Here is a 112,480-nt window from a genome sequence, read left to right as displayed (position 1 = left end):
CCGCTCGTAGTCGTCCACCGCGCCGAGCAGGTCTCGGCGGCCTTCTTCGGCCTGGATCAGGCAGCGGCGCAGCAGGTCGGCGTCGCGCAGGGCGGTGTTGGCGCCGTTGCCGCCGGTCGGGGAGGTGGCGTGGATCGCGTCGCCCAGCAGCGTGACCGGGCCGGGCGTCCAGCGCTGACCGGGCTTGACCACCCGAATGGACAGGAGCGTGCTGTTGTCCGGGTCGGCCTGCTCGATCAGCGCGCGCAGCTGCGGGTGCCAGCCTTCCATCCTGGACAGCACGGCGTCCTGCGCGGTCAGGTCTTCCAGTGAGCCCTTCGGGGGCAGGATCATGGCCCAGCGTACGTAGTCGCCGATGTCGGGCAGTGTGACGTCGGGAGCCAGCTGCTCGGCGGCCTGCTTGGGCGGGGTGCGGAAGCGCATCGCGCCCAGCAGCAGGCTGACGCCGTTGCCCGTGATCTTCGCGCCGTATGCCTTGGACAGGGCGGCGAACTCGTCGGTCAGCGGGGTGCGGCCGATGACGAACCGGACGCCGGTGTCGTGCGGGACGGTCTGGGGTGAGAGCACCCCGCGGACCGCGGAGGTGACGCCGTCCGCGCCGACGAGCAGGTCGGCGGTGGCCGGGCCGCGGCGGGCGAACCGGGCTTGGACCGTGCCGTCGGCCAGCGCGTCGTAGCCGGTCAGCGCGGAGTCGGTGTGCACGGTCAGGCCGGTCAGCAGCAGGTGCCGCAGCACCTGCCGGTCGACCACGATGCCGCTGCGGCCCCCTCCGAGCCTGCCGACCTCGTTCAGCTGCGGGTCCAGGACCAGCTGCTCGACGGCGGCATCCATGACGACCTCGTCCAGCAGCCGGTGCCAGCGCGTCGGCAGGCAGTCGCGCACCGCCTGGAAACCGTCCGGGTCCAGCACCAGCCGGTACCCCTGGAACCGTGCCACGATCCCCGGATCGCGCTCGAACACCTCGGCCTCGATCCCGGCACCGCGCAGGCCCTGCGCGAGAGCCAGACCTCCCAGACCGGCTCCGACGACGGCAACGCGCATCGCACACCTCCAGCAGACGGGACGAACTTAGTTCGTCTTGACGATCTAAGTTCTACAAAACGAACTTAGATCGTGTCAAGCTAGACTGGTCGGTATGCCCGCCGATCCGCACCGAAGCCGTGCAGCGCGCCACGCCCGCCCCGCCGCGGAGGTCTCCGCGCTGGCACCGCGCAAGAAGCCGATCACCGTCGAACGGATTACCGACGCCGCCTTGGAAGTCGTCTCCACCGAGGGGTACGAGGCGCTGACCGTTCGCCGGATCGCCACCGTGCTCGGGACCGGCCCGTCATCGCTGTACGCGCACATCGTCACCAAGGACGACATCGACGATCTACTGATCGGCAGGCTCTACGCCGATGTCGTGCTCCCCGAACCGGACCCGGCCGCCTGGCGCGAGCAACTGCTCGGGGTGTACACGCAGATCCGCGACCTGTACCTGAAATACCCCGGAGTCCCGCGCGCCGCGCTGGCCATGGTGCCGACCCACCTGGAAACACTGCGTGTCGGCGAAGGAATCCTGGCGATCCTGCTCGCGGGCGGCATCGAACCGAGGACGGCCGGATGGGCCCGCGACGCGATGTCCCTCTACGTCAGCGCCTACGCACTGGAGCAGTCGCTGGTCCGGCACCGACGCCGACACCAGGACCAGGAATGGGCGCTCGGCCATCAGGAGTTGCTGGACCGCTTCACCGCACTCCCCGCCGAGGAGTACCCGCTCACCCGGCGCCATGCCGCCCAGCTGATCTCCGGAACCGGACACGCCCGCTTCGAGTTCGCCCTCGGCCTGCTCATGAACAATCTGCGGCCTACTTCCGATTGACCTGCGGAGTGCGCTGGCCGAGTGGCGCGAGACTAGCCGCTGATTCGACCCGTTCACGACACCAAGATCAGACCTGGGTCCGGCTCGTCCCCGACGTCGAGCGAGTCCGCGCGTCGGGCCGGGTGGGCCTTGCTGCCGCTCTGCTCGACGAGAGGCCGAGCGCGCCGCCGAGGCCGGACACCTGGCTTTGGCCGCGCCCGGTAACGCTCCCGGCCGTGGACGAACTCCGCGCCCGCGTCGGCGCTTCGCCTGATGGCCTGTGAGAAGAGTGCGTCCCAGCTCTCGGTGCCCCTGCCCGGTCGGCGGGAGGGTGCTTCACGTTCGCGGTAGATGCGCTGGCGGATGATCGTCGCCATCGTCTCGGCTTCTCGTTCGTCGGCGGTCGAATAGCTCGTACGCCCCGACATGCGGATGGCCAGGGTGGGGTAGCAACTGCCAGAGGGTCATCTCCGCGTTGTCGTTGACCTCCTGGCCCTCATCGCCCCTGCGAGGAGCAGTAGCAGCCCTTCGTCCGAGGAAGGGCCAGCCGGTTCGACCGGTGCAACAGAGCTGAGCAGTCACGTTGCGGAAGGCAGCTCACACGTGAGAGGCGGGCTCCACTCCCGGCAGGTGCGTGCCGTCAGACGGCTGCGAATGCTTGTCTGATCAGCGGTTCGGCCTTCTCCAGGTCAGTTGCCGACGCTATCCGGACTTCCAGATCGCCGGTCCCGAGGTGCCCGATGTTGCGCATGTCTCGGGTGAAGTTCTCCTCCAGCACGACGGTGCGCGGGTCAACCCTGAGGTAGACGAGGATCGCCTCGTGCTTCGGGCGGAAGATCACCGAGGCGATGTTCACCAGCCGCCGGTAGGCGATGTAGTGCCGGAGCGGAGCCACTTCGACCTCGCCCCACCGCGTGAGGGCGTCGTCCACCTCCGCATACAAGTCCCGCAGAGACTCAGGGACCAGGCTGCTCAGCAACGGCACGGGAGCTGACGGCGCGATGACGTCCCGTGTGCTCCGGTGTCGGGTCCGTCGGGATGAAGCGGGATTCGCCGACCCGGGCGAGGAGTCCACGAGCAGCAGGCTCAGCAGGTCGTCCTCGAAGACGCGGTAGCGCACAAGATCGATCAGTTCGGGCAGCGCTGCACCGCCACGCGGTCGTGGTGGGAGAAACTGGCGGCGATGCAGACCATGCGAGGGCGGCGCCAGTCGATGGTCTGGGCGGCCTCGGCCCCGAGCACCTTACGGACGAGCGCCTCGACCTCGTGATGTGCGGACTCCAGCCAGGCCAGGTAGGAGACGGCCTGTGACAGGACTCCGTTGTCGGAGCCCTTCTTGTACTCGATCACGACCGGGCTGCCGTTCTCGTCCAGCCCAAGGGTGTCGATGCGTCCGCGGTGCCACGGTCCCGTCGGGTACTCCGAGGCCAGGAACCGAATGCCCAGCATCGCCTCCAGGCCGGCCTCGACCCGCTTCTGCAACTCCCGCTCCAGCGCCACCGTCGAACCGGGCACCTCGGCGTCCCGCCCGTCGGCATCCCGCCGAAACAGCATCAGCTCGGCCATCGTCCCCCCTTTTTCCGGCAAGTGAGCTAATCCTCGACGGGTCCGATGTATTCCGTGCCCGCCGGGCCGAAACAGCCGTTTCACCAGTTCCAAGCGCTGGCGCACCGTTCTGTTTCGCCTACGAGTGCCTGCGGGCGCCGTGAGCGCTATTCAGCTTTGCCAGCCGGAGGGTTGGAAGCCGTTCGAGCGCCAGAGCGGCGCCCGTTCTGTGAGCCCGGTGTGAGCCCGGAGGTGTCGCCTCCCTCGATCGGCCGAGCGCGCGGCGCGGGCCGCTCAGTGGGTGAAGGTGCGCCGGTAGGCGGTGGGAGTGGTGTTCAGGGTGCGCCGGAAGTGCAGACGCAGGTTCGCCGCCGTGCCGAGGCCGCAGTCCCGGGCCACCTGGTCCACCGAGTGGTCCGTCGTCTCCAGCAGTTCGCGTGCCCTGCCCAGGCGGGCGCTGAGCAGCCACTGAAGTGGCGTGGTGCCCGTCTCCGCGGCGAAGCGGCGCATGAAGGTGCGTGGTGAGACGCCCCCGTGCCGGGCGAGCGCGCGGAGTGTGAGCGGCTCGTCGAGGTGGCGCAGGGCCCAGCCCCGGGTCTCGGAGAGCGAGGTGTCGCCGGCCACGGTGAGGGGAGCCGGGATGTACTGGGCCTGCCCGCCGTCGCGGTGCGGCGCCGCCACCAGTCCGCGGGCGATCCGGTTGGCCACGACCGCCCCCAGGTCGCGGCGTACGAGGTGCAGGCACAGATCGATGCCGCAGCACACTCCGGCCGACGTGAGGACGTCGCCCTGGTCGACGTAGAGCACGTCGCGGTCGACCGTGACGGACGGGAAGTTCCGCTCGAGTTCGCCGGTGTGCATCCAGTGGGTCGTGGCATGCAGCCCGTCCAGGACGCCCGCCTCGGCCAGCGCGAAGGCGCCCGTGCAGATCGACACCACCCGCCGGCCCCGGTCCCGCGCCTGGGCCAGCGCGTCGAGTACCTCCTCCGGCGGCCTGGCCGGCGTTGCGCTCCCCGGCTCGTATCCCGGCACGATCACGGTGTCGGCGGCGCGTACCTGGTCCAGGCCCCCTTCGGTCTCGAGGGAGAAGCCCGCGGTGGTCGCCACCTTGGAGCCGAGCCCGCACACGGTCACCTCGTAGGGGGTCTCCGGGCGGGCGGTGAAGATCTGCGCCGGGATCGCCAGGTCGAGCGGGGTGACCCCGTCCAACGCCAGGACAGCGACTCGGTGGGTGGTCGTGGCAGCCATGGCAATATTCTATTGACAGCAGGCAATATTGCCACTCACCTGGTCAGGGGCGCGCCTGCCAGCCTGGTGGACATGACCGGATCGATTCGCAGCCAGGTGGCCCCCGAGGCGGCCGCCGACCTGATCGCGCTGCCCGACACACCGCTCGCCGGCGCTGTCCTGCGGCTGATCAAGCCGGTGGAATCGCCCTCGGTGTTCAACCACAGCGTGCGCACCTACCTGTTCGCCCGGCTCGTTGCCGCGCGTCTCGAACTGACCGCCGGCCAGGACTACGACGACGACCTGCTGTTCGCGGCGTCCACGATGCACGACCTCGGCGTGGCGCCGGACGGCCCGCACACCCAGCGGTTCGAGGTCGAGGGGGCCGACCGGGCCGCCGCGTTCCTCCTCGACCACGGGCGGTCCGAGGCGGACGCCGACGAGGTCTGGCAGGCCATCGCCCTGCACACCTCGTCGGGCATCGCGGACCGCCGCGGCACGCTGTGCCTGCTCGTACGCGAAGGCGTCGCGCTCGACTTCGGCGGCCCGATGGGCGACACCTATGCCGACGTCCTCAGCGACGAGCAGGCCGACCTCGTCCACACCGCCTACCCGCGACTGGAGATGATCCGCTCACTCACCGACGCGATCGTCGCGCAAGCCGCCAAGAACCCGAAGAACGGCCCGCGTTACGCGATACCCGGTGAGTTCCTGCGCGAACGCGAGACCTTCGGCCGGACCCGGATGGAGCGCGCCTGCGACTCCTCCCGATGGGGCAACTGACCCGCCCTGCCCGGCCGGGCGCAAAGCAAGGCCGACCCGGAAGTCGGCCCGGACACCAGAGAAACGGACACACCGCAATGCCCATCCACCCCGTAGAGGTTCCCGACAACTCGCCGGTCTTCGGAGGGACCACCAGCGCCTTCGCGCGCTTCGGCCACGCCCCCGCGGTCCGTTCGCACGGGCACCTGTTCATCTCCGGCCAGATCGGCCGCCGCCCCGACGGCGTCCCCGGGGAGAGCGCCGAGGAGCAGACCGAGCTCGCCATCCGGCGCCTTGAGGAGATTCTCCGGCTGGAGAACCTCGACCTCGGCGACCTGGTGGACGTGACCAGCTACCACGTCGACATCCGCGAGAACATGTCCGGCTTCCTCGCGGCCAAGCAGCGCCTCGTCAAGGCTCCCTACCCCGCCTGGACGATCATCGGGGTCAGCGGCCTCGCCAGCCCGGAACTCCTCGTCGAGATCCAGGCGACCGCCGCCTATCCGGACGGCGCGGCCCGGTAGAGCGCGGCTCAGGGCCCCGGAGTCCCGGCTCCGGGGCCGGCGCCTGGCCTGTCAGGCGACTTGGAAGGACCGCTTGGACAGGCCGAACCGGTAGCCCTCGACCGTCATCCGGACGGGCGTCTCGGGGTCGGTCGCGGCTCCGAGGGTGACGAACATCGGCGTGTAGTGCTCGACGGTGGGGTGCGCGAAGTGCACCGCCGGGGCCAGGCCGCGGTAGCCGGCCAGGGTGTCCACGTCGCCGCGGGCGAGGGCGTCGGCCGCCCAGGCGTCGAAGTCGGCGGACCAGGACGGCACGACGTTGTGCACGAACTGCTCCCGGGTGAGGAAGGGGACCCCGTGCGTCATGTAGCCCGACCCGATCACGAGCACGCCTTCCTCCCGCAGACCCCGCATCCGGCGGCCGATGTCCATCAGCCGGGCGGGGTCGTGGGTGGGGAGGGACATCTGGAGGACCGGCACGTCGCCGTAGGGGTACATGGTCTTCAACGGGACCCACGCGCCGTGGTCCAGGCCGCGGCGGGCCTGCTGGTGGACCGGTTCGGTGTCCGGCAGCGAGGCCCTGACGCGGGCGGCCAGCGCGCCGGCGTCCGGTGTCGCGTAGGTCATCCGGAAGTAGCGCTGGGCGAAGCCTCCGAAGTCGTAGACCAGCGGCGTGTTCGGGCCTGTCGCCGACAGGCTGAGCGGCGCGGACTCCCAGTGCGCGCTGACGATCAGGATCGCGGTCGGCTTGGGCAGCGCCTGCGCCCAGCCGAACAGTTCGCTCATCCATGGCGCGTCCTCGAACAGCGCCGGAGAGCCGTGGCTGAGGTAGAGCGCGGGCATCGGGCCGTCGGCCGGCGTCCAGGGGCGCTGACCGCGGCTGGCGGGAGCCTGCTCGGTCATGAAGCGGTCGTAGGCGGCCGCGGGGTCGGCAGCAGCATTCATACGTGCCCTCGCTGGGTACTTGGGGGAGACGGACGTGGGCGCCCGGCCGGCGGGGTCGGCGCCGTTCACGGAGCCGTGGGGCGCAGGACGAAGTCGTAGGTGAGGGTGCGGTACGGCCGGTCGAGGCCGCGTGCGCGGTGATCGTCGTGGCGGGTGGTCGCCTTGACCGCGTCGGCGGGGACGTCGCCTTCGATGGTCCCGGCGACCAGGGGGTCGCCGTCGAAGTAGATCTGGGTGGTCAGCGGCAGGCATCCGTCGGCGGAGACGATGGCGTGGATGTGCAGCGGTCGCATGCCCTGGAGGCGCAACGCCCGGGTCAGCGCGGCGAGCGGGCTGTCCGTGGCCAGGCCGAAGGTCTCGGTGCCGGGCATCACCGTGCGGAACTCGTAGCGGCCCTCCGCGTCGGCGATGATCCGGGCGCGGAGGTTGTCGACGGGGACGCCGGTGGCGTCGTTGGGGATGTTCAGCGGCGCGAAGTCGCTGCTGTCCATGCCGGAGTAGACGTTGTCGGCGTCGATCTGCCAGATCTCGAGGGCTGCTGCGGGCAGCGGGGCGCCGGTGGTGGTGCGTACGGTCCCGGAGACGACGAGGGGTTCGCCGGGTTCGTCGGGGCGCATGGGCAGTACGGCCGGGCTGTGCAGGACGGGAGCGCCGGGGCGGTGGGCGGGGCCTTCCATCTCCCAGTGGCTCGCGCCGTCCTTCTCCGGGTGTGCGTAGGTCGCGCCCACGGTTCCTTTGAGGACGGTCTTGTAGAAGAAGATGCTCGCGGACGGCAGTTCGCCGGCGTCGGCGACCTGCTGGAGCCACTCGATGGTGGCGAGCAACTCCTCGAGGGTGACCTGGTGTTTGAGGATGACGTCGTCGACGGCGCGGCGCAGGTCGGCGAACACGACCTGTAGCCGGCTTCGGGACTCGCTCACGTGCGGTGCTCCCTTCAGGATCGGTCAGCGACGGATACCGGCGATGAGCTCTTCCCAGTTCCGGTGGGCGATGCGCTCGCGGTCGGCCTGGGTGATCGGCGCCGTTTCCAGGAAGCGCCGCGCGGACCCGGCGCGCTCCCGGTTGAACGGGTAGTCGGAGGCGTACATGATCCGTTCGACGCCGACCGTCTCCAGGCTCCACCGCAGGTACCTGTGGCTGGAGATGCCGCCGGGGGTGATGAAGATGTTCGAGCGGAAGTACTCGGCGATCGGGCGTCGCAGCGCGGTGAGCTTGTCCATGGCCGCGATGCGGTCGAGGTAGAACAGCACGACCTCGCCCCAGTGCCCGAGGACGAGTTGCAGCCCGGGGAACCGGTCGAAGACGCCGGCGATGATCATCCGGAGCACGGTCAGCCCGGCGTCGTAGTGCCACCCGAACGCGCCGGTGGCCAGCATGTCGTCCACCGGCGGGCCGAAACCGCGGTAGTAGGCCCCGGTGACCGCCGGGAACGGGACGCTGGGGTGCAGGTAGACGGGTACGCGCAGATCCTCGGCAGCCTCGTAGATGTCCCAGAACTCGGGCGCGTCCAGCGCCCGGCCCCGGGAGTTCGCGTTGACCAGCGCGCCGTTGAGCCCCAACTCGGTGACCGCGCGCCGCAGTTCGGTGGCTGCGGCGCGCGGGGCGGAGGTGGCGAGCGCCGCGAACCCCTGGAACCGCCCGGGGTGGCGGCGTACGGCGGCGGCGATCGCGTCGTTCGTGGGCGCCTGGAGGGCGACCGCCTCGGCCGGGTCGAGGTCCTGCAGCCCCGGCGTCGTGAGGGACAGCACCGACACGTCGATCCCGGCGTCGTCCATCGCGGTGACGCGCTCGCTGCCGAGGTCCAGCAGCGCCGGCGTGATGTCGCTGGCGACCGCCCACTTCATCATCGGTGCGGCGAGGCGGGGGTCGTGCCGCTGCCACGCCTCGACCACGTCGGCGGTGACGAAGTGCTCCTCAAGACCGTAGAGCCGCACCGGGGTTCAGCTCCGCACGGACGTGAGTGCGCGGGCCCAGGACTCGAGCTGGTCGAACAGGACGGAGGCGGCGTCGTCGTGTACCGGGGAGGGCTTGAACGCCGAGAAGTTCTCGAAGTCGGTGAACAACGAGAACGACAACTGCTGGCGCACGTGGGCCAGTTGGAGTTCGCTCGCGATCGCCCGCAGGTGCTCGATCGCCCGCGTTCCGCCGAGCGAGCCGTAGGAGACGAAGGCGGCGGCCTTGTTGTTCCATTCGGTGTAGAGGTAGTCGATGGCGTTCTTCAGCACCCCCGAGGTGGAGTGGTTGTACTCCGGGGTGACGAAGATGTAGCCGTCGAACTCCCTGATCTTGGCGGACCAGGCCTTCGTGTGGTCGCTGGTGTACGCGCCCCGGCTCGCGGGCACGGCCTCGTCCAGGTGCGGCAGCGGGTAGTCGAGCAGGTCGATCAGTTCGTAGTCGGCGTCGGCGCGCTCCTTGGCCTTGGTCAGCACCCAGTTCGCCACCGCTTCGCCGTTGCGGCCGGGGCGGGTGCTGCCGAGGATGACGGCGATCTTGAGGTTGGTCATGGGATGTCCCTACGAAGGTGAGGCGGGCCGGGCGATCCGAGCGCGGCACGCTTGAATGTTCAAGTCACACGCTAGTCCGCCTCACGTGAAGATTCAAGTCATCCTCTCCGGTGGCGCCAGTAGACTGCGCGCATGTCTGTCCCAGGGGCGTCCGAGGCGTCCGAGCCGCGCTGGCTCACCGGCGACCAGCTGGCGGCGTGGCGCGGGTTCGTGAAGCTCCTCCAGCGGCTGCCGGCGGCGCTGGAGTCGCAGCTCCAGCAGGACGCCAGGCTCAGCTTCATCGAGTACCACGTGCTGGCGCACCTGTCCGACCAGCCCGAGCGCCGTATGAGGATGAGCGAGCTCGCGGTCATGGCCAACACGGAACTGTCCCGCCTGTCCCACATGGTCGGCCGGCTCGAGAACCGCGGGTTCGTGCGCCGCGAGCCCGATCCGCGCAACGGGCGCTACACCCAGGCGATCCTGACCGACGCCGGCCACGCCTACCTGGCGGAGGCGGCGCCCGGACACGTGGCCCGCGTGCTGGACCTGTTCGTCGACGTCCTGGACCCGGACGAACTGTCGACGCTGCACCGGATCTCCGACAAGGTGCTCGCCCGCATCGAGAGCGCGGGCTGAAACGACGGCGTACGGACGTACGCGCACCGGCCCCCGTACCGAATCGTGATCGCGCGTCCGCGCCGCCGGCCCTTGACAGATCATTGGCCTAGACCAAATATGGGCGCAGTCGCGCGCGATCGGGTCGACTCCCCTCGCTCTGTTGGCCGTTGAGGCCCGACGAAACCGCCCGGACGTCCCTCGGCGTCCGGGCCCCGTGCTGTTCCGCTGGTGTGTCCTGGCTCTACTTCCTGTGGTGGGAGCGTTGATGAGACGAACTGGACCTGTTCGCGCGTTGCTGGCCGCCGCGGCGGCCGCCGCCGTGTCCGCCGGACTGGTGGTGACGGGAGGAGGCACCGCCCAGGCCGCCGCCCCGGCTCCCCGAACGACCCTGCCGGCCCACGTGGTCGCGCCGTACTACGAGACGTACTCCGGTGGCAGCCCGGCCGCCCTCGCGGCCGCGTCCCACAACGCGTACCTGACGCTGGCGTTCCTCCAGACGCCCGAGGCCGGTTCCTGCACGGCGACCTGGAACGGCGACCCCACGACACCGGTGTCCAAGTCCGTCTACGGCAAGGACATCTCGGCCCTCCAGGCGCGCGGCGGCGACGCCATCCCGTCGTTCGGCGGTTACGCGGCGGACAGCACCGGCACCGACATCGCCGACAGCTGCACCGACGTCAAGTCGATCGCGGCGGTCTACGAGAGCCTGTTCGCCACGTACGGCGTGAGCCGGATCGACCTCGACGTCGAAGTCGACGCCCTGTCCGACACCGCGGGCATCGACCGCCGCAACAAGGCGATCGCCCTGGTCGACAGCTGGGCCCGACGCACCCACCGCAGCGTCCAGTTCTCCTACACGCTGCCGACGACGACGACCGGCCTCGGCGCCACCGGCCTGGCCGTGCTCCAGAACGCCGTCAAGAACCACGCACGGGTGGACGTCGTCAACATCATGGCGTTCGACTACTACGACGGCGCGGCGCACGAGATGGCGACCGACGCCGAGACCGCCGCGGCCGGCCTGCACGACCAACTCACCGCGCTCTACCCGGCGGAGCCGTCGTCCCGGCTGTGGAGCCGGATCGGCGTCACCCTGATGCCCGGGATCGACGACTTCGGCGCCGCGGAGACGTTCACCACGGCGGACGCCGCCACGGTCGAGCACTGGGCCGCCGCCAAGCGGATCAACACCCTCTCCTTCTGGGCCCTCCAGCGGGACAACGGCACCTGCCCCGGCACGGCGGGCGCGGGCGCGTGCTCCGGCGTGGCGCAGACCGACTGGTACTTCAGCCACACCTTCGAGCGGTTCGCCCCCGCCGACCACGGCTGGACGCAAGGCCGTTCCTCTTCCGCGGGCCTCCCCGCCACCCCGCGCACACCGCAGCACGCCACCCGTATGTGACCGGGCCCGGGCTCCGGCCGCGCGCCGACCGCCGCCGCCGGAGCCCGGCCACCCCTGCGACCGGTTCAGGCGGCCGGTCGGCAGCGGGCGATGACGGAGCCGACGTGGCGGAAGTCCTGGCTGGTGTCGATGTCGGGTGCGGCGCCGTCCTGGAAGAGGACGATGATGTCGGAGCCGCCGAACTGGAAGTAGCCGAACTCCTCGCCTTTGGTGACGCGGGTGCCCTCGACGGTGGTGAGGTTCACGGAGGCGACATGGGCCATGCCCACCGCGACGACGGCGACGAGGCCCAGGTTCCCGTGCTCCGACTCCGCGGTGTCGAGGACGAGCACGCCCCTGGTCTGGGAGAACTCGTAGCCGCTCTTCGCGCTGTCCTTGGACGCGAGCTGCCCGTCCTCGAGGTCGACCTGCATGAAGACCTTGCCGCTGACCACGAAGGACTCCTTGACCAGTCCGGAGACGGGCACGTGGTAGTGGTGGTAGGCCGAGGGCGGCAGCATGTAGTGGGTGAAGGAGCCGCCCGCGAACGCGTCGGCGTACCGGCTGCCTTCGATCAGCTGCCGGATGTTCCCGTAGTGGTGCGTGCCCTTGACCGTGGTGCGGGGGATGTTCGACGCCTCGTCGATGCCGTAGGAGTGCTGGAACTGGCAGTCGGCCGGTGAGGTCACGACGAGGTTGTCCGCGGGGTCGCGGATGGGCCGCAGCCCGGGGTTGAGCTCGCGGGCGAAGAACTGGTTGAACGTCAGCCAGCCGCTGGGCATGTTCGGCCTGCCGCCGGCCAACGACTCCTCGACGTGGTACTCCGGGGCGTCCCGGAGGAACGACTCCAGGACCTCCTGGCTGAAGGACTCAGGGGTGTCCAGGAAGCCGCCCCACTGGCGGGCGAAGGCGGTGAGCCAGCCGCGGAAGGGCTCGCTGTTCTCGGCGATGGCGGCGCCGCCCCCGTCCGCTTCCCAGTCCGCCTTCTCGTCGACTTTCTGGTCGACCAGCCAGAAGAAGTGCGCCAGCCGGTCGCTGACCTCCTGGGCGTAGCGCTCGTGCGGAGCCGACTTCCGCCACGCCGCAGCGTCGGACTGGCGGGGCACCCAGCGGATGAAGCCCCGGAGGTAGTCGTAGTACTCCGGCAGGGACCGCGGCCAGTCCAGCGCGTCGCGCAGGTCGGGGTCCAGGTCCGCCTGGGCGCGTTCCCCTGCCCGGCGCAGCGATTTCACGAGCAGGTCGCCGAGAGCGGGGTCGCGGTCGAGGGTGGCTTGCAGCTCCTGGACGATCTGGTCGGGCCCGTTCATACCGGTCCTCCTTCTCGTGGGACGTCCGTCGGCGTCCGCGGTCCCGCACGGGCCGGCCGTCCCCGTGTCCCGGAATGTCGGTGGACCGGTCGGCGAGGCCCGTGTCCCCGGTGGTCGGGTACCCGGTCGTTCTTACGCCAAAGCTGGCAAAGTCACGGAAGTGTCGCCGCCGGTCCGGGGTGGCATCCCCGGCGCGAAGGGTCGAAATGCCATGTTTGCGTAGTCGTTCATGTGCCCGGCACGGTGAAGGAGGCGCAGGATGGAAGACGGCGAGCCGGAGCGTACCGGGTCCACCCGCCAGGGGGCCGAGGGAGCCGGGGCCGGAGCGGGCGGGACGGCGGGCGGGCCGGCCCCCGAGAAGCCGTCGGACCTGCCCAGCGGCTCGTCGCGCGCGATCCTCCGGCGCACGCTGCGGGAGTACAAGGCCGACAACCTGGCCGACTGGGCGGCGGCGCTCACGTACTACGCGATCCTGGCGGTCTTTCCCGCGCTCCTGGCCCTCGTCTCGATCGTGGGGCTGCTGAGCAAGTCGGCCGCCAAGTCGCTGACCGACAACATCACCAGCGTGGCGCCCGGAGCCGTCCGCCCCACCCTGACCGGCATCGTCAGCCAGGTGCAGGCCAGCGGCAACAAGGCCCTGATCCCGCTGATCGCCGGCGTCGTGGTCGCCCTGTGGTCGGCGTCGGGATATGTGGCGGCCTTCATGCGGGCGGGGAACGCCGTCTACGACATCGGTGAGGGGCGCCCCGCGTGGAAGACCCTGCCCGTCCGGTTCGCGATCACCGTCTTCCTCGTCATCGTCCTGGCCGCGATCTCGGTGGGCATCGTGTTCACCGGCAGCCTGGCCCGTAAGACGGGCAGCATCCTGGGCCTGGGCGACACGGCGGTGACGGTGTGGAACTACGCCAAGTGGCCGGTCATGGTGATCCTCTTCGCGCTGGTGGTCGCGGTGCTGCACTGGGCCGCACCGAACGTCCGGCGCCCCTTCGCCTGGGTCACCCGCGGCAGCCTGCTCAGTATCGTCATCTGGATCGTCGCCTCGGTCCTGTTCGCGCTCTACGTCGCGAACTTCGGCAGCTACAACAAGACCTACGGCACCTTCGCCGGGATCATCGTCTTCCTCATCTGGCTGTGGATCTCCAACATCGCCCTGCTCCTGGGCCTGGAGTACAGCGCGGAGTCCGAACGCGCCCGGGCCCACGAAGCCGGCCACCCGCCCGGCGAGGAGCCCTACGTCGAGCCGCGCGACCGCCGCAAGCTCTGAGGCGCCGCCGCCGGCTGCGCGGGGTGCGGGCGGCACCGTCTTACGGTGAGTGATTCCGGAGAGCGTATACGCGAACCAAACTTCGTGTATGGTCTTGCAGGGATCTCTGTGATCGCCGTCTGATGCCGTATGCACAGGCCCATGGACGTTCGGGCGCCCCGCTCCGGGCGGCCGTGGGTGCTCTTCTTGACCAGCGAAGACCGTAGAGGACGCGGGCCCATGGCAGGAACAGGGCGCGATCTGCGTGAGGGCGCGCGGTTCGCCGAACCCGGTGGCGACTTCGGCGCCGCGCCGTACGAGACGGGGCAGCTTCAGCGGTGCGCCCTGCGGCTGTACGCCGAGGACGCGCTCGCCCGCCGTCTCGGCGTGCCGGTGGGGATGCCGGGGGGCGTGCCGGCGGGGATGCCGGCGGGCTTGTCGGCGGGCGCCGAATGGCGGGCGGCAGCGTGGCCGACCCAGGTCCCGACTCTTCCTATTGTGTGAGGTATTGACCATGACGCAGATAGAGACCAGTACGCCGCGCGAGGCCCTCGACCTGCTGATGGCCGGCAACCAGCGGTTCGTCGACGGCGCCCCGGAGCACCCCAACCAGGACGCCGCCCGGCGCGCGGAGACCGAGGCGTCGCAGCACCCCTTCGCCGTGCTCTTCGGCTGCTCCGACTCCCGGCTGGCCGCGGAGATCATCTTCGACCGGGGCGTCGGCGACCTGTTCGTGGTGCGCAACGCCGGCCACGTCGTCGGCCCCGAGGTGCTCGGCAGTATCGAGTACGGCGTGGACCTGCTGGGCTGCCCGCTGGTCGTGGTGCTCGGGCACGAGTCGTGCGGCGCGGTGGGCGCGGCCTGCTCCGTGCTCGACAACGGCGCGGCCCCGGGCGGCTACGTCCGCGACCTCGTCGAGCGGGTGGCCCCCAGCGTGCTGGCGGCCAGGGCCGCCGGGCGGGTGCGGCCCGACGAGATCCTTGCCGAGCACGTCCGCATGACCACGGACCTGCTGATCGACCGGTCCCGCGTGCTCGCGGAGAACGTCGCGGCCGGGCGCACGGCCGTGGTCGGCCTGCGCTACCGCCTCGCCGACGGCACGGCGCACCTCGTCGCGTCCCACGGCCTCGACGTCCAGGTCCCCGCCGCGTCCTGACGCGCCCCGGGCCGCGCGTCCCGCTGCATCCCTGGCTCCAGCCAGGCGACGCCTGCGGTGCGGGCGCCTCAGGGGATCTGTTCGTGGAGGGCAGTGACCTGGTCGGGGTCGAGGGTGTACTGCTAGGTCGGAGGTCGCTGACGGCGCCGGTGGCCGCGGCGGTCCAGGGCGGGGCGGGAACTGGACTGCCGTTCTGCCACGGTGGAATCCGCTCGTTGCATGGCGCCGGGGCGATCATGGTTCAGGTGTCTCGGGCTGTTCGGCCTGAGCGACCAGCGTCCGGAGCGCGCGCGCCGCGGCGGTGGCGTGGGTTTCGGGCATGGCGAGGAAGATCTTCCACAGCAGGTCCGAGTCGGCGATCGGGATGTGGACGAGTTCGGACGCGGTACGGCCGGAGGACTCCGGGAGCAGTGCGACGCCGAGGCCGTTGCGTACGTAGGTGGCGCCGTCCTCGACGTCGGTGATCTCGATGGCTACCTGCCGGTCGAGTCCGACCGTCTTGAACGCCTCGTCGGCGACGGCGCGGTTGCCGTAGCCGGCGGGGAAGTCGACGAACGCCTCGCGGGCGAGGTCGCGGATCGAGACGCTTGTGCGCTGCGCGAGCCGATGACTCCGGGGTGCGGCGAGCAAGAGCCTTGTCGAGGCGACCAGCTCCAGCCGCAGGCCCCGCGGCGGGGGGCCGATGAGGGAGACGAAGGCGGCATCGAGGTGCCCGTGATCGAGCGCCTGGACCAGGCCGGGCGACCCGTCGGCGGACGTGGCCAGTCTGATCTCGACGCCGGGGTGGCGGCGGTAGAAGGTTCCGAGCAGCCGCGGTAGGTCCAGACCGGCCAGTGAACTCATCGTGCCCAGACGCAGAGTGCCGCCGATCGTGCCGGTGGCGGTGCCGACAGCGTCGCGGGCTGTCCGGGCCGCGACGAGTGCCGCGCGGGCCGGCTCGAGGAACGCGCGGCCGGCTTCGGTGAGCCGCACCCGGCGGGAGGTCCGCTCCAACAGCGTCGCGCCCAACTCACGCTCCAGTGAGGCGATGGTCGCCGAGACCGCGGACTGGACCACATGCACCCGCGCGGCGGCGCGGGTGAACGAACCCTCCTCGGCCACGGCGACGAAGCATTCCAGTTGCCTGAGTTCCATGCGGTCAGCATGACAGATCAATCTCGACGAGAGATCGATGCTAGCGGAATCATTCGTTCGCGCTGATGGAGGTCAGCTGTCACCGTAGAGGCATCCCTCCCTACAACCGCGGAGTCCCGTCGTGCCTTCACGCGCGCCCAGCAGCGCCACCCCCTCGGCCACCACGCCAGTCACCGCCCCGAACCGTTCCGCCGGTACCCGTATCGGATCGGCATCCCACGGAGCGAGCTTCTGGCTGGTGGCCGCGGCGTTCATGATCGCGATGGCGTTCAACGCCGTACCGTCTCCGCTGTACCCCCTGTACCAGCAACGTGACGGATTCGCGACGCTGATGGTCACCGTGGTCTTCGCGGTGTTCGCCTTCGGCGTGGCCACCAGCCTGATCATGGCCGGGCACCTCTCGGACTGGATCGGACGCAAGCGCATCCTGCTGCCGGCGCTGGGGCTCGAACTGGTCACCGACATACTGTTCCTGGCCAGCCCATCGCTTTCCGTGCTGATCGTGGCCCGGCTGCTCGGCGGCCTGGGCATCGGCATGATCACCGCGACCGCGACCGCCCATCTCCACGACCTCCACCGTGCGCACCGGCCACACGCCGGACCGGATCGGTTCGAGATCGTCTCCACCGGCGCCAACCTCGGCGGGCTCGCCGTCGGCCCCCTGATCGCCGGTGCGTTGGCGCAGTACGTCGGCCACCCGCTGCGGGTGCCCTACCTCGTCTTCGGCGTCCTTCTCCTGCTCGCGATCCTCGCGGTCGCGGTCGCTCCCGAGACCGTCGAGCTGCTGACCTCCCGGCCGGCCTACCGTCCTCAGCGGGTCAGCGCCGACCACGGCGACCGCCCCGCCTACATCGCGGCTGCCGCCGCCGGGTTCGCCGCATTCGCGATCAACGGCGTCTACACCGCGCTGTCGGCAGGGTTCCTCCTCGGCGTACTGCACAGGCCCGGTCACCTGCTCGCCGGTGCGGCCGCCTGCGTCCTGATGGCCGCCGCCGTGATCGCCCAGACCGCGGCCAACCCGCTCAGCGCGAGCGTGCGTCGAGGACTGGGCCTGGGGCTCGGCGTGGCCGGACTGGTGCTGCTCGCGGTCGGCGTCCAGTCCGCCGACCTGACGATCTTCCTCGTCGCCGGAATCGTTGCCGGCGCAGGATCGGGCATCTTGACCAAGAGCGTCATCGGCGCCGTCGCGGCAATGGCCGAGCCCGGCAAACGCGGCGAAGCCATCTCGGGGCTCTTCCTGTTCTGCTACGCGGGCATGAGCCTGCCCGCCGTCGGCGTCGGCATCCTGAGCCATTACCTCGCGCTCACCACCGCGGTCTACATCTTCAGCGTCGTCCTGGTCGCGGTGCTCGCGGGTGCCGCGCTGCTGTCCTTCCGGTCCTCGCGCAGCTGACAGGGCCGTCGGCCCCGGAGCTCCATCAGAACGACAAGGCCGTCAGGGGGCGGGGTGGAGTCTGGCGAGCCAGTGGAGGAGGAGGGCGGTTTCGGTGGGGTGGAGCGCCGCGGGGGGCTGCTGCTTGAGCTGGGCCGCCAGGGCGAGAGCGGCCCGGGACGGGTCGTCGGCGGCGGAGAAGGAGCGGGGCGCCGCGGACTCGTCGAGGCAGGAGGCGAAGACGGCGTCGCGGACCCGGGTGGACAGCAGCGGGTCGGCGAAGCGCTCGGGTTGGGAAAGGATGCTGAGGGCGACCCCGACGTTGGCCGACAGGATGGTCTGCGCGGCCTCCTCGGTGGGGATCTTCACCGCGCCGACCGCCGCGCACCGCTCGAGGGTCTGCTTGAGCAACTCGAAGATGCGGTTCGCGGGTTCGGGCACTTCGGGCAGGACCGGCGAGAACATCAGCCGGTACAGCGCCCGGTTGGTCAGCGCGAAGTCGGTGTGGTCGTTCCAGCCCGCGCGCAGGTCGGCGACCGGGTCGTCGGTCGCCTCGAGCGCCTGCTTGCGGCTGATGTAGCGCTCGAAGCCGTGCGTCACGAGGGCCATGAGCAGGCCGTTCTTGTCGCCGAAGAGGCGGTACAGGATGGGCTGGGTGACCCCGACCGCCTCGCAGACCGCGCGGGTGGAGACGTCGTTGCCGGGCGAGGCGTTCAGCAGTGCCTCGGCCGCCTCGAGCATCCGGGCCCGCAGGTCGCCGGTCTTCGGCTCGCCGGTCCCCGGGGGGCCGGCCTTCGCCGCCTTCGCGGTCCTCGCGGTGGTGTCGGGTGTCATGGCGGTTCTCCGTCTCCTTTCCGTCGCGGTCCGGGGTGGGGCCCGGGTGCGGGTGCGCGCCGCCCGGGGCGGAAGGGCCAGCGTAATGGGCCCGACGGGTGCCCTTCCGCCCCGCGGTGGCGCTACTTGCGGTCGGCGGGAGCGCCGGCGCCGTCCCCGGCTTCGGCGCCGTCCCCGTCTTCGTTTCCGTTGATCATCGCCGAGGTCAGGACGGTGCCGCCGATGCCCCAGCCTCCGTCGGGGACCTCCTCCACCAGCACCATCGTGTTCTGGCGGGCGCGGTCGCCGTAGATCTCGCTGTACAGGTCGGTGACGCGGTCGACGATCAGCTGCTTCTGGGCCGGCTCGAGGGTGCCGGCGGGAACCTTGAAGTTGGCGAAGGGCATGGCGTACTCCGTGTTTTCGTTGATCTCAGGTTGGCGAGATCAACGATAACACAGCTTGTGATCGTTGATTCGGTTATCGCGTTATCGATGAAAACTAGGGTGTTCGGATCAGTCGGTACGGCCGCCGGCGTCGCGGTCCGCCTCGGGTGTGTCGAGGGCCGCCGCGACGCGGTCGAGCAGCGGCAGCGCCCGGGCCAGCGTGCGCCGCTCCTCGCGGTCGAGGCTCCCGGCGAGGGCCTGCGCGAGCGCGCCGACCCGCTGGTGCCGGTCGGCTTCGAGCGCGCGGGCGCCCGCGGCGGTGAGGGTGAGAACCTTCTTCCGGGCGTCGGCCGGGTGCGGGCCGCCGCTCACATAGCCCGCCTCGGCCAGTTCCTTGACGGTGGCGGCCATGGTCTGGTGGCGCACCCCGCGGCGGGTCGCGAGGTCGGCGGTGGTCATCGGCCCCTGCCGGTCGAGCAGGCCCAGGACGGTCGCCGGGATCGGCGCGAGCCGGTCGACCGCCCGAGTGGCGCGGACCAGCGCGCCGACGGTGCTCCGCAGGGTGGCCGCGAGCTGCTCCGCGGCGGGGTCGGGTGCCGGGTCGAGTGCCGGATCGGGTGCCGGATCGGGCGTGCGGTCGGCCGGTCGGTCCGCCGGGGAGCGGGCTGCGGGGCCTCGGGAATAGCGGGGCATGGGGCAACGCTAGCATCAATGTAGGCGACCCTGTACAGTTTCTCCTGTACGTATATGCGAGAGGACCCCCTGATGCAGCTGACCAAGCACACCCATGCCTGCGTGACCCTGGCCAAGGACGGGGCGCGGCTCGTCCTCGACCCCGGCGCGTTCAGCCCCGAGGCGGCGCAGGAGGTCGCGGCCGCCGACGCCGTCCTGATCACCCACGACCACTTCGACCACTTCGACGAGGAGCTGATCGGCAAGGCCCTGGAGTCCCGGCCCGAACTGCGGGTCTACGGTCCCGCGTCGGTGGTGGACCGGTGGTCGGCCCGCGCCGGCCAGGTCACGGCCGTCGCGGCGGGCGACGTGCTCGAAGTCGCGGGTTTCGACGTCCGCGTCTTCGGCGAACTGCACGCCGTCGTCCACCGCGACATCCCGCGCGTTGCCAACGTCGGCTACCTGGTGGACGAGGACATCTATCACCCCGGCGACGCTTACCACGTCCCGGACGCCCCGGTCGGCATCCTGCTGCTGCCCACCAGCGGGCCGTGGACCAGCCTGGCCGAATCGGTGGACTACGTCAGGGAGGTCGCCCCGCGGCGCCTGATCCAGATTCACGAGATCATGCTCAGCGAGGTCGGCCAGCAGTCGACCGCCCGGTTCATCAACCCGGAGGGGCTCACCCAGGTCGCCCTGGAGATCGTGCCGGTGGGCGACTCGGTCACGATCTGACGCCCGGCGCCCCGCGCCTCAGCGGTTCCTGGCCGTCTCAGCGGTTCCTGGCGTAGAGCCGCAGCGTGAGCGGGGCGCAGACGAGCACCAGCACGGCGGTGGCGGCGAGCGACCAGGTGACCGGCCCGGCGGCGGAGCCGGTGCCGTTCATCAGGTCGCGGGCCGCGTCGGCCAGGTGGCTGAGCGGGTTGACCCGCACGAACGCGCGCAGCCAACCCGGCATGCCCGTGGGCCGGACGAAGATGTTGCTGGCGAACGACAGCGGCATCAGCGCCGCGTTGGCGATGCTGACCACCACCGCCGGGTCTCTGACCAGCAGGGCGACCGCCGCCCACAGCAGCGACAGCGCGAGCCCGAAGGCGATGACGAGCACCACCGCGGCGAGCACCCCCGGCGCACCGCCGCCCGGCCGGTAGCCCATGGCCAGGCCCAGCCCGATGACGACGGCCGAGGCGAACACATAGCGGGCGGCGTCGCTGAACAGGCCGCCCAGGACGAACGCACCGCGCCAGACCGGCAGTCCGCGGAACCGGTCGAAGGCACCGCTGCGTACGTCCTGCGCGAGCCGCGCGCCGCCGTACATCGTCACGATGGCGATGCTCATGCTGAGCACCCCGGGCAGCAGGACCTTGAGGTAGGTGCCGGTGGAGCCGCTGATCGCGCCGCCGAAGAGATAGGTGAAGAGCACCGTGAACAGCACCGGGATGGCCGCCGCGTCCACGAGCTGCTTCGGGTCGTGCGCCAACTTGAGCACCGCGCGCCGGCCGAAGGCGGCCGAGGCGGTCAGCGCGGACGCGCGCCGGTAGGTCCGCCCCGCCGCGAGCAGGACGTCGATCGGATCGGTGGCCGAGGCGGTCGCGGTGGCGGGAGCCGGGAGCGACGGGTTCATACGGCCACCTCCTGCTGCCCCACGGTGTCCTGGCCCTCGGTGTCCTGCCCCACGGTGGGCTGGCCGGCGGCGCTCCGACCGGCACGGCGGCCGGTCAGCGCGAGGAACGCCTCGTCGAGGCTGGGCTGCCCGAACGTGAGGTCGGCGACGCCCACCCCGGCGTCGGCGAGGCGGATCATCGTGTGCCCGATCAGCCGACTCACCTCGGCGGCCGAGGGCGCGCCGCCGGCACCGTCCTGGTACTGGCCCTCCCGGAACCCCGCCGGGGCGGCCGGTGCCACGGACAAGGTGAGCGGATCGCCGCCGGACCGTACCGCCGCCCCGGCGAAGACGGCGGTCAGGATCTCCTGGGCCCGGGAGCGCTGCGCCCCGTCGAGCAGCCGCACGCGCAGCGTGCCCGCGCCGACCCGCGCCTTGAGCTGCGCGCTGGTGCCCTCCGCCACGATCCGGCCAGCGTCGATCACCGCGATCCGCTCGGCGAGCCGGTCGGCCTCTTCGAGGTACTGGGTGGTGAGCAGCACCGTGGTGCCCGCGGCGGCGATCCGGCGGACCAACTCCCAGACCTGGGTGCGGCTGCGCGGGTCGAGACCGGTGGTGGGCTCGTCGAGGAAGAGCAGTTCGGGGGTGACGAGCAGCCCGGCGGCGATGTCGAGCCGGCGGCGCATCCCGCCGGAGTAGCCGCCGACCGGCCGACCGGCCGCTTCGGTCAGTTCGAACGCGGCGAGCAGGTCGTCCGCCCGGCGCCGCCCGGCTGCGCGGGACAGGCCGTGCAGCCGGCCGAGCACCCGCAGGTTCTCGGCTCCGGTCAGGTCCTCGTCGAGCGAGGCGAACTGGCCGGTCACGGCCACCCGGGCGCGGATCGCGTCGGCGCCGGCCACCACGTCGTGGCCGAGCACGCGGGCGGTGCCGCCGGAGGGGCGGGCCAGGGTGGCGAGGATGCGGATCGTGGTGGTCTTGCCGGCTCCGTTGGGGCCGAGGAAACCGAATACCTGGCCGCGCCGGATCGTGAGGTCGATGCCGTCCAACGCCCGGTGGCCGCCGTAGGACTTGACCAGGCCGCGCGCTTCGACCGCTGGGCGGCCGCTGTCCCCGTTATTCTTTGACATGCCGTAAGAGTTCGACAATTCTTACGGTCTGTCAAGGTTTCGGTGGGGCGGAACCGGCCGTATATCGTCGTCGGCATGGCCGACCCGCACGCCCCGCACGACACCGCGACGCCGCCCCGCAGGCGCCGGTCCGACGCCCGGCGCAGCATCGACGCCATCCTGGACGCGACCCGGGTGGTGCTCGGCGAGCGGCCGGACGCGAGCATGGAGGACATCGCGGCCCGGGCCGGGGTCACCCGTCAGACCGTCTACGCGCACTTCCCGTCGCGGGACGTCCTGACCGCCGCGCTCGTCGAGGTCGCCGCCGCGGAGTACAACTCCCTGCTCGACGCGGCCGATCTGGACACCGCACCGCCCGTTACGGCGCTGACCCGCTTCTTGGACGCCGGGTGGCGGTTCCTGGAGCGCTACCCCCTGCTGACGCACGCCGCCGCGGCCCGGGTGCCGCGCCCCGCCCCGGACCCGCACGACTACGTGCCGCCGCGCCTGGCCAAGCTGATCCGGCGCGGCCAGTACGCCGGGGACTTCGACGCCGGGCTGCCCGCGGCCTGGCTGGCCGCCGCGATCCTCGGCCTCCAGCACACCGCGATGGAGGAGGCGGCGGCGGGCCGGCTCACCGGCGCCGAGGCGGAGGAGCTGTGCACGGCCACCGCGCTTCGGATGTGCGGCGCCTGACCCTGCCGACGCCGACCCGGCCCGTCCGACCCGGCCCGTCCGACCGGGCCGCAGGGCGGAGGTCCGGTCCGGCGGGCGAAGGTCGGACCCGGCGGGTGAAGGTCCGGTCCGACGGGCGGACATGATGGGCCGTCAGGCGTAGAGTGCCGGGTATGGAAGCCGAAGGGGGAGTCGGCGGCCGGGGCTCCGAGGAGGCGCCGCCGTGGGCGGTGCGCGTCCGGAGGAGCGACGGGACGATCGCGGGGTCCGGGGTGCTGGTCGCCCCCGAGTGGGTGCTGACACATGCCGGAGCCGTCGTCGAAGGGGAGTACGTCACCGCGGAGTTCGCCGCGCCGCGCGTCACGTCCCGGCGGGCGGTGGCCGAACACGTCTGTGCCGCCGGTGCGGGCGGGGTAGCGCTGCTGCGGCTGCACCGACCGGGCCCGGCGGGCGCCGCGAGCGCGCCGCACCGGCTGTCCGTGCCGCGCCGCCGGGTGCGGATCTACGGCTTCCCGGCCGCGGACGGCGCCGGGCGGTGGCTGGCCGCGGAGACCGGCGCGGTGGCGGTGGGCGCCGACGGGCGGGTCCGGTTGGCGCCGGCGGAGCGGTTCGACGCGGGCTTCGGCGGCGCGGGGGCCGTGGACGCCGTCACCGGTCAGATCGTCGGAGTGGTGCTGCCCGGGGAGGCCGGGGCCGACCGCGCGGGACCGTGTCTGAGCCCGGCGGAGACCGTCGCCGGCCACCTGCCGCGCGCGGCCGACTGGACCAGGGGCTGGCCGGCGGTCGACGAACGCTTACGGGTCGGCGGACCGGCACCGGGTGGGCATGTCGCGGACGGCGACGACCCGGGCGGGCCCGAACCGGCCGCGTACGAGCCGCAGTTCGCGGCCCGCCTGGCGCAGTGGTTCGTCGGTGACCCGCGGGGCGAGCGGCACCCCGACCACCACGCCGACCGGGCCGGGCGCGGGGCGCGTACGCCCGCCGGTCCGCCCGCAGCGCCGCACCACCGGGTCCGCACCGCCCGCCGCCCCGGCGACGGCCGCCAGGTCAAGATCAGCCGGGTCCGTGCCGAGGACCTGCTCCGCGCGGCCACCCTCCGCCGCGCACTCCTGCTCGCCGACCGCGAACGGTCCGGCCCGGCCGGCGCGTCCGCCCCCGGTCCGGTCAAAGGCGCCTGGGCCAACGGCAGTCCGGCCGCTCAGGCCGCCGCGCCGGTTGCCACTCCGGTCACCGCCCCCGCCCGAGGACCCGTCCGCGGACCCGCCACCGAACCCGCCACCGCCCCCGGCTTCCTCGACCTCGCCCTGGACGCGACCGGCCGCGGCACCCGCTGGGTCGCCGAGCGTGTCGCCGACCGGCTCGGCGTACTCCCGGAGGGCCTGGAGGAGTTCGGCGGGACAGGCTACGACGCCACCGTCGAGCGCATCCTCGCCGCGCCCGCCACCCTCACCCTCGTGGTGGTCGGGGTGGACGAGGCGGCCGACCCCGACACGCTGCTCGGCCTGCTCGACCGGCTGCGCCTGCACGGCGTCCGCATGCTGCTGGTCTTCCGCCACGACGGTGCCTGCATCGCCCGCGCGCAGAGCCAGTTGGTGATCGAGCCGGCGCAGGAGCGGCAGGCGCGGCTGGTGGAGGCGCTGACCGAGATCACCGGCACGCTCGCCGACGCCCTGCACGAGCGGATGGCGGTGGTGCGCGCCGACTGCGACCGCGCACTGGACGCCCTGGTCAGGGCCTACGCGGTGCGGGCCGCGATGGCCGGCGCGCTCGGCGTGGCCACGGGCCGCGGCGAACACCCGGACCTGGGCCGGTTCGAGCGGGTCGCGGCGCGGGCCGAACGGCACCTGCGGGAAGCCGTCGAACGCCTCGACCCGCTCATCGAGCGGCGTGCGGAGCTGATCGGCCGCCTCGACTCCTACCAGGTGCTCCATCAACAGGCGGTGGACAGCGAGGACCTGGCCGCCGAGGACCGCTACGGGGCGGCGCGCGACCTGCTGCACGCCAGGCCCTGCGACCTGGTGGCCGCGGAGGCCGCGGTCCGCGAGTACACGGACTTCATCGACCGGCTGGGCGGGCACCACCCGCCCCCGGACGACGCCCCGCCGACGGACACACGGCCGACGGACACACGGCCCCCGGACGACGACCCGCCCCCGAACGACGATGCGCCGATGGACAGACCGCCGACGGAGGGACCGGACCAGGAGGGAGGCGAGCCGCGCCCGTGACCGAACGGCCCGTACGCTGCCCGCGTCCCGGATGCGACGGCACCTTGATGTCCACCGGCTACTGCGACGTCTGCTCCCGCAAGCCGCACAGCGCCGGCCACTCCTCCTCCGTGCCCTTCGGCGCGTCCGTCTCCACGTCCGTGCCGCCCCCCACACCAGTGCCCGCGGCTGCCGTTGAGCGCGCGGGCGACGTTCCCGACGCCGAGTCGGGCCGGACCGACAGCATCCGCAGCCGGGTCCGCCGCCAGCTCGCCCAGCGGCGCGGCACCGAGCACCGGCAGGAACCGCAGCAGGAGCGGGACCGCGAGCGCGACCGCAGCCGTGGCCGCGCCGCCGCCGGGGGGAGCGCCGGGCCGCCCGCAGAGGAAGCTGCCAGGGAGGCCGTCCGCCCGCACCTGGCGCCCGCTCCCGCCGTCCCCAACCCCGACACCCTCGACAGCGACGGCCTCGTCCCGCTGCCGGACATCCCCGCGCCGCCGCTCGCCAGCATCGCCCGCGAGCCCAGCCCGCCGCCGGTCGGCGGCCGGCCGTGCGGCGTCCCGGAGTGCCCGGGCACCATCGGCCTGGCCTACGACGGCGGGCCGCCGCCCGACCACGGCTACTGCCCCGAGTGCGGCACCCCGTACTCCTTCCGCCCGCAGCTGCGGGTCGGCGACGAGATCGGCGAGGCGAGCCGGCAGACGTACCGCGTGCTCGGCTACCTGACCCCGGGCGGCACCAGCTGGGTGTACCTCGCCGAGGACACCGAGCTGGCCGGGCTGCGGGTGGTGCTCAAGGCGCAGATCAACAACAGCGACGCGATCGCCCGCCGCCGCGCGGTCGAGGAGATGCGCTCGCTCGCCTCGCTGCACCACCGGGACGTGGTCGGCGTCATCTCCTCGCGCAAGCACCTCGCCCCCGGCGAGACCGAACCGACCGACTACATCGTGATGGAGTACGTCGCCGGTCGCCCGCTGAACCTGCTGCTGACCTCCCCGCCCGACGAGCTGACCGAGCTGTTCGGCGAACCGTTCGCGCTGGACCACGTGGTCACGTACGGCTGCAAGATCCTCGGCGCCCTGGAGTACCTGCACGACCAGGGGCTGCTGTACTGCGACATGAAGCCCGCGAACGTCATCCACTACGGCCGGCAGATCAAGTTGATCGACCTCGGTGCGGTGCGCCGCAAGGACGACCGCAGGACCCGGCTGTCGTACACCCGCAAGTACGCGCCGCGGGCACGGGAGTTGAGCAGCCGCGGCTTCCACGTCGACAGCGACCTGTTCACCGTCGGGCGCACCCTGCGCGAGCTGTACGAGAAGGCGGTGCCGGCCGCGGGGCTGGCCGAGCGCTCCTTCGACCGGCTGATCGCCCGCGCCACCCATGACGACCCGGCCGCCCGCTTCACCTCGGCGGCGCAGATGTCCCGGCAGCTGTGGGAGGTGCTGCGGGAGCACCGCGCGCTCAACCGGCATGAGCGGCACCCCGAGCGCTCCACCCGCTTCGAGCCGGCCGCGGTGCCCTTCGGCGCGGCGCTCGGCGAGGCCCCCGGCACCGGCTACTGGACCGGCCGGGCCGAGCACCAGGTGGGCGCCGCACCGCAGTTGGAGTTCGGTGCGCCCGAACCCCAGGACGTGGCACGGGCGTTGCCCGCGCCGATCCCGGACCCCGACGACGGCGCCGTGGTCTTCCTCGGCCGGCTGGGCAAGGCGGTGCCCGAGCGCGTCGCCGAACGGGTGCTGAACGACCCGCCGTTGCGGACCGTCGAGGTCGCGCTGTGGCTGTGCCGCGGCTTCCTGTGGCGCGGCGGCGAACCGGCGCTCGGCGAGGCGGCGGTGTGGCTCGGCGAGGCGGAACGGCTGCTGGGCCCGGACGTCGGGGCGTACGACTGGCGGCTGGCCTGGCACCGCGGACTGGGCGAGCTGATGGCCGGCCGGGTGCGTTCCGCCCAGGGCTACTTCGAGGCGGTCTACGACATCGTGCCCGGCGAGTGGGCACCCAAGCTCGCGCTCGGCTACTGCGCGGAGCGGCTGGGCAACGCCGAGGAGGACGTCCGCCAGTACTACGAAGCGGTCTGGGAGCGGGACCGCGCGCAGGTCAGCGCGGCCTTCGGGCTGGCCCGCGGCCACCTGCGGGCCGGCCGGCGCAATGCCGCGGTCCAGGTGCTGGGCCAGGTGCCGTCCACCTCGCGGCACTACGACTCCGCGCGGGTGGCGATGATCCGGGTGCTCGCCGGGCGGCTGCCGGGTGCCGACCCCACCGCGGCCGACCTGCGCGACGCCGCCGAGCGGACGGCCGAGCAGCCCCCGGGCGCGGCCCGGGACCGGCTCGTCGCGGAGGTGCGGGAGCAGGAGTACGCGCGGCGGCGCGGGGCGGCCGGCGGGCGGGTCCCCGAACCGCCGCGCGCCGCCGCCCCGGACCCGGACGACGGCCCCGCCACGGCCGCGGGCTTCCTGCGGTGGCTGCGCGGGCTGCCGGGCCGCCTGCCCGTCCCCGGCCGGCGGGCGGCGGCCCCGGTGCCCGACGAGACCTGGCTCGACCGGACCTTCCCCGCGCTGCCGCCCGGCCCGCTCTTCGCGGGCGCGGCCAGCGGACGCGACCTTGCCGTGCTGCTCCACGCGTCGCTGCACGGTCTGGCCGAGCAGGGGCGCGACGCGACCGAGCACGGCGCCCTCCTCGACCGCGCGTACGCCGTCCGGCCGGAGAGCAGGTTCTGACGCCCGCCGGCGAGCGGGCGTACGCACCCGGCTCGACGTCCCCTCGACCTTGAACGACCGAACGACCTGAACGACCTGAACGACCCGACGTACGGACCGATGCAAACGGTGAGGAGCGGCAGGCAGCAGTGGACACGCACGGGAGCACGAGCGGGCGCGCGGGCCGGGACGGCGACGGCGGCGCCGTCCCGGCCGGTCCGCGCCGTACGGAACGAGTCCCCGGCCGGCAAGGGGACCCGCCGCAGGACCAGGTCCCGGGCGCGGGGGCGGGGGCGGGTGCGGGGGCGGCCAACCCCAGCGTCGAACTCACCGTCAGCCAGCGCACGTACCTCGCCGCCGAGGCCGGCCCGCAGGACCTGCACGCCATCCTGACCGTAGCGGTCCGCGGCCTCCCCGACACCGCCGCCGGCCCCGTCGGTGCGCACCCCGGCCCGCACCCCGGCCCGCACAGCGGCCCCCGCTCCGGGCCCGGCTCCGGTCTCGCCGAAGTCCTCGTCGTGGACTGCTCGGCCTCGATGAACCACCCGGAGCGGAAGATGCACGCCGCCCGGCAGGCCGCGGTCGCCGCGCTGCGGGCGCTGCCGGACGGCACGCCCTTCGCGGTGGTCCGCGGCACCCAGTTCGCGGCGACCGTCTACCCGCCGTCCGGCCCGATGCGCCCGGCGTCGGCGCGGGCGAGGGCGGAGGCGACGCGGGCGGTCTACGCGATGCAGCCCACCGGCGGCACCTGCGTCGGCAACTGGCTCGACCTGGCCGGCACCCTGCTCGCCGAGCAGGCCGCCCCGATCCCGCACGTACTGATGCTCACCGACGGCAAGAACGAGCACGACGACCACAACCCGCTCGCCGGGGTGCTCGACACCTGGGAGGGCCGCTTCCTGTGCGACGCCTGGGGTATCGGCAGAGACTGGGACGCGCGGGTGCTGATCGACGTCACCCGGCGGCTGCACGGCAGCGCCGACGCGGTGCACGAGGAGTCCGAACTGCCCGCGGCCTACACCGCCTTGGTCGCCGACCTGCTGGCCAGGCCGCTGCCGGAGCTGGAGATCAGGGTGACGCCATCCCCCGGCGCGACGCTGCGCTGGCTGCGCCAGACCTTCCCCCATGAACTCGCCCTGCCACAGCGGCAGATGGGGACCGCCGTCGCCTTCACCACCCGGGCCTGGGGCAACCAGGTGCGCAGGTTCCAGCTCTGCCTGACCGTGGACCCGGCCGGGCGCGCGCTGGACGAGGACCTCCAGGCGGCGGCGGTGGCGGTGGCGCTGCCCGCCGGCCCCGAACGGTACGGCAGGGCCGCGCAGGTGGCGCTGCCGCCGGCCGTCGCCTGCGAGGTGCGCTGGACCGCCGATCCGGTGCTGGCCGCCGCCGAGAACGAGGAGGACGAGCACTTCGAGAAGTACCGGCGGCTCGGCGAGACCGCCGCGCAGGCCGCGGAGGCGTTCCGGCTGGACCGGGACGACGAGGTCCTCCGGCTGCTCGGCGTCGCGGTGGCCCTCGCCCACGAGCTGGGCGCCCAGCGCCAACTGGCCGAACTCCAGCGGATCGTGGAGATCCGCGACCCGGCCGCCGGGCATGTGGTGCTGCGCAAGGGCGTCACCGCGGACGCGTTCGAGCACCTGGTCACCGCCAGCACCCACACCACCCACGGCCCGACCACGGACGGCCTGCCGCCGGGAGCGGTGCCGGTGGTGCCGGTGGCGGGTCTGGTGGACTGCGCGCAGTGCCGGGCCCCGATGCCGTCCAATGCCAGGTTCTGCCCGAAGTGCCGGCATCCGCACGTGCCCGGGGCCGGCGCGCGATGAGCGCCACGTCCCGCGAACTGTGGTACCGGCTCTGGCTGCTGGCGGGGCTGACGGCCCTGACCACCCTGGCGCTGTTGGGCTCCTACACCGGGGTGCACGACGGCGCGGTGCCGCTCGCGTCCTCGACCGCTCCGGGCGTGCTCGACGTGGACACCGCGAAGGACGCGCTGCTGAGTGCCGCGTCCGACGCCAAGGTGGACGCCGCCTCGGACGCGGCGGGCACGAGCAGCTTCTCCACGCAGATCGCCGTCGCCAACCAGATCCTCACCTCCGCAGCCGCCGAGGACGTCACCGGGGCGACCGGGCGGCTGGCGCTGAAGACGGCGACCGGCCTGATCTCGGCGTACTCGTACTGGATCGGGCTGGCCGGGCAGGTCCCGGCGGGCTCGGCGCTGCACGCCGGCTACATGCAGGACGCGGCCGAGGTGCTGGGCGCGTCCGGGGACCCGGTGGACGGCCCGTCGCTGATGAGCCGGCTCAACAAGCTGCAGGCGGAGCAGGTGAAGGTGGTGCGCCACCAGGCGTCGTTCGGCCGGCTGCTGGCGGCGGGCTGGCTGCTGTCTGGGCTGCTGGTCGCGGCGCTGGCGGTCGCGCTGGTGGAGGCGCACCACTACCACCGGACCCGGTTCCGGCGCCGGTGGAACCGTCAACTGGCCGCGGCGGGCGTGCTGCTGGCCGGCGGGGCGGCGGTCCTGGGGGTCTTCACCTGGCAGACCCACAGCGGTCTGTACCACGCCCGGCGGCTGCTGGAACGGCAGCACTCGGGCGCGAACATCAGCACCGCCGGGGCGGACGTCGCCCGGCGGATGGCGGACACCGGCTTCCGCGCCGCGGCGGCCGGCTGGATAGTGGCCGGGGGAGTGGTGCTGATGGTGCTGGTCGTGTGGGCGCTGGTGCCGCGGATCAGCGAGTACCGGGGCAAGGTGTCCCGGTGAGGCGGCCGCGCGGGCGCACGCTGGGCGCCGTCGCCCTGTGCCTGGCGGTGGTGGCGGCGCTCGGTGTGGTGGTCGCCCGGGCCGTCGCCGACGGCGGCTCGGTGACGCTGCTGGCGAACTGGAGCGGCGCGGACGAGACGCTCTTCCGGACCGCCGTGATCCAGCCGTTCGAGAAGGAGGAGCACATCCATGTGCTCTACCAGGGCAGTTCGGCCGAGAGCCAGGTGCTCGACGGCGACGCCGAGGCCGGGGCGCCGCCCGACGTCGCGGTGCTGCCCGGCCCCGGTGAACTCGCCGCCTACGCCCACGAAGGCCAGATCCAGCCGCTGGACGGCCTGTTCGACGCCAAGGACTTCAACGCCCCCTGGACGGCGAAGGTCGACGGCCCCGCGGGCGCCGGCGCGCACTACTACTGGCTGCCGATCAAGACCGACCTGAAGAGCGCCGTGTGGTACCCGAAGGGTACCTCCGACGCGCAGCTCGCCGCCGCCGCGGCCGACCCCGGCTCCTGGTGCCTGGGGATGGTCTCGGGCGCCACCTCCGGCTGGCCGGCCACCGACTGGATCGAGGACATCCTGCTCCAGCAGGCCGGTCCCGGCGCCTACCAGCAGTGGGCCACCGGCACGCTGCCGTGGACCGACCCCCGGGTCGAGCGCGCCTGGCGGACCTGGGGCGCCATGGTCGGCGCCGGGAAGGACACCTATGTCCGGCCCGCGCTGACCCGTGCCTACGGCGCCGTCTCCCGCACCGCGGTGAACGGCCGCGCCGCGTGCACCCTGGAACACCAGGCGTCGTTCATCCGGGCCGACAAAGGATGGCGGACCAGTGCCCAACTCACCGGGTCCGACGCGCAGTTCAAGCACTCCACGGACTTCGTCCCCGGTCCGCACACCACGCAGGACGCCTGGGAGGTCTCGGGCGACCTCGCCGCGATGTTCCACGACACCCCGCAGGCCGAGAAGCTGATCCGCTACCTGGCCCGCGACGACGTGCAGGCGAGGTGGAGCCTGGCGCAGTCCGCGTTCTCCGCCGACCACCAGGTGAAGCAGTCCGTCTACGCCACCGACGCCGTCACCCTCGCCGCAGCCAGGGCCCTGGACGCGACCGGCACCGTACGCTGCTACGACGCCTCCGACGCGATGCCCGCGGCGATGCGCGACGCCTTCCAACTGGCCGCGCTGCGCTACCTGGCCGATCCGTCCACGCTGGCACACCAGTTGACGACCCTGGACGCGGTCCGGCAGCGCAAACACGCGGTGTGGCTGCCGGACGTGTGCAGCAAGGACGGCGGTTGACGCGGCGTCACAGCAGGGTGCCGCCCGACGCCTCGACGCGCTGGCCGTTGATCCAGCCGGTGTGCTCGGCGAGCAGCGACGCCACGACCCCGCCGATGTCCTCCGCCACGCCCACCCGGCCCAGCGCGGTCTCCGCGCCGAGGTGCGCGCGCAGCGCCTCGTCGTCGCGCAGATAGCCGCCGCCGAAGTCGGTCGCGATCGGCCCGGGGGCCACGGTGTTCGCGGTGATCCCGCGGCGGCCCAGCTCCAGGGCCAGGTAGCGGGTGAAGACCTCCACCGCGCCCTTCGTCATGGCGTAGGCGGCCATGCCCGGGCGGCTGAAGCGGGCCAGGCCCGAGGAGGTGTTGATGATCCGGCCGCCGTCGGCGATCAGCGGCAGCAGCGCCTGGGTCAGGAAGAACACCCCGCGCACGTGCACCGCGAACAGCGCGTCGAAGTCCTCGGCCGTGGTGTCCTCGATGGTGGCCGCGGTGCCCTGCCCGGCGTTGTTGACGAGGTAGTCGAAGGTGTCCCGGCCCCAGGTGTCCTTCAGGGCGCGCCGCACCTCCGCGACGAACGCCGGGAAGTCCTCGGTGCGGCCGGTGTCCAGTCGCAGCGCGTACGCGGTGCGGCCGAGCGCGGCGATCTCGTCGACGACGGCCTGCGCCTCCTCCGCGTGCGAGCGGTAGGTGATGATCGAGTCGACGCCCTCCGCGGCGAGCCGCAGCGCGGTGCTGCGGCCCAGCCCGCGGTTGGCGCCGGTGATCAGCGCGACACGGTCGCGGGACGGGGTCTGCTGGGTCATGGTGGTCAGCTCCTGGGTGACGGCGGCGGCCGTACCGTTCGTACGGCCCGTGGTGCCCGCCTGCACCGACCAGCCTGCTCGGGTGCGCCGAGCGGATGAAGGCCCGGCCGAACCAGGGATTCCCGATCCCTGGCTGCGGCCGGGCCCGTGGAGCGCCTGGCGGGGTCCTTACGTCAGCGGCCCGGTCACCGGCAGCACCACTTCGCACGGCACGGCCCGCGGGTGCGCCGGGTCGAGCGCGTTGAGCACGTCGGTCAGCGCGATCGGGTCGTACGCGATCTCCAGGTGGTCGCTGGCGTCCAGCCCGCACTGGTCCTGCACCGTGATGTTCCTGACGTTCGACGCGGCGGGCAGCAGCGCGTTGGTGTACGGCGTGACCACCTCGTCGCCGGTGGTGGTGATCACCGTGTACGTCACGCCCGGCACGGTCTCACCGCCGCTGTTGAGCGCGGTCAGGAAGTCCGAGCCCACCTCCTGCTCGACGCAGGCCGCGCACGCCGGGCCGACCACGAACTGGTTGGCCGGGTCCAGCAGCCCGAGCTGCCTGCCGAGTTCGGTGATGCCGTCCAGGGTGGTGCCGTTGTTGCTGGGGGACAGCGCGATCAGCTTGTCGGTCTTCGCGGCGCCGCCCAGGTACTTCAGGTAGTAGCGCGGCATCATGCCGCCCTGGGAGTGCCCCACCAGGTCCACCTTGCCCGCGCCGGTCGCCGCCAGCACCTGGTCGACGAACGCGGAGAGCTTGGCGGCGCCGTCCTCGGCCGGCCCGGTGCCCTGGATGTCGTCGGTCGCCTGCGAGCCGCCGTAGTTGAAGGCGAAGACGCAGTAGCCGTTGTTCGCCAGCAGCGGCGAGGCGCCGCCCCAGTTGTCGTTCATGTTCTCGAGCGTGCCGTGCACCAGCACCACCGGGTACGGGTGCGCCGAACTCGGCTTGCAGGACCAGTTGTTGGCACCGGCGGGCGCCACCGTCGGACTGCCGAAGCCGCTGAGGAAGCCGGTGCTGAAGTGGTAGTTGACCGGCAGTTGGCCCGAGGCGGCGGCGCTGGAAGCGGCGGAGCTGCCGGCCGGCGCGGCGGACGCGACGCCGGCCTGGGTGGCCGCCAGCGCCAGACCGAGCGCGGCCGCGGCCGTCGCACAGCCGCGCAGGAGGGTGCGTTTCATGTGGGGGTACCGTTCCCTTGTTCGAGAATAGGAATTCCGATGGTGCGGCGTGCGGTGATGCTAGGAAGTGTGCTCGGGCCCGGTCAACGGGGCCGGCGGAACGTCCGGAAAAGCACGTGCCGAGGTGCCAGGAAAGCCCCCGGCGGTAATCCGGAACTGTCATCGCCGGCAGAAGAACGACCTTCCCTGTCACACCTGTTGACTCACCGGTAACATCGCCGCATACTCCCGAGTGGGCCACCGGCGCCGGGACCCGGCCGTCGCCGCGCCGCGAACCCGCCTGGTCGCGGCGGGACCAGCGCGGGAACCGGTGGCGGGACCAGCAGCGCGACCGGCCGCGCCGCCCGGCCGCACGGCGGACGGAGGCCACCGGTGGACGGACAACGGACGCGTTTCCCACCGCAGTTCGCCGCGGCGGCCGCAAAAGAGCGGACCTCGCTCGCCGCCGAGATCATCGGCGAGATACGGCGCCAGGTACCCGAATTCGCCCGCCCGCTCGCCGGGAATTTCGGCGCCGGAATCCAGCAGGGCGTGGAGAGCGCCCTGCTGGAATTCGCCGGGCAGCTCGCCGCGGGCCGGGCCGGCGGCGCCTTCAGCGAGGACCGGCTGCGGGTGCACCGGGCCCTGGGCCGCGGCGAGTTGGCCGAGGGCCGCAGCCTCGACGCGCTCCAGGCCGCCTACCGGCTCGGCGGGCGCGTCGCCTGGCGGCGCTACGCCCGGGTGGGCCGCCGCTCCGGCCTCGGCACCGACCAGCTGGTGGTGCTCGCCGAGGCGATCTTCGCCTGCCTCGACGAACTCGCCTCCGCGGCCGTACGCGGCTACACCGAGGCCAAGGCCGACGAGGCGGGCACCCTCGGCCGCCGCCGCCACCGGCTGCTCGACCTGCTGGCCACCGGCGCGCCGCCCGACGCCGTACGGGAGGCGGCCGCCACCGCGGACTGGCCGATGCCGGCCGCGGTGGCCTGCGTGGCGCTGGGACCGGCCGCACCGGACCCGGCCCGCGGCCGCGCCCGGCTGCCGGACCTGGTGCTCGCCGACACTGACGGCCGCCGGCCGTACCTGCTCGTGCCCGAACCCGCGCTCTACCTGCGCGACGGGCAGGTGCAGCGGGTGCTGCACGCCCGGCCCGCGGTGATCGGGCCGACCGTGCCGACCTCGCTGGCCGCCGACTCCCTGCGCTGGGCCCGGGCGATCCTGGAGTGCTTACCGGAGGGGCCGCTCGGCGGCCCGGTGGACTGCGACCGCTGCCTGCCGGAGCTGATGCTGCTCGGCGACCCGGCGCTGGTCCGGCTGATCGCCGACCGGCGGCTGCGCCCGCTGGACGCGCTGACCCCCAAGCGCGGTGAGCGGCTCGCCGAGACACTGCTGGCCTGGCTCCAGACCAACCGCGGCAGCGCCCCCGACGTCGCCGCGCGGCTGGGCATCCACCCGCAGACCGCCCGCCGCCGGCTGCACCAGGTGCAGCACCTGTTCGGGCCCGCGCTCGCCGACGCCGACGCCCGCTTCGAACTCGAAGTCGCCCTGCGCGGGCGGGTGCTGGCCCACCGCCCGCCGACCAGCCGCTGACCGCACGGCTGTTGGGCCGCCCCGGCCGGACCGCCCCGCCGTACCGCCCCGCCGGACCGGCGCGCCCTCAGCCGAAGAGCTGCCCGCCCCAGTCCTGCCCGGCCGCCAGCCCCGGCGGTGCCATGAACACCCCGCTGCCGACGTGCTGGATGTACTCGTTGAGCGCGTCGTGCACCCCGAGGATGCGCTGGAGGGTGATGAACTGCTCCGGGCTCTTCATGAACGCCACGAAGAACAGCCCGCCCATCAGGTCACCGGTTTCCGGGTCGATCCCGTCGGTGTAGGAGTAGCCGCGGCGCAGGATGCGCAGCCCGTTGTTGTTCTCGTGGGCGGCCAGCCGGATGTGCGCGTCGGCCGGAATGACGTACTGGCCACCGGACTTGGCGTGGAAGTCGGGGGTGTCGAACTCGGTCTTCCCGGTCAGCGGCGCCCCGCTGGACTTGAAGCGGCCGAACACGTCCTGCTGGTCGCCCAGCCGGTCCCGGTCCCACTGCTCCATCCGCATCCGGATCTTCCGGCTGACCAGGTACGACCCGCCGCGTGCCCAGCGCTGCGGCTCCTCGTCGCCGATCCACACGTGCTGGGCCATCATCGACGCGTCGGTGCCGTCGATGTTGCGGGTGCCGTCCTTGAAGCCCAGCAGGTTGCGCGGGGTGGCCTGCTGGGGCGAGGTGGACGAGGTGCGGCCGAAGCCGAGTTCCATCCAGCGCGGCGCGAGCGTGCCGAACGCGAGGCGGCGCAGGTTGCGTACCGCGTGGAAGGCGACCTGCGGGTCGTCCGCGCACGCCTGCACGCACAGGTCGCCGCCGGAGCCCGCCGGGTCGAGGTTGTCCTTGGGCAGCTGCGGCAGCGCCTTGAGCGCCGAGGGGCGGCGCGCGGCGAGCCCGAAGCGGCCGTCGAAGAGCGAGGGGCCGTAGCCGACGGTGATGGTGAGGTTGCCCGGGGCCAGGCCCGTCGCCTCACCGGTGTCGTCCGGCGGGGTGTTGAGGTCTCCGGCGTCCCCGGGCACCGGCTTGCCGAGCGTCATCGCCTCGGCGGCGGCCGTCCACGTGCTGAGCAGGTCGGCCAGGTCGGCGCGGGTCGCGCCGGACACCGCGTCGAAGGTGGCGAAGCAGAGCCGGTCCTGCGCCGGGGTGGAGATGCCGGCCTGGTGGCTGTCGCGGAAGGCGACGACCTGGCGGCCCGCGGCGCCGCCGGAGCCGTCGTCGGCCGAGCCGGAGGAGCCGCCGCGGGCCAGTACGGTGCCGCCCACGCCGACGGCGGCACCGGCCACCGCCGCCCCGGCGCCGACCGCGCCCAGCAGGCGGCGCCGGCTCACGGCGGCCGGCTCGGGCCGCCGCTCGTCGGGTCCGGGGGTGATGTCCGGGGTGCTGTCGGTCACGGGTCAGGCGATCTTTCCGGCGATCTTGGAGACGGACTCCGCGTAGGCGTCCACGGTCTGGGACAGCGTACGCCGCTGGGCGGCGGTGACCTTCTGGTAGTCCACGTAGCCGCTGTCCTCGTAGCCGGGCGTGGCGGCGTACTTCTTCAGGGCGGCCGCGGTGGCCTGGTACCGCTGGGTGAGCTCGGTGGCCAGCGCCGGGTCCTTCTGCTTCAGCGTCGGCATCAGCACGTCGACCGCCTCGTTGGCGCCGGCGAGGTTGCCGTCGAAGTCGAGCAGGTCGATGTGCGAGTAGCGCTCCTCCTCGCCGGTGATCTTCGAGGACTGGATCTCGTTGACCAGGTCGGTGGCGCCGTTGGCGATCACCGCGGGCTGGTACTCGACCGTCGGCACCTGGGCGTTGAGCTGCTTGACGTCGGTGTTGAGCTGGTCGGCGAGCTTGCCCATGCCGGACAGCGACTTCTGCTGCCAGATCGCCTGCTCCAGGCGGTGGAAGCCGGTGAAGTCCGCGGGCGTGGCGGCGTCGTCGGCGCGGCCGTCGATCCGGCCGTCGAGGTCGCCCCAGATCTCCGCGGTCGGCTCGATCCGCTCGTAGTGGATGCGGGCCTTGCCGTAGAGGGTCTTCGCCTCGTCGAGCTTGCCGGCCTTGACGGCGGCGGTGAACGCGGCGGTGGTGGTGACGAGCTGCTTGACCTCGCCGTCGATCCAGGTGCCGTACTGCTGGGTGGCGGCGACCAGCTGCGGGTCGTCCTTCCAGGTCTTCTTGACCGCGCCGGTGACGGTGAAGGCCGAGCGGTTGGTGTCGGCGCCGGGGCAGTACATGGAGTACGTGCCCTTGTCGAGGTTGAGGGTGAAGTCGCCGGACAGGCCCGGGGTCAGGTTCTCCTTCTCGCCGAGCATCTTGCCGCCGTCCTGGAGCTCGGCCTCGGTGACCTTCGCGGAGTTCTTGTTGGTGATGGTGAACTTCACGGTGCCGGCCGGGGCCTTGGCGGGGCTGGGCGCGCAGCCCTTGTCGGTGACGGTGACGGTGACCTTGGTCGTCTTCGCGCCCGCTGCCTTCGCGTCGGTGCCGGCGGCGCCCTTGTCCTTGTCGCCGCCGCAGGCGGTCAGCAGCAGGCCCGCGGCGATCACGGTCGCGGCGCAGGCCAGGACTCGGCGGTGGGTGGCAGCGGGGTTCACGGTGGCTCCTTGGTGAGGCCGGGCAGGGCGCGGCGGAAGACGGGTCGGGCGGTGCGGGGCGGGTGCGGGCGCGCCGAAGGGCGCCAGGCGCGTGTACGGGCGGGCCGGCGGCGGCCCGAACGGGTCCCCGGCCTGCGGCGGTTGCGGCCTCAGCGGGCCTGTACGGGCTCGGTCTTCGGCTGGTGCGGGGCGGCGGCCTTCTTGCGGCGGGCCGGCCACAGGACGACCGCGAGCATCGGGACGGTGTAGACCAGCCAGCCGATCACCATCGCCCAGCTCGGGAACGGCTGGATGCCGAGCACCCCGGTGACCACGGACGAGGTCGGCGTGCCGGGCCGGACCAGCCAGGACAGGTCGAACGCCTGGTCGTTGCGGGCGATCCAGCCGCCCTCGTACGCGGTCATGATCGCGGTGGAGACCAGCCCGGCGGCGACCAGGATCAGCACGATGCCGGTGATCCGGAAGAAGCGGGAGAGGTTGATCCGGACCCCGCCGCGGTAGATGCCGTAGCCGACCGCCGCCGCGACGACGATGCCGAGGATGGCGCCGGTGCCGCCGTACCAGGGGTTGTTGCTCTCGTTGAACGTCGCGAGCAGGAACACCGACGTCTCGAACCCCTCGCGCAGCACCGCGAGGAAGGCCATCAGCACCAGCGCGGACGCCGAGCCCTCCGACAGCGCGCGGCCGGCCGCGCCCTCCAGGTCCTTGCGCAGGTCGCGCGAGTGGCGGCGCATCCACAGCACCATGTAGCTGACCATGACCACGGCGATCGCGCCGACCACGGTCTCCAACTGCTCCTGCTGGCGGGTCGGCAGGTCGCTGGAGAAGATCTGGAGCGCGACGGCGACCGCGACGCAGATCGCCACCGCGATGCCGACGCCCAGCCACACCTTGCGCAGCGCGTCGCGCCGGCCCTGCTGGCCGAGGAAGGACGCGATGATGCCCACGATGAGGGCCGCTTCGAGACCTTCGCGAAGTCCGATCACGAACGTGGGGAGCATAGAGGTCCTTCTCGGTGCCGGCGCGGGGCCGGGCTCGGGCGGAAACGAATCTGCGGACGGGTGGGACGAAAGCTGGGAGGACGCTGAGAAGACGCTGGGAGCGCTCCGGTCCAGCTTAGGTAAGCCTAATTAGAAGGAGTCGGCGGGGTGCCCGTCAAGCCGTAGGTGCCCGCAATCCCCGGCAAAACGGGCCTGGCGCGGTGTGACTTGCCCGTGCCTTGACGCTTTCTTTACGCGCCCGCCGCGGGACTCGCCGCCGGGCCCGTCCCGGGTTGCGCCGGAGCCCTGTTCCGAGCGGAGTTTCCGGGCAAAGCCGTGGCAAGCGGATGGCGAGGGTTCCCTCTCGCCTCAGCCGTCCCCTAGTGTCCCTTCCGCCATGGACTACTGCTATGCGTGCCGGCGGCATCTCAACGGCGCCTACTCGTGCCCGGGATGCGGGGCCCCGGCCGACGGGCTCCTGCCGCCCGCGGTGGGGGAGACCGCCCAGCTGCCCGCGCTCGGCGCCGAGGACGACGGCCCCGCCGGCGACGGCCCGCGCACCGGCGGGCGCGCCGCGCGCCGGCTCGCCGAACGCGGCCGGGCGGCGCGCCGCGCCCGGCGCGGACGCCAGCGCGCCACGGTCTACGGCATCGGCGCGATCGCCGTGGTGGGCGCCGCGGCGATGCTCTCGGTGGCCGCGCTGTCCGGCGGCTCCGGCAGCGACGGCACGCCCGCGGGTCCGGTCGACCAGAACCCGCCCGCCCCCACCTCCGGCGACGCCTCGCCCGAGGCCACCGGCCCGGAGCAGCCCGCGCCGAGCGGCACCCCGCACACGTCCTCCTCCGCCTCGGCCGGCGGCTCGCCCACGGCGTCCGGTACGGCGTCGCCCACCGCCACGCCCGGCCGCACCTCGACCAGCCAGGCGCCGCCGGTGACCGGCACGATCAGCGCCAAGCCCACCAGCCACAGCCCGACGGCCACGACCACGAGCCCGCCGGCCACCTCGGCCACCCCGTCCCCGTCGCAGACGACCTGCAACCAGGTCCTGTGGTGGTGCAACTGACCGGCCGGGCGCGGCGACCCGCGCCCGCCCGGCCTCAGCCGAGCATCCGGGCGAGCAGGTCCCGCAGGGTGCCGCGCTCCGCGGCCGACAGCGCCGCCAGCCGCTCGCGGCCGAACTCCAGGGAGTCCGCCAACTCTTCGGCCACCGCGTGCCCCCGGTCGGTGGCCGCGGCGAGCTTCACCCGGCGGTCGGCCGGGTCGGGGCGCCGCTCGGCCAGGCCGTGCGCCTCCAACCGGTCCACGATGCCGGTGACGTTGGACGGCTCGCACCCCAACCGGTCGGCGATGCCGCGCATCGGCAGCGGCCCGGCGGACAGCAGCGCCAGCACGCGGGCCTGCGTGCCGGTCAGGCGGTGCCCGGCCGCGGCCGCGCTGTACTCCTGGTGGTACTGCGAGACGACCGTGCCGATCAGCTCGACGACTTCGGCGGTCAGCGGGTCCGTGCGGCGGCGGGTCATGCAGGGAGGGTAGCGGTTTCCTTGACAAGCTGAAATATCAAGGACATCGTTCATCAGGCAGCAGAACCTCACTGGCGCCCCCGTGCGCACGCCCGTCCCACGCGTGCGCACACCACCGTTCCGCAGGAGGAACCGTTCATGACCATCAAGTCCGTCAATGTCCTGTACACGGCGGTCGCCACCGCGGAGAACGGCCGGGACGGCCGGGTCGCGAGTGACGACGGCAAGCTCGACGTGGTGGTCAACCCGCCCAAGGAGCTGGGCGGCAGCGGCGCGGGCACCAACCCCGAGCAGCTCTTCGCGGCCGGCTACAGCGCCTGCTTCCAGGGCGCGCTGGGCGTGGTGGCCCGCCAGGCGAAGGCGGACATCTCCGGTTCGCGCGTCACCGCGAAGGTCGGCTTCGGCACCGTCGAGGGCGGCGGCTACGGCCTGACCGTCGAGATCGCCGCGTCGATCCCGGCCGTGGACGAGGCCACCGCCAAGGACCTGCTGGAGAAGGCGCACCAGGTGTGCCCGTACTCCAACGCCACCCGCGGCAACGTGGCAGTGACGCTCACCGTCGTCTGACCCGCCTCGCACCGCACGTCCGCTCGCCCCCCGGCCGCCGGCCGGGGGGCGAGCGCCGTTCCGCGCCGGGCGCGCCGCGGGTCTCCTCCCGGGCGGGGTGCCGCGGTGATACTGGGGCGCGGGTCACCGGTCACCGGTCACGGGTCACGGGTCGACGGCATCGGCGAAGGGATGCGGCATGGCGGAGCGGGGCACGGGCGAGGACACGGCCGAACAGGCGGTGGCACGGGCGCTGGCACGGCTGGACCTGGCGGCAAAGGCCGACCTGCTGGCCGGCCGCGACATGTGGGCGCTGCGCCCGCTGCCGGAGATCGGGCTCGGCGAACTGGTGATGTCCGACGGCCCGATCGGCGTACGGGGCCGGCGCTGGACCGCGGTGGACCCGTCCGTCGCGCTGCCCAGCCCCACCGCCCTCGCGGCCGCCTGGGACCCCGCGCTGGCCCGCCAGGCCGGCCGGCTGCTGGCCCAGGAGGCGCGCCGCAAGGGCGTCCACGTGCTGCTGGCGCCCACGGTGAACCTCCACCGCAGCCCGCTCGGCGGGCGGCATTTCGAGGCGTACAGCGAGGACCCCTACCTGACCGGCGTGATCGGCACCGCCTACGTGCGGGGCGTGCAGGACGGCGGCATCGGCGTCACCGTCAAGCACTTCGTGGCCAACGACGCCGAGACCGAGCGCTTCACCGTGAACAACACCGTCGGCGCGCGGGCCCTGCGCGAGTTGTACCTCGCGCCCTTCGAGGCGATCGTGCGGGACGCCCGGCCCTGGGGCGTGATGGCGGCGTACAACGCGGTGAACGGCGTGCCGATGACCGAGCACGCGCAGTTGCTGCGCGGGGTGCTGCGCGAGGAGTGGGGCTTCGACGGGGTGGTGGTCTCCGACTGGTTCGGCGCGCGGTCCACGGTGGGCGCGATCCGCGGCGGCCTGGACCTGGCGATGCCCGGCCCGGTGACGGTCTACGGCGAGGCGCTGGCCGCCGCGGTCCGCTCCGGCGAGGTGGATGAGCAACTGGTCGACGAGGCGGCCGCGCGCGTGCTGCGGCTGGCCGCGCGGGCCGGGCTGCTGGCCGGGGCGCCCGCCGAGGCCGCGGCGCCCCCGCCCGCGGTCGACGGGGCGGCCCTGGCCCGCGAGATCGCGGTCCGCGGCTGCGTGCTGCTGAGCAACGCGCCGCGGCCCGGGCGCCCGGCGCTGCCGATCGACCCGTACGGCGGCGGGATCGCGCTGATCGGCGCCGCCGCCCGGCACGCCCGCGTCCTCGGCGGCGGCTCCGCGCAGGTCTTCCCCGACCACGTGGTCTCGCCGCTGGACGGGCTGCGGGCCGCGCTGCCGCGCCAGGTGCCGCTGGTGTACGCCACGGGCGCCGACCCGAGCGACGAACTGGCGCCCGCCGGCGAGGGGTTCACACTGCGCGCGGTCGCGCTGGACGCGGGCGGCCGGGAGCTGGGCAGCGAGCCGCTGCCCAGCGGCCAGGTGCAGTGGATGGGCGACCTGCCCGAGGGCGTGGCCTACGAGGAGCTGAGCGCGGTCGAGGTGCGCGGCGTGTTCGTCCCGGCCGTGGCGGGCGCGCACCGCTTCGGCACCCGCGGCAACGGCGGCTTCCGGCTGGAGGTCGCCGGCCAGGTGCTCTTCGACGGGGTGCAGTCCGACCCGCACGAGGACCCGTTCGAGGCGTTCTTCGGCCGCCCGGCCGAGCGCGGCGGCGTCGAACTGCCCGCGGGCGAACCGGTCGAGGTGGCGCTGCGCTACACGCTGCCGCCGGAACTGGCCGAACTGCCGATCCAGGCAGTCGGGTTCAGCCTGCTGCACGGCGAACCGGAGCGGGACCCGGAGGAGTTGCTGGCGGAGGCGGTCGCGGTGGCGGCCGCGGCCGAGACGGCGGTGGTGGTCGTGGCGACCACCGAGCGGGTGGAGTCCGAGGGCTTCGACCGGACCGGCCTGCGGCTGCCGGGGCGGCAGGACGAGCTGGTGGCGCGGGTGGCCGCGGTCAACCCCCGCACGGTGGTGGTGGTCAACGCCGGTGCGCCGGTGGAGCTGCCGTGGCGCGAGGAGGTCGCGGCGGTGCTGCTGGCGTGGTTCCCCGGCCAGGAGGCGGGCGCGGCGCTCGCCGACGTGCTGCTGGGCGCCGAGGAGCCGGGCGGCCGGCTGCCCACCACCTGGCCGGCGAGCCTCACCGACGCCCCGGTCTCCCAGGTCACCCCGGTAGAGGGCGAACTCGCCTACGACGAGGGCCTGTTCATCGGCTACCGCGCCTGGGCCGCCCGCGGCGGCCCCGACCCGGCCTACCCCTTCGGGCACGGACTGGGCTACACCTCTTGGGAGTACACCGCGATCGAGGCGCAACCGTCCGCGGACGAGGGCGTGTTGGCCACGGTCCGGGTCGCGGTGCGCAACAGCGGCGGCCGGGCCGGGCGGGAGGTCGTGCAGCTCTACCTCACGCCGCCCGGCGGCACCCGGCGGCTGGCCGCCTTCACCGCGGTGGCGGCGGCGCCGGGCGAGAGCGCCGAAGCGGTGCTGCGCGTGCCGTCGCGGGCCGCGGAGTTCTGGGACGAGGCGGCGGGCGCCTGGCGGCCGGAGCCGGGCCCGTACGTCCTCGACGCGGGCCGCTCCAGCGCCGACCCGCGCCTGACCGCGCCCCTGCCGCACCCGGCGGAAGCCCCGCCCGCGACCCCGCCCGAAAAGCCGTAGCAGCCCCGTCCGGAAGGCCCTAGCTCGGCGGGCGGGACGCCACCGCCGCCATGATGCGGGCCAGTTGGGACTGCCCCTGCTGGTTCGGGTGGAACCAGTCCCAGGTGCTGAGGTCGCCGGTGCCGAAGCGGTAGGCGAAGACGGCGCCGCCGTCGTAGCGGCAGCGCCGGTAGGTCGCGCAGACCTGCCCGAGCACCGTGTTGTACGCCTGCACCCGGGTGCGCACCGCGGTGCGGCGCTGGGTGGCGGCGGCGCTGTCGGAGGTCGGGTCGTCGAGCATCGTGGGGCACAGGCCGAGCTTCCACACCTCGCGGCCCAGCAGGTTGGAGCGGCCGACCGACCACAGCCGCTCCAGGTCGGGGATGCTCGCCACCAGCACCTGCGTGGCCGGCAGCGCGCGGTGCAGGTACGCCAGGGTGGCGGCGACGGAGGCGCGGAAGGCGGCGACGGACGTCATCGTGCCGGTGTCGGCCGCGCACGCGTCGTTCGCGCCGATGAGGACCGTCACCATCGCCGGGTGGTGGGCCGCGGCGGCCCGCGCCTGGGCGGGCAGGTCGGCGGCGTGCGCCCCGGACTGCGCCAGGTTCCAGCTGCGGGCCGCGCCCAGCCGGGCGCTGACGCTGTCCACCTGCTGCCGGCCGCCGGTCGCCCAGGAGACGTCCGGGCAGTCCGACAGCGGGTGGCAGGCGTCGAAGCCGCGGGTGATGGAGTCGCCGATCGCGGCGACGCTGCCCGGGCGGGTGTTCCACGGCCGGGCGGGCGGGCGCGCGGCGGCGGACGGCGCGGCGGACGCCGAGGGCGGCGCCGAAGGGGAGCCCGAGCGCGGCGCGGTGGCGGTCGCGGAATGCGACGTGTGTGCGGCAGCCGTCCGTCGGCCACCGTCCGGCGCGCCGCCGCCGGCACCGCATCCGCCCAGCAGAGCAGCGGTCACGGTGAGTGCCAGAGCAAGTCCCGACAGCTTGCGCATGCGCTTTCTCCTCCCGGTTCCCTCCGACGAGTGGGTGACATCTGCCGTCGGCCCGACCGTACGCCACCCCCGGGAAGACGTCGCAGGGTAGCTTTTCCCCTGACAGGTGTACCGATCTGACGGGAGGTCGACGTCCGGCGGACGACAGGACGGAAGTTGTCCTGATTCAGCTGAATAGTGCAGAATGTGGCATGTTGCCCCGGGTTCAACCAGTACGAGGGTGAGGCCGCTGGGGAAGGCGAACCTCGTCCCACACTGGAGGAACCGGTGACGACACGTGGAGTTCTGTACGTGCACGCCGCACCGCGCGCGCTGTGCCCACATGTGGAGTGGGCCGTCGCGGGCGTCCTCGGCGTGCGTGTCAACCTCGACTGGGTCCGGCAGCCCGCGGCTCCGGGCACCTGGCGCGCCGAGTTCTCCTGGCAGGGTGAGCCCGGCACCGCCTCGAAACTCGCGTCCGCGCTGCGCGGTTGGCAGCTCGTACGCTTCGAGGTGACCGCGGAGCCGTGTGCGACCGCCGAGGGCGAGCGCTACAGCGCGACCCCCGAACTCGGCATCTTCCACGCGGTCATCGGCATGCACGGCGACATCCTCATCCCCGAGGACCGGCTGCGCGCGGCCATGCAGCGCGCCCGCAAGGGCGAGGCCGACCTCGAGGCCGAGCTGTCCCGCCTGCTCGGCAAGCCCTGGGACGACGAACTGGAGCCCTTCCGCTACGCCGGCGAGGGCGCCCCGGTGCGCTGGCTGCACCAGGTGGTCTGAGGTACGACCAGCCGGACGACCGCGCCCGCCCCCGCCGTACGCCCTCCCGCGTTCGCCGCGCCGGGGCAATAGCCTGCTGGCATGTCATCGCAGAAGCTCACCGTCGCAGTCCTGGGCACCGGCATCATGGGCGCCGGTATGGCCCGCAACCTCGCCGCCGCCGGACACGACGTCCGCGCCTGGAACCGTACGATTGCCCGCGCGCAGCCGCTCTCCGACGCCGGGGTCCAGGTCACCGCGGACCCCGCGGCGGCGGTCGCCGGCGCGGACGTGGTGCTCACGATGCTGCTCGACGGCCCCGCCGTGCTCGACGTGATGCGCACCGCCGGGCCCGCGCTGACCCGGGGCGCGGTGTGGGTGCAGAGCAGCACGGTCGGGCCGGACGCGCAGAGCGAACTCGCCGCCGTCGCCGCGGCGGGCGGGCTGCTCTTTCTCGACGCACCCGTCCTCGGCACCAAAGCGCCTGCCGAGAGCGGTCAGTTGACGGTGCTCGTGGCCGGGCCCGCCGCTGCCAGGGCGCTGGCCGGGCCGGTCTTCGAAGCGATCGGCAGCAAGGTGATCCATGTCGGCGACGACGGGGACGGCGGCGCCGCCAGCGCGCTCAAACTGGTGCTCAACAGCTGGGTGCTGGCCATCACGAACGCCGCCGGCGAGGTGATGGCGCTCGCGAAGGGGCTCGGGGTCGACCCCGACCGCTTCTTCGAGGCCATCGAGGGCGGCCCGATGGACACGCCCTACCTCCGCCTCAAGGCGTCCGCGATCCGCGCCGGCGACTACTCCCCGTCCTTCACGGTCGAGGGTGCGCTCAAGGACCTCACGCTCATCGTCGACGCGGCGGAACGGCGCGGGGTCCGGCTCGACGTCGCCGCCGCGGGCGCGGAACGCTTCCGCCGTGCCCTCGACCAAGGACACGGCGGAGACGACATGGCCGCGGCGTACTTCGCCAGCTTCCCGGGGTAACTGGACCCCCCGGGGTGGTGCGTTCTGTCGGTTCAGGGACCACCTGCCGGTGGGGGGCTTGTCGCGCCGTTCCGCCCCCAGAGCGCTTCGCCTGGGAGGTGCCCCCAGCGCCACCTGGATTTGCCCGGGTACTCCCGGGGCAAGCACGCGGCGCGCCCCAAGGGGCGCGGGGAACTGCGCGACGAGCCACCCACGGACCGCAAGGTCCTGGGACTACGGGTCCGGGCAGCCCGGAAGGTCCCGTTACTGCGGCAGTGTCCGGAGCGCGAGGACGACGTTGTGCCCGCCGAACCCGAAGGAGTCGTTCAACGCGGCGATGGTGCCGGTAGGCAGCTCACGGGGCTGGTCGCGGACGACGTCCGCGTCCATCTCGGGGTCCGGGTTGACCAGGTTGATCGTGGGCGGCGCGATCCGGTGGTGGAGCGCGAGCACCGTCGTGACCGTCTCGATCCCGCCGGCCCCGCCGAGCAGGTGCCCGGTCATCGACTTGGTCGCGGAGATCGCGATGTGGTCGACGTCGTCGCCGAACACCTTGCGCAGCGCCTTGAGTTCGGCGATGTCCCCCTGCGGGGTGGACGTCGCGTGCGCGTTGGCGTGCACGATCTCCGCCGGCTTGATGTCCGTGTTCTCCAGCAGGTGCTGGAGCGCGGACGCGATCCCGCGGCCGGACGGCTCCGGCTGCGTGATGTGGTGCGCGTCGGCCGAGATGCCCTGGCCGACCGCTTCGCAGTAGGCCCGCGCGCCGCGCGCCGCCGCGTGCTCCGCGGACTCCAGGACCACCACGCCGGCGCCCTCGCCGAGCACGAAGCCGTTGCGGGCAGCGTCGTAGGGACGGGACGCGCCCTGCGGGTCCTCGTTGTTCTTGGACATCGCCATCATGTTGCCGAACGCCACGATCGGCAGCGGGTGGATCGCCGCCTCGGTGCCGCCGGCCACCACCACGTCGGCCCGGCCGGTGCGGATCATCTCGATCGCGTAGCCGATCGCCTCCGCGCCGGACGCGCAGGCGCTGACGGGGGTGTGGACGCCCGCGCGGGCGTTGACGTCGATACCGACGTTCGCGGCCGGGCTGTTGGGCATCAGCATCGGCACGGTGTGCGGGGAGACCTTGCGGACCCCCTGGTTCTTCAGAACGTCGTACTGGTCGAGCAGGGTGGTGACGCCGCCGATGCCGGAGGCGATCACCGTGCCGAGCCGGTCCGGGTCGACCGAGGGGTCCTCCCCGGCCTTCGCGGTGAACCCGGCGTCGGCCCACGCCTCGCGCGCGGCGATCAGCGCGAACTGCGCGCTGCGGTCGAGCTTGCGGGCGACCGGGCGGGGCAGGACCTCGCCCGGCTCCACCGCGATGCCGGCCGCGATCCGCACCGGCAGTTCGGCGGCCCAGTCCTGCGTAAGCGTCCGGACACCGGAACGGCCGGCCAGCATGGCGTCCCAGGTCGACGCGCTGTCGCCACCCAGAGGTGTGGTTGCTCCGATACCGGTGACGACCACGGTGCGATTGGTCGGGCTCACAGGAATTGTCTCTCCACGTCTAGAAGGGCGGGCGACAGGCGCGTCGTCCGGGTGTTCACAGGTCCGCCGGGGACCCGCGGCGGGGGATGAGGCCGCGGTGGGGTCCGCTCAGCCCTGGGCCTTGAGGATGTAGTCGACCGCGTCGCCGACCGTCTTGAGGTTCTTGACGTCGTCGTCCGGGATCTTCACGTTGAACTGCTCCTCGGCCGCCACGACGACCTCGACCATGGACAGCGAGTCGACGTCCAGGTCGTCGGTGAAGGACTTGTCGAGCTGCACGTCCTCGGTGGGGATGCCGGCGATCTCGTTCACGATGTCGGCGAGACCCGCGACGATCTCTTCCTTGGTGGCCATCTTTACGGCGCTCCTTGATGTGTTGCTGTGCGATGCGGCGTGCGGGACTGCGGCGCCGCGAGGTGTGTCTAGGGGAGAGTAACGACCGTGGCCGCGTAGACCAGCCCCGCCCCGAAACCGATGATCAGTGCGGTGTCGCCACTCTTGGCCGCACCGGAGGCGAGCAGCCGCTCCATCGCCAGCGGGATGGAGGCCGCCGAGGTGTTGCCGGTGGTCTCGATGTCCCGGGCGACCGCGACGTGTTCGGGCAGCTTGAGGGCCTTGATCATGGAGTCGATGATCCGCATGTTGGCCTGGTGCGGGATGAAGGCGTCGAGGTCCTCGGCGGCCACGCCGGCGGCGTCCAGCGCCTCCTGGGCGACCCGGGCCATCTCGTACACCGCCCAGCGGAAGACCGCCTGGCCCTCCTGCGTGATCGCGGGGAACTTGACCTCGCCGCGGGTGTCGACCGGCAGCTGCGAGGTGTCGCTGGAGCGGAACGCGTCCCACGCCACCGTCTGGGTGATGGTGCCGGCCTTGTCGCCCTCCGAGCCCCAGACGGTCGGCCCTATGGCGGGCTGCTTGGCCGGGCCGAGCACGACCGCGCCCGCGCCGTCGCCGAAGAGGAACGCGGTCGCCCGGTCCTCCTTGTCGGTGAGGTCGCTGAGCCGCTCCACGCCGATCACCAGGACGTGCCGGGCGGACCCGTCGGTGATCATGCCCTTGCCGAGGGTCAGGCCGTAGGTGAAGCCCGCGCAGCCGGCCGAGATGTCGAACGCGGCCGGCTTGCCCGCGCCGATCCGGTGGGCGATCTCGGTGGCGATCGCCGGGGTCTGCTTGAAGTGCGAGACGGTCGCGACCACGACCGCGTCGATGTCGGCGGCGTCGAGCCCGGCGTCGGCGATCGCCTTGCCGGCGGCCTCGATCGACATCTCGGCGACCGTCTCGTCCGGCCCGGCCCAGTGCCGGGAGGCGATCCCGGAGCGGGACCTGATCCACTCGTCGCTGGAGTCGATGTGCTCGAGGATCACCTCGTTGGGCACCACCCGGACCGGGCGGTAGCCGCCCACGCCGACGATGCGGGCGTACGGAGCACCTTTGCTGGGGCTGATCTTCGCTGTCATCGCTGCGGGTGCTCCTTCGTCGCGTCCTGGGAGGGGGCGTCTTCCGGTCGGTCCTGCGGCGGAACGCCCGCCGCCTCCGCGGCCAGCTCGCGCGCGGCGTCGAGCTGGTCCGGTGTCTTCAGCGCCAGGGTGCGGACGCCGGGCAGGGCGCGCTTGGCGATACCCACCAGCGTGCCGCCGGGGGAGACCTCGATGATCGCGGTGACCCCGAGCTGCTTGAACGTTTCCATGCACAGGTCCCAGCGCACCGGGTGCGAGACCTGGTTGACCAGCCGGCCCACGACGTCCGCGCCCTTGTCCACCTTCTGCCCGTCCGCGTTCGAGACATACGGCAGCGACGGGTCGGAAACGGTCAGCGTCGGCGCGAGGGCCTCCAGCGCGGCCACCGCCGGCGCCATGTGGTCGGTGTGGAACGCGCCGGCCACCGCCAGCGGCCGGACCCGGGCGCCCTCGGGCTTCTGTTCGGCGAGTGCCGCCAGCTGCTCCAGGGTGCCGGCCGCCACGATCTGCCCGGCGCCGTTGATGTTCGCCGGGGTCAGCCCCAGCCCGGCCAGGTGGGCGACGACCGTGTCCTGGTCGCCGCCGAGCACCGCGGACATGCCGGTCTCGGTGACCGCGGCCGCCTCGGCCATCGCCCGGCCGCGGGCGGCCACGAACGCCAGCGCGTCCTGCTCGGTCAGCACGCCGGCGAGCACCGCCGCGGTGATCTCGCCGACGCTGTGCCCGGCGACCGCGTCGGGCCGCCCGGCGGCGCCGTCGCGGAACACGCCGAGCTCACCGGCGGACAGCAACCCGGCTGCCACCAGCAGCGGTTGGGCCACCTTGGTGTCGCGGATCTCGTCCGCGTCGGCCTTCGTGCCGTAGTGGACGAGGTCGAGGCCGACCGCGTCGGACCAGCCCGCGAGCCGGTCGGCAGCGCCGGGCAGGTCGAGCCAGGGAGACAGGAAGCCGGGCGTCTGGGCGCCTTGGCCGGGAGCGACGAGTACGAGCACGTTCACACTCTCTCTCGCGGGCGGGTGTCACCGCCCGTGGGGACAAGGACGAAGAAGTGTCAGCCGATTTGTGGGTGTCCAACAAACGTGTCAGCGCCGCGGGTCCTTGTCGGAGAGTCGGCCCAGGATCAGGGCGATGCGCAGGGTGAACGCCGAACGTACGTCGGAGGGTGACCAGCCGGTGACGTCGGTCACACGTCGTAGCCGGTAGCGCACCGTATTGGGGTGCACGAACAGCATGCGCGCGGCCCCTTCCAGCGAGGACGCCTGCTCCAGGTAGACACTCAGAGTCTCCAGTAGCGCCGAGCCCGCCTCTTCCAGCGGCCTGTAGATCTCCTCCACCAGCTGACTGCGAGCATAGCGGTCGCCCGCCATCGCACGCTCCGGCAGCAGATCGTCGGTGAGTACCGGGCGTGGCGCGTCCGGCCAGGCCCGGCACGCCTTGAGCCCGGCGGCCGCGGCCTGCGCGGACCGGGTCGCCGACAGCAGGTCGCCGACCACCGGGCCGGCCACCACCGGACCCGGCGCGAACGGCCCGATCAGGGCCTTCGCCACCCGGATCGGGTCGTCGTCGCCCCCGGCGATCACCACCAGCCGCTCGCCGAGCACCCCGGTCAGCACCTGGAGCTTCGCGTGCCGGGAGGCCCGGCGGATCGCCTCCACGGTCAGTTCGCTGTCGCCGTTGGGCGCGGTGCCGAGCACCACCACGATCTTGTCCGGCGAGTTCCAGCCGAGCGCGGCGGCCCGCGACAGCACGCCCTCGTCGGCCTCCCCGGAGAGCACCGCGTTGACCACCAGCGACTCCAGCCGGGCGTCCCACGCGCCGCGCGCCTCGGCGGCCTGCGCGTAGACCTGCGCGGTGGCGAAGGCGATCTCCCGGGCGTAGACGAGCAGCGCCTCGCGCAGCACGCCCTCGTCGCCGGGCGCGGCCACCTCGTCGATCGCGGACTCCATGACCTCGATGGTGGTGCGCACCATCTCCACGGTCTGGCGCAGCGAGATCGCCCGGGTCAGCTCGCGCGGGGCGGTGCCGAAGACGTCGGTGCTGATCGCCTGCGGTGCCTCGGGGTGGCGGAACCACTCGGTGAACGCGGCGATACCGGCCTGCGCGACGAGCCCGATCCAGCTGCGGTTCTCCGGGGGCATCGCCCGGTACCAGGGCAGTTGCTCGTCCATCCGCGCGATGGCGTGTGCGGCCAGCCGCCCGGCGGACTTCTCCAGCCGGCGCAGGGTCGCGGTGTGGTCGCCGCGGGGCGGCTCGGATCGGGCGGGCCGGGACGGCCGCTGCGGCGGGTTCTGCGCGGAAGGAGGCACGGTCCAAGCCTGCCTTATGGCCGCGGTCACTCGGGGGGCGGGTTGTCCGTTTCGGTCATCCGTAGGTGGGCTCGGCGGTCATCCGCCAGACCAGGTACTCCGCGTCCGGGGCCGAGTCGGCCCGCCGCGCGGGGGCGTCGGTGGCGCGCAGGGCGTCGCCCGGGCCGAGCCGCGCGGCGCCGATCCGGACCCGGCCGCGCAGCACATGCACGTACTGGAACGGGGCGGCCGGCAGGTCCTGCGCGCCGCGGGCCAGGTGCAGCGCGGCGTGCGGCTGGCGCAGCGGCAGCGCGGCGCCCGGGGCGGCGGAGGCGAGCGGGAACAGCCCCGGCCCGGCCGGTACGGCGCCGGCGGCGACGGTGTGCCGGGGCGGGCCGCCGGCCGGGTCCGGGTGCAGCCACATCTGGAGGAAGCGCAGGGGCGCGGGGCCGGGGTTGCGCTCCACGTGGCGCACGCCGGCGCCCGCGCTGAGCAGTTGGGCGTCGCCCGCGCGCAGCCTGGTCGCGGTGCCGTCGGCGTCGCGGTGCTCCAGCTCGCCCTCGATCACCCAGGTGACGATCTCGGTGTCGCGGTGCGTGTGCTCGGCGAAGCCCGCGCCGGGGGTGAGGCGCTCCTCGTTGCAGGCCAGCAGCATCCCGAACCGCAGGTTCGCCGGGTCGTAGAAGTCCGCGAAGGAGAACGCGTGCAGCGTCTCGATTCCGGCCGACGGCTCCCCGCCGGGATAGCGGCGCCCGGCGGGCCAGACCTCCTCCTGCGGCTGCCCGGTCATCCGGCGGCGGGCAGTTCGGCGAGCACCGCGTCGGTCAGCGGCGGCCACGCCTGCGTCGCCCACTCGCCGAAGGGGCGGTCGGTCAGCACCGCGCAGGCCGCGCCGGCCCGCGGGTCCACCCACAGGAAGGTGCCGGACTGGCCGAAGTGGCCGAAGGTCGCGGGGGAGGAGTGGGCGCCGGTCCAGTGCGGGCGCTTGGTGGCGCGGATCTCGAAGCCCAGGCCCCAGTCGTTCGGGTCCTGCGCGCCGTAGCCGGGCAGGACGCCCTTCAGGCCCGGGAACGCCACGGAGGTCGCGGTCACGACGGTCGAGGGGTGCAGCAGCCGCGGGTCCTGGAGTTCCGCGGCGAACCTCAGCAGGTCCGCGACCGTGGAGACGCCGTCCGCGGCGGGTGAGCCCTCCAGCGCGGTGTCCGCCATGCCGAGCGGCTCCAGCACCGCCTGGCGGGCGTACTCCGCGAACGGGATGCCCGCGGCCTTCGTCAGCGCTTCGCCCAGCGCCTCGAAGCCGGTGTTGGAGTAGATGCGGCGTGTTCCGGGCAGGGCGAGGACCTTCTCGGCGTCGAAGGCGAGCCCCGAGGTGTGGGCGAGCAGGTGCCGTACCGTCGAGCCCTGCGGGCCCGCCGGGTCGTCCAGCTCGAAGACGCCCTCCTCCCACGCGACCAGCACCGCGTACGCCGCGAGCGGCTTCGTCACCGACGCCAGGGGGTACCTCCGGTGGAGGTCGCCGTACGTCCCCGCCACGGTTCCGTCCGCCCGGACCACGCCCGCGGCGGCGTTCGCCACCGGCCACTGCCCGATCATCGCCAAGCTCTCCATGGACCTGACCCTACGGGGTGCCCCCTCCGCGGAGTTGCGGGACCTTGCAGTCCGCGGTGGCTGGTCGCGCCGTTCCCCGCGCCCCTTTGGGGCGCGAGCTTCTTCCGCGGGAGTACCCGGGCGAATCCAGGGGCGCGTGGGGGTACCTCCCAGGCGAAGCTCTGGGGGAGAACGGCGCGACCAGCCCACCACCGGGGGGTGGTCCCTCAGCCGGCAGGCACCACCCACCCCGGGGGGTCGGGGGCACCCCGAACCCCCTTGCCTGGAGTGCGCTCGAAGGTCTTAGCGTGGGGGGTATGACAGTGGTGCGGGTGGGTCAGAGGCAGACGGATACCGAGGCGCACTGCGCAGCACCTGAGCCGCATATGCGTCCGGACGGCCAGGACCAGTACACGATCGGCGAGGTCGCGGCGTTCACCGGGCTGAGCGCCCACACGTTGCGGTGGTACGAGCGGATCGGGCTGATGCCGCACGTGGACCGCTCCCACACCGGCCAGCGCCGTTTCACCAACCGCGACCTGGACTGGCTGGCGTTCGTGGGGAACCTGCGGCTGACGGGGATGCCGGTCGCGGACATGGTGGCGTACGCGGAACTGGTGCGCGCCGGGGAGCACACGTTCGGCGAGCGGCACGCCCTGCTGGAGTCGACCCGGGCGGACGTGGTGCGGCGCATCGCCGAACTCCAGGGCACCCTGACGGTGCTGGACCGCAAGATCGACACGTACGCGGCCGCGCACTCCCCGAATCGCACGGCCTGAGCCCGGCAGCCGCTACGGGCGGACCCGGGCGGTGCGGATCGCGGCGAGCACGGCCGCGGCGAACGGCAGCGACTCGTGCACGGAGCCGTACCCGAGCCCGAAGACGACGCTGGCGGGGTCGCGGTCGGCGGCGGGCGGCGGCTCCGTCCGCTCCCGCGGCACCAGCCGCAGATGCCCGTGGACCTGCTCGGGCGAGCGCCACTCGACGCCGCTCAGCTCCTCGACCGGAAACGTCTGGTCCCCGGAGTTCCACTTGGCGGTGGACGCGCCGGTGCGGAACCAGTGGAAGCCGACCGTCCGGCCGTCGAACGTGGCCTTCGCGTCGTACGCCTTGAAGGAGCGCGGCGCCGAGGGGGCCGGGACGAGGAAGCGCGGGCCGGCCGGGTCGGTGCCGGCCGCGGCGGCGCGGACGGCGGCCAGCAGCACGTCCCGGGCGGTCTCGGCGAGCGACGCGCTCTGCTCGGGCAGCACCAGCCGGTAGGGGTCGGCGCTCTCCCGCAGTTGGCCGCCGGCGACCTCCATGAGCGGGTCGGCGCCCGGCCGCGGGGTCGCCCGCAGGACCAGGGTGCCGCGGCGGCCGGGCACCAGTTCCACGTCCGCCAGGGCCTCGTGCGGCACCCGCCGCTCACCGAGCGCCTGGAGCAGCCGCGACCCGCGCACCCCTCTGCTGTACCGGATCACCACGGCGTCGGGCTCGAACTCCCACACGGCGTTGCTCCCGGTCAGCGCTTCACCCATAAGGCTCAGCTTATGGCCGCCCCGGCCGCCTGTGTCCCTTATGCGCTACGCGCGTCACCAAAACAGGGGTGGGTTTTTCCGGGCGCCCATGACCCGGACAAGACCGCTGGTACGGGTGTTCCGGGTGGGGCGGATGATCTTCGAGTAGTCGCCCAGGGCGATCGCCGCGAAGTTGGTGAGGCTGGTCGTCCCGGGCACGAAGTAGCCGCCGTGCCCGTCGGCGCCCGCGGTGCTGACCACCCGGGCGCCGAAGCCGGCGGAGACCGGGTCGGTGCCGTGGCCGAGCCCGGCGAACTCCACGTGCGGCACCCCGCCGATCCAGTCCCCCGCGTCCCGGGCCGCCCACACCCGCGCGGTGGTGTGCAGGGCGGTGACGTCCCGGGCGCGCATGCCCGGGCTGCCCATGACGGCGATGTCGCGGACCCGCCCGGGCGGCAGGTGCGGCGCGGCCAGCCCGCACAGCACCGAGCCGTAGGAGTGGCAGAACAGCGCCACGTCGCGGCGGCGCGGGAGCCCGGCGAGCAGCGACTCCAGCCGGCCCGCGCCGCGCGCCGCGAGGGTGCCGGTGAAGGCGTCCAGGCCGATGCCGCGCGGGGCGGTGTACCCGGCCCACGCGATCACCGCGACGCGCGCGCCGGGCCGGGCGCGGCGCTCGGCCCCGTACAGCGCGCGGGCCATCCCGGCGGTGGCGGAGTACCGCTTGGCGTCGGCGCGTTCGAAGTCGGCCAGATCGGTGTCCACGCCGGGGACGACCACCGCGATCCGGTCCGCGGTGCGCAGGTCGCCCAGCACCTCCGCGACGCGCCCGCCCCCGGTCGGGTCGAACGCGAGGATCTGCCGCCGGCCCGCCAGGAGCGAGGTGTACCGGTCCGCCAGGTCCGCCATCGCGGTACGGCCCGCCGCGGTGAGTTGGTCGCTGTGCTGGTCCGCCCGGACCGCCGCACGCTGCCGCAGCAGCGCGAGCCGGTTGGCGCCGTAGCGCAGCGCCGGGTCCACGCCGTCCAGGTTGCCGACCACCAGCGGGTAGCGCCGCGCCAGCCCGAGGCGCTGGGCGCCGCTGAGCGAGGCGAAGAAACGGGCGACCGTACCGGGTGCCGCGTCCACGCCCGGCAGCCGCCTGGCCCCCACCGTGCCGTGCGCCCACGCTGCCAGCGCCGCCGCCATCGCGTCCCGCGCCGCCCGGGGCGACAGTGCCGACGTCCACCCCGTCGTCGTCAGCAGCACCACGACGACCACCAGCGCGAGCAGCGGCCGCACCACCCCGCGCCCCGGCCCGCCCCCCACGGCCCCCGGCGCCCCTGCCCCCGCCCCCGCCTGCGCCGGCACCCGGCTCCCCGCAACCACCACCGCCGCGCCGCCCCGCACCGTCACCCGCCCGATCCCCGTAAAATCACCTTCGCCCCTTTCGTCCCCGGATGCTACGACACCCCACCCCCCGCCCCCTCACATCCACCCCCACCCCGGCGGGTCCCCGTGTCGGCCAATGTCCGTGGGCGCGCGGGCGGGCTTTTCAGGGGCGCGGGGAACTGCGCGAGCAACCGTCCACCGTCGGATGGTCCGGGCACAGCCGTTGCCACCCCGCCGTGGCGGGCTTTTCAGGGGCGCGAGGAACTGCGCGAGCAACCGGCCACTGCCGGAAGGTCCGGGAGCACTGGGCGCCGCCCCGCGCGTGGCGGCTTTTCAGGGGCGCGAGGAAACTGCGCGAGCAACCGGCCACTGCCGGAAGGTCCGGGAGCACTGGGCGCCGCCCCGCGCGTGGCGGGCTTTTCAGGGGCGCGGGGAACTGCGCGAGCAACCGTCCACCGGCAGAAGGTCCGGCACCCTCCGTTGCCGCCCCGCGCGGGCGGACCGCTGGGGCGCGGGCACCCCCTTCCGTTGCCGCCTACCCGGGCGGATCAGGGCGCCGCCGAACGCGGAAGGCCCGCACCGGGCGAACCGGTGCGGGCCTTCACATGTGATCGGCTGAAGCCGAGCGCAGCGCTACGCGTCGCCGCCCGCGGCACCCGGATGAGCCGCGGAAGCGTCGAGCAACTGGTACCGGTCCACCGCCTGCTTGAGCGCGGAGCGCTCCACCTTCCCCTCGGCCGCCAACTCCGTGAGCACCGCCAGCACCACCGACTCCGCGTCGATGTGGAAGAACCGCCGCGCCGCCCCCCGCGTGTCGGCGAAGCCGAACCCGTCGGCACCGAGCGAGGAGTACCGCCCGGGCACCCACCGCGCGATCTGGTCCGGCACGGACCGCATCCAGTCCGAGACGGCCACGAACGGCCCCTGCGCCCCGGACAGCTTGCGGGTCACCCACGGCACCCGCTGCTCCTCCTCGGGGTGCAGCAGGTTGTGCTCCTCGACCGCCACGGCCTCGCGCCGCAGCTCGTTCCAGGAGGTGGCGGACCACACGTCGGCCCGTACGTTCCACTCCTCCGCGAGGATGCGCTGAGCCTCCAGCGCCCACGGCACCGCCACCCCGGACGCGAGGATCTGCGCGGGGATCTCCCCGGCGCTGCCGGACCGGAAGCGGTGCACCCCCTTGAGGATGCCCTCGACGTCCACGTCGGCCGGCTCGGCGGGGTGCTGGATCGGCTCGTTGTAGACCGTGAGGTAGTAGAAGACGTCCTCGCCGGGCTTGCCGTCCGCGGTCTCCCCGTACATCCGGCGGAGCCCGTCCTTGACGATGTGCGCGATCTCGAAGGAGTACGCCGGGTCGTACGCGACGCACGCCGGGTTCGTGGAGGCCAGCAGCTGGGAGTGGCCGTCGGCGTGCTGGAGCCCTTCACCCGTGAGGGTGGTCCGCCCGGCGGTCGCCCCGAGCACGAAACCGCGCGCGAGCTGGTCGGCCATCTGCCAGAACTGGTCACCGGTGCGCTGGAACCCGAACATCGAGTAGAAGACGTACACCGGGATCAGCGGCTCGCCGTGGGTGGCGTACGCCGACCCGGCGGCGATCAGCGACGCGGTGCAGCCGGCCTCGGAGATGCCGTCGTGCAGCATCTGCCCGGTCGGCGACTCCTTGTACGCGAGCAGCAGCTCGCGGTCCACCGACTCGTACTGCTGGCCGAGCGGGTTGTAGATCTTCGCGCTCGGGAAGAACGCGTCCATGCCGAACGTGCGGTACTCGTCGGGCGCGATCAGCACGAAGCGCTTCCCGATCTCCTTGTCCCGCATCAGGTCCTTCAGGATGCGGACGAAGGCCATCGTGGTGGCGATCGACTGCTGGCCCGAGCCCTTCCGCGCGGCCGCGTACGCCTTGTCGTCGGGCTGCGGCAGCGGCTTGGCGCGCACGATCCGGGTCGGCACGTAGCCACCGCAGGCCTTGCGGTGGTCGTGCATGTACTGGATCTCCTCGGAGTTCCGGCCCGGGTGGTAGTAGGGCGGGTACCCCTCGTCGAGCTGCTTGTCGGTGATCGGCAGGTGCAGCCGGTCCCGGAAGCCCTTGAGGTCGTCGACGGTGAGCTTCTTCATCTGGTGGGTCGCGTTGCGGCCCTCGAAGTTCGGGCCCAGCGTCCAGCCCTTGATGGTCTGCGCGAGGATCACCGTCGGCTGGCCCTTGTGCTCCAGGGCGGCGGTGTAGGCGGCGAAGACCTTGCGGTGGTCGTGGCCGCCGCGCCCGAGGTGCAGGATCTGCTCGTCGGTGAGGTGCTCCACCATCTTCCGCAGCCGCTGGTCGCCGCCGAAGAAGTGCTCGCGGATGTACCCGCCGGTCTCGGTGGCGTACGTCTGGAACTGGCCGTCCGGCGTGGTGTTCATCTTGTTGACCAGCAGGCCGTCGCGGTCCTGGGCCAGCAGCGGGTCCCAGGAGCGGTCCCAGACCAGCTTGATGACGTTCCAGCCGGCGCCGCGGAACTGCGACTCCAGCTCCTGGATGATCTTGCCGTTGCCGCGCACCGGGCCGTCGAGCCGCTGGAGGTTGCAGTTGACCACGAAGGTCAGGTTGTCCAGGCCCTCGCGGGCGGCGATGGACAGCTGGCCCAGCGACTCCGGCTCGTCCATCTCGCCGTCGCCGAGGAACGCCCACACGTGCGACTTGGAGGTGTCGGCGATGCCGCGCGCCTCCATGTAGCGGTTCATCCGCGCCTGGTAGATCGCGCTGAGCGGGCCCAGGCCCATCGAGACGGTCGGGAACTCCCAGAAGTCCGGCATCAGCCGCGGGTGCGGGTAGCTGGACAGGCCGTCGGGGGCCTTCGACTTCTCCTGCCGGAACGCGTCGAGCTGCGCCTCGGTGAGCCGGTCGAGCAGGAAGGCGCGGGCGTAGATGCCCGGGGAGGCGTGGCCCTGGAAGAAGACCTGGTCGCCGCCGAGGCCGTCGTCCTTGCCGCGGAAGAAGTGGTTGAAGCCCACGTCGTACAGCGACGCGGAGGACGCGAAGGTCGCGATGTGGCCGCCGACGCCGATACCGGGGCGCTGCGCGCGGGAGACCATCACCGCGGCGTTCCACCGGGTGGCGTTGAGGATCTTGCGCTCGATCTCCTCGTTGCCGGGGAAGAAGGGCTCGTCCTTGGTGGCGATGGTGTTGACGTAGTCGCTGCTGCGCATCTCAGGGACCGCGACGCGCTTCTCGCGGGCCCGCTCGATCAGGCGGAGCATCAGGTAGCGGGCGCGCTCCCGGCCCCGCTCGTCGATGGCCGCGTCGAGCGAGTCGAGCCATTCCGCCGTTTCCTCGGGATCGAAATCCGGGACCTGGCTGGGAAGGCCGCCAATGATGATCGGGTTGCGATCTGATCCGGAAGCCACGCTGTTCCTTCGCTCACTAGGCTGCTACGGGATGGGTACGAGGTGTCGCCGGGCGTGATCGGACGGCCGCGATCGGCCGCCGGTGCCCTGTCCATCGTGTACCGCGGCCGTTCGGTACGTCATCTCTACCGGGCGGTAACCCCAGGTGGACGGCCAAATCCGAACTCTACGCCCACTCGGACGTACGACCGACTCCCGGGCCAACACTCTGCAAAACGGGCAACCCCGGCGGATGCCGACGATCTGCGTCACCATGGGAGGGTGCGCACGGCGACAAGGCGGCGGGGAACTTGCCATGAAGACGGTCGAATCGTCACTGTTTCGGCGGTCTCGTACGGCGGGTACTTGCGCGATCCGCCCCGCCCGTGTGGACTACCGCCAATAAGCTCGCACCGTCGCGGGCACATACAGACCATGAAGACCCGCACGACATCAGTGCCCATGACAGGAGGCAAAGCGTGAGCGCGACCGCGGACCACGCGGAGGAGCGGACCAACCCGGCGAGCCGGCTTGGTTTCGAGCCCGGACAGGTGGTCCAGGAGCTCGGGTACGACGAGGATTGCGACCAGGAGCTTCGCGAGGGGATCGAGGAGCTCACGGGTGAGGAGCTCGCCGACGAGGAGTACGACGACGTGCCCGACGCCGTCCTGCTGTGGTTCCGCGAGGACGACGGCGACCTCACCGACGCGCTCGTCGACGCCACGTCGACGATCGACCCCGGCGCCCCGATCTGGCTCATGACCCCGAAGACCGGGCGTGACGGCCACGTCGAGCCGAGCGAGATCGGTGAGGCGGCGCAGACCGCGGGGCTGGCGCAGACCAGCAGCGTGAACGCCGCGAAGGACTGGACGGGCAGCCGTCTGGTGACGCCGAAGGCAGCGAAGGCCGGCAAGCGCTGAGGGCGCTCCCGGCACGGGAGTACGGTGCCGCGCCGTAGTGGGTTGCGGCCCGTTCCCGGCTGCCCCGCCGTCGTGGCTGGTCGCGCAGTTCCCCGCGCCCCTACTGTGTGCGGCTTCTCCGTGCAGGGGCGGGGGGACCGTATGGCCGTTTTGTGGAGAGAGCTGCCTGGGCATGCATGATCTCGCGGGGGAGCCCGCTCCGGACTTCCGGTTGAAGGACCAGCACGGCCGTGCCGTGGGTTTGGCGGACTTCAGGGGCCGCAGGAACGTGCTGCTGATGTTCTTCCCGTTCGCGTTCACGAGTGTGTGCTCCGGCGAACTTCGGGCGATCCAGCAGGAGTTGGACCTGTTCCAGGGTGAGGACACCCAGGTCCTGGCGGTGTCGTGCGACTCGATGCACGCGCTGCGCGCCTTCTCCGACGCCGAGGGCCTGGACTTCCCGCTGCTGAGCGACTTCTGGCCGCATGGCGTGGTGTCCCGTGCCTACGGCGTCTTCGCCGAGGACAAGGGCTGTGCGCTGCGCGGCACGTTCGTGATCGACCGCGGGGGTACGGTGCGCTGGACCGTGGTGAACGGCCTGCCGGACGCACGCGATCTCGACGAGTACCGGAAAGCCCTGTCCGCGCTGTGACGGCATCGGGAACGTGTCACTAGGCTCTGGACGTTGATCCAGGACCGCAGTACACAACGACCCACACCGTACCGACGGGCGGGGAAACCGAACGGGAGGACTCGTGGGAGTCAGCCTCAGCAAGGGTGGCAACGTCTCGCTGACGAAGGAGGCGCCCAACCTCACGGCGGTCGTCGTCGGCCTGGGATGGGACGCCCGGACCACCACCGGCAGCGACTTCGACCTCGACGCCAGCGCGCTGCTCACCGACGAGCAGGGCAAGGTCCTTTCCGACCAGCACTTCGTCTTCTTCAACAACCTCAAGAGCCCGGACGGCTCGGTCGAGCACACCGGCGACAACCTCACCGGTGACGGCGAGGGCGACGACGAGGTGATCAACGTCAGCCTGGCCACGGTGCCGGCGAACGTGGCGAAGATCGTCTTCCCCGTGTCGATCTACGACGCGGAGCCGCGCCAGCAGAGCTTCGGCCAGGTGCGCAACGCCTACATCCGCGTGGTGAACGCGGCCGACGGCAGCGAACTGGCGCGCTACGACCTGACCGAGGACGCCTCCACCGAGACCGCGATGGTCTTCGGCGAGCTGTACCGGCACGGCGCGGAGTGGAAGTTCCGCGCCATCGGCCAGGGCTACGCCTCGGGGCTGCGCGGCATCGCCCAGGACTTCGGCGTCAACGTCTGACCACCGCCACCAGGCTTGCCCACACCACGTGTGAGGGGGAAAGGACCACGATGGGCGTCACGCTCGCCAAGGGGGGCAACGTCTCCCTGTCCAAGGCCGCGCCGAATCTCACCCAGGTGCAGATCGGCCTCGGCTGGAGGGCCCGCTCGACCACCGGCGCCGACTTCGACCTGGACGCCAGCGCGCTGCTGTGCTCCGGCGGCCGGGTGCTGGGGGACGAGTACTTCGTCTTCTACAACAACCTCAAGAGCCCGGAGGGCTCGGTCGAGCACACCGGCGACGACCTGACCGGCGGCAGCGGCGGCGACGACGAGACGATCCTGGTCGACCTCACCACGGTGCCCGCCAACGTCGACAAGATCGTCTTCCCGGTGTCGATCTACGACGCCGACGCCCGGGTGCAGACCTTCGGCCAGGTCAGCGACGCCTACATCCGCGTGCTCAACCAGTCCGACGGCGCGGAACTGGCGCGCTACGACCTGACCGAGGACGCCTCCACCGAGACGGCGATGATCTTCGGCGAGCTCTACCGCTACAACGGCGAGTGGAAGTTCCGTGCAGTCGGCCAGGGGTACGCCTCCGGACTGCGCGGGATCGCCCTAGACTTCGGGGTCAACGTTTCGTAAAGCCGCGCGCCCGCGCGGGGGACCCTTGGGCTCAAGGGATCACAAGGGATTGGGTGGGAAGCACGTGCTCCTCAAGACATTCGGCTGGTCGCTCGGCATCACTGCCGTCGGCCTGGCCCTCGCCGGCGTCCTCTGGGGAGGCAAGGGCCTCGCCATCGTGGCGATCCTGTCCGTCCTGGAGATCTCGCTCTCGTTCGACAACGCGGTCATCAACGCGGGAATCGTCCGGAAGCTGAATCCTTTCTGGCAGCGGATCTTCCTGACCGTCGGTGTGCTGATCGCCGTCTTCGGCATGCGGCTGGTCTTTCCGATCGTCATCGTGGCCGTCACCGCGAAGCTCAGCCCGTGGGAGGCGGTGCGGATCGCGGTCAACGACCACGACCGCTACGAGAACCTCGTCACCAACGCCCACCCGGCGATCGCGGCCTTCGGCGGCATGTTCCTGTTGATGATCTTCCTCGACTTCATCTTCGAGGACCGGGAGATCACCTGGCTGTCCTGGCTGGAGAAGCCGCTCGCCAAGCTCGGCAAGCTGGACATGCTGTCGGTGGTGGTCGCCATGGTCGCCCTGGTGATCGCCGGCACCACGGTCGCGGACTCGGTGCCGCTGCACGGCGGGCACGGCACGGTCGACAAGGCCGAGACGGTGCTGCTGGCGGGCGTGGCCGGCCTGATCACCTACCTGGTGGTCGGCGGCATCTCCGGCTTCTTCGAGGAGCGCCTCGAGGACGAGGAGGAGGGCGACGAGGACGGCGAGCCCGAGATCGAGGTCGCCAAGGCGCCGTCGGGCGGCAGCGGCGCGAGCCTGGTGCGCAGCGTCGGACTGGCCGGCAAGGCCGCGTTCTTCATGTTCCTCTATCTGGAAGTGATCGACGCGTCGTTCTCCTTCGACGGCGTCATCGGCGCCTTCGCGATCAGCAACGACATCTTCGAGATCGCGCTGGGCCTGGGCATCGGCGCGATGTACATCCGGTCGCTCACGGTCTTCCTGGTCCGCAAGGGCACCCTGGACGACTACGTGTACCTGGAGCACGGCGCGCACTACGCGATCGGCGCGCTGGCGGTCATCCTGCTGGTCACCATCAAGTACGAGGTCAGCGAGGTCATCACCGGCCTGGTCGGCGTTGTCCTGATCCTGGCGTCGTACTGGTCGTCGGTGGTACGCAACCGCCGTCTCGGGGAAGACTCCGGGCAGTCGGACGACGACAAGGCGGAAGTCACGTCCGGGGTCTGACCCCGGCCGCGCACCCGCCGCTGCCCCCGCCCTCCGGCGGGGGCAGCGGCGTGTGCGCGCGGTGGCGGCCACGGCCGAGAGCAACTAGGGGAGGACGGACCACAATGTCCTGGTGGCGGTTCCTGCGGCCCAACGGCCCGGACCAGTTCGACGTGACCAACGCGCACGTGGTGGAGCTCACCAAGCGGCGGCCGGAGCTGTCGCTCACCAAGCAGGGCGCCGCGGTCGGCAACATGCGGGTGAACCTGTCCTGGCAGATGCGGCCGTCCGACACCGGGGACTGGGCGACCGACCGGGGCGGCTTCCTGCGCCGCCAGATCGACGTGTTCAAGCCACGTATCGTGCAGGCGGCCGGGCCGGCGATGGTCAACGTGGACCTGGACCTGGCGTGCCTGTACGAACTCGCCGACGGCACCAAGGGCGTGGTGCAGCCGCTCGGCGGCTTCCACGGCGACCTGGACGGGCCGCCGTACATCCAGATGTCCGGCGACGACCGGTTCGGCGGCACCTCGGGCGAGACGATGTACATCAACTTCGACAAGCGCGAGGAGTTCAAGCGCCTGCTGGTGTTCGTGTACATCTACGACGGCACGCCCGCGTTCGACCGCACCCACGCGAAGGTGGAGATCTTCCCCGGGTCGGGGCCGCGGATCGAGATCCCCCTCACCGAGCGGGAGCCGCAGGCGCGTTCGTGCGCGGTGGTGCTGATAGAGAACCGCAAGGACGAGATGGTCGTACGCCGCGAGGTGCGGTACGTCTACGGTTTCCAGGCCGAGATCGACCGGCTCTACGGCTGGGGCCTGCAATGGGGGCGCGGCTACAAGTCCAAGGTCTAGAACTCCTGTTCAGCCCTTTTCGCGGCACGCGGTAGGCGTCCGACGGCTTGCCCGAGGCATGTGCCAGTACCGGGGAATGTCCCAAGTCGCTTGCGTACTGCGGGAATTGGGGCATTGTGGTGTGCCACCACAGGCATGGCGCGGTGCACGGGGGGTTGACATGCCCGAATGGCCTGGCCGGTCCGCGCGGGACCGGCGCATCCTCACCTACCTCGGGTCCCGGCTGATCCTCGACGACCCGGGCGTGGTCGTGCCGCTGCCCGCGGTGCTGCTGCTGGGCCCCCGGGGCAGCGGCAAGACCACGACGCTGGGCGTCGTGGCGGAGTGGGGCCGGGCGCACCCGTGCGCGGGCCTGGACCTGGAGGCCATGCGGCGCGGCGGCGCGACCGTCTTCGACGTCCTGGTGGACCTGGCGTTCCAGTTGCAGGAGCACAAGGAGGGCTTCCGCCCGCTGCACTTCCCGTCCTTCACGCTGCTGCTGATGTCGCTGCGGGCGTCGGTCGAGACCGAGGACATGGACCGGGCGGTCCGCGAGATGCGCGCGCTGCTCCTCCAGGGCTCGAGCGGGCAGGGATACGACCCGGAGTCCCTGGAGTCGTTCATCGAGGGCGTGGCCACGGCCGTCGGCGGCCTGCCGGTCGCCTGGATCGCCCAGATCCTCCCCGGCATCACCTTCGCCCGGCGGTTCCGGGCGCGGTGGGGGCTGCACCGGCGGATCGGCAACGCCGCGGCGGCGGTGGGCACCCCGCGGGCGGGCGCGGGGTTCCTGGTCCGCGCCAACCGGCTCTACCACGGCGACCCGGTGCAGCGCCGCAGGGTCGAGGGGATGCTCTTCGCCGCCTTCCGGGCCGACCTGGTCGCCGCCTACGCCACCACCCGGCACCGGCGCACCTCCGCCTGCCTGATCACCCTCGACAACGTGGACACCGAACTCGGCGACGCGCTGCTGGAGTTGCTGCTCGCCGCCCGGGAGGAGCCGGGCGCGGCCCCCGACCCGCTGCTGGTGGTCGCGGCCGCCCGCCGGGCGCCGGGCGAGCTGATCGGGGCGGGCGGCGCGACGGTGTCGCCGTCCGATGACGCCGCGAGCTGGGCCGGCGGCGCCTTCACCCCGGTGCGCACCGGCCGGCTGCACGTCGGCCGGCTGCGGGACCTGGACGCCGGGGAGGTGGAGGCGCACGCCAAGCGGCTGCTGCGGGCCCTGCCGGATGACGACCAGCCCGCGGTGGCCCGCGCGTCGGCGTGGCTGGGCTGGAACGTGTACGCCGCGACCCGCGGCCAGCCCGCCGCCACCGGCGCCCTGCTCGACGCGCTGGGCCGGTTCCCGGCCGCCACGCCCTGGGCGGAGCGGCTGGAGCGCTGGCCGCAGCTCCCGGTCCGGCCGGTGCCCGGCCGGGACGAGGCGGGCGGCCTGCCGACCGTGGCCGAGTCGGTGCTCGACGTGCTGCTCGCGGACTGCGACACCGGACTGCGCCGGGTGCTGCCGCGCGCGGCGGCCGCCGCCTCCCATGTGCAGGCCGAGGCCGCGCCGGGGCTGTGGGCGGGTGTGTCGGGCGTGCAGCAGCGGGCGTTCGCCACCCATGGCGAGGTCGCCTTCCACCCGGCGGCGCGCTACCTGCTGCTGCGCCGGCTCGACGCGGACCGCAACGCGCGCGGCGCCGCCTCCTGGGACGGCGCGCACACGGCGCTGGGCGCGGCGGCGCTGGAGGAGGAGGGCGCCTCGGGCGAGAGCACCGGGCGCACCCTCGCCTACCACAGCCTGGCCCGCGGCGACCTGGCAGCGGCGGCGGACTACCTGCGCGGGCGCTTCCCGCCCGTGACGCCGGCCGACGCCTGGTGCCGGGACCTGTCCTACCTCCAGCGCGCCCCCGCCCGGTGGCACGAGGGCCGGATCGAGCCGGCCGAGGACCGCTACGAGCGGCTGGTCGGCGACCCGCCGGGCGACGAGGCGCGGCGCGCCGTCGTCCGGCTGCTGGCGGCCGGCTGGATCACCGCGCACCCGGGCAGCGACCCGTACGCGCGGCTGTACGAGGACCCGTTCGGCGATCCGTTCGCCGAGCTGTACGACGACATCGCGCACGAGTTCCGCAACCTGCGGGACGTCCGGGGCATCGGCGCCGCCGCCCGGGCGGTGTTCGCGGCCAGGGCCAGGGAGTACGACGAGCTCTACAGGGGGAAGCCGTGGTGAACGGCGCAGTGCCACCGTCCGATCCGGACGACAGGATCGAGGGGCCCGCGGTGCCGCCGTCCCCGCCGCGCAGGTGGCCGCGGGTCGCCGTCGCGGTGGCCGCCGCCCTGGTGCTGGTGGCCGCGGTCCTCGCCGTGGTGCACGTGGTGCGCGACCACGACTGCGCCACCGACGGCACGAAGGTGGGCGGCGAGTGCATCGGCGTCAGCGACGGCTCGTACTCCTTCGAGTCCTCCCTCACACCGGTCATGGACCGGATCAAGGAGGCGAACCGCGCGGTCGTGAAGTCCGGCAAGCCGTGGGTGGACGTCGCCTATGTGGAGCCGATCACCAAGGAGCAGGACCAGGAGTCCGTCAAGTACGGCATCCGCAAGGAGTTGGAGGGCGCCTACCTCGCCCAGCAGCAGCTGAACGACGTGCAGTTGGGCGGGCACGGCGAGGTGCCGCAGATCCGGCTGCTGGTCGCCAACTCCGGGCTGCGCTCGGAGCAGTGGCAGAAGCTGTCGCAGGTGCTGATCCGGCGGTCGCAGCGCAAGGACCACCCGCTGGTCGGGGTCGCCGGGTTCGGCCAGAGCCGCGACGGGACGCTGGACCTGGTGCGGGCGCTGCGGGCGGCGAAGGTGCCGATGATGGGCGCCACGGTGACCGCCGACGGCCTGACCGACCCGGACGAGGTCGGGTTCTTCAGCGTCTCCTCGCCCAACTCCGCCCAGGTCAGCGCCGCGGTGAAGTACCTCAAGCAGCAGCAGGACAAGACCGCCGGCTACACGGTCGCGGTGGTCCGCGACCGCAACCAGCAGGACATCTACAACACCTCCCTCTACAGCGACTTCACCCGGGACGCCGCGGCGCGCCGGCTCGCCCTGGACGGCGGCGACCTGGAGTACGTCTCGGGCATCGACGGCGTCAGCAACGCCATGTCCGCGGTCGCCGACCGGGTGTGCGACAAGCACCCCGACGCGGTCTACTTCGCCGGCCGCGGCGCCAACCTGCGGGACTTCATCGTCGCGATGGCGGCGCCCGACCGCAGGTGCGAGGTCACGGTGCTCACCGGGGACGACGCGGTCGGCGTCTACTACGACGGCTCGGCGTCGGCGGCCACCAAGGAGCAGTTCGCGCAGGACTGGCGGACCAGCCGGGTGACGGTGCTCTACACCGCGCTCGGCCACCCCGCCCTGCCCGGCGTGGTCTACCCCGCGGCCAAGGACCCGTATCCCGCCTTCCGGGACCTGTACCACCAGCAGTTCGGCGGCAGCGGGGACACCGAGCTCCAGGACGGGCAGGTGATACTGGGCCACGACGCGGTGTGGACGCTGGGCGAGGCGATCCGGGAGGCGGCCGGCCCGGCCGGCACCGTGCCGGTGACCGCGGGCAGCACGCTCAACGGCCTGGTCGGCGGGAACGACGTGACCGGGGTGAGCGGCCCGATCCGGCTGGGCCCGGACGGCGACCCGCAGGACAAGCCGATCGCGCTGGTGCGGCTGGAGACCGACGGGCACTACGACTTCCAGCAGGTCGTCACGCCGTGACCGCGGCTCCGGGGTGTCCCCGGAGAGCGCTGCTCAGGCGTTCTGGAACTGCGGGCCCTGCGGCGGCAGCGTGAAGTGGCCGTCGGGCGCCGGGGGAGCCGCCGGCGCGGCGGGCGGCGCGGCCACCGGCTGCGGGTAGCCGTACGCCGGGTACGCCGGCTGGGGCTGCTGGTGGACCACCGGCTGCTGCGCCGGCGGGGGCGGCACGGCCGGGGCGACCGGCTGCGGGTAGCCGTAGGCGGGCTGGGCGGGCACGTGGGAGGGGTAGGGGGCCGCCAGCGGGTAGCCGTAGGCCCCGGAGGGCTCCGGGGCCGCCACGGTGGGCCCTGCGGGCGCGGGGTAGCCGCCGGTGGGGCCGGGCGCGGGCAGCGCGGCGGTGGGGCCCGCGGCGGCGGTGGCGCCCTGCGGCGGTGCGGCGGGGTCCGGCTCGCCGTCGTCGACCGCGATGCCGTACTCCGTGGCGAGGCCGACCAGGCCGGTGGCGTACCCCTGGCCGAGCGCGCGGAACTTCCAGCCGGCGCCCTTGCGGTACAGCTCGCCGCAGATCAGCGCGGTCTCGTGGCCGGTGTCGGGCACCACGTCGAAGGTGACCAGCGGCGCGGCGTGCTGCGGGCCGGCCGCGTCGTAGAGCGCCAGCACCAGGCCGGGGACCTGCCGGAACGGCCCGCCGTCGCACGAAGCGGCGACCACCACCCGGGCCACCTCCGGGTCGAGCGCGGCCAGATCGACCTCCACGGTGTCGGTCAGGCCCTCCGGGACGCGCTGCTTGGGCAGATGCCGGGCGACGCCCGAGGGGTGCCGCGGGGCGTTGTAGAAGACGAAGTCGGCGTCGGAGCGCACCCGGCCGCCGGAACCGAGCAGCAGCACGGAGGCGTCGACATCCGGGGCCCCCGGCGCCGGGCTCCAGCGGAGCACCGCCCGGATGCCCGAGGCGTCCAGCGGGATGTTCGAGCCCTTCACCATCACGTGCGTCATGACCGCCATCCTGCCCGCCCGGCGGGGCGGCCCACAACGCCGCGGGCGCGCACGGCGGCGGACACCCGGCCGACCGCCACCGGTTACCTGTTTGTCACGCGCGGTGGGAACCTTTACGTCGGGGATGTACGTACGATAATCGGCCACGCGATTGACGCCTGTCCTCGCGGCTATGACGGTGAAAGGGGGGCGTGTGCGACACTTCGGGCACCTTGCGTCGGATCTCAGGGGTGAACTTTTCCACCGGGAACCTCAGGAGTTCGCCGCCGATTCGCCCGGGCAGGTCCTCGCGACCGCCCTGGGCGCCACGCTCTACTCGCCGGCGACCCGCCCGCACCTCGCCGACGACGTGCTCAAGCAGGCCGCCCGCGGTGTGGTCTCCATGGTGCTGTGCCTGGAGGACTCCATCGACGACCGCGACGTCGAGGCGGGCGAGGCCAACCTCGTCCGGCAGTTCGCCGACCTCGCCGCCCGCCCCGGCGCCGAGCGGCTGCTGCCGCTGCTGTTCATCCGGGTCCGCACCCCCGCGCAGATCACCGACCTGGTCGCCCGGCTGGGCGGCACCGTACGGCTGCTGTCCGGATTCGTACTGCCGAAGTTCACCGAGGAGAGCGGCGTCCCCTTCCTGGAGGCGCTCGCCGCCGCCGAGGGCGCCTCCGGCCGGCGGCTGTTCGCCATGCCGGTCCTGGAGTCCCCGGAGCTGATGCACCTGGAGAGCCGGGTGGAGACGCTGCACGGCATCTCCCGCACCGTCGACAAGTACCGCGACCGGGTGCTCGCGCTGCGGCTGGGCGTCACGGACTTCTGCTCCTCCTACGGCCTGCGCCGCGCCCCGGCGATGACCGCCTACGACGTGCAGATCGTCGCCGCCGTCATCGCCGACGTCGTCAACGTGCTGGGCCGCGCGGACGGCAGCGGGTTCGTGGTCACCGGCCCGGTGTGGGAGTACTTCCGGCACCACGAGCGGATGTTCAAGCCGCAACTGCGCCGCAGCCCGTTCACCCCCGAGGCGGAGGACCTGCGCGACACGCTCATCCAGCAGGACATGGACGGCCTGCTGCGCGAGATCGAACTGGACCGCGCCAACGGCCTGCTCGGCAAGACCTGCATCCACCCCAGCCACGTGCCGGTGGTCAACGCGCTGAGCGTGGTCACCCACGAGGAGTACTGCGACGCCGCCGACATCCTGCACGAGGACCGCAGCGGCGGCGGGGTGCTCCGCTCCGCCTACACCAACAAGATGAACGAGGTGAAGCCGCACCGGGCCTGGGCCGAGCGCACCTTGCGCCGCGCCGAGGTCTTCGGAGTCGCCCGCGAGGACATCGGCTTCGTGGAACTGCTCGCCGCGAGCCTGCCCCCCGCCTGACCGGCGCCCGCCGCCCCGTCACCGAAGGACACCCGCCTGATGCCCGACAACACGCCCCGGACCGGGCCCCACCCGCCCTGGACCGGGCAGTGGGTGGCCGACCGCCTCGGCGTCACCCTGCACGGCGACCGCCTGACCGACCTGCTCGGCCTGGCGCTGCGGCGCAACCCCAAACGGGCCCACCTGCTGGTCTCCAACGTGCTCGGCAAGCACGTCCCGCAGGACCCCCGCACCGTCTACGGCCACGCCCACGCGCTCGGCGTGCGGGTACGGGAGCTGCTGGGGCCCGACGAGGCGGCGCGCGCGGTCGTGCTCGGCTACGCCGAGACCGCCACCGGCCTCGGCCACGCGGTCGCCGACGGCCTCGGCCCCGCGCCCTACCTGCACTCCACCCGCCGCGCGGTGCCCGGCCTGACCCCGCAGGGCGGGTTCGAGGAGGAGCACAGCCACGCCACCTCCCACCTGCTGCTGCCCGAGCAGCCCGACCTGCTGGCCGGCCCTGGCCCGCTGGTGCTGGTCGACGACGAGTTCTCCACCGGCCGCACCATCCGCAACACCATCGCCGCCCTGCACGCCCGGCACCCGCGCGAGCGCTACGTCGTGGTCGCCCTGACCGACATGCGCTCGGCCGCCGACCGCGACGCGCTGCGCGCCTTCGCCGCCGCACTGCCCGCGCGCGTCGACGTGGTGGCCCACGCCACCGGAAGCGTCAGCCTGCCGGACGGGGTGCTCGGCAAGGGCCAGGAGCTGGTCGCCGCCCACAGCGCGGCCGACGAGGTGCCCGCACCCGGCCCCGGGCCGGCCGCCGGCCGCCGCGTCTCCCGGGTGCCGCTCGACTGGCCCGCGGGCCTGCCCGACGGCGGACGGCACGGCTTCCTGCCCGGGCACGCCGGGCAACTGGACCGCGCGCTGCCCGCGATGGGCGCGCGACTCGCCGACGCGCTGCCGCCGGCCGCGACCAGCGTCCTCGTCCTGGGCAACGAGGAGCTGATGTACGCGCCGCTGCGGCTCGCCCGGGCGCTCCAGGACACCCTGGAGGCGCGGGCGCACGGCAGCACCCCGGCCGCCGTCCGCTACTCCACCACCACCCGCTCCCCGGTGCTGGCCGTCGACGACCCGGGGTACGCCATACGCAGCCGGATCGTCTTCCCCGCCCACGACGACCCGACGGATGCGGGCAGCACCGACCGGTTCGCGTACAACGTGCGCGGGTTCGACGCGGTGGTGTGCGTGGTGGACTCCGCCGGGGACACCCCCGCCCTGCACGCGCCCGGCGGGCTGCTGGACCGGCTCGCCGCCGCCACCGACGCGGTCCTGCTCGCGGTGGTGCCGTCCTACCGACCGAACGGAACCCCGCAACCGATGAGCTCGCCGCACGCCTCGCAGACCCCGCACCCCATGGCCGACCTCGGCCTGGCCGAGCCGCTGCGGGGGCCGGAGTTCTCCTCCTACGCGCCCGAGGAGGTCGGCTGGCTGCTCAAGGACCTCTCCGGCGTCGAGCTGGAGGCACCCGTCGAGGAGCGCGAGGAGGCCGTCCAGAACGGCGGCGCGCACTACGCCGAGTCACTGCCGGTGGAGTACCAGCCCAGCCCGGAGTACCAGGAGCTGTTCCGCTCGGCGCTGGACGCCTCGGCGCTGCGGATCGCCCGCGCGGTGGGCACCGTCACCGAACTGGTGCTGGCCGAGCGCGGCCCGGACGCCGTGCTGGTCTCGCTCGCCCGCGCCGGCACCCCCGTCGGCGTGCTGATGCGCCGCTGGGCGCAGCACGCGCACGGACTGCGGCTGCCGCACTACGCGGTCTCCATCGTCCGCGGCCGCGGTATCGACGCCAACGCGCTGCGCTGGCTGGCCGCCCACCACGACCCGGCCGACGTGGTGTTCGTCGACGGCTGGACCGGCAAGGGCGCCATCACCCGCGAACTCGCCGCCGCCGTGGCGGAGTTCGAGGCCGCGGCCGGGACGGCGCCGGTCGGCCGCGCGGTCGGCCGCTTCGACCCGGAGATCGCGGTCCTCGCCGACCCCGGCGGCTGCGTGCGGACCTACGGCACCCGCGACGACTTCCTGGTCCCCTCCGCCTGCCTCAACTCCACCGTCTCCGGGCTGGTCTCCCGCACGGTCCTGCGGGACGGCCTGATCGGCCCCCGGGACTTCCACGGCGCCAAGTTCTACCGCCAGTTGCGGGACTCCGACGTCTCCGCGCTCTTCCTCGACACCGTCACCGCCGCCTTCGACGCGGTCGGCGACGGCGTCGCCGAGGACGTCAAGGCGCTGCGCGCGCAGGACCGTTCGCCGACCTGGGCCGGCTGGGCCGCGGTCGAGCGGATCAGCGAGGAGTACGGCATCGGCGACGTCAACCTCGTCAAGCCCGGCGTCGGCGAGACCACCCGGGTGCTGCTGCGCCGGGTGCCGTGGAAGATCCTCGCCCGGCGCGGCGCGGGCGCGGACCTGGAGCACGTACGCCTGCTCGCTGCCCAACGCGGCGTGCCCGTCGAGGAGGTGGACGACCTGCCGTACACCTGCGTCGGCCTGATCCACCCGCGCTACACGCGCGGCGCCACCGGGGCGGACGGCAAGGCGGTGGGCGCGAAGTGACCCGCACACCGGCGCCCGCGCCGCACCGCACCGTGGTCGCCAGCGACCTGGACCGCACCCTGGTGTACTCCGCCGCCGCGCTGGCCCTGGCCATGCCCGACGAGCACGCGCCGCGGCTGCTGTGCGTCGAGGTCCACGAGGCCAGGCCGCTGTCCTACCTCACCGAGACCGCCGCGCGGCTGCTGGTCGAACTCGCCGACACCGCGCGGTTCGTGCCCGCCACCACCCGCACCCGCAAGCAGTACCGGCGGATCAGGCTGCCCGGGCGGGTGCCGCGGTACGCGATCTGCGCCAACGGTGGCCACCTGCTGGTCGACGGGCGCACCGACCACGACTGGCACGACGAGATGCGGCGCCGGCTCGCCGACGGCTGCGCGCCGCTGGCCGAGGTCCGCGCGCACCTGGCCGCCACCTCCGACCCGGAGTGGCTGCGCAAGGAGCGGATCGCCGAGGACCTGTTCGCCTACCTGGTGGTCGACCGCGAACGGCTCCCGGCCGGCTGGGTGAAGGAACTCGCGGCCTGGGCCGAGCCGCTCGGCTGGACCGTCTCGCTCCAGGGCCGCAAGATCTACGCGGTGCCCAAGCCGCTGCGCAAGTCCGCCGCGCTGGCCGAGGTCGTCCGGCGCACCGGCGCCGAACGGGTGCTCGCCGCCGGCGACTCCCTCCTGGACGCCGACCTGCTGGACGCCGCCGACGTCGGCTGGACCCCCGGGCACGGCGAGCTGGCCGACACCGGGTGGACCGCGCCCCATGTCACCGCGCTCCCCACCGTCGGCGTGGCCGCCGGCGAGGAGATCGTGCGCCGCATGCTGGAGCGCCTGGCCCGGTGAACCCCTCCCGTGCTCCGGCGGCGCTACCTCAACGTGTCGCCGGAGTACGGGCGTTGGTGACGATGACCGCCAGGCAGCCGACCGCGAGCACCGCCAGCGCGCACAGCATCACGGCGTAGCCGACGAGCGGAGAGGCGGCCGCCAGCACCGTCGGCAGCAGGAACCCGGCGTACGCGGCCGCGTAGTACACCCCCGTCAGCCCCGCCAGGTCGTCGGGCCGGGCGATGCGCTGGATCTCCACCAGCCCGGAGACGATCGCGATGCCGTAGCCCGCGCCCAGCACCAGCGCACCGGCCGGCGCCAGCCACGGCGAGCCGGTCACCGCGACCAGCGCGCACACCGCCATGCCCAGTGCCATCAGCACCATCGCCACCGACATCGCCGCCACCGTCGAGCGCGCCCCCAGCCGCTTGGCGAACGGCTGCACCACCGCCCCCATGCCCAGCGTCAGCACGGTCAGCGCGGTGGCGTACGCCAGCCCCCAGTCGCCCAGCCGCGCGTCCACCAGCTGCGGCGTCACGGCGTACGCGATGCCCGCCGACCCGAACACCCAGGGCGCCAGCGGCAGTACGACCCGCAGGAAGCGGCGGTGCCCCGCCGCCGGGACCCGCAGGTCCGCCAGCAGCCCGCCCGGCGCCGCCCCGCCCGCCGCCGGTGCGCGGGTCTCCGGCGCCCGCAGCATCACCTCCAGCAGCACCGCCCCCACGGCCACATGGACCAGGAACGGCAGCGCCGTCGGCCACGGCCCCCACTGCGCCAGCGCCCCCGCCACGCCCGGCCCGACCCCGAAGCCCACGGTCAGCGCGAGCGAGCTGCGCCGCGCCCCGGCCCCCGCGTCGGCGGCCGGATCGTAGGGCCCCTGCGACAGTTCCTTCACCCAGCTCGACCCCACGGCCATCGCGATCCCCACCGCGGCGCCGGTCAGCAGCCGCCCGGCCACGAGCGGGGCGAGGCCGAGCGAACCGGCCGCCAGCACCGCGCTGGCCAGCAGCGACAGCAGCGTGCCCGCGATCATCAGCGGCCGCCGCCCCCACCGGTCGGAGAGCGGGCCGCCGATCATCAGGCCGGGTATGAGCCCGACGACGTAGGCGCCGAGCAGCGCGTCGACGACGACCGTCGAGTAGCCGTCGGTACGGCGGTACATCAGCAGGAGCGGGGTGAACTGGTTGCCGCCCCACCCGCACGCGACGAGCCCGGCGGCGGCCTGCCGCCAGCCCCGCGCGCTCCCGGCGCTTCCGGTGGGGCGGGTCAGGGCGGTACGGGGGCCGGGGGAGGAGGCGGTGCCGGCGGTGGAAGCGGTGTCGGCGGTGGGGGCGGTGGGGGCGGTCACCGTGGTGGTCCTTTCCGCGCCGCGGCCCCGGGGTCCGGGGCCGGCGGGCGTGGGTGGCGCGGTCTGCGGGGGCGGCGTCAGCGGCCGGTGCCGTCGAGGGCGCGGTGGGTGTCGTCGAGGTGGCGGCGCAGGGCGGCGGCGAAGGCGGACTCGTCCCGGGCCGCGATGTGGCCGACCAGGGCCTCGTGCTCCCGGGCGAGCACGCTCAGCCGGTCCGGGCGCGGCCGCAGCGCGTGCACGGCCATCCGCCGCTGGCGGTCGCCTAGCGAGGCGTAGAACCGCTCGGCGAGGGTGTTGCCGGACGCGGCGACGATCGCGAGGTGGAACGCCTGGTCGAGGCGGGTGAACGTGTCGACGTCCAGGTCCCGGGCGGGGGCCGCCTGCTCCGCCAGGCAGCCGCGGAGCCGGCCGACCGCGTCGGCGAGCGCGCCGTCGTCCGCCGCCAGCAGCCGGCGCACCGCCGCGCACTCCAGCGCCTCGCGCACCTCCAGCACGTTGGCCGCCTCGTGCGGCGGCACCGGGACGACGACAGCGCCCCGCTTGGGGATCAGCCGCAGCAGCTCCTCGCCCTCCAGCCGCAGGAAGGCGGCCCGCACCGGGGTGCGGCTCAGGCCGATCCGGTCGGCGACCTCGACCTCGCTGATCAGGCTGCCGCCGGGCAGGTCACCGGCGAGGATGCGCTCCTTGGTGTCGGCGTAGGCCCGTTCGGCCGCGGAGGGGGAGGCGCCGGGGCGCGGGTTGTCCATGCATGCACCCTAGCATGGATACATGTAGCAGCCATGAGTTGCTGGCGGGCGGCCATGGCTGCTGACGGGCCTCCCGGGTGACTCCGGCGATCGGCTCAGGCGCCGCGTTCCGCCGCGACCACGCGGGAGCAGCGGGCGCGGCCCGCCTCGGCCCGGCGGGCGTTGGGCCGCTCGCTGTCGGCGATGAAGGCGGCCGCCTCGTCCTGCGAGCGCCCGCCCCGTACGTGCCGGTGCAGCAGCCGGCGCTCCCGCAGCCGCTGGGGCGTGTCCACGTACCACAGGTCGTCCAGCAGGTCGCGGATCTCGGACCAGCCGTCCGCGTCGTCGGCCAGGTAGTTCCCCTCGGTGACCACCAGCCGTACGGCCGCGGGCACCACCAGCTCGGCGGCGACCGGCTCGTCCAGGCGCCGGTCGAACCCGGGCGCGTAGACCGGCCCGGTGCGGGGCGTCGCGCGCAGGCGCCGCAGCAGGTGCAGATAGCCGTCGACGTCGAACGTCTCCGGCGCGCCCTTGCGCCCGCGCAGCCCCAGCCGGTCCAACTGGGCGTTGGACAGGTGGAACCCGTCCATCGGCACGTACGACGCCGTGTCCGGGCCGAGTCGGCCGTTGACCCCGCTGACCAGCCGCTGCGCGAGCGTCGACTTCCCGGCGGCGGGCGGGCCGGCCAGCCCCAGCAGCAGCCTGCGACCTGGAATGCTGGGCACCATGGCGACCACGTCATCGACGAGCATCCGGCCAGCCTAGGCCAGCGCCGACCGGGTCAGGCCAGAGCTTCACACCCCCGACGGGAGACGAGCGTTGTACGAGACGAAGAACCCGCAGCTCACGCCGGAGCTCTACGCGTACGTCCTGGCGCACAATCCGCCGCTGAGCCCCACCCAGCGCGCCCTGGTGGACACCACGCACCGGCAGTACGCCGACGTCGCCGGGCTCCAGACCGCCGAGGAGCAGGGCGCCCTGCTGGCGTTCCTGGTCCGGCTCACCGGCGCCCGCCGGATCGTGGAGGTGGGCACGTTCACCGGCTTCTCCACCCTCTCGATGGCCGCGGCCCTCCCCGCCGGCGGGCAGGTCATCGCCTGCGACGTCTCCGAGGAGTGGACCTCGGTCGGGCGCGCCGCCTGGGCCGACGCCGGCGTCGCCGACCGCATCGACCTGCGGATCGCCCCCGCGATCGAGACCCTCCGCGCCCTGCCCGACGGCCCCTGGATCGACCTCGCCTTCCTCGACGCCGACAAGGGGTCCTACGTCGACTACTGGGAGGAACTGGTGCCCCGCATGACCCCCGGGGGCCTCCTCGTCGTGGACAACACCCTCTTCCACGGCGACGTCACCGACCCGGCCAAGGGCGGCGGCGCCGCCGCGATCCGCGCCTTCAACGACCACGTACGCGCCGACGACCGCGTCGACGACGTCCTCCTCACCATCGCCGACGGCACCACCCTCGCCCGCAGGCTCTGACGGCTACTCTGAAGCCATGCCCCGTTACGAGTACCGCTGCAAGGCCTGCGGCTTCACCTTCGAACTCCGCCGCCCCATGTCCCAGTCCGACGCCCCGGCCCCCTGCCCCCGCGGCCACGCCGACACGGTCAAACTCCTCTCCACCGTCTCCGTCGCCTCCTCCTCCACACCCGCCTCCGGCGGAGGCGAAGCCGGCGCGGCAGCCTCCGGCGGCTGCTGCGGAGGCGGCTGCTGCGGCTGACCCTCCGGGGCGCCGCGGCGTGCCCGGGTGGGTCCCGGGCGTGCCCAGGGGCGCGGGGAACGGCGCGACCAGCCACTCACCGGCGGGTGGTCGCGTGTCGGCGGGTGCGTACCCCCGTGGCGTCGGGGTGCCCGGGTGGGTCCCGGGCGTGCCCAGGGGCGCGGGGAACGGCGCGAGCAGCCGTCCACCGGCAGGTGGTCCCGGGGCGGGGGCCCGTACCCGTGCGGCGGGTCCGTTCAACGCCCCGCCGCGCGGTCCTCCCTGATGTTGGACACCACCCGGTTCGCCGTCTCCCGCACCGCGGCCGTCTCCGTGAGGAACGCCCAGTAATCCGGGTGCCGCCCCTGCAACGCCCCCACCGCCCGGTCCAGCCGCGCCACCGCCTCGTCGAGCGGCCGCGCGTGCCTCGGCTCGGGCGTACTGCGCCCCTGCATCGCCAGCCGCTGCGCGTCACGGATCGCGAACCGCGTCTTCTCCACCTCGCCGCTCGGGTCCTTGCTGACCTCGTTGAGCCGGCGCAGCCGATCCCCGGCGGCGGCCACCGCCCCGTCCACCTCGTCCATCTGCGCCCGTACGGTCGCCAGCCGCGCGGTGGCGTCGGCCCACCGCTGCTCCGCCCGCGCCGCGCGGGCCTCCGCGAGGGCCTGCTCGGCGCGCCGGACCGCCTGCGCGGCCTGGTCCGGCACCTGTTGCAGGTCCTGCCAGCAGGCCGTCGAGAAACGCCGCCGCAACTCGCTGAGCACGGGAGCGACCCCCTCCGCCCGGGTGCCGAGCGCCTGCACCCGGGTGCGCAGCGACACCAGCCGCTTGTCGATCTCCTTCGCCCGCTCGGGCAGCCGCTCGGCCTCGGCCCGGACCGCCTCCGCGGTGCGCCGCATCTCGTCGGCGCGGCGGACCGTCGCCTGGACGCCGTGCTTGCTCGCACCTTCGTTGAGCTTCGTCAGCTCCGGGCCGAGCGCGGCCAGCCGGGCCGCGAGGTCGTCCGCCTTGAGCCCGGCGGCGCGCACCGCGTCCAGCGCCTGGCTCGCCGCGAGCAGCGACTGCTTGGCGCGCTCCCGGGCCGGCGCGAGCTGGGCGAGCTGCGTCTCGGCCTTGTCGAGCAGCGGGGCGAGGCCGGACTTGTAGCGTTCCAGCTCCTTCTTCGCGCTGGCCAGCTCGTGCTTCGCCTGGGTGAGCGCGGCCACCGCGCGTGAGGCCGCTGAGTGGTCCAGGTCGTCCCGGTCGATGTCGTTGGCGTCCACCGTCTCGATGTACGCCGCGCTGACCCGGTCGATCTTCTCCCCGAGGGCGCGGAAACCGTCCAGCGCCTGCCGCGCCTGCGGGGTGTCGTCGACCGCGGAGATCGTCTCTATCGCGATCTCCAGGTCCCGCTGGGCCGTGTCCAGGTCGTAGAACTCCTGGGCCGCGGCGTCCTTCGCGGCCTGGGCCTCCACACGCAGATCGTCGCCGCGCCGCCACCACGAACGTGCCGTCGTCACAGTGACTCTCTCTCCCCGTGTTCGCTGCTCACCGTCTTTCCGCCCATCCTCCCACCCACCCGGCCCGAACACACGGTCCCCTGCCACCCGCCCCGGGCCCGCGGGACGGCCCCGGCCGATCCGTGGCCGGGCCCCCGACCGATCCGCGGCCGCGCCCGGAACGCCTCGCTTGCCGAGCACGCCCCACCCCGGGGTAACCTGTGTCGTCGCAGACCCCGCGGGCGTGTAGCTCAGTGGTAGAGCGCCGCCCTTACAAGGCGGATGTCGGCGGTTCGAAACCGTCCACGCCCACCCCCGTCGCGAGCGCAGGTCGAAGCCCCTCCCGTTGGACCGGGAGGGGCTTTCCTGATCATGCGGCGGTGCGTGCCGGGACCGCGTCCCGCCCGCCCGGCAGAAGCCCCCCGACATGCGCTCGGCCGGTCATGGGGCGGCCCCGGTGCGCGGTGGGGTGCGTACCGGGGCCGGTGGCTGCCGCGCAGGGGGTGGCGGCGGCCGTGCCGCGGGACCAACCGCGGCGGTTCGGGGGTGGGTCAGTTCGGGTGGGGTGCGGGTTCGGTGGTGCAGCCGCCTTTGCGGCAGCCGGGGGTGTCACAGGACATCGGGCTCCTCCTTCCTGGTGGACGGGGCGGCGGGTGCCGCCTCGATCGCGGCGCGCAGTTCCTCGGTGAGGGCGAGGGTCGCGCCAGCGCGGTGGTAGAGCGTGGAGACCAGCACGTGCAGGCGGCGCTTGCCCTCCCCGTCGAGCGGGCCGTCCAGCGCGCCGCGGATCTCGCCGAGCGTGACGGCCAGGGGCCGTCCCGCGATCACGTCGCAAGCCGCCTCCAATGACCCCACCCGCGGGGCGCTCAACTCCTCGTCAAGCAGCCGCCCGACAGCGGACCGCCGCACCGTGCGCCCCTGCATGCCGCGCCCCTCACGTACGTAGCCGCACCCCGCGCCGCCGCTCGCACGGCGCGGGGCCTCTCGCCGCCCGCCCCACCACGTCGGCGCAGTGAAACGGGCGCAGTTCGACGCTACGGCGGCGTGTTTCTCGCTGACGTCTGTGTTTCTCAGTGTTTCGAAACGACGGGCGGGTGATTCCCGTTGTTCCTCACGGGATGTCGAGAGCGCTCCGCGCGCGGCTGATCAGGCGGTGCGCGACTCGCTCACTGACGGCCGAGGCGTCGAGGGCATCCCACACTTTCCGGTACAAGGCGACGTCCTCAGGCGAGTCGAGCCACATCTCCGCGTGCCACGTCTCAGCGACGACGAGCCGGTCGTCGTGAATCCAGAAGTCGTCGCCGGCGGCGATCTGCACGTCGGCGGTCAAGGGGATGATGCCGAGACGCACCGACGACAGGCCGTTGATGGACATCAGCCGGTCCAACTGGTCGGCGAGGACCGCAGGCGGGCAGATCCGGACGTGCAGGGCCGACTCCCATATCAACACCCGGTAGGTCTTGCCCGCCGCGTACAGGCCCTCCTGGCGGCGTATCCGCGACGACACCCCGGCCTCTATGTCCCGGGTCACTCCGTGCAGGTTGGCGTACCGGGTCAGCACGCAGCGGGCGTACTCGGGAGTCTGGAAGATCCCCGGCATGACCGATGCCGTGAAGCCCCGGAACACGCGTGTTCTCTCGTGCTGCGCGCCGAGTGCGTCCTGTACCGCGCGGTGGCCGCCGGCCAGTGCGCGGCGCCATGAACGGTAGGTGGATTCGAGGCCGGCGAGGCGGCCTTTCAGTTCGGCCGCGGACTCCGGCTTGCCGACTCCGGCGGCCCACGCTTCAAGGTCGGCCGGGGTGGCGGTCTGCTTGCCGTTCTCCAGCTTGCTGACCTTCGACGGGGCCCAGCCACATGCTCCGGCGAGTTGCCGTACGGTGAGGCGGCCCTCGGTGCGCAGCTCGCGGAGCCGCACGCCGAGGGCCTGTCGGGCCTGCTGGAAGTCGGTGCTCACATGGGGGACGGTACCCGCGTCCTGAACGTCTCGTACCTGCTCGCATAGTGCCAGGCCGCGTCGCGGATCTGGCAGGCTCGCAGGACGTGGTCGGGGTCGGTGGTCAGTTCCAGTCGGCGCCCGGAGTCGGTCCAGTTGAAGCGGGCCAGGGTGCGGGAGTCGAAGAGCCAGAAGTCGTCAGCGGGCAGTCCGATCCGTAGGGCCTCGCGGCGGAACAGGTACCGGATGTCTTCGCCGGAGTGGAGGTTGTCCGGTGTGGTGGCCAGGAGGTACCGCTGGTTGGCGGTGGGCGGCTCGTCGACCAGGCGGACGCGTTCGATGCGCTTGCCGGCTGCGGTCTGCTCGCGGGCGTTGGCGAACCACGGGCTGCCGTTGTCGCGAGGCGGTGCGATGCCTTGGAGGAAGCGCTGATACTCCTCGGTCTGCTGGTCGGCCGCGTACTCCCGTTGGGCTTCCAAGCGCCAGGCCGTGTGCTCGAAGCCGTCTCGGAAGTAGTCCAGGATGCCGGCGGCTGGTACTGCGCCGGTCACGACTTCGGGGCGAAGTTCACCAGCAGGGCGCGGTCTACGACGACCAGCGACTCGCCTTCCAGCGGGTTGGCCATCTGCGCGAGGGTGTCGGGGTCGGTGACGGTGTAGCCCTGCACCAGGATGTCGCCGGTCTCGGTGTCCTCGTACAGCGTGGGGCACTCGCCGGTCTTGCTGTTGGTGCCGAGCATGCGCAACTTGCGGGCCATGTCGCCTCCCTTGTAGGTCCGGCGATCGCCGGCGCATGCACGGTAGCCCGGTGATCAAGAAACACGACAGAGTGCCTTGGGCGAACGCACGAAAGCCCTGCCAGGAAGGGGCCGAGTGGGGGCAAGGACAGTAGCGGCCGGGTGTGATGGCAGCGCCCCGCCGGGAGGGGGAGGCTCGGCGGGGCACCGGCGGGTGTCCCGAACGCCGGCCCTGGGACCGCTGACCCGCGTCACAGCTCGGCCACATCCCAGCGCCCGACATCCTCGCGGCGCCACACTCCCTCTGACCACACGAGGGGGAACCATGCACCGCATGCACCGCACCACTGCAACCGCCGTGTTCGGGCTGCTCGCCGCTGCCGGGCTTCTGCTCGCCGGCTGCTCGTCCAGCAGCAGCCACGGGCACCGCGTTGTCACGTACAGCGGGAAGTACACCCCGCTCAGCGTCATTACGTCCGAGCCGCCGATCCCGTCGGACTCGAAACTGGCCAAGGGCCGCACTGCCGCGTGCTGGAAGGCGATCCGCGACCAGTACACGCCCGGGACGGTGCAACTCACCGGGGCACCGACGACGCCGCCGGAATGCGCGGGCCTCACCGCAGACGAGGTATCCGCCGTCGCATCCGACGTGCTCGCCCACCAACTCGGCTGACACGACCGCCCCGTCACCGTGCCGGCCGTGCTGGTGACGGGGCGGCCGCACGTCTCAGGTTTGCCGGGGCGGGCCGAGCCCGAGGGATGCGGAACCGGGCCGGTTTCAGCGGCGGTTCGTGAGTTTGTTGACGAGGTCGGTGAGGGAGTCGACGCGGAGGTCGGCGGTGAGGGCGACGTCGGGGTCGTCGGCCCAGAGGTGGCCCCAGGGGCCGCGGCGGAGGTGGGCGGTGGACAGGCCGGCGGCGGCTGCGGGGAAGGTGTCGTTGTGGGGGTGGTCGCCGACGTAGAGGACGTCGTGGGGTTCGCATCCCGCGAGGCCGACGATCTGGGCGAAGAAGGCGGGGTCGGGTTTGGCGAGGCCCCATTCCCCGGAGGTGGCGACGAGGTCGGCGGGCAGGTCGAGGGCGCGGAGCAATTCGGCTGCGCGGGCGCTTTGGTTGCCGGCGACGATGACGCGGTAGCCGGCGGCGCGCAGGGCGCCGAGGGCGGGCCGCGCGTCGGGGTAGAGGTCGGTCTCGTCGAAGTGCTCGCCGCGGCCGGATGCCTCCATCGCCGCCTGCGCCGCGGCGACGTCCAGCCCGGGCCGGAGCAGCCGCAGCGCGTCGTTGCAGTCCTGGCCGCGCGAGACGACCGCGCCCACCAGGGCCGACACCGTGTGCCGGGGCACCCCGAGCCAGTCGGACCACATCCCCCACACACGCGTGTCGGACGTAAGCGTCTCGCCGATGTCGACGGCCACGGTGTGGATCATGCGCTCCAGCGTATCCACCGGGCCGCCCGCCGGCGGGACGACGCGACCGCCTCCCCGGGTTCGACCGGGTCGGCGTCAGGGCGCGGAACTCCAGGCGTTGAAGGCGATCGCCCACGCGGTGGCGGCCTGCGCCTTGCCGGGCTTGACGCTGACGGTGGTGGTGCTGCCGTCCGCCGCCGCGAGCACCATCGTCAGCCGGCCCGTCTTCTTGCGGGCCGCGAGGGCGAGGGGGCCGAGAGCGACGATCCGGGTGGCGGTGATCCGCTTGCCGGTGCCGTCGACGGTCTGGACGACCGTGCCCTTCGCAGGAGCCGACCAGGCACCCGCGCTGATCGTGGCGTTGTCCACCCGGATCGGGACCCCGCCCGGAACTGCCGGAGGTTTGCTCATGTGGGCAGTGTCACGCCGGCCCGGCCGGGGGAGCACCGCGGGCGGCAGCCTTTGGGACGGAAGCGTTACGGGGGAGGCGGGGGCGGGTTGCGGTGGGACGGGTGGGGCTGTTGGGTGGTGGTCATGATCGCTCGAACGCTCTATTTGCTGGCCTCCGCCGCGCCCCCGGTCTTCGACGTGGCGCGGGTGGTGGAGTCCGCGCAGCGGGCCGGGTGGGACGTCTGCCTGGGGCTGACCCCGACCGCGGCACGGTGGTTGGCGGAGTCGCTGGAGGGGCTGGCGGTGCTGACCGGCCACCCGGTGCGCTGGGAGTACAAGTTGCCCGGGCAGCCTGACGTCTGGCCGCCGGCCGACATGGTCGTGGTGGCGCCGGCGACGTTCACGACGGTCAACGCGTGGGCGGCGGGTATTTCGGACAAGTTCGTGGTCGGGGTGGCCGCGGAGGCGATCGGCAAGGGCATCCCGCTGCTCACGATGCCCTGCCTGAACTCGGCGTATGCCCAGCACCCGGCGTTCGAACGGTCGATCGGGGAGCTGCGGCAGGCCGGCGTGCGGGTGCTCTACGGTCCGGGCGGCTACGAACCGGGCCCGCCGGAGGGCGACGAACCGGTCGCGTACCCCTGGGACCTGCTGCTGGAGGCGCTGGGGGAGGCCGGCGCGCAGCGGTAGCGGAGGCCCTCAACCGCGCCTGGCGAAAAGGGCGTTGCGCATCACACAGGCAGGTTTACGGGTGATGTGAACCTTTCGGGTGAACGGGTGGCCTTCGCACGGGCGGGTCCCGGCGGCGCCGCGAAGCATTGGGGGGTGAGAACTTCAAGGGGGAGGCTCGCCCGACTGTGGGCGGCGCTCGCCGTGGTGGTGGCAGCGGGTTCGTGGGGGCTGGGCGGCGTCGCCGCGGCGACCCCCGGACCCGGCTGCGCCGACGGCATACGCGCGGCCCGCACGTGTACGACCTCCCGTCCACCAGCCCGCCCGGGCACCGAACACGTCACCGACGGCCCCCCGGGCCCGGCCCGTTCGCCTGAACCCTCCCCGTCCCCGACCGTTACCCGCACCCCGTCCCCGGCGCCTACGGCCGCGCCGACCCGTACGGGGGCCCCGGCCCGTACGGCCACGCCGACCCGTACCCCCGCGCCGGCTCGTACGGCGGCCCCGCCTCGTACGGCCGCACCGAAGCCGCACCCGACGCGGCACCCGGCGCCGACGCCCTCGCCCACACCCACGCGAGCCCCCGACCCGCACACCGGGCCGCTCAAGTGCGTCCCTTGGCCTTGGCCTTGGCCGTGGAGCCGGCACGACGGCTGGTCCGGCTCATGGCCCTTCCCCCCGGGCTGGCCGTGGCCATGGTGCCACCCGCAGCCGCCGCCCTCGGCGCCCCCCACACCGCCGCCCACCCAGTCACCCACGCCGACCCCGACCCCGACCCCGACGAAGACGGCCACCCCGACCCCGACTCCGACCCCGACTCCAACACCCACGCACACCAAGGCCGTTGCCCCGGCACAACCGCCACCTGCCCCCACCCCGTCCAGCACCCCCGCCCCGACACCCACCCGCACCCCGCCAGTGACACCGGCGGCCACCCCGACCCCGAAACCCACTCCCACCCCCGGCCCGACCCGTGCCGCCGCCCCGCCGCAACCGGCCGCCTGGCCCACGCCTGCGCCGAAAGCCGTGCACACACCGGCCCGGCACACCCGCACCGTGATGGAGACGATGCTGCTCACCACCGTTCCCGCCCTGCTCGCCGTGGCCGTCCTGCGCCCCGGCTCCCGCACCTACCGCCGTAACCACTAGCCGAAGAGGGGGAGTTCATCCATGTCACAGTGGTTGGCGCTGGTCATCGCGATGGTCGCGGTGTGCGCTGTGGTGATCAGTGTCGTGGTGCTCCGGCAGCGCCGGATCACCGCGGACGACGACCCGTCCGAGACCCCGGACGTCATCGAGTACATGGTCATGATGATCGGCGTGGTCTACGCGATCGTGCTCGGTCTGGCCATCGCGGGCGTGTGGGAGAGCCGCGGCAGTGCTCAGGCGGAGGCGCTCGCCGAGGCGCAGGCCCTGCACGAGATCAAGGCGCGGGTGCAGGTCTACCCGGCCGGCGTACGCGACCAGGTGCGCGCGGACGTCGACACGTACGCGGCTTTCGTGGCCGACAAGGAGTGGCCCTACATGCGCCACCACGAGGAACTGTCGCCCAAGGCCACGCAGTTGCTCGACAAGGTGCGCAGCGACGTCACGAGCTACGACCCCAAGGACGACCTCGGCCAGCAGGCGTACCAGCCGCTGCTCGACCAGGTCACCGCGGCGGACCAGGCGCGGACGGCCCGCGGACAGGACCTCGGGTCCTCGATGCCGGGCATGGTGTGGTTCGGCCTGATCACCGGGGCTCTGGTGACCGTCGGGCTGATCTTCACCCTCCAGATCCGGCGCTCCGGGCGGGAGTTGCTGCTCGCCGGGCTCTTCAGTGCGCTGATCGCCTTCCTGCTCTTCCTGATCTGGGACCTGGAGGCGCCGTTCGGGGACGGCATGGCGGTCAGCGCGAACGTCTTCCGGGAGATCGTGCTCCGAACGTGACGACGTGACGACGTGACATTGCGCGCCCGGACGCCACGCCTGACGCGCAACGCGCAACGCGCAACGCACGACGAGGGCGGTTCCCCCACCCGGCCCGGTGGGGGAACCGCCCTCGTCACGCCACGGACTCGGCCGCGCGGATCAGCGCCAGTTGGAGACGTTGACGTTCTCCAGCACGCCGAGCGCGTCCGGCACCAGCACCGCCGCCGAGAAGTACGTGCTCACCAGGTAGCTGATGATCGCCTTGTCGTCGATGCCCATGAAGCGGACGTTGAGGCCCGGCTCGAGCTCGTCGGGCAGCCCGGTCTGGTTGAGGCCGATGACGCCCTGGTTGTCCTCGCCGGTACGGATGGCGATGATCGAGCTGGTGCGGGCCTCGGTGACCGGGATCTTGTTGCAGCTGAGGAGGGGCACGCCGCGCCAGGCCGGGACGGTGGAGCCGTTGACCTCCACGGGGTCGGGGTAGATGCCCGCACGGGTGCACTCGCGGCCGAACGCGGCGATGGTGCGCGGGTGGGCCAGCAGGTAGCGGGTGTTGCGGCGCCGGCTGATCAGCTCGTCGAGGTCGTCCGGCAGCGGCGGGCCGGCGTGCGGCTGGATGCGCTGGTCGTACTCCGCGTTGTTGAGCAGGCCGAACTCGGGGTTGTTGATCAGCTCGTGCTCCTGGCGCTCGCGCAGCGCCTCGACGGTCAGCCGGAGTTGCTGCTCCGTCTGGTTCATCGGTTCGTTGTAGAGGTCGGCGACCCTGCTGTGCACCCGCAGCACGGTCTGGGCGACGCTCAGTTCGTACTCGCGCGGCTTGACGTCGTAGTCCGCGTAGGTGGTCGGCAGCGCGGCTTCGCCCTTGTGGCCGGAGGCCAGCTCGATCGCGGCCTCGCCGCGCTTGTTGGTCCGCTGCTGCGGGAGCGCCCGGAACGCGTCGAGGTGCTCGCGCAGCGGCGGCGCGGTCTCCAGCAGGGCGGTGAGTGCCTGCCGGGGCAGTTCCAGGACGGTGGTCGCGGTGGCGGCCTTGGTCGTGTGCTCCCAGGTGCCCTCGCCCAGCAGCGCCTGCTCGCCGAAGTAGGAGCCGTCAGCGAGCGAGCCGAGCTGGGTCTCCTCTCCGTACGACCCCTCGCCGATCTTCTCGACCTTGCCGTGCGCGATCAGGTAGAGGGTGTCGGCCGGGCGGCCGGCCTCGGCCAGCACCTCGCCCGGCTGGTACTCGCGCTGGACGAAACGATCCGCCAGCGCGCCGAGCGCCGCCACGTCGTCGAACGAGCGCAGGGCGGCGATCTCGCCCAGCTCCTGCGGGATGACCCGGACCTCGGACCCGGTCTTCACAAAGGTCACCCGGCCGTCGCCCACCGCGTAGCTCAACCGGCGGTTGACCCGGTACGTGCCCGCGTTGACCTGCACCCACGGCAGCACCTTCAGCAGCCAGCGGGACGAGATGCCCTGCATCTGCGGGGTGGACTTCGTGGTGGTCGCCAGATTCCGCGCGGCGGCAGTGTCGAGACTGGTCCGCGCCCCGGCGTCCTGCGGATTGCCTTGTGCGGTGTCCTGACCCGCATCAACCGACATGGACTGTCCTTCCGTAAGGAGGTGGTACAGCCCAATTGTTTCCGCAACGCAGAGTGCTGACTATTGCCGGATCGAGTGAGAATACTTTCCGGAATACGGGACAGGGCGGCGGGGCGCGGGGGTGATCCGTCCGCTTCCGTGCGGCTTTCGTGCGGAACGGTCACGGCGGGTGGGAACGAATGTGCGCAGGAACGGCGGCATCGGGCGGCCGGGTGCGGGGAAGAGCCGGGGAAGGGGCCGGGGGGAGCGCGGGCGGGCGAGGGCGGACCGGGCGCTCAGAGCGCTTCGACGACCGGTCCGCGCTCGGCCGGCGCGGCGGCCTGCGGCGGCACGCCGAGGGGGCCGAGCGGGCCGGCGACCGGGTTGGCCGCCATCGGCGCGGCGAAGGAGGGCGCGAAGGTCGGCCGCGGGGGCACGAACGGCGGGACCAGGGGCGGTATGAGTGGCGCGGCCGGCGCCGGGCGCGAGGGACCGCCGCCCGAGGGAGCGGGGCCCGGGGGGACCGCGGCGGGCTCGGCGGTCGTCGCGGCGAGCGGGGCCGCGGCAGCCGGCTCGGCGTCGAGGGCGTCGGTGTCGAGCGGCGCGGCGGCGTACTCCGCCGCCTCCAGCGCTATCCGGCGCTCGCGGCGGAAGACCATCGCGGCGAACGCGCCGGCGCCCAGCAGGGCGACGAAGGACATGAGGGTGCCGAACCAGCTCGCGCCGAGCCACCGGCCGCCGATCCAGCCGAGGCCGACGCTGTAGGTGGCCCAGCAGACGCCGGCCAGCGCCGACCACGGCAGGAACTCGCGCGGGCGGCGGCGCGCGGTACCGGCGCCGAGGCTGACCACGCTGCGGCCGGCGGGCGCGAAGCGGGCCAGCACCACCAGGACGCCGCCGCCGCTGTTGAGCACCTGTCCGAGCCGTTCGTGGGCGGCGGCGAGCCGCCGCGAGTTCGCGATGCGCCGGTCGAACCACGCCCCGCCGCGCCAGGCGAGCCGGTAGGCGAGCAGGTCGCCCGCGCAGGACGCGGTGGCCGCGCAGGCGAGCAGCACCAGGATGTCCAGGACGCCGTCCCGGGCACCGGTCGAACCGGTGGTCGCCGCACTGATCACCAGCACGCCGGAGGGCAGCACCGGCACGAACACGTCGAGCAGCACGGACAGCCCGACGAGCAGGTAGATCCAGGGCCACTCGAAGAGGGAGCCCACGTGGTGCAGCACTACGCCTCCTCGCCCTTCGCCGTCCTGCTCGTGTCCTGCGGTGGTCTCATGCCGTGGTCCTGCGAGCCCGTCTGCGAAGTCGTCCGGAGGCGTGCCCCGGTGTCGCGTCAACGAGCGGCGGATCTTCATCCGCCGTCAGCCGTACAGCGTACGCCAGTGGTGGACCGCGGTTCCCTCAAGGGCACGTGACGTAATAGACAATCACGGCGTTATCACGGCCGGAATACTCTCACGGAAACGGTTCGGCACAGATTTCGTGGAGTCGGCCGCAAAAGCGCACGCCAAGTGTGAGGTGGTCAGTCCCGTGGCAGCGGCCGGCGCTGTTCTTATGACCGGATGCGGACGTCTTGCGGACACCGTACTCCCTTCACTCCCTTCGTTCCGTTCCTTCGCTTTGCCCTCTTCGCTCACCCCGCCCGCCTCTTTTCTGGCCTCTTCGTCGTCATCGTCGCTGCTGCCGGTGAACCGGACGCTCGGGATCGTGCTCGCCGCGCTGCTGGTGGCCGCCGCGGGCATCGCCGCCTACGCCCGGCTCGCGGACCCGCACGAGAAGTACGCGCACGGCATCCTGCTGGCCGGTGTCCGGGCGGCGGTGCAGCTGGCGGCGGTCTCCGCGCTGATCGGGTGGGTGGTCAAGCACCAGGCGGCGCTGCTGGCGTTCGTGCTGCTGATGTACGCGGTCGCCTCGCGTACGGCGGGGCGGCGCGTCACCACCGACCGCACCTGGCGCTGGGCGGCGGTGCCGGTGGGGGCCGGGGCACTGCCGGTGGTGGCGTTGCTGGTGCTGACCGGGCTGGTGCCGATCGACGGGGTCGCGCTGATCCCGGTGGCTGGCATCCTCATCGGCGGCGGTCTGACGGCCACCGTGCTGGGCGGGCGGCGCGCGCTGGAGGAGCTGGCCGGGCGCGCCGGGGAGGTGGAGGCGGCGATGGCGATCGGCCTCAGCGACCGGGACGCGCGCATGGAGATCGCCCGCCCGGCGGCTTCGGGCGCGCTGATCCCGGGGCTCGACCAGACCCGCACGGTGGGGCTGGTCACGCTGCCGGGCGCGTTCGTCGGCATGCTGCTGGGCGGGGCGAGCCCGGTGTCGGCGGGCGCGGTGCAGCTCTTCGTGCTGATCGCGCTGATGGCGGTGCAGGCGGTGTCGGTGGCGGTGGTGCTGGAACTGGTGGCGCGCGGCCTGATCACCCGCCCCCGGCACGCGGTGCCGCCGCGGCGCCGCAGCCCGTGGGCGGCCGTCGCCCGGCGGCGCAAGGGGTAGCGGGCGGTCCTCGGGGGCCGGGGCGCGGTGCCGTACGATGGGGGCAGCAGAAGGGGAGTAGCTCTTCGCCGGACCGTCGACATACTGCCGGGCCGTTCCGCACCGCGAGGTGGGGGCGTGCCGGGCCGGCGCCCGGAGGCGGCGCACCGCGGGTGCCCGCCAGCGAGACCTTCGGCCGCAGTGTCCTGACGCTGCCGTGCCGAAGCGACCCCTGGAAAGCCCTGTGGTCCCATCGGTACGGCCGCCCCGACCGATCGAGGAACAGCTTCCGTGCTCAGCATCAGCGTCATCGCCGTCGTCTTCGGCGTGATCTTCCTGGCCGAACTCCCCGACAAGACCGCGCTCGCCGGTCTCATGCTCGGCACCCGCTACCGGCCGTCCTATGTCTTCGTCGGCGTCGCGGCCGCCTTCGTCGTCCACGTCGCGCTCGCGATCGCCGCGGGCAGCCTGCTGACGCTGCTGCCGCACCGCTGGGTGCAGGGGGTGGTCGGCGTCCTCTTCCTCGGCGGCGCCGCCATGCTGCTCTTCTCCAAGGACGACGACGAGGAGGAGGTCAAGGCGCCGTCCGACCAGAGTTTCTGGAAGGTCTCCGGCGCCGGCTTCATGCTCATCCTCGTCGCCGAGTTCGGCGACCTCACGCAGATCATGACCGCGAACCTCGCGGCCCGCTACGACTCGCCCTTCTCCGTCGCCATCGGCGCGGTCCTCGGCCTGTGGGCGGTCGGCGCGCTCGGCATCTTCGGCGGCCGCCTGCTGATGAAGCGGGTGCCGCTGTCCCTGATCACCAAGGTGGCTGCCGCGGTCATGGTCGTCCTGGCCGCGCTCAGCCTGTACGAGGCGGCGACGGGCACGGCGCTGCTCTGACCGTCCGCGCACCGGCCGCTGTCGTACCCCGTTCGTAGAGTGGCCGGTGTGAGGGGAACAGGCAGCGGTACGGGGGCGGACGCCGTGCGCGGCATCATCGCGGCGGCGGTCGGCGCGGCGGTCGGCACAGCGAGCGGTACGGGGGAGGGCGCCGGCGGGGGAGGGGCGGGCGGGCTCGCGCGGGTGCGGCCGGCCCGGGCCGCCGCCGCGCGGATCGCCGCGGGCGGCGGGGTGGACGAGCACGCGGCCGAGGAGCTGCGGGCGGCGGTCGAGGCGCACCTCGCGGGTGACACCGGGCGGTGGCTGCGGATGTACGACGCGCTGCCGTCCTACCGCGGCAGCCTGCCCGAACTCCTCGCCGAGCCGGAGCCTTTGGTGCCGCCGGCGCCGGACAGCGGGCTGCGGGCACCCGCGCCGCGCAGCGTGGACGAGACGTTCGCACTCGCCGTCGCGCACGCCCGGCCCGCGCACGCGGCCGCCGTGCTGGCGGCGCTGCCGGACCGGGCGCTCGAACGGCTGCTGTCCGGTGGCACGCTGCCCGCCCCCGCGCTGGTCCGCGCCGTCACGGAGCACGGCGACACCCGCAGCCGTACGGCGCTGGCCCGGCACTCCCGGCTTGACCCGCAGGCGCTGGCGCGGCTGCTCGACACCGGGGACGCGGCCGTCGGCGCGGCGGTCTACCGCAACCCGCGGACCACGCACTCGCTGCGCCGTACGCTCGCCCGCCGGCTCGACGCGGTGCCGATGGACCCGGCGCTGCGGGCCGAACTGGCCGATCCCGCCGCCGATGTGCCGCGCACCTGGCTCGCGCCGCTGCTGTGCTCGGGCGAACCGGAGCTGGTGGCAAGGGCGTTGGGCGCGGGCGCGCGGGGCGCGGCCCAGCAGTACGCGCTGGCTCGGGTGTGGGAGCGGCACGGCCCGGCGGCGCTGCGGACGCTGCTCGCCGATCCGGCGCTCGCGCGGAGCGTGGCCCGCCCGGTGCGGGCGGCGGTGTCGGCGGCGCTGGCAGCGGCGGAACAGGACGCGGGCGGGGGCGCGGGCGAGGGCACGGAGGGTGCCGCGGACCGGGCCCTGCGCGGGCTGTACGAGCGGGGCGAGCCGTACGGTGACCCGGCGCGGCTGCCGGCCCTGCTCGCCGCCGCCCGCGGCACCAGCACGCTGCGCGACCTGCTCGCGGAGCCCTACGCCCACGACCTGGACGCGCTGCACCGGGCCCACCTGGCACACCCGTTCATGCCCAAGGCGTGCGAGGAGCTGGCCCGCCATGAGGCGGCGAGCGACGAGCAGCGGCGGTCGTTCCGGCTGAGCGTCCTCAACGAACCCTGGCGCGCGGGCGGTCGGCGCGGCGGGAACCTCACGGCGCCCGAAGCCCGCCTCACGGCCGAGGAGTTGGACGGCGGCGCGGTCTCCTGGGCGGAGGGCGTGGTCGCGGCGGGGCTGCTCGACCCGGTCGCGCTGGTGCGGACCGCCCGGCCGGCCGAGCGGGCGCTCGCGGCGCTGGGCGCGCTGCGGGAGCGCGGGCTGCTGTCCGCGGACGCGGCCGGGGAGGTGCGCGACGCGGCGGCGAAGCACCTCCGCGAATCGGCGGCCGGGTGGGCGGAGTTCGACCGGCTGCTGCCCGAGTTCACCGGGACACTGCGGGAGTTGGTCGAGGCGGCTGGAGCGGCTGCCGCGGCCGGGGCTCCGGACGGGCCCGGTCCCTCGGAAGCCCCGGCCGAGTCCGGCGGTGCGGCACAGGCCGAAACCCGCGGTCCGGAGCAGGAGCGGTACGAACCGCCGCTCGTGCCGCGCCGCCCCACCGAGCGGGCCGCGCTCTGCGCACTCGACCTGCTGCGGTCCCTCGCCCCGGCCGACGCTCCGGCGCCCGACCCGGCCGACCCCGGCGTGCTGCGCTTCCTGGCCGCCACCGAAGCGGAGCGGACCCCGGGCCTCGCCACCCCGCTGTGGCTGCTGCGCGCCTGCGCCGCGCAGGGCGTCGAGCCGCCGGCGCACGGCTCCTGGTACGCCGCACCCACCGCCGCCGAAGTGCGCGCGAAGCCGCCGGAGACCTGGGGCTCCGGCGCCGCCCGCACCGAACTCGCCTACACCCAGGGCATCCTGACCGCCGACGACCTGCTCGGCTGGTTGCCCGCGCACCGTCTGCTCCTCCTCCCGTACGACTGGCGGCGGCTCGCCTTCCCGGCCGCCTGGCGCGCCGCACTCGCCCGCCGGCTCCACGCCGAGCTCGGCACCGACCCCGACGCCTGGCTCCACCTCGCGGCGGTGGCGCGGCATGCGGCACCGGAGGACACCTGGCTCGACCTGCTGGCGCGGGCGACCGCCTCCCTGCCGTCCTCGCGGGCAGCGGGGGAGCCGGCGGACGGGAGACCCGGACGGAACACGCCCGGGACCACCGCCTCCGAGGGCGCCGTCATCACGCCATCGCACGCCGGCGCGACGGGAGTCGGCTCCGGGCGCGCCGCGGCCGTACATGCCCCGGCGGGCGGGCGCATGGCGGCGGAGCCTGCCGACCGGCCCTCCTGGGACCGGCACTCGGTGCGCCCGCGCACCCCGGACGACGCGCTCGGCCTGCTGGCGCACGGCGACCACCTGTGGGTCTGGCCGATCGGCACCCTGCTGTGCCTCGCCGGCGCCGACACCGTCGACGCGGTGCTGCCCCGGCTCGGCCCCGACGGCCCCTGGTCGCTCGCCGCCTACCTGCTGCGGTACGACCGCACCCCGCGCCCGGCGTACGAGCGGCTGCTCGCGGGCCGCGACCCGCGCGCGCTGCGGGTCCTGGGCACCCAGCAGCGCCGGCTGTCGGACGGCCTTGCCGCGCGGCTGGCCGACGTCGACGACCCCGGCACCGATCTCGTGCTGCTGCGGCACACCCGGGACCCGCTCGTCGTCGACCGCATCGTGGCGAGGTCGGCCCGCCGCTCGGCGGCACCGGGCGGGGACGGCAAAGGGGCCCAGAGCGCCGACCCGGTGGCCGCCGGGGTGCTCGCGTCGCTGCGGGCCGACCCGAAGGCGGGGCCGCCCGGGGGCATGGTGTGGCTGGGCGCGCCCGTGCCCGACCTGGTCGAGGAACTCCTGACCCGCTACGGCACCGAACTCGACTTCGTCCGGCAGGTGCGGGGCTGCCTGAGCCTCCTGGAACACGGCGGCGCGGCCCGCCTCACCTCCCTCGCCGCCCGCGGCGCACTCGGCCGGGCCGCGACCAAGCTCTGCGTCAAGGCGCTTGCCGCGCCCGACCCGGCCGCGGTCCTCAGGGCCCGGGTCGCACGCGAACTCGCCCCGGCCAAGCTGGTGCGGAAACTGCGCGGGGCTTCCCACCGCTGGGTCGCGACGAGCCTGGTGGCACGCCACCCGGGCCCCGTCGACTGGCAGGCGCTGGAAGCCGCGCACCAGGAGGAGCCGCTGCCGCACTGGGAGGACCTCATAGGCATGGCCCCCCTCGAACTGCGCCTGCGGCACCCGCACGTGCTGCCAGAACCCGGGCCCGACGGGCTGCCCGACGGCGCCGCGGCCACCCTGGCCCGGGCCCGCCACGGCCTGGCCGGCCACTACCACTGCGCGGCCGCCACCCAGATCGACGGCCTGCTCGCGTCCGGGCTGCTCACCGCCGCCGACCTGCTGCACGAAGCCGCGCCCGCCGCCCTCCTGCTGGACTACCTCGGCAGCGCCGCCCGCCGCCCCGACGCCCCGCCCCAGGCGGCCGCCGCGCTCGCGGAACTCGCGGACCTGGTCCGCTCCCGCCTCGGCTCCGCCCCGGCGGCCTGGGCGCGGGTCGACGAACGTCTGACCGGCCGCGACCCGCGCTGGGCGCCGCAGTCCACGGTCGCCGACCTGCTCGCGTGACCGGGCGCCATCCCGTTCACGCGTCCTTGCTCTCCAACTTCCCCAGCGGGCTGGGGGCTTCGGCCAGTGCGGCGGCCGCGTCCTGCCAGGCGGCGTCCGCCGGGTCGAGGGCGCTGCGCAGGTAGGCGGTGCTGAGCTGCTGGAGGAGCGCGACGCGCGCCGGGTTCTCGTCGGTGGTGGCGGTCGAGGAGTAGCCGTTGATGCCGCCGAGCGAGTGCTCGGCGCCGTACAGCGTGAGCAGGCTCTTGGCGCCGGGGCTGTAGAGGTAGGGGTCCACGAACCAGTCGGGGCCGCGGGTGGACAGCGCGGACTGGTCGTGGTCGCCGGCGACGATCAGCGCCGGGGCGGTCATGGCGTCGAAGGACGGCCGCATGAACGAGAAGTGCTCGGCGGCGAACGGCGTCAGCTCGTCGCCCAGCCCGGTCAGGGCGAACAGGACCCCGGCCTTGACGCGGGGGTCGGTCAGGTCCTCGCCGGGCACGCCGTCGGCGGTGAGGACGCGGGCGCCGAGCAGGGTGCTGACGCTCTGGGCGCCCCAGGAGTGCCCGGCCACCGCGACGCGGTCGCGGTCGACCCGCCCGCCCAGGCCCGGCACGGCGGCCAGCAGCGTGTCGAGCCCGTCCAGCACGCGGGTCAGGTCCTCGATGCGGAACCGCCAGATGTGCGGGGTGCGGGGGTCCTCGGGCGCGACGGCGAGCGTCCTGGAGTCGAGGTGGGTGGGCTGGAGGACCACGAAGCCGTGGGCGGCCCAGTAGTCCGCGAGCGGGGCGTAGTCGTCCATCGACTGGCCGAAGCCGTGCGAGAAGAGGACGACGGGCAGGTCGCTGCCTTCGGTGGGGGCGGAGACGCGGACCTGGAGGTCCGCGCCGCGCGCGGTGCCGCCGGGCAGCAGGACCGGCCGTACGGAGATGACGCCCGCGGGGGCGGCGGGAGCGGGCGCGGCCGGGTCGTTCAGGGTCGCGGTGGTGGAGTCGGACATGGGAGTGCCTTGCTTTCCTCGTCGTTCACGGGGCCGACCCGGTTTGCGGCGATGCCGCCCGGGCCGGGTGGCGGGCGAGGACCGCGTCCTGGACGGCGCGCCGCGGCAGGAGGACGGCTGGGCCGACCTCCGGTCCGCGCACCACCGGGACGAAACGGAACCTCGCTCCGCAAACGATACGGAACGAGGTTCCGATTCGCAAACGCCTGGGTCGCCGCCCCCCTTACGACCGGCCCGCCTCAGCCGCGCACGTGCAGCCCGAAGCCCGTACGGCCCGCCGGCTCCAGCCCCTCCTTCAGGTGCAGCGACGGGATCTCGTAGTCGCCGAAGTTCTGCGGCCGGAACGCGATCGGCTCGGTGGTCTCCAGGGTGAGCAGGCGCTCCTCCCAGGCGCCGGCGGCGGCCGCGTACTCCTCGTCGGTCATCCGGCCGGTGCTGTGGAGCACGAACGGCGGCAGCACCTCGAAGCCCGGGTAGTAGAGGATGCCGTGCTGGATCGGGAAGAGCAGGTCGTCGATGGGGCCGTTGATGCCGCGGGCGGCGTAGTGCGACGCCGGGCCGCCCGTGGTCACCGACAGCAGCGCCCGGCGGCCGGCCAGCGAGCCCTCGCCGAAGCGGTCACCGTACTTCGTGTCACTGTGCTCGCCGACGCCGTAGGCGAAGTGGAAGGTGAACACCCGGTCCACCCAGCCCTTGAGGATGGCCGGCACCGAGTACCACCACAGCGGGAACTGGAAGATGACCGTGTCGGCCCACAGCAGCTTCTCCTGCTCGGCGCGCACGTCCGGGCTCAGCGTCCCGGTGTCGAAGGCCCGGCCGGAGTCGCGGGCGACCTGGAGCGGGTTCGAGGCGTGCGGGCCGTAGTCCGCGGCGTCCACCACCGCCTTCCAGTCCATCGCGTACAGGTCGCTCACCCGCACCTCGTGGCCGGCGGCCTCCAGCGTGGCGACCGCGAGGTCCTTCAGCGAGCCGTTCAGCGACTTCGGCTCCGGGTGGGCGTGCACGATCAGCGTCTTCACGGGGGTTCCTCGGGGATCGGGTGCGGGTGGATCGGGACGCCTTCGATCCTGGGCGTTGCGTGTCCTGTTGTTCAGGGGCGCCGATTCCGTCGGACCGGACTTCCTGGTACCGGCAGGGCCACCTTCGCCGGCGGCGCGGCGGCCCATACTGGGCGCATGGACGATCTCGCCGGTTTCCTGCGGACCAGGCGCGCCCGGGTCGACCCGGCGACCGTCGGGGTCACCCCGGACAGCCGCCGCCGGGTCGAGGGGCTGCGCCGGGAGGAGGTCGCGCACCTGTCCGGGGTCAGCGTCGACTACTACGTACGGCTGGAGCAGGGCCGCGCGACCCAGCCGTCCGCGCAGGTGCTCGACGCGCTCGCCCGCGTCCTCGGCCTCGACGAGACCGAACGCGACCACCTGTGCCGGCTGGCCGGCCAGCCCCGCCGCCGCACGCCCACGCCGGGTGGCCGGGTCCGGCCCGAACTGCTGCGCATCCTGCACCTGGTCGGCGACACCCCCGCGATGGTCGTGGACCACCGGATGGACGTGCTCGCGGCCAACCGCCTGGCCAGGCTCCTCTACGGCCGGCCGGTGCCGGGCCTGAACACCGCCCGGTACCTCTTCCTGGAGGAGGCCGAGCACGGCCTGTTCGGCGGCTGGGACGACTGCACCACTGACGTCGTCGGGCACCTGCGGCTGGCCGCCGGGAAGTACCCCGACGACCCCCGGCTGGCCTCGCTCATCGGCGAACTCGCCATGGGCAGCGAGCGCTTCCGCCGGCTCTGGGCCCGCGCGGACGTGCGCGCCCGCACCCACGGGCCCAAGTCGTACCGGCATCCCCTGGTCGGACTGCTGGAGCTGCACCAGGAGAACTTCGCGCTGCCCGACGGGTCGGGCATGGAGCTGGTGGTGCTCACCGCGGCCGCGGGCAGCCCTTCGGAGGACGGGCTGCGGCTGCTCGCGGGGCTGGGCGCGGACGGCGCCGAGCCGCGCCCCACGGCCGTCCGCCGCCCGGTGCCGTCACCAGGGGCCGCGGTCCGCGAGGCCCAGGACCAGCGCGGCGACCGCGGTGGCGAGGAAGACGATCCCGCCCACGATGTTGCGTGAACCCACCCGCAGGTGGGCGATGATCGCGCCGACGAAGTAGAGGACCAGCCCGCAGGCGGCGAGCGTGCCGAACACCGGCACCGCGAGCCCGGCGGCCAGCCCCACGGTGCCGGCGGCGAGCAACAGGCCCAGCACCGGCACCCACTTGCGGGCGATCCCCTTCATGTCCGCCTGGGTCTTGGGGTATTCGTGGCCGATCAGGTACGTGACGGCGGCGGCGCCGTTGAAGACCACCCCGACCAGGGTGACCGTGAGGTAGGCGGCGAACACGTGCGCTCCGTTCGGTCGGGCGGGCGCCCCGCTGCGGGACGCCGCTGCCCGAACGAACCGGCGAGCGCGCGGGTTTGTGACACCCGGGTGCGGGCGGGGTGCCGTGGTGAACGGCCCGCGCGCGCGGGGGTGCCGCGGTGAACGGCCCGTGCGCGCGGGGTGCGCGCCGTGAACGGTCAGGTGGCGAACGGTCGGATGGCCGCTGCCAGGCGGTGACCGTCAGGCGGTGACCGTCACCACGAAGGTGCCGTCGTCCGTGAAGCGCACCTGGACGTGCTCCAGGGACGGGGCGTGCGCGCTGGGCTGCTGGGCGGCCGCGCGGGGGCCGACGCCGACGACCCGCATCCCCGCAGCGCGGGCCGCCGCGATGCCGACCTCGGCGTCCTCGAAGACGAGGCAGTCCTCGGGGGCGAAGCCCAGTTCGGCGGCGCCCTTCAGGAAGCCCTCGGGGTCGGGCTTGCTGGCGCTGACGCGCTCCGCGGTGACCCGGACCTCGGGCATCGGCAGGCCCGCCGCGTCCATCCGGGCCCGCGCCAGGTTGCTGTCGGCGGAGGTGACCAGCGCGTGCGGCCGCCCCTGGAGCGCGGCGAGGAACGCGGGGGCGCCGGGGATCGGCACGACGCCCTCGGTGTCGGCGGTCTCCTCGGCCTGGAGCACGGCGTTCTCGGCGAAGTTCTCGGCCATCGGCCGGTCCGGGAAGAGCAGGGCCATCGTGGCGTGGCCCTGGCGGCCGTGCACGATCGACAGGACGTACTCCGCGTCCAGGCCCTTGCGCTCGCACCAGCGCCGCCAGCAGCGCTCCACGACGGCGTCGGAGTTCACCAGGGTGCCGTCCATGTCCAGCAGCAGCGCGCGGGCGCGGAACTCGGCGGACGGGGTGGACGGCGTCATGGAACTGCTCCCTGGGGTTCTGGGGTCTGGGGGCCGCTGGAGCCACGGTGTGCGCGGACGAAGCGGGGGCGGCCGCTCCGGCTGGCGCCGCTGCGACCGCCCCCGACGGTGACTCCGTTACTCCGTGGCCCCGCCCGCCGGTCAGGGGAGGCGGGCGGAACCACTTTGTTCCATCACGATACAAAAGATGTGGCCCGTGCGCCACCCCCGGCTCCGCCGGCCCTAGACTCGCCGCATGCCCACGGAACCCTTCGGGCCGCTCCAGTTCCAGCTGGTGCTGCTGCGGCGGATGGCCGACCACCAGCCGGACCTGGTCGACGACGCGCTGCGCACGCTGGGCGTGAACCACACCGACGTGCGCGAGGCGAACCGCCGCTGGCAGGCGCGGCTGCACAGCCGGACGTTCCCGGGTGGCGAGGCCCGCTACCGTACGGCGCTCGGGCCGCCGGAGGACGTACGCGAGCAGCGGGCCGGGGACCTGGCGCTGCGCGCGGCGCGCTGGCCCGTACCGCTCTGGCCGCACCTGCGGTTCGAGGTGGTGACCCTGCCGGGCGGCGGGGGCGGGGTGGTCAACGAGTGGCTGGTGCGCGCTCCGGGGGCCGAACCGCCCCGGCTCGCGGCCGTGGCGGACCTGCTGCCCTGGTCGTGCACCGTGGACGACGCCGCCCGCGCCTTCCCCCCGGCCGCGCCGCTCCCCCCGGACGCCCCCTCCCGCGCCCGCCTCTCCCTGACCGACCCCCTCACCGCCAACCGCCTGGTCGCCCACTTCACCTGGGGCCTCCTCCAGTACGTCGCGGACCGCTGAGCCCCACCGAGCGAGGCTTGCCGGTGAGGGGGAACCCTCCCCCCGCGGATCGCGCGCCCCGGGATAGTTTGTTCCAGGGCCGCTTCGGGCCGCTTCGGGCCACTTCGGGCTGCGCGGGCCGGCGGCGTGGGCGCCTCGGCGCGCGGGGCGGATCGGACCAGGGGGTCGGCAGTGCTGTGGGACGGTCTGGACGAGTGTTGCGAGAGCGCGCTGAGCAACCACGGTTGCGCGTCGGTCTCGCTGGCCGTGGCCGAGCGCGGTGACGTCGTGCTGGCACGGGCCTACGGCGCTGCGGACGTCGCCGCTCGGCGGCAGGCGACTCCTGCAACCGTCTACGGGCTCGCCTCCATCACCAAGGCCCTCACCGCCACCGCGGTCTGCCTGGCCGCCGACGACGGCTTGCTCGATCTGGACGGCCCGGCCCCAGGGGACTACCCGTGGCCCGCGCCGACGCCGCGCCAGTTGCTCCGGCACCGCGGCGGGTTCCCGGCGTTCTACGCCTTCCACTACGACGCGGGCCCGATGCCGATCGACGTCGACCGTTACCGCACCCTCGTCCGCGCGCCCGACACCGACTTCGAGTACTCCAACCTCGGCTACCGCGAGTTGGGCCGGCTTCTGGAGGCGGCGACCGGGCAGAGGCTCGGCGACCACCTGCGCGAGCGGATCTTCGACCCGCTGGGCCTGCGCAGCTTTGCCTATGGCTCGGCCTATCCCGGGTCGGCGCCGGTCGCTCGGCCCTACTCCGTCGACGGGCGCGCCTACCCGGACTGCTTCAGCGGCCACCTCGCCGCGACCGCCGGCTGGGCCACCGCGAGTGATGTGGCTCTTTTCGCGCAGACATCGGCCCGCTTGCTCAGGCCCGAGACGGTCGCAGCGATGTACGACGCAGTGCCGATCAACGATCATGTCGGCTACGGATTCGGCCGCGTGGTCTCGCACGGTGCCGGGCCTGTGATCCGCAGCCACGGCGGCGGCATGGGCGGCGTCGCCGCCCTCATGATCGAGGTTCCCGAACGCGACCTCGCGATCGCCGTCCTCACCAACTCCACCAGCAAGGCAGCGCGCGACACGATCGTCGAGCACCTCCTGGGCGTCCTGGCACCCGGCGCCTCCGGCGACCACCTCAACCCCGTCACCGAGCGCAACCGTCCGGTGGCGCTGCCGGAAGGTGTATGGGAGGGCGAGATCGGAACCGCGGACGGGGAGGTCCCGCTGCGGATCAGGGTCCGCGCGGACCAGCAGGCCGAGATCCGGTTGGCCCACGGGAACAAGGTCACCACGCCGGTGGCGGCCTCACAGCGCTGGGACCTGCGCGCAAGTGCGCCGATCCAGCTGCCGACGGCCGATGCCCGTTTGAACTGCCCTGACTTCGCCGTCGAACTACGCGCCGAACGAGACCGCCTCGTCGGCCGGGCCATCGCCTACAAGGGCGGTGACCGGAACGGTTGGCTGGGTGCCTACCTCGTCCATCCTTGCGTGCTGCGCTCCCAGTGACTCGGCACCCCACCGGGGGACGCACCTGGTGGCCGCGACCGGCTGAGCCCGGCGGGAGGCTATTCGCTCGGGGTCTGGTGTTGGAGGGCGGCGCGGGTGTGGGGGCCGTAGATGCCGTTGTGGCTGCCGTCGGGGGCGTCGGAGACCCAGTACCAGGTCTGGAAGGTGGCCACCGCCAGCTTGACCTGGTTGTCGAAGACGCCGTCGATCGGGCCGGCGTAGCACCACACCTTGCTGAGGCGGCGCTGGAGGTCGGTGACGGCGGGGCCGGTGTCGCCGACCTGGAGCACCTGCGTGGTGGCGCTCGCGGGGGTCGTGGTGGTGCCCGAACCGTCCGAGGCGGTGTCCGTCGGGGTGGAGGTGCCCGAGGTGCCCGTGGTGGCCGTGGTGGTCGAGCCGTCCGAGGCGGACGGCGGGGTGGCCGCGGTCGCGTTCGCGGCGGACCCGGAGACCTGCTCGGTCGGCGCGGCGCCGGTGGCGGAGGGGGCCGTGCCGGCCGGATCGGCGGTGGCGGACGTCGAGGGCGTGGCCGAAGGAGTGGCCGTGCGGGGCGTGGCGGCCGCGGTGGTGTGGCCGGTCATGGCCGGGGCCGTCGACGCGGTGGCCTGGGTGGCGTCCGAGGGGAGGACCACGTCCGGCATCGAGGAGGACTGGTCGGGCAGGGCGCGGTCGGTGCCGGGCTGCTCGGTGCCGATGTGGCCGCTGACCGCCACGGCGCCCGCGGCGAGCGCGGAGGCGGCGACCGCGGCGGCGGCCACCACGATGCCGCGCCTGCGCCGCCGGTGGCGGCCGTGGGCGGCGGAGGCCGCGTGGAGGTCGGTGTCCTCGTCGTCGTCGGCGAGATCGCCGTGGCCCTGGCCCGCCGCGGGGAACAGTCCGAGGTCGGCGAACGCGGGCCCGCCGTCCGCGGGGCCGGGCGCGCCGTCGTACGGGTCGCCGTACGCGCCGGGCTGGTCGGTGTCGATCAGCTGCCGGACGGTGCTCTCGCCGGCCTCGCCGTCGGGTTCGGCGACGACGTAGGGCCGCAGGCGCAGCGGGTGGAAGCCCTCGACGGCCGCGACAGCCGCCGCGCGCTCCGCGGACCGCTCGGCCGCGCGTATCCCGCCCGCGTCGTCCTCGGCGGAAGGATATCCGGGGTGCCCCGTCGCGTGCGGGTCGTACGGCGGCGGCTGCTGCGGGTGGGGCTGCCCCGTGCGGGCGTACCCGCCGTCGTACGGGCCGTCCTCCGGCCTGCTCGGCTGCTGCGGCGCCACGGTGTTCCCCTCCCGCCGTTCGTACCCGGGTGCGCACGGTCCGTTCACACGGCGTACGCGAAGTCTCCGGTGATTATGCCGATCCGACACGCCCGAGGCACACCGCTTCGGCCCGGACGTGATGTCTTCCGCAGGCCATAACCGAACAAAGGGTGGCAATATGAGTTTCTGGCCCTCGGGGAGACGAGGCGAGGAGCTGCCACATGGCCCACACCAGCACCGCCACCGCGCCGGCGGCGGCACCGGGCGAGCAGCAGGACAAGCGGGCGGTGCGGATCGCGATCGGCGCGCTCGCGCTCGGGCTGCTGCTGGCCGCGCTCGACCAGACCATCGTGTCGACCGCGCTGCCCACCATCGTCAGCGACCTCGGCGGCATCGACCACCTGTCGTGGGTGGTGACCGCCTACCTGCTGGCGTCCACCGCGGCAACCCCGCTGTGGGGCAAGCTCGGTGACATGTACGGCCGCAAGCGGCTGTTCCAGTCCGTGATCGTGATCTTCCTCATCGGGTCGGCGCTGTGCGGGATCGCCCAGAGCATGGGCGAGTTGATCGCGTTCCGGGCGTTGCAGGGGCTGGGCGGGGGCGGGTTGATCGCGCTGTCCATGGCGATCGTCGGCGACATCGTGCCGCCCCGCGACCGCGGCCGCTACCAGGGCGTTTTCGGCGGGGTGTTCGGTGCCGCGAGTGTGCTCGGGCCGCTGCTGGGCGGGGTGTTCACCGAGCAGCTCTCCTGGCGCTGGGTGTTCTACATCAACCTGCCCATCGGCGTCGTCGCGCTGGCCGTGATCGCCGCGGTGCTGCACATCCCGGTGCGGCGTACCGCGCACCGGATCGACTACGCCGGTATGGCGGTGGTGGCCGCGGCGGCGACCTGCCTGGTGCTGGTCACCTCGCTCGGCGGCACCACCTGGCCCTGGGGCTCGGCGCGCATCATCGGGCTGGCGGTGCTCGGCGTGCTGCTGGTCGGGGTGTTCGTGCTGATCGAGCGGCGCGCGCAGGAACCGGTGCTGCCGCCCCGGCTGTTCCGGGTGCGCACCTTCCTGATCTGCTCGGCGATCTCCTTCATCATCGGCTTCGCGATGTTCGGCGCGATGACCTACCTGCCGACCTTCCTCCAGGTGGTGCACGGCTACTCGCCGACGCTGTCCGGCGTCCACATGATCCCGATGGTGGTCGGGCTGCTGCTGTCATCCACCGGCTCCGGCCAGATCGTCAGCCGCACCGGCCACTACAAGGTCTTCCCGATCCTGGGCACCGCGATCACCGCGCTCGGGCTGCTCCTGCTGCACCAGCTCGACGAGTTCACCGCGACCTGGCTGATGAGCCTGTACTTCTTCGTCTTCGGCCTCGGGCTGGGCCTGGTGATGCAGGTGCTGGTGCTCGCGGTGCAGAACGCGGTCGGCTACGAGGACCTGGGCTCGGCCACCTCCGGCACGACCTTCTTCCGCTCCATCGGGGCGTCCTTCGGCGTCTCGGTGTTCGGCACCGTCTTCACCAACCAGCTGTCGCACAAGCTGGGTTCTGCGCTGCGCGGGGTGCATGTGCCGGCCGGCTTCAACCCGGCCCAGCTCCAGGCCGACCCGAAAGCGATCGCCGGGCTGCCGAGCAGCATCAAGTCTCCGGTGCTGCACGCCTACGCGCAGTCCATCACCACGGTCTTCCTGTGGGCGGTGCCCGTCGCGCTGCTCGGCTTCGTGCTGGCCTGGCTGCTGAAGGAGCAGCCGCTGCGCGGGTCGGTGACGGCGCCGGACGCCAACGAGACGTTCGGCACCAATCCGGTGGAGCGCTCCTCGCTGGACGAGATCGCCCGCTGCCTGTCGGTGCTGGGCAGCCGGGAGGCCAAACGGGACCTGTACGTCCGGGTCACCGGAAAGGCGGGCGCGGACATCCATCCGGCCACCAGCTGGCTGCTGCTGCGGATCGCGCACCAGGGCGAGGCCGATCCGGTGGAGCTGGCCGAACACGCCACGGTGCCGGCCGAGATGATCGAGCGGTCCGCGGTGGAGGCGGAGAGCCGCGGGTTCGCGGTCCGGGCCGGCAACCCGCTGCGGCTGACCGACAGCGGGAAGGCGCTGGCCGAGCGGCTCGGGGCGGCCCGCCGCACGGTGCTGGCCGACCTGCTGGGCGACTGGGACACCGCGCAGAACTCCGAACTCGGGGCCCTCGTCACGAAGTTGAGCGCGGAGTTGTGCGGCGGCGACCACGACCGGCCGGAGCCGCCCGATCGGTCTGCGCGGTCGGCACGGCCGGCGCGGTCGGCGCGGCCTTGAGGAAGCGCAGGAACCGCGCCAGCTCCTTGCGGGTGGTGGTGAGTACCACCCCGGGGTTGTCGCTCTCCCTGAGGAGGACCGCGCCCCCGTGTGCGGCCAACTCGACACAGTCCCCGTTGTCCTGGGAGTAGGAGGACTTCTGCCAAGGCAGGAGCGCGGTCATGGGATGCGGCCCTTTCAGGGGTCAGAGGTCTCGGGCGATGCTGTGGATGAAGTCGCGCGACTCATCCCGGTCCAGCGCCACCTTCGTGAGGATCTCGAACCGGCTGAGGTAGTTGGCGAGTTGGGTGGCCGCGTGCAGCAGGATCACGCCGTGCGCGGAGTCGATCTGCACGGTGTCCAACTGGGGGACGGTGCCGCTCGCGTAGAGCATCGCGTGGCTGGAGCCGACATGCCCCTCGGAGGCGAACGGGATGACCCGCACGCTTATCTGGGGCAGGTGGCTCAGCTCCTGGATGTGCTCCAGCTGGGCCTTGGCCACCTTCGCCCCGCCGAACCGCATCCGCAGCGCGGCCTCGTGGACCAGCGCTTCGTACGGCGGGGCGGCCTCGCGGTGCAGGATCGCGGAGCGCTCCATCCGGTGGGCGACCCAGGCGTCCAACTCGTTGTCGGGCAGGGGCGGGACGGCGTGGCCGACCACTGCCCTGGCGTACGCCTCGGTCTGGAGCAGGCCGGGGACGTGGCTCACCTGGAGCGGGCGCAGGTGGACGGCGTGGTGCTCCATCTCGGAGATGTCGAGCATGCCGGCCGGCACCACCCCGCGGTAGGCCTCCCACCAGCCCTTGCGGCCATGCCCGTTGGCCATGCTGACCAGGGCGTCGACCAGGGCGGCGTCCCCGCATTCGTAGAACGCGGCCAGACGCCTTAACCGCTCCTCGCTGACACCGAGCCGGCCCGCCTCGATGTGGCTGACCTTCGCCGGGTCGGTGCCGAGCAACCGCGCTGTGTCGCGGGCGGTGATCCCCGCGGCTTCCCGCATCTTTCTCAGCTCCGCGCCTAGGCGCTCCTGGCGGGCGGTCGCGGTGCTCCTGAGCGGCATGGTGTCCCTTCGTGGTGCTGGTTTCCGAGTGTGCCGTTCCGCTCTCGCGGGGTCCAGATCGTTTCAGGAAATCCGTAACTAATCAGAGACAACGTTGCAGCGGTGCACTATTGCCCCATATGGGCTCGGCGATCTTTACTCTCCCATAGTCAACTCCCTTGCGCAGACGCCGTGTTGGCCGGGGCGTCCGGTGGCGGCGGCCGGATCGCCGCCGGTGGGGCGGAACTGCCGGGTGCGGCGGGAGGGTCGGGCGGGGCGGTGCGTTCACGCTGGGCGAACACCGAGCGCAGTCGCGGACGAACGCAACGTGGCGGCCGTCTGTCGTGTGATCCGGCTGTCCGACATATGCGTTCCACACGGCGATGAGGTGACAACGGTGACTTCACCCGATTCCGCTTCCGTGTCAGTCTCGGTGCCGTCACCGCGAAGAGGGGGGATCGATGGACAACCGCTACGAGGTCTTCTGCCTCGCCGACCGGCACTTCTACGAGAGCCTGGACCGGCTGTCCGCGACCGCCGGGGACACGGGTACGGCGGCCGGGAGCCGGGCGGCGGCGACCGGGCACCCGGCCGCCGTACCCGGGGCGGCGACCGGGGCCGCGGCCGCCGGGAGCACGGACCGCGCCGCCGTACCGCTCTTCGACACCGCGCGGCGGCCGGTACCCGCCGGCTGGCGCACCGTGCGCGAGGGCGACTGGCTGCACCTGGACCCGCCGGCCGGCGAGCGCGCCTACCCCGCGCAGGGCTGGAAGGTGCACGCCTCCGCCACCCTGGAGAGCGCCGACAAGGTCGCCGCGAAGGTCTGGGACTACTGCGTGCCGCGGAACATCCCGTTCAAGTTCGTGCCCGGCCCCCGGCTGCTGCACCTGCGCAACTCCAAGTACGCCGGGCGCGACACCTCGGGGAAGTTCGTCACCATCTACCCGCCCGACGAGCAGGGCCTGCGGGTCGTCCTCGACGAACTCGGGGCGCTCCTGGACGGCGAGCCGGGCCCGTACATCCTCACCGACCTGCGCTGGCGGCAGGGCCCGCTGTACGTGCGCTACGGCGCCTTCGCCAAGCGCTACTGCGTCGGCGGGCACGGCACCCTGGTGCCCGCGGTCGAGGACGGCAGCGGGCAGTTGGTGCCCGACGACCGCTCACCGGCCTTCCACGTGCCCGACTGGGTCACCCTCCCGCCGTTCCTGGCCCCGGAGTTGGCCGCGCGCAACGCCACCACCGTCGCCGACCTGCCCTACCGCATCGAGCAGGCCCTGCACTTCTCCAACGGCGGCGGCGTCTACGCCGGCACCGACACCCGCACCGGCGCCAAGGTCGTCCTCAAGGAGGGCCGCCCGCACGCGGGCCTCGCCTCCGACGGCGCCGACGCCGTCACCCGGCTGCGCCGCGAACGCGACGCGCTGCGGCGGCTGTCCGGGCTCGGCGTCGCCCCGGAACTGCGCGACTGGTTCACCGTCGGCGACCACCGCTTCCTGGTGATGGACTTCGTCGAGGGCAAGCCGCTCAACTCCTACTTCGCGCACCGCCACCCGCTGCTGCGGCCCGACCCCGACCCGGCCGGCGTCGCCGACTTCACCGCCTGGGCGCTGCGCATCCACGCCGGGGTGGCGGCGGCCGTCGCCAAGGTCCACTCGCGCGGACTGGTCTTCAACGACCTGCACATGTTCAACATCATGGTCGCGCCCGACGACGAGACGGTGTCCCTGCTGGACTTCGAGGCGGCCGCCCGCACCACCGACAACGGCCGCCAGGCCGTCGCCCACCCGGGGTTCGTCGCGCCGTCCGACCGCCGCGGCGCCGCCGTGGACCACTACGCGCTGGCCTGCCTGCGGCTGGCCCTCTTCCTGCCCGTCACCACGCTCTTCGCCATCGACCGCGGCAAGGCCGCGCACCTGGCGGAGGTGATCGGCCGCGAGTTCCCGGTGCCGGAGTGGTACCTGGCGGAGGCGGTGGACGAGATCACGCGGACGGCCGAGGAGGCCGAGGAAGCCCGCGGTGAACGGGCCGCCGCCGCAGCCGCCGCCCACGGCCCGGCCGGCGGGTACGGCGTCAACGGAACGGACCTGCGGGCGGGTTCACCCTCCCGCGATCTGCACGTGCACACCGGCGACCTCGCTCCCGCAGAAGACCGCGCCTCTGACCGCTGGTCAGAACGCGCCCCCGACCAGGCCCCCGGGCACGCCGCGGACCATGCCTTCGGCCACGGCGCCGACGCCACCGGCCTGCCCGCCGGCACCCGCCCCGGACCGCCGCGCCGCCACTACCTGCCCGCCGAGCCGGGCGACTGGCCCGCCGCCCGCGACTCCATGGCCGCCGCGATCCTCCGCTCCGCGACCCCCGACCGCGACGACCGGCTCTACCCCGGCGACATCGCCCAGTTCACCCCGGGTGGCGGCCTCAACGTCGCCCACGGCGCCGCCGGTGTGCTCTACGCCTTCGACCAGCTCGGCCTGCCCCGCCACGACGAGGGCGAGCAGTGGCTGCTCGCCCGCACCGCACACCTGCCGAACGGCATCCCGCTCGGCCTGTACGACGGCGTCGCCGGCATCGCCCACGTCCTGGACCGGCTCGGCCACACCGAACGCGCCCTCACCCTGGTGCGCATCCTGCTCGCCGAGAACTGGCAGCGGCTGGCCTCCGACCTCCACGGCGGCCTCGCCGGCATCGGCCTGGTGCTGGACCACCTCGCACTGACCACCGGCGAAGCCGACCTGCACGAACGGGCGTTGGAGGCCGCCGGGATCGTCGCCGCCCGGGTCGCGGCCGAGGCGGAAGCGGAAGCCGCGCGGCGCCGGCAGCACCCGGACGCCCGGCCCACCCGCCGCGCCGGACTGATGCGCGGCACCACCGGCGCCGCCCTGCTCTTCCTGCGGCTGTACGAGCGCACCGGCCTGCCCGGGCTGCTGGGCCACGCGGCCCGCGCGCTCACCCTCGACCTCGACTCCTGCGTCGCCACCGCGAGCGGCAGCCTCGAAGTGGACGAGGGCTGGCGCACCATGCCGTACGTCGGCGACGGCAGCGCCGGGATCGGGCTGGTCCTCGACGACCTGCTCGCGCTGGCCGGCCCCGACAGCCTCGACGAGCCGGTCCGCGCACGCTTCGAGCAGGCCAGGGCCGGGATCGTACGGGCCGCCACCGCGCGGCTGTACGCCCAGCCCGGACTGCTGGCCGGCCGGGCCGGGATGATCCTGCACCTCGCCCGCACCACCGCACCCGGCGTCCCCGACGGCGCTCTGGCCGCACAGGTCGACGCGCTCGGCTGGTACGGCATGGCGCACCGCGGCGCGCTCGCCTTCCCCGGGCACCAGATGATGCGGCTGTCCATGGACCTCGGCACCGGTACGGCGGGCTGCCTGCTCGCCCTCGGCGCCGCGCACGCCGGCCGGCACCCCGCACCCCGGCTGCCCTTCCTCCCCCCACCGCCCGCGCGTTGACCCGCGGGCCCCACGAACCGGTCCGGGCAGCGGCCCGGACCGCGCCAGAACCTGGCGACCAGCCGCCGAACCCCTCGGCGACACCGATGGAAAGGAACACCTGACATGGCCCTTCTCGACCTTCAGGACATGGAGCCCGCCGAGCACGGACACGGCGCCGACAACGCCAGCTCGCTCAGCCTGCTGAGCTGCGTCAGCTCGGTGAGCTTCCTGATCTGTCTGTGACGCGACCGCCCGTGGCTCCACGGCGGTACGACCGGTGACCCGAGGCCCTGTCCGACAGGGCCAAGCCCCGCCCCCAGCACCCGGGGGCGGGGCCCCGGCATGCCCGCCGCCGCGCCCCCGCACACCCCCGCCCCGCCGGAGGAGGACCGCATGGCCGACCACGCCCCGCCGCCCCCCGTGCTGCGGCCCGCCGTACGCGGCAGCCGCACCGCCGTCGCCGCCGTCGCGGTGCTGGCCGGGCTCTCAGTGGGCCTGGGCCTGCTGCTGCCCACGGTGCTCGGCCACGCCGTCGACCAGGTGCTGCGCGGAGACTCCGACGCGCCCTGGCCCGGCGGGAGTTGGGTCTGGACGTGCGCGGCGGTCGTGGCCGGGCAGGTGCTGGTCGGCACCACCAGCGATGTGCTCGCGGCCGTCTCCGGCGCCCGCGTCACCGCCTCGGTACGGCGCCGGGCCGTACGCCATGTGCTCGCCGCGCGGGTGGCGGGCGGCGGCGACCTGGTCACCCGGCTGGTCGGCAACGCCGCCGACGCGGGCGCCGTACCGGCCGCCGCAGCGACCCTGCCGGCCGCCGTCGGCGCCCCGCTCGGCGGAATCGTCGCCCTCTTCCTCACCGACCCCTGGCTGGCGGCCGCCTTCCTGCTCGGCGCCCCGCCGCTCGCCCTGCTCGTGCGGCGCTTCGCCCGCGCCTCCGCCGACAGCGTCGCCCGCTACCAGGACGCCCAGGGCCGGATCGCCGCCCGCCTGGTCGAGGCGATCGGCGGCGCCCGCACCATCGCCGCCGCCCGCACCGAGGAGCGCGAGGCCGCGCGGGTACTGGCGCCGCTGCCCGAACTCAGCACCCAGGGACACCGGATGTGGCACGTCCAGGGCCGGGCCACCGCACAGGCCGCCGTCCTGGTGCCGCTGCTCCAGATCCTCGTCCTCGCCGTCGGCGGACTGCGGCTGGCCCAGGGCGACCTGACCGTCGGCGGGCTCCTCGCCGCCTCCCGCTACGCGCTGCTCGCCTCCGGAATCGGCACCGTGGTCGGGCAGTTGGGCGCCCTCGTCCGCGGCCGGGCCGCCGCCCGCCGGATCGCGGGCGTGCTCGCCGTGCCCGCACCCGCCCACGGCACCGACCTGCTGCCCCGCTGCGGCCCCGGCACCCTCGAACTGCGGGGCGTCACCGTCACCCGCGGCGGCACGACCGTCCTGGACCGCCTCGACCTGACCGTGCCCGGCGGCAGCTGCGTGGCCGTCGTGGGGCCGTCCGGCGCCGGCAAGTCCGTACTGGCCGAACTCGCCGGGCGGCTCACCGACCCCGACGAGGGCACCGTGCTGCTCGACGGCCGCCCGCTGGCCGCGCTCAGCCGCGCCGAACTGCGCGACGCCGTCGGCTACGCCTTCGAACGCCCGGTGCTGCTCGGCGACACCCTCGGCGACGCGATCGCCTTCGGACCGGGCGAGTTGGACCCCGGCGCCGTCACCCGCGCCGCCCGCGCGGCCGGCGCCGACGGCTTCGTACGGCGCCTGCCCGCCGGCTACGCCACCCCGCGCGCCGACGCCCCCCTGTCCGGCGGCGAGGCCCAACGCATCGGCCTGGCCCGGGCGTTCGCGCACGGCGACCGGTTGCTCGTGCTCGACGACGCGACCTCCAGCCTGGACACCGTCACCGAACGGCACGTCGCCCGCGCCCTTCTGCACGACCCGCGCGGCCGCACGCGCCTGCTCACCACCCACCGCGCCGCCACCGCCGCCCGCGCCGACCTCGTCGCCTGGCTCGACTCCGGCCGGCTGCGCGCCCTGGCCCCCCACCGGGAGCTGTGGCAACAGCCCGCCTACCGCGCGCTGTTCGCCACCGCTGCGGCCGAAGGCAGCGCGCCAGGGGAGCCGCTGGCCGCGGTGGCGGGGGAGGGGGAGAAGTGAACGGGATGCGGGGGTATCTGCGGGGCAGGCTCGGGGCGTTGGCGGTGCTGGCCGGGTGGTCGGTGGTGGAGTCGGCGCAGACGTTCGTGGTCGGCTACGCCGTCGCGAAGGCACTGGACGAGGGCTTCCTGCGCGGGCGCGACGCGGCCGGCCTGTGGTGGCTGGCGCTGGCGGCGGTGGCGGTGCCGGTCGGCGCGTACGGGACCGCGCGGGTCTACCGGGGGCTGGCCGGGCTGGTGGAGCCGCTGCGGGACGGCCTGGTGACGCGGGTGGTGCGCGACGGGCTGCGGGCGGCGGTGCGCGGGCGGGGCAGCGGCGAGGGCGCCGTGGTGTCGCGGCTGACCCACCAGGTGGAGATCGCGCGGGACGCCTTCGGCGGACTGGTGCTGGTGGTGCGCTCGTTCGCGTTCACCGCGATCGGCGCGCTCACCGGGATGTGCGCGCTCGCGCCGGTGCTGCTGCTGATCGTGCTGCCGCCGCTGGCCGCGGGAGTGGCGCTGTTCGCGGCCGGGCTCGGCCCGCTCGCCCGCCGCCAGCACGCCTACCTCGCCGCCGACGAGGCGCTCGCCGCGGAGTGCGGCGCCCTCGCCGGCGGACTGCGCGACATCACCGCGTGCGGCGCGGAACCCCTGATGGCCGCGCGCGCCGACGCCCGGACCGGCGCCGCGCTCGACACCGCCCGCGCGCTCGCCCGCTGGGGGGTGCTGCGTGCCGCCGCCCTCGCCGTCGGCGGCCAACTCCCCGTGGTGCTCCTGCTGGTGGCCGCGCCCTGGCTGATCCGCACCCACCGCCTCACCCCGGGCGACCTGCTCGGCGCGCTCACCTACCTCACCCAGTCCCTGCAACCGGCGCTACAGAACCTGGTGCACACGCTGGGCGCGGCCGGCACCCGGCTCGGGGTCGTGCTGCGGCGGATCGGGGGGGACGACGGCGCCGGCGGGGGCAGCGATTCCGGCGACGGTGTGCCGGCCCAACTCGGTCCGCGGGAAGCGGAGATGGGGCATCCGGACCCGCCCGGGTGCGTCCTGCATCTGCGGCACGTGACCTTCGCCTACGGTCCCGGAGCCGAACCGGTCCTGCA

Annotated in this window: 101 protein-coding genes, 1 tRNA gene and 1 pseudogene (2 of these 103 running past the window's edge); 52 read left to right on the top strand and 51 right to left on the bottom strand. The window is 73.5% G+C overall.

Annotated features, from left to right (window positions below):
- A protein-coding gene (locus AC3EVP_RS05345; RefSeq protein WP_435126650.1) for an FAD-dependent oxidoreductase crosses the window boundary here: on the bottom strand, positions 1 to 1,041 show its 5' portion. It extends 84 nt beyond the left edge of the window; 1,041 of the gene's 1,125 nt are visible here — the first part of the coding sequence; its start codon is at positions 1,039 to 1,041; its stop codon lies off the left edge, out of view.
- Between the two features lie 94 nt (positions 1,042 to 1,135).
- Between AC3EVP_RS05345 and AC3EVP_RS05340 the strand changes: the two genes are divergently transcribed.
- Positions 1,136 to 1,861, top strand: a complete 726-nt coding sequence (locus AC3EVP_RS05340) for a TetR/AcrR family transcriptional regulator (protein ID WP_435126647.1) — start codon at positions 1,136 to 1,138, stop codon at positions 1,859 to 1,861.
- Between the two features lie 619 nt (positions 1,862 to 2,480).
- Here the strand turns inward: AC3EVP_RS05340 and AC3EVP_RS05335 are convergent.
- Positions 2,481 to 3,406, bottom strand: a pseudogene (locus tag AC3EVP_RS05335) (DUF5655 domain-containing protein).
- 273 nt (positions 3,407 to 3,679) lie between these two features.
- Positions 3,680 to 4,633, bottom strand: coding sequence for a GlxA family transcriptional regulator (locus tag AC3EVP_RS05330; protein ID WP_435126644.1), 954 nt, complete (start codon positions 4,631 to 4,633; stop codon positions 3,680 to 3,682).
- A 72-nt stretch (positions 4,634 to 4,705) separates the two neighbouring features.
- On the opposite strand from AC3EVP_RS05330, the gene AC3EVP_RS05325 reads away from it, so the two are divergent.
- Together AC3EVP_RS05325 and AC3EVP_RS05320 are read left to right on the top strand one after the other, a co-directional pair.
- Positions 4,706 to 5,395, top strand: coding sequence for an HD domain-containing protein (locus AC3EVP_RS05325; RefSeq protein WP_335983304.1), 690 nt, complete (start codon positions 4,706 to 4,708; stop codon positions 5,393 to 5,395).
- 77 nt (positions 5,396 to 5,472) lie between these two features.
- The gene (locus tag AC3EVP_RS05320; RefSeq protein ID WP_335983302.1) at positions 5,473 to 5,898 is read left to right on the top strand and encodes a RidA family protein; all 426 of its coding nucleotides are present in this window, start codon (positions 5,473 to 5,475) and stop codon (positions 5,896 to 5,898) included.
- Positions 5,899 to 5,949: 51 nt separating this feature from the next.
- On the opposite strand, the gene AC3EVP_RS05315 is transcribed toward AC3EVP_RS05320, so the two are convergent.
- The 4 genes from AC3EVP_RS05315 to AC3EVP_RS05300 form a co-directional block, all read right to left on the bottom strand.
- On the bottom strand, positions 5,950 to 6,780 hold the full coding sequence (locus AC3EVP_RS05315) for a dioxygenase family protein (protein ID WP_435126804.1): 831 nt from the start codon (positions 6,778 to 6,780) through the stop codon (positions 5,950 to 5,952).
- A 107-nt stretch (positions 6,781 to 6,887) separates the two neighbouring features.
- On the bottom strand, positions 6,888 to 7,742 hold the full coding sequence (locus AC3EVP_RS05310) for a dioxygenase family protein (RefSeq protein WP_435126639.1): 855 nt from the start codon (positions 7,740 to 7,742) through the stop codon (positions 6,888 to 6,890).
- A gap of 24 nt (positions 7,743 to 7,766) precedes the next feature.
- Positions 7,767 to 8,756 (bottom strand): amidohydrolase family protein, encoded by a 990-nt coding sequence (locus AC3EVP_RS05305; RefSeq protein ID WP_435126636.1) that lies wholly within the window; start codon positions 8,754 to 8,756, stop codon positions 7,767 to 7,769.
- Between the two features lie 6 nt (positions 8,757 to 8,762).
- Complete coding sequence (locus AC3EVP_RS05300; RefSeq protein ID WP_435126633.1) at positions 8,763 to 9,326, bottom strand: NADPH-dependent FMN reductase; 564 nt, start codon at positions 9,324 to 9,326, stop codon at positions 8,763 to 8,765.
- A 132-nt stretch (positions 9,327 to 9,458) separates the two neighbouring features.
- On the opposite strand from AC3EVP_RS05300, the gene AC3EVP_RS05295 reads away from it, so the two are divergent.
- Positions 9,459 to 9,944 carry a MarR family winged helix-turn-helix transcriptional regulator gene (locus AC3EVP_RS05295; RefSeq protein WP_335983286.1) on the top strand — a complete coding sequence of 162 codons (486 nt, stop codon included), beginning with the start codon at positions 9,459 to 9,461 and terminating at the stop codon, positions 9,942 to 9,944.
- 247 nt (positions 9,945 to 10,191) lie between these two features.
- Complete coding sequence (locus tag AC3EVP_RS05290; RefSeq protein ID WP_435126628.1) at positions 10,192 to 11,328, top strand: glycosyl hydrolase family 18 protein; 1,137 nt, start codon at positions 10,192 to 10,194, stop codon at positions 11,326 to 11,328.
- Between the two features lie 65 nt (positions 11,329 to 11,393).
- Here AC3EVP_RS05290 and AC3EVP_RS05285 read toward each other — a convergent pair whose 3' ends face one another.
- On the bottom strand, positions 11,394 to 12,614 hold the full coding sequence (locus AC3EVP_RS05285) for a phosphatidylserine decarboxylase (RefSeq protein WP_435126625.1): 1,221 nt from the start codon (positions 12,612 to 12,614) through the stop codon (positions 11,394 to 11,396).
- 259 nt (positions 12,615 to 12,873) lie between these two features.
- On the opposite strand from AC3EVP_RS05285, the gene AC3EVP_RS05280 reads away from it, so the two are divergent.
- The 3 genes from AC3EVP_RS05280 to AC3EVP_RS05270 all read left to right on the top strand — a co-directional run bounded on the left by AC3EVP_RS05280 (position 12,874) and on the right by AC3EVP_RS05270 (position 15,013).
- Complete coding sequence (locus AC3EVP_RS05280) at positions 12,874 to 13,878, top strand: YihY/virulence factor BrkB family protein (protein WP_335983280.1); 1,005 nt, start codon at positions 12,874 to 12,876, stop codon at positions 13,876 to 13,878.
- Between the two features lie 219 nt (positions 13,879 to 14,097).
- On the top strand, positions 14,098 to 14,361 hold the full coding sequence (locus AC3EVP_RS05275) for a hypothetical protein (protein ID WP_435126621.1): 264 nt from the start codon (positions 14,098 to 14,100) through the stop codon (positions 14,359 to 14,361).
- 10 nt (positions 14,362 to 14,371) lie between these two features.
- Positions 14,372 to 15,013 (top strand): carbonic anhydrase, encoded by a 642-nt coding sequence (locus tag AC3EVP_RS05270; RefSeq protein ID WP_335983278.1) that lies wholly within the window; start codon positions 14,372 to 14,374, stop codon positions 15,011 to 15,013.
- A 234-nt stretch (positions 15,014 to 15,247) separates the two neighbouring features.
- Here AC3EVP_RS05270 and AC3EVP_RS05265 read toward each other — a convergent pair whose 3' ends face one another.
- On the bottom strand, positions 15,248 to 16,147 hold the full coding sequence (locus AC3EVP_RS05265) for a LysR family transcriptional regulator (protein WP_435126618.1): 900 nt from the start codon (positions 16,145 to 16,147) through the stop codon (positions 15,248 to 15,250).
- A 121-nt stretch (positions 16,148 to 16,268) separates the two neighbouring features.
- Between AC3EVP_RS05265 and AC3EVP_RS05260 the strand changes: the two genes are divergently transcribed.
- Entirely contained in the window at positions 16,269 to 17,540 is a 1,272-nt protein-coding gene (locus AC3EVP_RS05260; RefSeq protein ID WP_435126615.1) for an MFS transporter, read from the top strand.
- 42 nt (positions 17,541 to 17,582) lie between these two features.
- On the opposite strand, the gene AC3EVP_RS05255 is transcribed toward AC3EVP_RS05260, so the two are convergent.
- From AC3EVP_RS05255 to AC3EVP_RS05245, 3 genes are all read right to left on the bottom strand, one after another.
- Positions 17,583 to 18,353 (bottom strand): TetR/AcrR family transcriptional regulator, encoded by a 771-nt coding sequence (locus AC3EVP_RS05255; RefSeq protein WP_435126612.1) that lies wholly within the window; start codon positions 18,351 to 18,353, stop codon positions 17,583 to 17,585.
- 122 nt (positions 18,354 to 18,475) lie between these two features.
- Positions 18,476 to 18,739, bottom strand: a complete 264-nt coding sequence (locus tag AC3EVP_RS05250; protein WP_335983270.1) for a 4-oxalocrotonate tautomerase family protein — start codon at positions 18,737 to 18,739, stop codon at positions 18,476 to 18,478.
- A 108-nt stretch (positions 18,740 to 18,847) separates the two neighbouring features.
- Positions 18,848 to 19,411, bottom strand: coding sequence for a MarR family winged helix-turn-helix transcriptional regulator (locus AC3EVP_RS05245; RefSeq protein WP_435126608.1), 564 nt, complete (start codon positions 19,409 to 19,411; stop codon positions 18,848 to 18,850).
- A 72-nt stretch (positions 19,412 to 19,483) separates the two neighbouring features.
- Here AC3EVP_RS05245 and AC3EVP_RS05240 point away from each other — a divergent pair, with 72 nt between their 5' ends.
- Complete coding sequence (locus tag AC3EVP_RS05240) at positions 19,484 to 20,125, top strand: MBL fold metallo-hydrolase (RefSeq protein ID WP_435126605.1); 642 nt, start codon at positions 19,484 to 19,486, stop codon at positions 20,123 to 20,125.
- A 37-nt stretch (positions 20,126 to 20,162) separates the two neighbouring features.
- Here AC3EVP_RS05240 and AC3EVP_RS05235 read toward each other — a convergent pair whose 3' ends face one another.
- Positions 20,163 to 21,014, bottom strand: coding sequence for an ABC transporter permease (locus tag AC3EVP_RS05235; protein ID WP_435126602.1), 852 nt, complete (start codon positions 21,012 to 21,014; stop codon positions 20,163 to 20,165).
- Positions 21,011 to 22,120, bottom strand: a complete 1,110-nt coding sequence (locus AC3EVP_RS05230) for an ATP-binding cassette domain-containing protein (protein WP_435126599.1) — start codon at positions 22,118 to 22,120, stop codon at positions 21,011 to 21,013. Before AC3EVP_RS05230 ends, AC3EVP_RS05235 begins: the two co-directional genes overlap by 4 nt.
- A 75-nt stretch (positions 22,121 to 22,195) precedes the next feature.
- On the opposite strand from AC3EVP_RS05230, the gene AC3EVP_RS05225 reads away from it, so the two are divergent.
- The 6 genes from AC3EVP_RS05225 to AC3EVP_RS05200 all read left to right on the top strand — a co-directional run bounded on the left by AC3EVP_RS05225 (position 22,196) and on the right by AC3EVP_RS05200 (position 31,730).
- Positions 22,196 to 22,795 (top strand): TetR/AcrR family transcriptional regulator, encoded by a 600-nt coding sequence (locus tag AC3EVP_RS05225; RefSeq protein ID WP_335983260.1) that lies wholly within the window; start codon positions 22,196 to 22,198, stop codon positions 22,793 to 22,795.
- Positions 22,796 to 22,947: 152 nt separating this feature from the next.
- Positions 22,948 to 25,002 carry a serine protease gene (locus AC3EVP_RS05220; protein WP_435126596.1) on the top strand — a complete coding sequence of 685 codons (2,055 nt, stop codon included), beginning with the start codon at positions 22,948 to 22,950 and terminating at the stop codon, positions 25,000 to 25,002.
- The gene (locus AC3EVP_RS05215) at positions 24,999 to 27,698 is read left to right on the top strand and encodes a tetratricopeptide repeat protein (protein ID WP_435126593.1); all 2,700 of its coding nucleotides are present in this window, start codon (positions 24,999 to 25,001) and stop codon (positions 27,696 to 27,698) included. The genes AC3EVP_RS05220 and AC3EVP_RS05215 overlap by 4 nt, the downstream gene beginning before the upstream one ends.
- A gap of 128 nt (positions 27,699 to 27,826) precedes the next feature.
- Positions 27,827 to 29,500: a VWA domain-containing protein gene (locus tag AC3EVP_RS05210; RefSeq protein ID WP_435126590.1), complete on the top strand. Its 1,674-nt coding sequence runs from the start codon at positions 27,827 to 27,829 to the stop codon at positions 29,498 to 29,500.
- Positions 29,497 to 30,435 carry a hypothetical protein gene (locus tag AC3EVP_RS05205; protein WP_435126587.1) on the top strand — a complete coding sequence of 313 codons (939 nt, stop codon included), beginning with the start codon at positions 29,497 to 29,499 and terminating at the stop codon, positions 30,433 to 30,435. The genes AC3EVP_RS05210 and AC3EVP_RS05205 overlap by 4 nt, the downstream gene beginning before the upstream one ends.
- The gene (locus tag AC3EVP_RS05200) at positions 30,432 to 31,730 is read left to right on the top strand and encodes an extracellular solute-binding protein (protein ID WP_435126584.1); all 1,299 of its coding nucleotides are present in this window, start codon (positions 30,432 to 30,434) and stop codon (positions 31,728 to 31,730) included. The genes AC3EVP_RS05205 and AC3EVP_RS05200 overlap by 4 nt, the downstream gene beginning before the upstream one ends.
- A gap of 7 nt (positions 31,731 to 31,737) precedes the next feature.
- Here the strand turns inward: AC3EVP_RS05200 and AC3EVP_RS05195 are convergent, their stop codons facing one another.
- Both AC3EVP_RS05195 and AC3EVP_RS05190 read right to left on the bottom strand, forming a co-directional pair.
- Entirely contained in the window at positions 31,738 to 32,514 is a 777-nt protein-coding gene (locus AC3EVP_RS05195) for an SDR family NAD(P)-dependent oxidoreductase (protein WP_435126802.1), read from the bottom strand.
- Between the two features lie 168 nt (positions 32,515 to 32,682).
- Positions 32,683 to 33,672, bottom strand: coding sequence for an esterase/lipase family protein (locus tag AC3EVP_RS05190; RefSeq protein ID WP_435126581.1), 990 nt, complete (start codon positions 33,670 to 33,672; stop codon positions 32,683 to 32,685).
- Between the two features lie 372 nt (positions 33,673 to 34,044).
- Here AC3EVP_RS05190 and AC3EVP_RS05185 point away from each other — a divergent pair, with 372 nt between their 5' ends.
- Positions 34,045 to 35,238: a PucR-like N-terminal domain-containing protein gene (locus tag AC3EVP_RS05185; protein ID WP_435126579.1), complete on the top strand. Its 1,194-nt coding sequence runs from the start codon at positions 34,045 to 34,047 to the stop codon at positions 35,236 to 35,238.
- Between the two features lie 67 nt (positions 35,239 to 35,305).
- On the opposite strand, the gene efeB is transcribed toward AC3EVP_RS05185, so the two are convergent.
- The 3 genes from efeB to efeU form a co-directional block, all read right to left on the bottom strand.
- Positions 35,306 to 36,619, bottom strand: coding sequence for an iron uptake transporter deferrochelatase/peroxidase subunit (gene efeB, locus AC3EVP_RS05180; protein ID WP_435126576.1), 1,314 nt, complete (start codon positions 36,617 to 36,619; stop codon positions 35,306 to 35,308).
- Positions 36,620 to 36,622: 3 nt separating this feature from the next.
- The gene (gene efeO, locus AC3EVP_RS05175; protein ID WP_335983238.1) at positions 36,623 to 37,798 is read right to left on the bottom strand and encodes an iron uptake system protein EfeO; all 1,176 of its coding nucleotides are present in this window, start codon (positions 37,796 to 37,798) and stop codon (positions 36,623 to 36,625) included.
- A gap of 149 nt (positions 37,799 to 37,947) precedes the next feature.
- Positions 37,948 to 38,799, bottom strand: coding sequence for an iron uptake transporter permease EfeU (gene efeU, locus AC3EVP_RS05170; RefSeq protein WP_435126571.1), 852 nt, complete (start codon positions 38,797 to 38,799; stop codon positions 37,948 to 37,950).
- Between the two features lie 376 nt (positions 38,800 to 39,175).
- On the opposite strand from efeU, the gene AC3EVP_RS05165 reads away from it, so the two are divergent.
- Entirely contained in the window at positions 39,176 to 39,841 is a 666-nt protein-coding gene (locus tag AC3EVP_RS05165; protein ID WP_435126568.1) for an SCO2400 family protein, read from the top strand.
- Positions 39,842 to 39,875: 34 nt separating this feature from the next.
- Here AC3EVP_RS05165 and AC3EVP_RS05160 read toward each other — a convergent pair whose 3' ends face one another.
- Positions 39,876 to 40,298, bottom strand: coding sequence for a MarR family winged helix-turn-helix transcriptional regulator (locus AC3EVP_RS05160; RefSeq protein ID WP_335983228.1), 423 nt, complete (start codon positions 40,296 to 40,298; stop codon positions 39,876 to 39,878).
- Between the two features lie 138 nt (positions 40,299 to 40,436).
- On the opposite strand from AC3EVP_RS05160, the gene AC3EVP_RS05155 reads away from it, so the two are divergent.
- Positions 40,437 to 40,865, top strand: coding sequence for an organic hydroperoxide resistance protein (locus AC3EVP_RS05155; protein WP_335983226.1), 429 nt, complete (start codon positions 40,437 to 40,439; stop codon positions 40,863 to 40,865).
- Between the two features lie 178 nt (positions 40,866 to 41,043).
- The gene (locus tag AC3EVP_RS05150; protein WP_435126563.1) at positions 41,044 to 43,548 is read left to right on the top strand and encodes a beta-glucosidase family protein; all 2,505 of its coding nucleotides are present in this window, start codon (positions 41,044 to 41,046) and stop codon (positions 43,546 to 43,548) included.
- 19 nt (positions 43,549 to 43,567) lie between these two features.
- Here the strand turns inward: AC3EVP_RS05150 and AC3EVP_RS05145 are convergent, their stop codons facing one another.
- Positions 43,568 to 44,515 carry an SGNH/GDSL hydrolase family protein gene (locus AC3EVP_RS05145; protein WP_435126560.1) on the bottom strand — a complete coding sequence of 316 codons (948 nt, stop codon included), beginning with the start codon at positions 44,513 to 44,515 and terminating at the stop codon, positions 43,568 to 43,570.
- 267 nt (positions 44,516 to 44,782) lie between these two features.
- Between AC3EVP_RS05145 and AC3EVP_RS05140 the strand changes: the two genes are divergently transcribed.
- Both AC3EVP_RS05140 and AC3EVP_RS05135 read left to right on the top strand, forming a co-directional pair.
- Positions 44,783 to 45,277, top strand: a complete 495-nt coding sequence (locus AC3EVP_RS05140; RefSeq protein ID WP_335983220.1) for a DUF3145 domain-containing protein — start codon at positions 44,783 to 44,785, stop codon at positions 45,275 to 45,277.
- 81 nt (positions 45,278 to 45,358) lie between these two features.
- Positions 45,359 to 46,237 carry an NAD(P)-dependent oxidoreductase gene (locus tag AC3EVP_RS05135; RefSeq protein ID WP_435126557.1) on the top strand — a complete coding sequence of 293 codons (879 nt, stop codon included), beginning with the start codon at positions 45,359 to 45,361 and terminating at the stop codon, positions 46,235 to 46,237.
- A 243-nt stretch (positions 46,238 to 46,480) separates the two neighbouring features.
- Here AC3EVP_RS05135 and AC3EVP_RS05130 read toward each other — a convergent pair whose 3' ends face one another.
- The 7 genes from AC3EVP_RS05130 to AC3EVP_RS05100 form a co-directional block, all read right to left on the bottom strand.
- Complete coding sequence (locus AC3EVP_RS05130; RefSeq protein ID WP_435126554.1) at positions 46,481 to 47,749, bottom strand: beta-ketoacyl-[acyl-carrier-protein] synthase family protein; 1,269 nt, start codon at positions 47,747 to 47,749, stop codon at positions 46,481 to 46,483.
- Positions 47,750 to 47,857: 108 nt separating this feature from the next.
- Positions 47,858 to 48,103, bottom strand: coding sequence for an acyl carrier protein (locus tag AC3EVP_RS05125; RefSeq protein WP_335983214.1), 246 nt, complete (start codon positions 48,101 to 48,103; stop codon positions 47,858 to 47,860).
- Between the two features lie 68 nt (positions 48,104 to 48,171).
- A complete protein-coding gene (locus AC3EVP_RS05120) occupies positions 48,172 to 49,206 on the bottom strand; it encodes a ketoacyl-ACP synthase III (RefSeq protein WP_435126550.1) in 1,035 nt (344 codons plus the stop codon).
- The gene (locus AC3EVP_RS05115) at positions 49,203 to 50,198 is read right to left on the bottom strand and encodes an ACP S-malonyltransferase (protein WP_435126547.1); all 996 of its coding nucleotides are present in this window, start codon (positions 50,196 to 50,198) and stop codon (positions 49,203 to 49,205) included. Before AC3EVP_RS05115 ends, AC3EVP_RS05120 begins: the two co-directional genes overlap by 4 nt.
- 90 nt (positions 50,199 to 50,288) lie before the next feature.
- The gene (locus AC3EVP_RS05110; protein ID WP_335983320.1) at positions 50,289 to 51,428 is read right to left on the bottom strand and encodes a PucR family transcriptional regulator; all 1,140 of its coding nucleotides are present in this window, start codon (positions 51,426 to 51,428) and stop codon (positions 50,289 to 50,291) included.
- A gap of 139 nt (positions 51,429 to 51,567) precedes the next feature.
- Positions 51,568 to 52,281 (bottom strand): pirin family protein, encoded by a 714-nt coding sequence (locus tag AC3EVP_RS05105; RefSeq protein WP_435126544.1) that lies wholly within the window; start codon positions 52,279 to 52,281, stop codon positions 51,568 to 51,570.
- Positions 52,278 to 53,099: a serine hydrolase domain-containing protein gene (locus AC3EVP_RS05100; protein WP_435126541.1), complete on the bottom strand. Its 822-nt coding sequence runs from the start codon at positions 53,097 to 53,099 to the stop codon at positions 52,278 to 52,280. The genes AC3EVP_RS05105 and AC3EVP_RS05100 overlap by 4 nt, the downstream gene beginning before the upstream one ends.
- A 296-nt stretch (positions 53,100 to 53,395) precedes the next feature.
- Here AC3EVP_RS05100 and AC3EVP_RS05095 point away from each other — a divergent pair, with 296 nt between their 5' ends.
- Complete coding sequence (locus AC3EVP_RS05095) at positions 53,396 to 53,857, top strand: MerR family transcriptional regulator (RefSeq protein ID WP_335983205.1); 462 nt, start codon at positions 53,396 to 53,398, stop codon at positions 53,855 to 53,857.
- 12 nt (positions 53,858 to 53,869) lie between these two features.
- Here the strand turns inward: AC3EVP_RS05095 and AC3EVP_RS05090 are convergent, their stop codons facing one another.
- The 3 genes from AC3EVP_RS05090 to aceE form a co-directional block, all read right to left on the bottom strand.
- The gene (locus AC3EVP_RS05090) at positions 53,870 to 54,595 is read right to left on the bottom strand and encodes a DUF4429 domain-containing protein (protein ID WP_335983203.1); all 726 of its coding nucleotides are present in this window, start codon (positions 54,593 to 54,595) and stop codon (positions 53,870 to 53,872) included.
- A 54-nt stretch (positions 54,596 to 54,649) separates the two neighbouring features.
- Positions 54,650 to 55,879, bottom strand: coding sequence for an alpha/beta hydrolase (locus AC3EVP_RS05085; RefSeq protein WP_435126536.1), 1,230 nt, complete (start codon positions 55,877 to 55,879; stop codon positions 54,650 to 54,652).
- Positions 55,880 to 56,575: 696 nt separating this feature from the next.
- On the bottom strand, positions 56,576 to 59,323 hold the full coding sequence (gene aceE, locus AC3EVP_RS05080; RefSeq protein WP_435126533.1) for a pyruvate dehydrogenase (acetyl-transferring), homodimeric type: 2,748 nt from the start codon (positions 59,321 to 59,323) through the stop codon (positions 56,576 to 56,578).
- Positions 59,324 to 59,781: 458 nt separating this feature from the next.
- Here aceE and AC3EVP_RS05075 point away from each other — a divergent pair, with 458 nt between their 5' ends.
- The 8 genes from AC3EVP_RS05075 to AC3EVP_RS05040 all read left to right on the top strand — a co-directional run bounded on the left by AC3EVP_RS05075 (position 59,782) and on the right by AC3EVP_RS05040 (position 67,942).
- Positions 59,782 to 60,222: a DUF3052 domain-containing protein gene (locus tag AC3EVP_RS05075; RefSeq protein ID WP_103883542.1), complete on the top strand. Its 441-nt coding sequence runs from the start codon at positions 59,782 to 59,784 to the stop codon at positions 60,220 to 60,222.
- A 172-nt stretch (positions 60,223 to 60,394) separates the two neighbouring features.
- A complete protein-coding gene (locus AC3EVP_RS05070) occupies positions 60,395 to 60,853 on the top strand; it encodes a peroxiredoxin (protein ID WP_435126529.1) in 459 nt (152 codons plus the stop codon).
- A 103-nt stretch (positions 60,854 to 60,956) separates the two neighbouring features.
- Positions 60,957 to 61,532 (top strand): TerD family protein, encoded by a 576-nt coding sequence (locus AC3EVP_RS05065; protein ID WP_335981060.1) that lies wholly within the window; start codon positions 60,957 to 60,959, stop codon positions 61,530 to 61,532.
- 50 nt (positions 61,533 to 61,582) lie between these two features.
- Positions 61,583 to 62,158, top strand: coding sequence for a TerD family protein (locus AC3EVP_RS05060; RefSeq protein ID WP_335981061.1), 576 nt, complete (start codon positions 61,583 to 61,585; stop codon positions 62,156 to 62,158).
- Positions 62,159 to 62,222: 64 nt separating this feature from the next.
- A complete protein-coding gene (locus AC3EVP_RS05055; RefSeq protein ID WP_435126524.1) occupies positions 62,223 to 63,392 on the top strand; it encodes a DUF475 domain-containing protein in 1,170 nt (389 codons plus the stop codon).
- Positions 63,393 to 63,496: 104 nt separating this feature from the next.
- Entirely contained in the window at positions 63,497 to 64,228 is a 732-nt protein-coding gene (locus tag AC3EVP_RS05050; RefSeq protein WP_335981063.1) for a TerD family protein, read from the top strand.
- Positions 64,229 to 64,388: 160 nt separating this feature from the next.
- The gene (locus tag AC3EVP_RS05045) at positions 64,389 to 66,413 is read left to right on the top strand and encodes a hypothetical protein (RefSeq protein ID WP_435126521.1); all 2,025 of its coding nucleotides are present in this window, start codon (positions 64,389 to 64,391) and stop codon (positions 66,411 to 66,413) included.
- On the top strand, positions 66,410 to 67,942 hold the full coding sequence (locus AC3EVP_RS05040) for a type 1 periplasmic-binding domain-containing protein (RefSeq protein ID WP_435126519.1): 1,533 nt from the start codon (positions 66,410 to 66,412) through the stop codon (positions 67,940 to 67,942). The genes AC3EVP_RS05045 and AC3EVP_RS05040 overlap by 4 nt, the downstream gene beginning before the upstream one ends.
- A gap of 33 nt (positions 67,943 to 67,975) precedes the next feature.
- On the opposite strand, the gene AC3EVP_RS05035 is transcribed toward AC3EVP_RS05040, so the two are convergent.
- The gene (locus tag AC3EVP_RS05035) at positions 67,976 to 68,917 is read right to left on the bottom strand and encodes a TerD family protein (RefSeq protein WP_435126516.1); all 942 of its coding nucleotides are present in this window, start codon (positions 68,915 to 68,917) and stop codon (positions 67,976 to 67,978) included.
- 193 nt (positions 68,918 to 69,110) lie between these two features.
- On the opposite strand from AC3EVP_RS05035, the gene AC3EVP_RS05030 reads away from it, so the two are divergent.
- From AC3EVP_RS05030 to AC3EVP_RS05020, 3 genes are read left to right on the top strand one after another with little or no spacing between them, the layout of a single operon-like run.
- Positions 69,111 to 70,283: an HpcH/HpaI aldolase/citrate lyase family protein gene (locus AC3EVP_RS05030; protein WP_335981067.1), complete on the top strand. Its 1,173-nt coding sequence runs from the start codon at positions 69,111 to 69,113 to the stop codon at positions 70,281 to 70,283.
- 39 nt (positions 70,284 to 70,322) lie between these two features.
- The gene (locus AC3EVP_RS05025) at positions 70,323 to 72,875 is read left to right on the top strand and encodes a phosphoribosyltransferase (protein WP_435126513.1); all 2,553 of its coding nucleotides are present in this window, start codon (positions 70,323 to 70,325) and stop codon (positions 72,873 to 72,875) included.
- Positions 72,872 to 73,705: an HAD family hydrolase gene (locus tag AC3EVP_RS05020; RefSeq protein WP_435126510.1), complete on the top strand. Its 834-nt coding sequence runs from the start codon at positions 72,872 to 72,874 to the stop codon at positions 73,703 to 73,705. The genes AC3EVP_RS05025 and AC3EVP_RS05020 overlap by 4 nt, the downstream gene beginning before the upstream one ends.
- 28 nt (positions 73,706 to 73,733) lie before the next feature.
- Here the strand turns inward: AC3EVP_RS05020 and AC3EVP_RS05015 are convergent, their stop codons facing one another.
- The 3 genes from AC3EVP_RS05015 to AC3EVP_RS05005 all read right to left on the bottom strand — a co-directional run bounded on the left by AC3EVP_RS05015 (position 73,734) and on the right by AC3EVP_RS05005 (position 76,512).
- On the bottom strand, positions 73,734 to 75,035 hold the full coding sequence (locus AC3EVP_RS05015; protein WP_435126507.1) for an MFS transporter: 1,302 nt from the start codon (positions 75,033 to 75,035) through the stop codon (positions 73,734 to 73,736).
- A gap of 77 nt (positions 75,036 to 75,112) precedes the next feature.
- Positions 75,113 to 75,781: a GntR family transcriptional regulator gene (locus tag AC3EVP_RS05010; protein ID WP_435126505.1), complete on the bottom strand. Its 669-nt coding sequence runs from the start codon at positions 75,779 to 75,781 to the stop codon at positions 75,113 to 75,115.
- Positions 75,782 to 75,876: 95 nt separating this feature from the next.
- On the bottom strand, positions 75,877 to 76,512 hold the full coding sequence (locus AC3EVP_RS05005) for a nucleoside/nucleotide kinase family protein (RefSeq protein ID WP_335981075.1): 636 nt from the start codon (positions 76,510 to 76,512) through the stop codon (positions 75,877 to 75,879).
- A 67-nt stretch (positions 76,513 to 76,579) separates the two neighbouring features.
- On the opposite strand from AC3EVP_RS05005, the gene AC3EVP_RS05000 reads away from it, so the two are divergent.
- Positions 76,580 to 77,239 carry an O-methyltransferase gene (locus tag AC3EVP_RS05000; RefSeq protein WP_435126501.1) on the top strand — a complete coding sequence of 220 codons (660 nt, stop codon included), beginning with the start codon at positions 76,580 to 76,582 and terminating at the stop codon, positions 77,237 to 77,239.
- 16 nt (positions 77,240 to 77,255) lie between these two features.
- The gene (locus AC3EVP_RS04995) at positions 77,256 to 77,480 is read left to right on the top strand and encodes an FmdB family zinc ribbon protein (RefSeq protein ID WP_335981077.1); all 225 of its coding nucleotides are present in this window, start codon (positions 77,256 to 77,258) and stop codon (positions 77,478 to 77,480) included.
- A 236-nt stretch (positions 77,481 to 77,716) separates the two neighbouring features.
- Here the strand turns inward: AC3EVP_RS04995 and AC3EVP_RS04990 are convergent, their stop codons facing one another.
- On the bottom strand, positions 77,717 to 78,958 hold the full coding sequence (locus tag AC3EVP_RS04990) for a hypothetical protein (RefSeq protein WP_435126496.1): 1,242 nt from the start codon (positions 78,956 to 78,958) through the stop codon (positions 77,717 to 77,719).
- 219 nt (positions 78,959 to 79,177) lie between these two features.
- On the opposite strand from AC3EVP_RS04990, the gene AC3EVP_RS04985 reads away from it, so the two are divergent.
- Positions 79,178 to 79,249: transfer RNA gene (locus AC3EVP_RS04985), tRNA-Val, on the top strand.
- Positions 79,250 to 79,546: 297 nt separating this feature from the next.
- Here the strand turns inward: AC3EVP_RS04985 and AC3EVP_RS04980 are convergent.
- The 4 genes from AC3EVP_RS04980 to AC3EVP_RS04965 all read right to left on the bottom strand — a co-directional run bounded on the left by AC3EVP_RS04980 (position 79,547) and on the right by AC3EVP_RS04965 (position 81,627).
- On the bottom strand, positions 79,547 to 79,861 hold the full coding sequence (locus AC3EVP_RS04980) for a hypothetical protein (RefSeq protein ID WP_435126494.1): 315 nt from the start codon (positions 79,859 to 79,861) through the stop codon (positions 79,547 to 79,549).
- Positions 79,862 to 80,048: 187 nt separating this feature from the next.
- Positions 80,049 to 80,891 carry a helix-turn-helix domain-containing protein gene (locus AC3EVP_RS04975; RefSeq protein ID WP_435126492.1) on the bottom strand — a complete coding sequence of 281 codons (843 nt, stop codon included), beginning with the start codon at positions 80,889 to 80,891 and terminating at the stop codon, positions 80,049 to 80,051.
- On the bottom strand, positions 80,888 to 81,421 hold the full coding sequence (locus tag AC3EVP_RS04970) for a DUF6879 family protein (protein WP_435126489.1): 534 nt from the start codon (positions 81,419 to 81,421) through the stop codon (positions 80,888 to 80,890). The genes AC3EVP_RS04975 and AC3EVP_RS04970 overlap by 4 nt, the downstream gene beginning before the upstream one ends.
- Entirely contained in the window at positions 81,418 to 81,627 is a 210-nt protein-coding gene (locus AC3EVP_RS04965; RefSeq protein WP_435126486.1) for a hypothetical protein, read from the bottom strand. The genes AC3EVP_RS04970 and AC3EVP_RS04965 overlap by 4 nt, the downstream gene beginning before the upstream one ends.
- Before the next feature lie 313 nt (positions 81,628 to 81,940).
- Here AC3EVP_RS04965 and AC3EVP_RS04960 point away from each other — a divergent pair, with 313 nt between their 5' ends.
- A complete protein-coding gene (locus AC3EVP_RS04960) occupies positions 81,941 to 82,279 on the top strand; it encodes a hypothetical protein (protein WP_435126483.1) in 339 nt (112 codons plus the stop codon).
- Positions 82,280 to 82,384: 105 nt separating this feature from the next.
- Here AC3EVP_RS04960 and AC3EVP_RS04955 read toward each other — a convergent pair whose 3' ends face one another.
- A complete protein-coding gene (locus AC3EVP_RS04955; protein ID WP_335981084.1) occupies positions 82,385 to 83,032 on the bottom strand; it encodes an HAD family hydrolase in 648 nt (215 codons plus the stop codon).
- Positions 83,033 to 83,107: 75 nt separating this feature from the next.
- Positions 83,108 to 83,422: a hypothetical protein gene (locus tag AC3EVP_RS04950; protein WP_335981085.1), complete on the bottom strand. Its 315-nt coding sequence runs from the start codon at positions 83,420 to 83,422 to the stop codon at positions 83,108 to 83,110.
- Positions 83,423 to 83,545: 123 nt separating this feature from the next.
- Here AC3EVP_RS04950 and AC3EVP_RS04945 point away from each other — a divergent pair, with 123 nt between their 5' ends.
- The 3 genes from AC3EVP_RS04945 to AC3EVP_RS04935 all read left to right on the top strand — a co-directional run bounded on the left by AC3EVP_RS04945 (position 83,546) and on the right by AC3EVP_RS04935 (position 85,999).
- The gene (locus tag AC3EVP_RS04945) at positions 83,546 to 84,091 is read left to right on the top strand and encodes a flavoprotein (RefSeq protein ID WP_335981086.1); all 546 of its coding nucleotides are present in this window, start codon (positions 83,546 to 83,548) and stop codon (positions 84,089 to 84,091) included.
- A 1,005-nt stretch (positions 84,092 to 85,096) separates the two neighbouring features.
- A complete protein-coding gene (locus tag AC3EVP_RS04940; protein WP_335981087.1) occupies positions 85,097 to 85,219 on the top strand; it encodes a hypothetical protein in 123 nt (40 codons plus the stop codon).
- A 21-nt stretch (positions 85,220 to 85,240) separates the two neighbouring features.
- Positions 85,241 to 85,999, top strand: a complete 759-nt coding sequence (locus AC3EVP_RS04935; protein ID WP_435126478.1) for a bestrophin-like domain — start codon at positions 85,241 to 85,243, stop codon at positions 85,997 to 85,999.
- A 141-nt stretch (positions 86,000 to 86,140) separates the two neighbouring features.
- Here AC3EVP_RS04935 and AC3EVP_RS04930 read toward each other — a convergent pair whose 3' ends face one another.
- Both AC3EVP_RS04930 and AC3EVP_RS04925 read right to left on the bottom strand, forming a co-directional pair.
- Entirely contained in the window at positions 86,141 to 87,559 is a 1,419-nt protein-coding gene (locus AC3EVP_RS04930) for a family 2B encapsulin nanocompartment shell protein (RefSeq protein WP_335981089.1), read from the bottom strand.
- 275 nt (positions 87,560 to 87,834) lie between these two features.
- A complete protein-coding gene (locus AC3EVP_RS04925; protein WP_435126474.1) occupies positions 87,835 to 88,761 on the bottom strand; it encodes a DedA family protein in 927 nt (308 codons plus the stop codon).
- A 451-nt stretch (positions 88,762 to 89,212) separates the two neighbouring features.
- On the opposite strand from AC3EVP_RS04925, the gene AC3EVP_RS04920 reads away from it, so the two are divergent.
- The 3 genes from AC3EVP_RS04920 to AC3EVP_RS04910 all read left to right on the top strand — a co-directional run bounded on the left by AC3EVP_RS04920 (position 89,213) and on the right by AC3EVP_RS04910 (position 94,726).
- On the top strand, positions 89,213 to 90,022 hold the full coding sequence (locus tag AC3EVP_RS04920) for an ABC transporter permease (RefSeq protein ID WP_435126799.1): 810 nt from the start codon (positions 89,213 to 89,215) through the stop codon (positions 90,020 to 90,022).
- A 270-nt stretch (positions 90,023 to 90,292) separates the two neighbouring features.
- On the top strand, positions 90,293 to 90,886 hold the full coding sequence (locus tag AC3EVP_RS04915; protein ID WP_335981092.1) for a TMEM165/GDT1 family protein: 594 nt from the start codon (positions 90,293 to 90,295) through the stop codon (positions 90,884 to 90,886).
- Between the two features lie 48 nt (positions 90,887 to 90,934).
- Positions 90,935 to 94,726 carry a hypothetical protein gene (locus tag AC3EVP_RS04910; RefSeq protein ID WP_435126470.1) on the top strand — a complete coding sequence of 1,264 codons (3,792 nt, stop codon included), beginning with the start codon at positions 90,935 to 90,937 and terminating at the stop codon, positions 94,724 to 94,726.
- Between the two features lie 16 nt (positions 94,727 to 94,742).
- On the opposite strand, the gene AC3EVP_RS04905 is transcribed toward AC3EVP_RS04910, so the two are convergent.
- Both AC3EVP_RS04905 and AC3EVP_RS04900 read right to left on the bottom strand, forming a co-directional pair.
- The gene (locus AC3EVP_RS04905; protein WP_435126467.1) at positions 94,743 to 95,705 is read right to left on the bottom strand and encodes an alpha/beta hydrolase family protein; all 963 of its coding nucleotides are present in this window, start codon (positions 95,703 to 95,705) and stop codon (positions 94,743 to 94,745) included.
- Between the two features lie 239 nt (positions 95,706 to 95,944).
- Positions 95,945 to 96,724: an NAD(P)H-dependent oxidoreductase gene (locus AC3EVP_RS04900; protein ID WP_435126464.1), complete on the bottom strand. Its 780-nt coding sequence runs from the start codon at positions 96,722 to 96,724 to the stop codon at positions 95,945 to 95,947.
- 156 nt (positions 96,725 to 96,880) lie between these two features.
- Here AC3EVP_RS04900 and AC3EVP_RS04895 point away from each other — a divergent pair, with 156 nt between their 5' ends.
- Positions 96,881 to 97,813, top strand: a complete 933-nt coding sequence (locus tag AC3EVP_RS04895; protein WP_435126461.1) for a helix-turn-helix transcriptional regulator — start codon at positions 96,881 to 96,883, stop codon at positions 97,811 to 97,813.
- On the opposite strand, the gene AC3EVP_RS04890 is transcribed toward AC3EVP_RS04895, so the two are convergent.
- Positions 97,727 to 98,083: a DoxX family protein gene (locus AC3EVP_RS04890; protein WP_335981097.1), complete on the bottom strand. Its 357-nt coding sequence runs from the start codon at positions 98,081 to 98,083 to the stop codon at positions 97,727 to 97,729. The two genes, AC3EVP_RS04895 and AC3EVP_RS04890, sit on opposite strands and share 87 nt — an antisense overlap.
- A 219-nt stretch (positions 98,084 to 98,302) precedes the next feature.
- A complete protein-coding gene (locus tag AC3EVP_RS04885) occupies positions 98,303 to 98,974 on the bottom strand; it encodes an HAD family hydrolase (RefSeq protein ID WP_435126457.1) in 672 nt (223 codons plus the stop codon).
- A 235-nt stretch (positions 98,975 to 99,209) separates the two neighbouring features.
- Here AC3EVP_RS04885 and AC3EVP_RS04880 point away from each other — a divergent pair, with 235 nt between their 5' ends.
- The gene (locus AC3EVP_RS04880; RefSeq protein ID WP_335981100.1) at positions 99,210 to 99,779 is read left to right on the top strand and encodes a hypothetical protein; all 570 of its coding nucleotides are present in this window, start codon (positions 99,210 to 99,212) and stop codon (positions 99,777 to 99,779) included.
- 171 nt (positions 99,780 to 99,950) lie between these two features.
- Entirely contained in the window at positions 99,951 to 101,276 is a 1,326-nt protein-coding gene (locus AC3EVP_RS04875; RefSeq protein ID WP_435126455.1) for a serine hydrolase domain-containing protein, read from the top strand.
- Positions 101,277 to 101,335: 59 nt separating this feature from the next.
- Here AC3EVP_RS04875 and AC3EVP_RS04870 read toward each other — a convergent pair whose 3' ends face one another.
- Positions 101,336 to 102,529 carry a peptidoglycan-binding domain-containing protein gene (locus AC3EVP_RS04870; protein ID WP_435126452.1) on the bottom strand — a complete coding sequence of 398 codons (1,194 nt, stop codon included), beginning with the start codon at positions 102,527 to 102,529 and terminating at the stop codon, positions 101,336 to 101,338.
- Between the two features lie 203 nt (positions 102,530 to 102,732).
- Here AC3EVP_RS04870 and AC3EVP_RS04865 point away from each other — a divergent pair, with 203 nt between their 5' ends.
- Positions 102,733 to 104,799 carry an MFS transporter gene (locus tag AC3EVP_RS04865; protein ID WP_435126448.1) on the top strand — a complete coding sequence of 689 codons (2,067 nt, stop codon included), beginning with the start codon at positions 102,733 to 102,735 and terminating at the stop codon, positions 104,797 to 104,799.
- On the opposite strand, the gene AC3EVP_RS04860 is transcribed toward AC3EVP_RS04865, so the two are convergent.
- Complete coding sequence (locus AC3EVP_RS04860; RefSeq protein ID WP_435126446.1) at positions 104,696 to 104,962, bottom strand: DUF397 domain-containing protein; 267 nt, start codon at positions 104,960 to 104,962, stop codon at positions 104,696 to 104,698. The two genes, AC3EVP_RS04865 and AC3EVP_RS04860, sit on opposite strands and share 104 nt — an antisense overlap.
- A 21-nt stretch (positions 104,963 to 104,983) precedes the next feature.
- Positions 104,984 to 105,838, bottom strand: a complete 855-nt coding sequence (locus AC3EVP_RS04855; RefSeq protein ID WP_435126443.1) for a helix-turn-helix domain-containing protein — start codon at positions 105,836 to 105,838, stop codon at positions 104,984 to 104,986.
- Positions 105,839 to 106,278: 440 nt separating this feature from the next.
- On the opposite strand from AC3EVP_RS04855, the gene lanKC reads away from it, so the two are divergent.
- The 4 genes from lanKC to AC3EVP_RS04835 all read left to right on the top strand — a co-directional run.
- The gene (lanKC, locus tag AC3EVP_RS04850; protein WP_435126440.1) at positions 106,279 to 109,272 is read left to right on the top strand and encodes a class III lanthionine synthetase LanKC; all 2,994 of its coding nucleotides are present in this window, start codon (positions 106,279 to 106,281) and stop codon (positions 109,270 to 109,272) included.
- A gap of 105 nt (positions 109,273 to 109,377) precedes the next feature.
- Positions 109,378 to 109,497 carry a SapB/AmfS family lanthipeptide gene (locus tag AC3EVP_RS04845; protein WP_335981110.1) on the top strand — a complete coding sequence of 40 codons (120 nt, stop codon included), beginning with the start codon at positions 109,378 to 109,380 and terminating at the stop codon, positions 109,495 to 109,497.
- Between the two features lie 150 nt (positions 109,498 to 109,647).
- The gene (locus AC3EVP_RS04840; protein WP_435126436.1) at positions 109,648 to 111,399 is read left to right on the top strand and encodes an ABC transporter transmembrane domain-containing protein; all 1,752 of its coding nucleotides are present in this window, start codon (positions 109,648 to 109,650) and stop codon (positions 111,397 to 111,399) included.
- Between the two features lie 5 nt (positions 111,400 to 111,404).
- Positions 111,405 to 112,480, top strand: the 5' portion of a protein-coding gene (locus AC3EVP_RS04835) for an ATP-binding cassette domain-containing protein (protein WP_435126796.1). The gene runs 670 nt beyond the window's last position; only the first 1,076 of its 1,746 coding nucleotides appear in the window; the start codon lies at positions 111,405 to 111,407; the stop codon falls past the right edge of the window.

Source organism: Actinacidiphila sp. bgisy144, from assembly GCF_057708105.1.
Note: the sequence above shows the minus strand (reverse complement) of the source record. Positions and strands in the feature narration are given on the sequence as shown.

Coding starts and splice junctions, on each gene's coding strand:
- AC3EVP_RS05340 (WP_435126647.1), top strand. CDS start 1,136: ATGCCCGCCGATCCGCACCGAAGCCGTGCAGCGCGCCACGCCCGCCCC.
- AC3EVP_RS05330 (WP_435126644.1), bottom strand. CDS start 4,633: ATGGCTGCCACGACCACCCACCGAGTCGCTGTCCTGGCGTTGGACGGG.
- AC3EVP_RS05325 (WP_335983304.1), top strand. CDS start 4,706: ATGACCGGATCGATTCGCAGCCAGGTGGCCCCCGAGGCGGCCGCCGAC.
- AC3EVP_RS05320 (WP_335983302.1), top strand. CDS start 5,473: ATGCCCATCCACCCCGTAGAGGTTCCCGACAACTCGCCGGTCTTCGGA.
- AC3EVP_RS05315 (WP_435126804.1), bottom strand. CDS start 6,780: ATGACCGAGCAGGCTCCCGCCAGCCGCGGTCAGCGCCCCTGGACGCCG.
- AC3EVP_RS05300 (WP_435126633.1), bottom strand. CDS start 9,326: ATGACCAACCTCAAGATCGCCGTCATCCTCGGCAGCACCCGCCCCGGC.
- AC3EVP_RS05295 (WP_335983286.1), top strand. CDS start 9,459: ATGTCTGTCCCAGGGGCGTCCGAGGCGTCCGAGCCGCGCTGGCTCACC.
- AC3EVP_RS05290 (WP_435126628.1), top strand. CDS start 10,192: ATGAGACGAACTGGACCTGTTCGCGCGTTGCTGGCCGCCGCGGCGGCC.
- AC3EVP_RS05285 (WP_435126625.1), bottom strand. CDS start 12,614: ATGAACGGGCCCGACCAGATCGTCCAGGAGCTGCAAGCCACCCTCGAC.
- AC3EVP_RS05280 (WP_335983280.1), top strand. CDS start 12,874: ATGGAAGACGGCGAGCCGGAGCGTACCGGGTCCACCCGCCAGGGGGCC.
- AC3EVP_RS05275 (WP_435126621.1), top strand. CDS start 14,098: ATGGCAGGAACAGGGCGCGATCTGCGTGAGGGCGCGCGGTTCGCCGAA.
- AC3EVP_RS05270 (WP_335983278.1), top strand. CDS start 14,372: ATGACGCAGATAGAGACCAGTACGCCGCGCGAGGCCCTCGACCTGCTG.
- AC3EVP_RS05265 (WP_435126618.1), bottom strand. CDS start 16,147: ATGGAACTCAGGCAACTGGAATGCTTCGTCGCCGTGGCCGAGGAGGGT.
- AC3EVP_RS05255 (WP_435126612.1), bottom strand. CDS start 18,353: ATGACACCCGACACCACCGCGAGGACCGCGAAGGCGGCGAAGGCCGGC.
- AC3EVP_RS05250 (WP_335983270.1), bottom strand. CDS start 18,739: ATGCCCTTCGCCAACTTCAAGGTTCCCGCCGGCACCCTCGAGCCGGCC.
- AC3EVP_RS05245 (WP_435126608.1), bottom strand. CDS start 19,411: ATGCCCCGCTATTCCCGAGGCCCCGCAGCCCGCTCCCCGGCGGACCGA.
- AC3EVP_RS05240 (WP_435126605.1), top strand. CDS start 19,484: ATGCAGCTGACCAAGCACACCCATGCCTGCGTGACCCTGGCCAAGGAC.
- AC3EVP_RS05235 (WP_435126602.1), bottom strand. CDS start 21,014: ATGAACCCGTCGCTCCCGGCTCCCGCCACCGCGACCGCCTCGGCCACC.
- AC3EVP_RS05230 (WP_435126599.1), bottom strand. CDS start 22,120: ATGTCAAAGAATAACGGGGACAGCGGCCGCCCAGCGGTCGAAGCGCGC.
- AC3EVP_RS05225 (WP_335983260.1), top strand. CDS start 22,196: ATGGCCGACCCGCACGCCCCGCACGACACCGCGACGCCGCCCCGCAGG.
- AC3EVP_RS05220 (WP_435126596.1), top strand. CDS start 22,948: ATGGAAGCCGAAGGGGGAGTCGGCGGCCGGGGCTCCGAGGAGGCGCCG.
- AC3EVP_RS05205 (WP_435126587.1), top strand. CDS start 29,497: ATGAGCGCCACGTCCCGCGAACTGTGGTACCGGCTCTGGCTGCTGGCG.
- AC3EVP_RS05195 (WP_435126802.1), bottom strand. CDS start 32,514: ATGACCCAGCAGACCCCGTCCCGCGACCGTGTCGCGCTGATCACCGGC.
- AC3EVP_RS05190 (WP_435126581.1), bottom strand. CDS start 33,672: ATGAAACGCACCCTCCTGCGCGGCTGTGCGACGGCCGCGGCCGCGCTC.
- efeU (WP_435126571.1), bottom strand. CDS start 38,799: ATGCTCCCCACGTTCGTGATCGGACTTCGCGAAGGTCTCGAAGCGGCC.
- AC3EVP_RS05165 (WP_435126568.1), top strand. CDS start 39,176: ATGGACTACTGCTATGCGTGCCGGCGGCATCTCAACGGCGCCTACTCG.
- AC3EVP_RS05160 (WP_335983228.1), bottom strand. CDS start 40,298: ATGACCCGCCGCCGCACGGACCCGCTGACCGCCGAAGTCGTCGAGCTG.
- AC3EVP_RS05155 (WP_335983226.1), top strand. CDS start 40,437: ATGACCATCAAGTCCGTCAATGTCCTGTACACGGCGGTCGCCACCGCG.
- AC3EVP_RS05150 (WP_435126563.1), top strand. CDS start 41,044: ATGGCGGAGCGGGGCACGGGCGAGGACACGGCCGAACAGGCGGTGGCA.
- AC3EVP_RS05145 (WP_435126560.1), bottom strand. CDS start 44,515: ATGCGCAAGCTGTCGGGACTTGCTCTGGCACTCACCGTGACCGCTGCT.
- AC3EVP_RS05135 (WP_435126557.1), top strand. CDS start 45,359: ATGTCATCGCAGAAGCTCACCGTCGCAGTCCTGGGCACCGGCATCATG.
- AC3EVP_RS05125 (WP_335983214.1), bottom strand. CDS start 48,103: ATGGCCACCAAGGAAGAGATCGTCGCGGGTCTCGCCGACATCGTGAAC.
- AC3EVP_RS05120 (WP_435126550.1), bottom strand. CDS start 49,206: ATGACAGCGAAGATCAGCCCCAGCAAAGGTGCTCCGTACGCCCGCATC.
- AC3EVP_RS05105 (WP_435126544.1), bottom strand. CDS start 52,281: ATGACCGGGCAGCCGCAGGAGGAGGTCTGGCCCGCCGGGCGCCGCTAT.
- AC3EVP_RS05100 (WP_435126541.1), bottom strand. CDS start 53,099: ATGGAGAGCTTGGCGATGATCGGGCAGTGGCCGGTGGCGAACGCCGCC.
- AC3EVP_RS05095 (WP_335983205.1), top strand. CDS start 53,396: ATGACAGTGGTGCGGGTGGGTCAGAGGCAGACGGATACCGAGGCGCAC.
- AC3EVP_RS05090 (WP_335983203.1), bottom strand. CDS start 54,595: ATGGGTGAAGCGCTGACCGGGAGCAACGCCGTGTGGGAGTTCGAGCCC.
- AC3EVP_RS05070 (WP_435126529.1), top strand. CDS start 60,395: ATGCATGATCTCGCGGGGGAGCCCGCTCCGGACTTCCGGTTGAAGGAC.
- AC3EVP_RS05060 (WP_335981061.1), top strand. CDS start 61,583: ATGGGCGTCACGCTCGCCAAGGGGGGCAACGTCTCCCTGTCCAAGGCC.
- AC3EVP_RS05050 (WP_335981063.1), top strand. CDS start 63,497: ATGTCCTGGTGGCGGTTCCTGCGGCCCAACGGCCCGGACCAGTTCGAC.
- AC3EVP_RS05045 (WP_435126521.1), top strand. CDS start 64,389: ATGCCCGAATGGCCTGGCCGGTCCGCGCGGGACCGGCGCATCCTCACC.
- AC3EVP_RS05035 (WP_435126516.1), bottom strand. CDS start 68,917: ATGACGCACGTGATGGTGAAGGGCTCGAACATCCCGCTGGACGCCTCG.
- AC3EVP_RS05025 (WP_435126513.1), top strand. CDS start 70,323: ATGCCCGACAACACGCCCCGGACCGGGCCCCACCCGCCCTGGACCGGG.
- AC3EVP_RS05010 (WP_435126505.1), bottom strand. CDS start 75,781: ATGGACAACCCGCGCCCCGGCGCCTCCCCCTCCGCGGCCGAACGGGCC.
- AC3EVP_RS05005 (WP_335981075.1), bottom strand. CDS start 76,512: ATGCTCGTCGATGACGTGGTCGCCATGGTGCCCAGCATTCCAGGTCGC.
- AC3EVP_RS04995 (WP_335981077.1), top strand. CDS start 77,256: ATGCCCCGTTACGAGTACCGCTGCAAGGCCTGCGGCTTCACCTTCGAA.
- AC3EVP_RS04980 (WP_435126494.1), bottom strand. CDS start 79,861: ATGCAGGGGCGCACGGTGCGGCGGTCCGCTGTCGGGCGGCTGCTTGAC.
- AC3EVP_RS04965 (WP_435126486.1), bottom strand. CDS start 81,627: ATGGCCCGCAAGTTGCGCATGCTCGGCACCAACAGCAAGACCGGCGAG.
- AC3EVP_RS04960 (WP_435126483.1), top strand. CDS start 81,941: ATGCACCGCACCACTGCAACCGCCGTGTTCGGGCTGCTCGCCGCTGCC.
- AC3EVP_RS04955 (WP_335981084.1), bottom strand. CDS start 83,032: ATGATCCACACCGTGGCCGTCGACATCGGCGAGACGCTTACGTCCGAC.
- AC3EVP_RS04950 (WP_335981085.1), bottom strand. CDS start 83,422: ATGAGCAAACCTCCGGCAGTTCCGGGCGGGGTCCCGATCCGGGTGGAC.
- AC3EVP_RS04945 (WP_335981086.1), top strand. CDS start 83,546: ATGATCGCTCGAACGCTCTATTTGCTGGCCTCCGCCGCGCCCCCGGTC.
- AC3EVP_RS04935 (WP_435126478.1), top strand. CDS start 85,241: ATGTCACAGTGGTTGGCGCTGGTCATCGCGATGGTCGCGGTGTGCGCT.
- AC3EVP_RS04930 (WP_335981089.1), bottom strand. CDS start 87,559: ATGTCGGTTGATGCGGGTCAGGACACCGCACAAGGCAATCCGCAGGAC.
- AC3EVP_RS04905 (WP_435126467.1), bottom strand. CDS start 95,705: ATGTCCGACTCCACCACCGCGACCCTGAACGACCCGGCCGCGCCCGCT.
- AC3EVP_RS04895 (WP_435126461.1), top strand. CDS start 96,881: ATGGACGATCTCGCCGGTTTCCTGCGGACCAGGCGCGCCCGGGTCGAC.
- AC3EVP_RS04885 (WP_435126457.1), bottom strand. CDS start 98,974: ATGACGCCGTCCACCCCGTCCGCCGAGTTCCGCGCCCGCGCGCTGCTG.
- AC3EVP_RS04880 (WP_335981100.1), top strand. CDS start 99,210: ATGCCCACGGAACCCTTCGGGCCGCTCCAGTTCCAGCTGGTGCTGCTG.
- AC3EVP_RS04865 (WP_435126448.1), top strand. CDS start 102,733: ATGGCCCACACCAGCACCGCCACCGCGCCGGCGGCGGCACCGGGCGAG.
- AC3EVP_RS04860 (WP_435126446.1), bottom strand. CDS start 104,962: ATGACCGCGCTCCTGCCTTGGCAGAAGTCCTCCTACTCCCAGGACAAC.
- AC3EVP_RS04855 (WP_435126443.1), bottom strand. CDS start 105,838: ATGCCGCTCAGGAGCACCGCGACCGCCCGCCAGGAGCGCCTAGGCGCG.
- lanKC (WP_435126440.1), top strand. CDS start 106,279: ATGGACAACCGCTACGAGGTCTTCTGCCTCGCCGACCGGCACTTCTAC.
- AC3EVP_RS04845 (WP_335981110.1), top strand. CDS start 109,378: ATGGCCCTTCTCGACCTTCAGGACATGGAGCCCGCCGAGCACGGACAC.
- AC3EVP_RS04840 (WP_435126436.1), top strand. CDS start 109,648: ATGGCCGACCACGCCCCGCCGCCCCCCGTGCTGCGGCCCGCCGTACGC.